Origin of the sequence: Caulobacter radicis, assembly GCF_003094615.1 — a bacterium.
In the GTDB taxonomy this organism is placed as follows: domain Bacteria; phylum Pseudomonadota; class Alphaproteobacteria; order Caulobacterales; family Caulobacteraceae; genus Caulobacter; species Caulobacter radicis.
On sequence record NZ_QDKO01000009.1, the window covers coordinates 670,112 to 766,103 of the forward strand.

Below are 95,992 nucleotides of genomic sequence, written 5' to 3' on the forward strand. Positions count from 1 at the left end.
GGGTGGCGCCGGTCTGCATCATGCGGACCTGCTGGCCGGCCTTCAGCGTGCCGTCGAAGATCCGCACCAGCACGACGACGCCGAGATAGGCGTCGTACCAGGCATCGACCAGCAGGGCCTTCAGCGGCGCGTTGACGTCGCCCTTGGGGGCGGGCAGGCGGGTGACGATGGCTTCCAGCACGTCGGGGATGCCGATGCCGGTCTTTGCCGAGCACTCGACGGCGTCGCTGGCGTCCAGGCCGATGACGTCCTCGATCTGGGCCTTGACCCGATCGACGTCGGCGGCCGGCAGGTCGACCTTGTTGAGGACCGGAACGATCTCGTGGTTGTTGTCGATCGCCTGGTAGACGTTGGCCAGGGTCTGGGCCTCCACGCCCTGCGAGGCGTCGACGACCAGGATCGAGCCTTCGCAGGCGGCCAGCGAGCGCGACACTTCGTAGGCGAAGTCGACGTGCCCGGGGGTGTCCATCAGGTTCAGGACATAGGTCTCGCCGTCGGCGGCCTTGTAGTTCAGGCGCACGGTCTGCGCCTTGATGGTGATGCCGCGCTCCTTCTCGATGTCCATGTTGTCGAGGACCTGGGCGCTCATCTCGCGCGCGGTCAGGCCGCCCGTGGTCTGGATCAGGCGGTCGGACAGGGTCGACTTGCCGTGGTCGATGTGGGCCACGATCGAGAAATTGCGGATTTTATCCAGGGGCGTAGAGCTCATGCGCGTGCGTCTATCACATTTGAACCGCTTCGCGAGGGGGCGTGACGGGTTTGCGTCATCGACCCCGTTCACGGCGGCCGTCAAATCGTCTAATCCGACCCGATGATCCAGCGTCGACGACCCGTCCCCTTCGAACTCGGCCCCGTGCACTTCATCGGCATCGGCGGCATCGGCATGTCCGGCATCGCCGAGATCATGATCCGCATCGGCTACACCGTGCAGGGCAGCGATGCGAAGGCCAGCGCCAATACCGAACGGCTCGAGAAGCTGGGCGCGCGCATCTTCGTGGGCCACGACGCGGCCAATGTCGAAGGCGCCTCGGCCATCGTCTACTCGACGGCGGTGAAGGCCGATAATCCCGAGATGGTCGCCGGCCGCGAAAAGCGCCTGCCGCTGGTTCGCCGCGCCGAGATGCTGGCCGAGCTGATGCGCCTTCAGTTCTCGGTGGCCGTGGGCGGCACGCACGGCAAGACGACGACGACCTCGATGGTCGCGGCCCTGCTCGACGCCGGGGGCCTCGACCCCACGGTCGTCAATGGCGGCATCATCAACGCCTACGGCACCAACGCCAAGGTCGGCGAGGGCGACTGGATCGTCGTCGAGGCCGACGAAAGCGACGGCTCGTTCCTGAAGCTGAAGTCGACGGTGGCCATCGTCACCAATATCGACGCCGAGCACCTGGACCACTGGGGCGACTTCGACGCGGTCAAGCGCGGCTTCCAGGACTTCATCGAGAACATCCCGTTCTACGGCTTCGCCGCCGTCTGCACCGACCATCCCGAAGTGCAGGCCCTGACCTCGCGCATCGAGAACCGCCGCCTGGTGACCTATGGCGCCAATCCGCAGGCCGAGGTCCGCGTCTCCAACATCGAGATGGGCCCGGAAGGCGCCAGCTTCGACATCGCCATCTCGCCGCTGGAAGGCGAGACGATCCGTTACGAAGGCCTGAAGATGCCGATGGCGGGGCACCACAACGTGCTCAACGCCACCGCCGCCGTGGCCGTGGCCCGCGAGCTGGGCGTTGACGCCGAGGCGATCCGCGCGGGCCTGGCGGCCTTCGGCGGGGTCAAGCGCCGGTTCACGACGACGGGCGTGGCCAATGGGATCCGCGTGGTCGACGACTACGGCCACCACCCGGTGGAGATCGCCGCCGTGCTCAAGGCCGCCCGCGCCGTCAGCCAGGGCAAGGTGATCGCCGTGGTCCAGCCGCACCGCTACACCCGCCTGCGCGACCTGATGACCGAGTTCTCCAGCTGCTTCAACGACGCCGACACGGTGGTCGTCGCCGACGTCTACACGGCTGGCGAGCAGCCGATCGAGGGCGTCGACCGCGACCACCTGGTCGAAGGCCTCAAGAAGTTCGGCCACCGCCGCGCCCTGCCGCTGGAAAGCCCGGCCGCCCTGCCGGCGCTGATCGCCGCCGAAGCTGTGAGCGGAGACCTGGTCGTGCTGCTGGGGGCCGGGGACATCACGTCCTGGGCCTATGCCCTGCCGGGTCAGCTGGAAGCGCTGGCGAAGTAGGCGTCCGATGACCTGGAAGACCAATCTCCCCGCCGTGCGCGGCAAGCTGCTGATCGACGAGGCCCTGGCCCCGTTCACCTGGTTCCGCGTCGGCGGGCCGGCCGACGTGGTGTTCCTGCCGGCCGACGAGCAGGACCTGGCTGATTTCCTTAAAAGCCTGGATCCGGCCGTGCCGGTGATGGCCATTGGCGTCGGCAGCAACCTGCTGGTCCGCGACGGCGGCGTCGAGGGCGTGATCATCCGCCTGGGCAAGGGCTTCAACACCGTCGAGGCCCTGGGCGACAACCGCATCAAGGCCGGCAGCGCCGTGCCCGACGCCATCCTGGCCCGCAAGGCGGCCGAGGCCGGCATCGCCGGGCTGGAGTTCTATGCCGGCATCCCCGGCACGATCGGCGGGGCGGTGATCATGAACGCCGGCTGCTACGGCTCCGAGACCGTCAATGTCGTGAAGTCCGTGCGGGTCATGGACCGTGCGGGCGTGGTGCGCGAGCTGTCGGTCGACGACCTGCACTACACCTATCGCCACAGCGCCCTGCAGGACGGCGACACGGCCATCGTGCTCGACGCGACCTATGAAGGGACCGCCGACGAGCCGGCCGCGATCAAGGCGCGCATGGCCGAAATCACCAGCCGTCGCGAGACCACCCAGCCGATCCGCGAAAAGACCGGCGGCTCGACCTTCAAGAACCCGCCGGGCCACTCGTCGTGGAAGCTGGTCGACGACGCCGGCTGGCGCGGCAGGCTGTTCTCCGTAAGTGGGAAGGAGGGGGGAGCGATGTTCAGCCCCCTGCACAGCAACTTCCTGATCAACACCGGCGAGGCCACCGCGGCCGATCTCGAAGGCCTGGGCGATACGGTCCGCGCGGACGTTCTGGCCAAGACCGGCGTCCAGCTGGACTGGGAAATCAAGCGGATCGGGCGCACGGCCTAAGATCCTCCCCCTCTGGGGGAGGTGGCCCGGAGGGCCGGAGGGGGGACGTTTTCAGCTTCCGCTGATGGCGGCCGATTTCGCAGCCGCTTCCCCCTCCGTCGGCTTCGCCGGCACCTCCCCCTTCAGGGGGAGGGTCCTTCTAGACGTCCTTCTTCGACAGATATTCCTCGACGTCGATCTCCTTCTCCCACCGTGCCACGGCCGTGGCGATCGACAGGTCGCACGTCACGTTCGGCACGGTGCGGATCATGTCGAGGATGCGGTCGAACGGCAGGATGAAGCCGACGATGATCGCCGTCTGGGTAGGGCCGACGCCGATGGTGGCCAGCACCGCGGCCAGCACGAACAGCGAGCCCGACGGCACCGGCGCCACGCCCATGGCCACGATGGTGGTGGTGATCGCCACCAGGGCGTAGTCGGCCAGGGTCAGCGGCACGCCGAAGGCCTGGGCGGCGAACATGGTCAGCATGGCCACGTACATCGCCGTGCCGTCCATGCCGATGGTGGCGCCCAGCGGCAGGACGGTCGACGAGATCGACGGCTTGATCCCCAGGTTCTCTTCGGCCACCCGGATCGCCACCGGCAGGGTCGCCGAGCTGGACGAGGTGGAGAAGCCGACCAGGATGGCGTCCATGCAACCGCGATAGAACGGCAAGAGCGGCAGCCAGGCGCCCAGCCGCACCACGGCGGCGTGGGTGACGAAGGTCTGGATCGCCGCGCCGATGATCACGCAGACCCCCAGCTTGGCGACATGCAGGAAGGTCTCGGGCCCGTTCGTGCCCGTGACCACGGCGATCAGGGCGAACACCCCGAACGGCGCGGCCTCCATCACGAAGCCGACGATGCGCAGCATCACCTCGCTGGCGCTGGCCAGAAGTTTGGCGACCGGCTCGCCGTCCCTGCCCGCGACGATCACCCCGGCCCCGACCAGCACGGCGAAGAAGATGATCGCCAGGGTCTCGCCCTCCGCCAGGGCCTTGATCGGGTTGAGCGGCACGATGCCGATGAAGAGCTCGGCCGGCGATTTGGGCGGGGCCACGGCCTGGGGAGCGGCGTTGTGCAGGTCGGCGCCGACGCCGGGGCCCAGCAGGGTGGCGATGGTCAGGCCGATGCTGACCGCGATCAGCGTGGTCAGCACGTACATGGCGATGGTCTTGACGCCGATGCCGCCCAGCCGCCGGGCGTCGCCCAACTGGGCCACGCCCGAGGCGATGATCACGAAGACCAGCGGGGCCACCATCATGCGGATCAGCCGCACGAAGATGTCGCCCATCCATTTGAGGCTGGTCGCGCCTTCGCCCCAGAAGTAGCCGACCACGGCGCCCAGAACGAGGGCGGCCAGGATCCGTTTCCACAGCGAGATCCCGAACCAGGCCTGCAGCGGGTTCCTGCGGCCAGGCGGCGAAGGCGGGGGCGGCGCGTCGGCGAGGGCGTCGGTCATGACGCCAGAGCACGGCGTTATGCGAGTTGGGTCAAGTCCCCGCGCTTGGTTCCGCCGACCGGTGCTTGGCGCCGCCGCTGATCGCAACCTCTCCCAGAGGGAGAGGGAGAGGGAGAGCTGCTCACAGCCACAGCCCCTCGGCGTCGACGCCGTCCCCCCAGAACCCCGCCGTCGGCGGGGTGATGCGGCCGTCCACGACCCGCAGACCGCCAGGATGATCCTCCTTCAGCCACCAGGGGCCGTCGAGGTCGGCGAAGGCGCATTCGGCCGCCAGGTGCAGGGCCGGGGCTATGGCCAGGGACGAGGCGACCATGCAGCCGGTCATCAGGGTGAAGCCCAGGCCCTTGGCCGCGCGCAGCATGGCCAGCGCCTCGGTCAGGCCGCCGGACTTGTCGAGCTTGAGGTTCACCGCCTGGTAGCGCGCGCGCAGGGCCGGCAGGTCGGCGGCGGTGTGCACCGACTCGTCGGCGCAGATCGGGAAGGGCGGGGCGTAGCCTTCGAGCGCGGCGTCGGCGCCGGCCGGCAGGGGCTGTTCGACCAGGGCGATGTTCAGGCGCGACAACTGGTCTTCAAGGCCGCGCAGGATGTCGAAGGTCCAGCCCTCGTTGGGGTCGACGATCAGCGCGGCGTCCGGCGCGGCCTGGGCGACCGCCGCCAGGCGGGCGGCGGGATCCTCGGCCGACAGCTTGACCTTGACCAGCGGCGCTTCGGCGACCTTGCGGGCGGCCTCCGCCATGGCCTGCGGCGTATCGAGGCTGATGGTGACGGCGGTGACCAGGGCGGGCGGGATGGCGAGGCCCGTGGCGGCGGCGACCGAGACGCCCGACGTCTTGGCCCGCAGGTCCCAGATCGCGCAGTCCAGCGCGTTGCGCGCCGCGCCGGCCGGTAGCAGGGCCAGGGCCTCGGACAGATCGCCGCCCATGGCGAGCAGGCGGGCGGCGGGGGCCAGTTGCGCCTCGACGCCCTGCACCGTCTCGCCGTAGCGGGCGTAGGGCACGCTCTCGCCGCGACCGACATGGCCGCCGTCGGCGATCTCGACCACCACCACGTCGGCGGCGGTCTTGACCCCGCGCGAGATGCGGAACGGGGCGGCGAGCGGATGGCTGACGGGGCGGACGGCGACGAGGCGGCTCATGCCCCTGGCTTGGCGCCGTTCGAAGCGTTTGGCGAGAGGATCACTGCCTGGAGAAGCGCGGGATCGGCGAGTCGGCGCGGCGCTCGGCCATAACCCGCAAGGCCAGGCGCGGACGGATGACGAAGAGGCCGGCCCAGACCAGCAGCACGCCGGCGTAGCTCACGGATCCCCAGAGCCCGGCGGGGCGGCCCGGACGGGTCCGGCGAACGGAGGCGCTGCGGACAGGAGCGTCGAAGAACTGGGTCATGGCGATGTCGGTCATGGCTTCCTCCGTGGACGCTTTCGACCCTGCGCCTTGGGTGCGTCAGAACTGGACGTATAGCCGAACGGCCCGTGCATCCTTATGTCATGGGCGCAACACGCCTTTGGAGTTCCAATGTCGAAGCCCGTCACCATCAACATCCCGCACGAACTCGGCGTGGCCGAGGCCAAGCGACGGATCGAGAACGGCTTCGAACAGCTGGGCGCGCAGATCCCCGGAGGCCTGGCCAACGTCACCAAGGCCTGGCGCGACGACGTGCTGGACTTCTCGGCCCTGGTCATGGGTCAGAACATCACCGGCAAGCTGAACGTCGCCGCCAACGTGGTGATCGTCGAGGTCGTGCTGCCGGGCCTGCTGGGCATGATCGCCGGCAAGATCACCGGCCAGGTCAAGAAGCAGGGCACGCTGCTGCTCGAGAAGAAGTAGTCGCCGACCTGCACCGAATATCCACGCCGCCTTCATCGGTCTTCGTGGCAGGGTGAGGCAAGGTTCCGGCCCTGGAGACCGGGAGCGCGGTGATGGACCTGCCTGTGAAGCCGAGAAACCTGAGAGCCGCCGGCTGGGGGCTTGCGGCGCTGCTGCTGGCCGCGCCCTGGCTGGCGATGCGGGTCACCGACGAGGTGGTCTGGAGCCCGTGGGACTTCGCCCTGTTCGCCGCCATGCTGGGCGGGGCGGGCCTGATGCTGGAACTGGCGGCGATGCGTACGCGCGATCTGGCCTATCGCGCCGGAGCGGTGCTGGCCGTCGGCGCCGCCTTCCTGATGATCTGGGCCAGCCTGGCGGTCGGCATCGTCGGAAACGAAGGCGATCCGATCAATCTGGCCTATCCCGGCGTCGTGGCGCTGGCCCTGGCGACGGCCGCCGCATGGCGGTTCAGGGCCGAGGGGCTCGCGAAAGCCATGCTGGTCGCGGCCGCGGCCCTTGCGGCCATCGCTGTCTTCGCCCTGTCGACGGGGCGCGGCGGATCGCCGGGCGCCCTGGTCGAGATCCTGGCCGCCAACGGCGTTTTCGCCGCATTGTTCGCGGCGGCTTTCCTGCTGTTCCGCCTGGCCGCACGGCGCGGCGGCTAGGCCATCCTGCTCACAGCCGTCGCGGATCGTGGTCGTGGCGGCCCAGGCTCTCGAACTTGCCTTCCTCGGCCTTGTTGACGAACTGCGAGGCCACCAGCCAGGCCTTCACCGGACGCAGGGTGGCCAGGCAGCCGAGGATCAGGGCCGGGAACACGGTCACGAAGTGCACCCAGATCGGCGGGCGATAGACCACCTCGACCCAGGCGAAGGCGAAGGTCACCAGTATGCCGACGCCGCTCATCACGAAGAAGGCCGGGCCGTCGGCCGGTTCGGCGAAGCCGTAGTCCAGGCCGCAGTGGTCGCAGGACGGAGCCAGCGCCAGGAAGCCCTTGAACAGCTTGCCCTCGCCGCAGCGCGGGCAGCGCTGGCGCAAGCCGCTGACGATGGGCGAGGGCGGATCGAAAAACTCGTGTCCGGGCGTCATGACCCCTACCTACAATCCGAAAATTGATCCATACATTGTGCATTAAATGTATGGATAAGTGATGGCCGACGCAAGAGACGCTGTTCTTCCGGCGGGCGCCGCATGGCTGCGGCGGGTCGCCGCGGGCGAGGGGCCGATCTATCGCCGGGTGTTCGAGGCCCTGCGCGCGGCGGTCGCGGACGGCGAACTGTCGGCCGGCGAACAGCTGCCGCCGCAGCGGACGGTGGCGGCCCTGCTGGGCGTCGACTTCACCACCGTCACCCGGGCCTACGCCCTGGCCCGCGAGCAGGGACTGGTCGAAGGCGCGGCCGGGCGTGGCACCTTCGTGCGTCGGCGGGCGGGCGAGGAGGAGGCGGGCCTGGTCGACCTGTCGATGAACCTGCCGCCGCCGCCGCAGGGGCTGTCGCTGGCGGCCCTGCTGCGCGAGACGACGGCGGGCGTGCTGGCCCGCACCGATCCGGCGACCCTGATGGCCTATCACGCCGGTCCGGGCTCTCTGGCCCAGCGGGCGGCCGGCGCGGCCTGGATGGCGCCGGGGCTGGGCGCGGTCGATCCCGAGCGGGTGGTCGTCTGCGCGGGCGCCCAGGCGGCCCTGTCGGCGATCCTGGCGGTCGAGACCGCGCCGGGCGACGCGGTGATCGTCGAGGCCCTGACCTATCCCGGCCTGCTTGCGGCCCTGGCCGCGCGCGGCGTCCGCGCCGTCGCCTGCCCGATGGACGGGGAGGGGATCGTTCCCGAGGCCCTGGCCGAGCTGCTGGCGGCCACCGGCGCGCGCCTCGTGGTCGTCACGCCCACCTGGCAGAACCCGACCACGGCGACCATGAGCGCGGGCCGGCGGGCGGCGGTGGTCGAGGCCTGCGCGCGGGCGGGCGCCCGCATCGTCGAGGACGACGCCTACGGCCGGCTGCCGGATCCGGCGCCGACCGCCCTGGCGGCGCTGGCGCCGGAACGGGTGTGGCATGTGGCCACCCTGGCCAAGGCCCTGACGCCGGGCCTGCGCATCGCCTATGTGGCTACGCCCGACGCGGCGGCGGCCGGGCGCCTGGCCGCCGCCGGCCACGCCCTGTGCCAGATGCCCGCGCCGCTGATGGCGGCCGTCGCCACGACATGGATCCGCGACGGCACGGCCGAGGCGATCCTGGCCGGCGTCCGCGCCGAGGCGGCCGCGCGCCGGATGCTGGCCGCCCAGATCCTGCCCGAGGCGACGGGGCCCGAGGGCTGCCTGCATGTCTGGCTGGATCGCGCGGCGAGAGGCTCGGCCGAGGGCCTGACGCTGGCGCCGGCCTCGCTGTTCGCCGCGCCCGGCGTCGCGGCTGAAGGCGCGCGGCTGTCGCTGGGCGCGCCGGGCAAGCAGGCGGTGCTGGCCTCGGCGCTGAGACGCCTGGCCGGCTCGCTGGCCTGACGCGCAAGAAAAAGGGCGGACCCGAAAGCCCGCCCCATGATCGTCAGTCCCGCGTGACCAGCACCGGCTCTTCCTGGTGCGTTCCGTGGCCCGGATGGTGGTGGGAGTGGCCGAAGACCTTTCCCAGCATCCTGGTCGACCAGTTCTTCAGCTGGTCCATGAACACGAACACCACCGGGATGTAGAGCAGCGACAGGAAGGTCGAGGTGATCAGGCCGCCGATGACGGTGATCGCCATCGGGGCCCGGAACTCGACGTCGGCGCCGAAGCCGACGGCCACCGGCACCATGCCCGCGCCCATGGCCACGGTGGTCATCAGGATCGGGCGGGCCCGCTTGTGGGCGGCGTCGATGAGGGCCTCGCGCCGGGTCATCTTGCCGTCCTTCATCGCCATGATCGCGTACTCGACCAGCAGGATCGAGTTCTTGGCGGCGATGCCCATCAGCATCAGGATGCCGATCAGGCTCGACATCGAGAAGCTGCTGTTGACCAGCTTCAGCAGGGCGAAGGCGCCGCCGATGGCCAGGGGCAGGGCGGCCATGATGGTCACCGGGTGGGCGAAGCTGCGGAACAGCAGCACCAGCACGACGTACATCAGCAGCAGGCCGGTGAAGAGCGCCATGGCGAAGCCGGTGGCCATCTCGGCCATGAACTCGGCGTCGCCGGCCGCCACCTCCTTGACGCCGGGGGGCAGCTTCTTGACCGAGTCCAGGGCGTGCACCAGCTTGCTGGCCTCGCCGACCACGATGCCGTCGAGCTCGGCGGTGATCTCGGCCACGCGCGAGCGGTCCTGGCGGCTGATCTGCGAGGGGCCGGCGCCGAAGCGGATGTCGGCCACCGCGTTCAGCGGCACAGAGGCGCCGGTGGACGACGGCACCTTCAGCGTCTCCAGCACCGACAGGTCCTCGAGGGCGTTCTGCGTCAGGCGCAGGCGGATCGGCACCTGGCGGTCGCCCAGGTTATACTTGGGCAGGGACTGGTCGATGTCGCCGATGGTCGCCACTCGCACGGCCTGCGAGATCGCGCCGGCCGAGACGCCCATGCGGGCGGCCTGGTCGGGACGCGGGGTGACGATGATTTCCGGACGGGCGATCGACGCGGTATTGACCACGTTGGCCAGGCCCGGGACCGTGCGCATCTCGGCCTCGACCTTGCGGGCGGCGGCTTCCAGTTCGGGACCGTCGTCCCCGACCAGCCGCAGGGTGTAGCTGCCGCCGTCGCCGGGACCGCCGCCGCTGTTGTTGCCCGCGCCGATGCGTGCGCCGGGGATGGCCTTGAACTGGTCGACCATCAGGCGGCTGAACTGCTGCTGGTTCATCCGCTCGCCCTTCGGCACGAGGTCGGCGGTGATCCGCGCCTTGTTGACCCCGTCGTTGCCGACCGAGGCGTAGACGCTCTTGACCTCAGGACGGGCCTTCAGTTCGCGGGTGACGCGCTCGGCGATGGCGTCGGTCTCGTCCAGCGTGGCGCCGGGCGGCAGCTCGATCGAGAACGGCGCGCGGCCGCGGTCGGCCGCCGGCTGGAACTCGAAGGGCAGGCTCTTGGCCAGCATCACCGAGCCGACCAGGATCGGGATCGCCATCAGGGCGACCTTCCACTTGTTGTTCAGCGCCCAGCCCAGGCTCTTGAGGTAGCCGTCCATCCAGAACGGATCGGTGTCGGGCTTGTGGTGGGGCTTGAGCATGTAGGCGCCCATCAGCGGCGTCAGCATGCGGGCGACCAGCAGCGAGAACAGCACCGAGACGCAGGCGGCCAGGGCGAAGGCCTTGAAGAACTGGCCGATGATCCCCGGCATGAAGCCGGTGGGCGCGAACACCGCCACGATGGTGAAGGTGGTGGCCACCACGGCCAGGCCGATCTCGTCGGCGGCTTCCATGGCCGCGTTGTAGGGCGACTTGCCGCCGCGCATGTGGCGGACGATGTTCTCGATCTCGACGATGGCGTCGTCGACCAGGATGCCCACGGTCAGCGACAGCGCCAGCAGGGTGACGCCGTTCAGCGACTGGCCCAGCGGCGCCATGATCGCGAATGTCGGCAGCAGCGACAGCGGGATGGCCACCGCCGCCAGGAAGGTGGCGCGCCAGTCGCGCAGGAACAGCAGCACCACCAGCACGGCCAGCACCGCGCCCAGGATCAGCGCTTCCATCGAGGCCCAGTAGCTTTCCTCGATGTATTTCACGTTCGAGGTGATCTCGGAGATCGTCAGCTCGGGATGTTCCTTGTCGAGCTTCTCGATCGCGTGGCGGACCTTCTCGGCGACCTTGACCTCGCTGGCGCCGCGCGAGCGGACCATGTTGAAGGTCACGACTTCCTGGTTGTCGAAGCGGGCGCGGTTGCGCGGCTCGGCCCAGCGGTCGGTGACCTCGCCCAGGTCGCCCAGGCGCACGGTGCCGCCGGAGGGCAGCGGGATGCGGGTCTCGCGCAACTGGTCCACCGAACCGGCCGCGCCCAGCGTGCGGATGGCGCGCTCGGAGCCCGAGACCGTCACCCGGCCGCCGGGCAGGTCGGCGTTGGTGCTGGCCAGGGCCTGGCTGACCGAGGCGGCGGTGACGCCGCGCGATGACAGGCGGTCGGGGTCCAGCGCCACCTGGATCTCGCGGCTGACGCCGCCCAGGCGGTTGACCTCGCCGATGCCGCGGATCGCCAGCAGGGTGCGGGCCACGTCGTTGTCGACGAACCAGCTGCGCTGCTCGGGCGTCAGGCCGGGAGCCTGGACCACGTAGGTGATCAGCGGGTCGCCAGAGATGTCGATGCGGGTGACGTTGGGGATCTGCATGTCCTGCGGCAGGGCGGACTGCAGGTTCGACATGGCGTTGCGCACGTCGTTGGTGACGCGCTCGTGGTCGACGCCCAGCTCGAACTCGATGAAGGTCGAGGAGAAACCGTCGCCGACCGTCGAGGTGATGTGGCGCACCTGGCCCAGGCCCGCGATCGAATCCTCGATCAGGCGGGTGACCTGGGTCTCGAGCTCGCTGGGCGCGGCGCCCGGACGCGAGGCCGACACCACCACCAGGGGCAGGTCGACGTCGGGGTTGTTGTTGATCCGCATGCTGTTGAAGCCGACGATGCCGGCCAGGGTCAGCATGACGAACAGCATGAGGACGGGGATCGGGTTCTTGATCGCCCAGCGCGAGATGTTGTTGGTGTCCATCGTCTGGCCCTAGCGCTTGACGGCGGACAGCGTCGGGGCGGGCTGGTGGACGGCCACCCGCACGGCGTCGCCGTCGCCCAGGAAGCCCGCGCCCTGCACGACCACTTCCTCGCCGGCCGAGACGCCGGTGACGGCGGTGACGTCGCCGGTGCGGGCGACGATGCCGATCTTGCGGAACTGGGCCTTCCTGTTGCGGTCGACCATGAACACGCCCGGCTGGTTCTGGCGGTAGAGGATCGAGGCGCTGGGCACCACGGGCGAGGCCTGGTCGCCGGCCTGGATCTGGGCGCGGGCGAACATCCCCGGGCGGAAGGCGCCCATCGCCGTCAGGGCGATGCGAGCCACGCCCAGGCGGGTCTGCGGGTCGACTTCCGAGGTGACGAGGCGCACCGCGCCGTTCGCCTGGCCGACCTGCTCGGAGGTGATGACGGCGGGCATGCCGGCCTTGACGACCCCGAGGTCGGTCTCGGGCAGTTCGGCGTCGAGCTCCATGCGGCCGTCGCGGACGATGCGGAACAGCTCGGCGCCGGCGTTGACGATCTGGCCCTTGGTGACGCTGCGGCGGACGATCAGGCCCGAGACGGGCGCGCGGATCGAGGCCTGGGCGACGCGGGCGGTGGTCTCGCCCCGGGCGGCCTCAGCGGCGGCCACCTGGGCGGCGGCGGTGGCCTGGCGGGCGGTGGCGGTGTCGAGCGAGGCCTGCGACAGGAAGCCCTTGGCCAGCAGCTCGCGCGAGCGCTTCAGCGAGGCCTCGGCCTCGGCGAGGGTGGCGCGGGCGCTGGCGACCGAGGCTTCCTGCTGGCGCAGCTGGGCGCGCAGGAGGGTGTCGTTGAGCGCGACTAGCACCTGGCCCTGGCGGACGAACTGGCCTTCCTCGGCATTGACGGCGGTGGCGGTCAGGCCGCCGGTCTCGGCGCCGACCGGCACCTCTTCCCAGGCCGAGATGGTGCCCGAGGCGTTGATCACGCGCGGCAGCGGCAGGACGGCGACCGGCGCGACGCTGACGGTCTGGGCGGCGACGGGCTTCTTGCCCTTGGCCTCGGCCTTCTTGTCCTTGCCGCAGGCGGAAAGGCCGGCGGCCGCGACCGTCAGAACCAGGGCCAGCGCTGTCGTGCGCCCGATCGACCCCTTGAACCCGTAACCCACGACATGCCCCTTTTTCGTCAGATTCCCAGCAGGGACTTCTAGACGAGAAACGAAGTTCGACGAGTTAAATCGGGGTAAGGCGCGGAAGCGGGGGTCAGGCTTCCTTGCGAGCCGCCTGCGCGTCGGTGGCCGAGGCCGCGCGGATCAGTTCCAGCACGTCGACGATGATCGCCTGCATGGCGGTCTGGGCGGCCACGGCGTCGCGGGCGATGATCGCTTTGGCCACGTCCTCGTGCGAGGGGATCGAGGCCGTGCGGCCCTTGATGCGGTTGGTGAAGCGGATCGAGATCCGCAGCGCCGTGTTCACCAGCTCGTGCAACTCGCTGTAGAACGGGTTCTTGGTCGCGCTGAGGATGGCGATATGGAAGGCGATGTCGGCGGCCAGCGGGTCGTCCTCGCCCTCGCCGGCGGCCTTCATCCGGGCCAGGCCCTTGCGGATCCCTTCCAGGCCCGCCTCGTCGGCGTTGCGCGCGGCGAGCGCGGCGGCCACCGGCTCGATGCCCAGCCGCATCTCGGTGAAGTCAGACAGCAGCTTCAGCGAGAACTTGCGTTCCAGCAGCCAGCGCAGCACGTCGGGATCGAGCAGGTTCCAGTTGGCTTCCGGCTCGACCACCGTGCCGTGGCGGGGGCGGGCGCTGAGCAGGCCCTTGGCGGTGAGCATCTTCACCGCCTCGCGCGTCACCGTGCGGCTGGCGCCGAACTTCTTGGACAGTTCGCCCTCGGTGGGAAAACCCACCTCGGCGTACTCGCCCGTGACGATGGCCTGACCAAGCGATTCCACGAGGCCGTAGGTGAGGCTCAGTCCAGGCTGGGTGCGCATCGCCAAAGTCTTCTTTTCTATACGTTGGACGCGAAACGAATCGCCCCTGTGTATCGTGGTTCGGGCAGGCCAGGAACGGTCACATCATACGCGAATACATCGCCAGCGTGTGGTTGTCTGACCAATTCGTCGTCCGAGAGCTCGTCACGGGCCGAAGTGACATACAGCGTGCGCAGGTCCTCGCCGCCGAACGCCACGCAGGTGGGCTGGCTGGCGGGCACGCGCAGGGTCTCCAGCACGCGACCGTCGGGCGCATGGCGCACAACGGTTCCGGCGGCCCAGCGGGCGCTCCACAGGCAGCCTTCGGCGTCGACCGTGGCCCCGTCGGGATAGCCTTCGGTCACTTCCGCGAAGACGCGGCGGTTGCTCAGCGCCCCGTCTTCGTCCTGGTCGAAGGCGAAGATGGTCTGCAGCGGGCTGTCGGAAAAATAGGCGGTCCTGCCGTCGGGGCTGAACGCCAGGCCGTTGGCGATCTGCACGCCGCCGAAGTGGGGCGTAAAGTCGCCGGCATGGTCCAGGCGCCAGACGCTGGCTTCCGCGCGATGGCGGATGGCCTCGTCCTCGACCATGGTCCCGGCCCAGAAGCGGCCCGAACGGTCGACGCGCCCGTCGTTGAAGCGACGGCCGTTGGCCTGCGCCTCGACGCGGTGCAGCCATTCGACCTGGCCCGAAGCCAGGTCGAACAGGCCAAGGCCGGTCTCGAAGGCGGCGATGACGCGGCCGGTCTCTTGGGGCAGCAGGGCGATCGAGCCGATGCGCTCGGGAGCGGCGAAGGTCTCGACCGCGCCGCTGGCGGGATCGAAGGCGCGCAGGCGGCGGCTCTGGATGTCGGTCCACAGCAGGCGGCCGGCGTGAGCGTCCCACACCGGCCCCTCGCCGAGCACGTCGCCGGCCGCGATGATCGCGGCCGGCTGCTGGCTGGAAATCACCACCACGTGGCGTACAGCGCGATCAGGATGATGATCACGCCCAGGCCGGCGATGTTGAAGCCGGTGGTGGTCTTGTAGGAGACGCCGTCGAGGCTGACGACGTTGACGTCCTTCTTCTGCGGGGCGACCAGCGAGACGACCACGGCCGCGGCCAGGGTCAGCAGGAACACCACGCCGACGCGGTTCATGAAGGGCATCGTGAAGATCGCCTGCTCCTGCAGCCACCAGAAGATGGCCGACAGCACGGCCGAGCCGATGGCGGCGGTCAGGGCGCCGGCGGTGGTGGCCCGCTTCCAGAACATGCCCAGGATGAAGATCACGACGATCCCCGGCGTGAAGAAGCCGGTGAACTCCTGGATGAACTGGAAGGCCTGCTCGGCGCCGCCCAGCAGCGGCTTGGCGGTCAGGATGCCGATGAGCACGGCGACCACGGCGGTGATGCGGCCGACCAGCACCAGGTGCTGTTCGCTCGAGCCCGGCTTGGTCTTGGCGTAGAGGTCGAGGGTGAAGATGGTGGCGATCGAGTTGATCTTGGCCGCCAGCGACGCGACGATCGCGGCCACCAGGGCGGCGAACACCAGGCCCAGCAGGCCGGGCGGCAGCAGCTTCATCATCTCCGGATAGGCCTGGTCGGGCTTGATGGTCCCGTCGACCAGCACCAGGGCGGCGATGCCCGGCAGCACCACGATGACCGGCATCAAGAGCTTGAGGTAGGCGGCCAGGGCGATGCCCTTCTGGGCTTCCGGCAGGTCCTTGGCGCCGAGGGCGCGCTGGATGATGTACTGGTTGAAGCCCCAGTAGCTGATGTTCATGATCCACAGGCCGCCGAACAGGACGCTGAGGCCCGGCAGGTCCTTGTAGTGCGGGCTGGCCCGGTCGAGGATCATGTCGAAGTGGTCGGGGAACTGGGTGGTCAGGTGGTGGAAGCCGGCCACCACGCCGCCGGCGCCGCCGATCTTGTCCAGCGACAGCCAGGCGATGATCAGGCCGCCGGCCACCAGCAGGGCCACCTGCACGATGTCGGTCAGGGCCACGGCCTTGAGGCCGCCCCACAGCTGGTAGGCCAGGGCGAAGACGCCGATGGCGACCAGGGCCCACATCTGGTCCATGCCGGTCACGGTGTGAACGGCGATGGAGCCCAGCCACAGGATCGAGGTCAGGTTCACGAACACGTACAGGCCCAGCCAGAACACGGCCATGATGGTCCGCACGCTGGGGCCGTACCGCTGCTCCAGGAACTGCGGCATCGTGACGATGCCGTTCTTGATGAAGATCGGCAGGAAGAACTTGCCGACGATCAGCAGGGTCAGGGCGGCCATCCACTCGTAGGAGGCGATGGCCAGGCCGATGGCGTAGCCCGAACCGCTCATGCCGATGATCTGCTCGGCCGAGATGTTGGCGGCGATCAGCGAGGCGCCGATCGCCCACCAGGGCAGGGCCTTCGACGCGAGGAAGTAGTCGGTCGAGTCCTTCTTGTGCCCACCCTTGTCGCGGGAAACCCACTGCGCCAGGGCGAAGATCGCCACGGCGTAAATCGCGAGGATCGCGAGATCGATGGTTGCTAGGTTCTTCACGTGGGCTTCCCCCCTTTAGGGCTGCTCTTCGTTATGATCGTAAGACGGCTCAGCCGGCGGTCTGCGCAGTCCAGGCCGCGACCAGGGCGCGGGCCCGCTCGCCGACTTCGGCGGCCGTGTAGCCGGGGCGGTAGAGCTCGCCGCCGACGCCGATGCCGGCCACGCCGATGTCGAGCCACGGCTTGAGGTTGGCCGCGCCGACGCCGCCGACGGCGTAGATCGCGATGTCCTTGGGCAGCACGTCGCGCACGGCCTTAAGGTGGCCGGGGCCGAACGAGCCGGCCGGATAGAGCTTCAGCGCCTTGGCGCCGGCCTTCACGGCGACGAACGCCTCGGTCGGGGTCGAGAAGCCGGGCATGACGGTCAGGCCCAGCTCGACGGCGCGGGCGATCACGTCCGCATCGATGTTCGGGGTGACGATCAGCTTGCCGCCGACCGCGGCGACGTCGTCGACCGCCTGCGGGGTCAGAACGGTGCCGGCGCCGCACAGGGCCTTGTCGCCGAAGGCTTCGCAGAGCTTGCCGATGCTGACCAGCGGCTCGGGCGAGTTCAGCGGGACCTCGATATAGCCGATGCCGGCGTCGACGAGGGCGCCGGCGATCTCGACGATCTCGTCGGGCTTAACGCCACGCAGGATGGCGACGATGGGCGGGGCGTCAGGCAAGGACATGGGCATCACGCGTGATTGAGGATGAAAGGGAAGACAGGCCGGCGAGCACGGCGGCGTCGCCGTCGATCTCGAAGCTGTCGCCGCCGGCGGCCTTGATGGCCTTGGCGTAGAGGGCGTTGAGGGCCGGGGCGCCGATCAGGGCGACCTTGCCCAGTTGGCCGAACCAGCCGGCCGCGCCGGCGGCGTCGGCGCCGATCAGCAGGCCCGACAGGAAGCCCATGGCGTCTGCCTTGGGCAGGCCGTCGATCAGCTGGCGGCTGCGGGTCTCGAACAGCAGGTGGGGCAGCAGGGCCGCGCCCTTGTCGGTGATGCGCGACAGGCCAAGATCGAAGCCTTCGGCCGTGGCCGGAGCGTCGCCGGCGGCGGCCTTGGCCAGGATCGAGTGCTCGCGCAGCACGGCGAAGGTTTCACCGACCGGGGCGGTCAGGAAGCTGGCGATCGCGCCGTCCTCGACCACGACCCACTTGGTGTGGGTGCCGGGCATGGCCAGCAGGTGGCGGCCGACCTTGAGTTCCGGGTTCAGCGCCAGGGCGCCGAGGATCTGGGTCTCCTCGCCGCGCATCACGTCGGGGCCGCCCAGCGGGTTGGTGCAGGACAGGCCCGGCACGATCGAAACGGTCAGGCCCTGGGCCTCGACCTTGACCAGCCGCTCGCTGATCGCCGCCGCGTCGGCGGGGCAGGGGGCGTAGGGGGCTTCGACCCAGCCGTTGCGCGACCCGACCATGCCGCACAGCAGGATCGTCTCGGGACCGGCCTCGCGCCAGTCGCCGACGAGGTCGAGGAAGGTCTGCTCGGGCGAGGCGGTCAGCGAGCCGATGCCGGGGCCGTCGCGACGGTCCAGCACGCTCTTGCCCTGGCGCAGGTAGAGGCGCAGGCGCGAGGTGCCCCAGTCGCCGAAAATGGTGATCGAGGGATCGGACGCGACCATCAGCAGGCTCCCCCGGCGCGAGCGCTGCCCGTGTGAAGCCGTGCGGAGTCTACAGCCTGCGTCATGTTCATCCCTAAACGCGCGCCCGACGAGAGGCTCCAGGCCGGGTCGCAAGGCATTTATAATATAATAATGACCGGTGCAAACGACAGGGTGGTCCAGCCTCCTGCAGATGTGGTCAGACCATTGTTTCGCCTAGGAGTTTAGGGATGGCAAGCCTGCGCCTGTGACCGAAAAGGCGCGGCCATTAGTGGAAATGATAGCGCTATCAATTTTGTCTTGATGACCACAATTATATGACTATAGCTACCAATCGGATTGTGTGGGGCCTTAGGTCCCGCACGTCACCGGCGCCGATGAGAACGCCGGGGCGGTTTTCACTCACGGGGGAAGGAAACAGGCATGCGACGCCTTCATAACTCACATCGTTTCATGTTCGGCGCTTCGGTCTTGGCGCTGTGCGCCGTGGCTCCGTTGACAGCGCTGGCGCAGACCGCGCCGACGGCCGAAGAGACCCAGGTCGAAGAGGTCGTGGTCACCGGCCAGCGAGCCCAGATCCAGTCCGCGCAGAAGATCAAGCAGAACGCCGAAGTGATCGTCGACTCGATTACCGCGGTCGACATCGGCGCCCTGCCGGACCGCTCGGTCTCCGAAGCCCTGCAGCGCATCTCGGGCATCACCCTGCAACGCACCAACGAAGCGCGCGACCCGGCCCGGATGGCCGCGGAAGGCGGCGGCGTGGCCATTCGCGGCCTGTCGTGGGTGCGTTCTGAAACCAACGGCCGTGACATCTTCTCGGCCAAGAACGGCCGCGGCCTGAGCTTCGAGGACGTGTCGGCCGACCTGCTGGCCGGCGTCGACGTCTACAAGAACCCGTCGTCGGACATGATCGAAGGCGGCATCGGCGGCACGGTCAACCTGCGCACCCGCCTGCCGTTCGACCAGAAGGGCCGCCTGCTGGCCTTCTCGGGCGACTACAACTACGGCGAGCTGCAAAAGAAGGGCTACTATTCGGGCAACGTGATCGCCAGCGACCGCTGGGACACCAAGCTCGGCGAGTTCGGCGCCCTGATCGCCTACAGCTACGGCAGCGTCGGCAACCGCACCAACAGCATCTCGGTCGACCGCTACGACCCGATGACCGTGAACGGCAAGACCGTCTATGTGCCCAAGGCCATGGGCTGGCGTTCGGTCGACTGGGAACAGAAGCGCCAGTCGCTGGCCTTCGCCGCCCAATGGCGCCCGAACGACAAGTTCGAGTTCTCGCTGCAGGCCATGGGCTCCAAGGCCGACCCGAAGGACATCGAGCGCGCGGTTCTCGTGGAAAACACGATGAACCAGACCAACGCCAACGGCTACACCTACAACTCGGCCGGCGTGTTCACCGGCGGCACCGTCTATGACGCCCAATACACCGCCGACACCCGCGCCGGCGAAGGCCACAAGAAGACGGGCGACATCGCCCTGAACGGCAAGTGGTTCGTCAACGACGCCTGGACGATCTCGGGCGACCTGCAATACGTGAAGTCGACCTCGAAGACCTCGAGCCTGACCGTCTTCACCCAGCTGCAGGACGTGGCCGGCGTCGACGGCGACCTGCCGGACGTCAACTGGAACCTGGGCACCAGCGTGCCGACGGTCACCACGCTCGGCGGCAACAACACCTACGTCAAGGACCAGTATTACTGGGGCGCGGCGATGGACCACATCGACGAGGGCGAGGCCTCCGAAAAGGCCGCCCGCCTCGACGTGACCTACGATTTCCCGGAAGACGGCTGGCTGAAGAGCTTCCGCTTCGGCGTCCGCGCCACCGACAAGGACTTCGAGACCCGCGAGTCCGGCTGGAACTGGAGCCTGCTGAGCGCCCAATACTGGGGCGGCGGCACGCCGGTCTACCTGAACGAAAGCAAGACGGCGAACCTGACCGAGCTCTACACCTTCAAGAACTTCTTCGGCGGCGACGTGCGCGTCCCCGGCGTGGCCTGGTTCCCGGTGGCCGGCGTCGTGACCAACGGTTCGCAGAACGCCTACGACCTGCTGAAGCACACCGAGACCGCCGGCTGGGGCTGGTCGCCCGTGACCTCGTTCCTGGACGCCAACGACAACACCCAGAACGAGAAGACCTACGCCGGCTACGGCCTGCTGCGCTTCGGTTCGGACAACCTGTTCGGCAACATGCCGCTGGACGGCAACATCGGCGTCCGCGTGGTCAAGACCGAGGCCTCGGCCGACGGCGGCAGCATCGTGCCCTCGTCGCCGACCTGCGATGAGCTCACCAACGCCACCTGCGCGGCCGCCAAGGCCTTCGCCGCCGGCGGCACGATCGTCACCGGCAGCACCAAGTCCGACTACACCGACGTCCTGCCGAGCCTGAACCTGCGCCTGCACGTCACGCCGCAGCTGCAGGTCCGCTTCGCCGCGTCGAAGGCCATCGTCCGTCCGACCCTGTCGCAGCTGCAGCCCTACACGGCGCTGGGCTTCGACTTCACCACCTCGGGCACGACCACGGTCTACAACGGCGCCACCGGCACCGGCGGCAACCCGAACCTGCGCCCGATCAAGTCGGACCAGTTCGACCTCAGCGCCGAATGGTACTTCGCCCCCACGGGCAGCCTGACGTTCGCGGTCTTCCGCAAGAACATCAAGGACTACATCTTCACCGATACGGGCACCGAGCGTTACACCTCGAACGGCCAGACCTTCGACTTCGAGGTCATGCGCTACTACAACGGTGACAAGGGCACGGTTCAGGGCTTCGAGATCGGCTACCAGCAGTTCTACGACTTCCTGCCGGGCGCGCTGTCGGGCCTGGGCGTGCAGGCCAACTACACGTTCATCGACAACGAGGGCGGCCGCAACACCGCCGCCGACGTCGACGACGGCAACCAGACGGGGGCCGCCAACAACGCCGCCCTGCCGCTCGAAGGCATGTCGTCGCGCAGCTACAACGTGGCTGTGATGTACGAGAAGTACGGCATCTCGGCCCGCCTGGCCTACAACTGGCGCCAGCGCTACCTGCTGACCAGCTCGGCGGCCAACGTCAACGCCCCGGTCTGGTCGCGTGACTACGGCCAGCTGGACGGCTCGATCTTCTACAGCATCAACAAGCAGTACAAGATCGGCGTGCAGGCGACCAACATCCTCAAGGAGCGCACCGTGCTCGAGGTCGGCAACCCCGACCGCGTCGCCCCCTACAACTGGGTGGAGACCGACCGTCGCGTCGCCGTGGCGTTGCGCGCCAGCTTCTAAGCTGATCTGACTTAGGAACGAGGGCCCTCCGACGATCCGGACCACATGCTGGTCGGGGCCGTCGGAGGGCTTTCGTGTTTTCGGGGCGGCCTTCGAACGGGCCCCAGGGGAGAGACGTGGTGGACCAGCGCATTCGCAAGGTCGTGGTCGTGGGCGGCGGCACCGCCGGCTGGATGGCGGCGGCGGCGTTCAGCCGGCTGCTGGTCGGCGACGCGGTGTCGGTCGAGGTCGTCGAGTCCGAGGCGATCGGCACGGTCGGCGTCGGCGAGGCCACCATCCCGACCATCCGCAACTTCAACCAGACACTGGGGCTGGACGAGGTCGAGTTCATCCGCGCCACCCAGGCCAGCTTCAAGCTGGGCATCGATTTTCGCGACTGGGGCCGCGTGGGCCATCGCTACTTCCACGGCTTCGGCGATTTCGGCGCCGACCACGAGGCCGTCCAGGCCCACCAGCTGTGGCGCCGGCTGAAGGCCCTGGGCGATCCCAGCGGCCTGGAGGACTGGTCGCTGCCGACGGCGGCGGCGGCGCTGAACCGCTTCATCCCGCCCAGCCCCGATCCGCGCTCGCCGCTGCACGATTACGCCTACGCCTACCATTTCGACGCCGGGCTCTACGCGGCCTTCCTGCGTCGTTTCGCCGAGGCGCGGGGCGTCACGCGCACCGAGGGCAGGATCGTCGACGTCGCCCTGCGCGGCGAGGACGGCTTTGTCGAGGCCGTGGTGCTGGAGGACGGCCGCCGCGTCGAGGGCGATCTCTTCGTCGACTGCTCGGGCTTCCGCGCCCTGCTGATCGAAGGCGCGCTGAAGGCCGGTTTCGAGGACTGGTCGCGCTGGCTGCCCTGCGACCGCGCGCTCGCCGTGCCCTGCAAGCTGGGCGGCGACGGCCTGACGCCCTACACCCGCTCGACCGCCCGCGAGGCCGGCTGGCAGTGGCGTATCCCGCTGCAGCACCGCATCGGCAACGGCTACGTCTATTCCAGCGCCTTCGTCGACGACGAGCGCGCGTCCCGCACCCTGATGGAGAACCTGGACGGCCAGGCGCTGGACGATCCTCGGCCCCTGCGCTTCCTGGCCGGTCGCCGCAGGAAGTTCTGGGACCGCAACGTCGTGGCCGTCGGCCTGTCGGGCGGCTTCCTGGAGCCGCTGGAGTCGACCTCGATCAGCCTGATCCAGAACGGCGTCGCGCGCCTGCTGGAGTTCTTCCCCGACCGCCGCTGCGACCCGCTGCTGGCCGACGAGTTCAACCGCGTCTCGGCCCAGGAGTACGAGCGCATCCGCGACTTCATCATCCTGCACTACTGCATCAACCAGCGCGACGAGCCGATGTGGCGGCAGGTGCGCGAGGTCGAGCTGCCCGACAGCCTGCAGGCCAAGATCGCGCTCTACAAGGCGCGCGGCCACGTGGCGATCCACGAGGGCGACGGCTTTGCCCGGCCCAGCTGGATCGCCATCTACAACGGCCTGGGCGTCGTGCCCGAGGCTTACGATCCGCTGGCCGACCGGATCCCCGAGGCGGAGCTGCGCAAGCTGATGGAGCATCGCCGGGCGCTGATCCGTCACACGGCCCAGTCGATGCCCACGCAGGACGCCTTCATCGCCCGCCACTGCGCGGCGCCGCCGTTGAGCTGAACCGGGAGGGGAGGGGGCGGTCGCCCGCCGACGCCATGCCCGCGCCGGCCGTCTTGGCGGTCGGCGTTACCCGCTCTGAACGATGGTCACGCAAAAAATGGGCTGACAACGCTATCAAATCCCTTGCGCATTCATTTGTATGATTATACATATCTGATCGTGGCGCCGGGGTCGCGAGAGCGACTGTCCGGCCGTGTGATCTTCTCGCGAAGTTCGCCAGCGCGCCGCGCGAACCACCTCCCCGGTCTCGCGCGAGTCTTTTCAACCGCGCATCGCCTCCTGCGGGCGATGCGCGGATTTTTTTGCCTTTTCCATAATTGTTACAAAGATTTGCCGGTCCCCGGCGGTCTAGGTCGCGCCGTGAAAACCGGTTGCAATCGCGGCCGCCTCGGCTAATTGTCCTATTTATAAGAATGGTAGCGGTAACGAGTTGGCGGGGCTGAAGTCTCTCGCGCGACCGCAGGATCGGGAGGAGGCGAGCGGCATGTCGATGCCATATGACAGCGCTTACTTTCCGCCGCGGGCGATCGATGCAGGCATAGGTTCCGACCGGTTCGCCAGCATGGAGGTTCTCGCGTGACGTCTCATTGGAAGCTTGGCCGGAAGCATGGCTTCGCGGCCCTGGGCGCGATCCTCAGCCTGGCCGTCGCCGCGCCGTCCTTCGCGCAAGGCCAGTTGCCCAAGCTGGTGACCAAGGACGGCAAGCACGCCCTGCTGGTCGACGGCAAGCCGTTCCTGATGCTGGGCGTCCAGGCCAACAACGCCGCCAACTATCCCTCGCAGATGCCCAAGGTGTGGCCGGCCGTGAAGGCCCTGCACGCCAACACCCTGGAGATCCCGATCGCCTGGGAGCAGATCGAGCCGGTCGAGGGCAAGTTCGACTTCTCCTATCTCGACCTGCTGCTCAAGCAGGCGCGCGAGAAAGACACCAAGCTGGTCATCCTGTGGTTCGCCACCTGGAAGAACAACGGCCCGCAATACGCTCCGGAATGGGTCAAGCTCGACAACAAGCGCTTCCCGCGCCTGATCAACGGCAAGGGCGAGGTCAAGAACTCGCTGTCGCCGCACTTCCGCGCGACGCTGGAGGCCGACAAGAAGGCCTTCGTCGAGCTGATGCGCTTCATCAAGGCCAACGATCCCGACCACACCGTGATCATGGTCCAGCCCGAGAACGAGGTCGGGGCCTACAGCGCCATCCGCGACTTCTCGCCGACCGCCCAGAAGATCTTCGACGGCCCGGTTCCCAAGGACCTGGTCAAGGCCCTGAACAAGAAGCCGGGGACCTGGAAAGAGGTGTTCGGCAAGGACGCCGACGAGTTCTTCTACGCCTGGTCGATCGGCCGCTACGTCGACGAGATCGCCGCCGCCGGCAAGCAGGTGCTGCCGCTGCCGATGTACGTCAACGCCGCCCTGCGCGACCCCTTCCACGACCAGGACCCGTTCACCTATTCGTCGGGCGGCCCGACCTGGAACGTGCTCGACGTCTGGAAGGCCGCCGCGCCGTCGATCGACGCCCTGGCCCCCGACATCTACATGCGCGAGAGCGAGAAGGTCCGTAAGACGCTGGAGCAGTACGGCCGGCCCGACAACGCCCTGTTCGTGCCCGAGATCGGCAGCGACAAGGCCTATGCCCGCTACATCTACGACGTGCTGGGTCACCAGGGCATCGGCTTCGCGCCGTTCGGCCTCGATTTCACCGGCTATTCCAACTACCCGCTGGGCGCCAAGACGGTCGACGCCAAGACGCTGGAGAACTTCGCCGTCCACTACCGCCTGCTGTCGCCGATGGCCCGCGAGTGGGCCCGCCTGTCCTACGAGGGCAAGGTCTGGGGCGTGGGCGAGCAGGAGGGCGGCAAGCCCGAGACCATCGACCTGGGTGGCCGCTGGAACGTGCGCGTCACCTACGGCGAATGGCAGTTCGGCTCGATCGAGGCCCCGTGGATGGCCAAGGCCGAGAAGCAGCCCGACCGCGAGATCCCCGACGCCGGCGCCCTGATCGCCCAGTTGTCGCCCAACGAGTTCCTGATCACCGGCTATCGCGCCCGGCTGACCTTCGGCTCGGCCAAGAACGAGCGGTTCATGGTCTCGCGGGTCGAGGAAGGCCACTTCGATGAGAAGGGCCAGTGGGTGTTCGACCGCGTGTGGAACGGCGACCAGGTCGACTACGGCCTGAACCTGACCACCTTGCCCCAGATCCTGAAGGTGAAGCTGGCGACCTACTAGGCCGGTGCGTGATCCTCGTTCTTCGACGAGCTCAGAATGAGGATCATTGCCGGCCCCGAGCCTACCCAAACCCTCATCCTGAGCTCGTCGAAGGACGAGGGTTTCGCCCCAACAAAAGAACGAGAACAGGGAAGAACGAAGACATGCGCAGCCTCTATGCGGGCCTGGCCCTCTCCCTGCTGGCCTCGACCAGCGCCTTCGCCCTCGACGGCGGCTTCGAGAAGACCGCCGACGGCGTGGTCGTGACCCCCGCCTCGGGTCCGGCCAAGAAGGTGCGGCTGCAGGTGATGGGCGAACGGATCATCCACGTCACCGCCTCGCCGACGCAGACCTTCGACAATCCGCCCAGCCTGATGGTCACGGCCAAGCCGGCGACCAGCGGCTTCACGGTCGACGAGAAGGGCGGGGTGCTGACGCTGAAGACCGCCAAGGCGGCCGCCCAGGTCTCGCTGAAGGACGGCACGGTCGACTTCCTCGACGCCAGGGGCGCCAAGGTGCTGGCCGAGCGCGATCGCGGCGCCTTCACGCCGGTGAAGGTCGAGGGACAGGACTTCTACAGCGTTCGCCAGCAGTTCAATCCGGGCACGGACGAGGCCTTCTACGGCCTTGGCCAGCACCAGAACGGCCAGATGAACTACAATGGCCGCGACGTGGAGCTGTTGCAGTACAACCGCGCCATCGCCGTGCCGATGCTGCTGTCGTCCAAGGGCTACGGCCTGCTGTGGGACAACAATTCGATCACCCGCTTCGGCAACCCGATCCCCTATGACGTCGCCTCGCGCGACCTGAAGATCTTCGACGCCGACGGCAAGGCCGGCGGTTTCACGGCAAAATACTACCAGAACGGCCAGCTGAAGGTGACGCGGGTCGAGAAGGACATCGACTACCGCTTCCTGAAGGACCTGCCCAACTGGCCGGCCGAACTCCAGGACGCCGCCAAGAAGAACCTGCCCGGCCAGACCGTGACCTGGGAAGGCTTCGTCCAGACCGACAAGGCCGGCGAGCACAATTTCAAGCTCTATTCCAGCGGCTACGCCAAGGTGTGGCTGGACGGACAGCTGGTCATCGACCGCTGGCGGCAGAACTGGAACCCCTGGTATCACAACTTCGACGCCAAGCTGACGCCGGGCAAGAAGCACAAGGTGCGCGTCGAGTGGACGCCCGACGACGGCTATATCGGCCTGCTGCACAACGACCCGATGCCGGCGCTCGATCGCCATTCGCTGCAACTGACCTCGGAAGTCGGCAAGGCCATCGATTACTACTACATCGGCGGCGACGACCTCGATCAGGTGGTCTCGGGCTATCGCGACCTGACCGGTTCGGCGGTGATGATGCCGCGCTGGGCCTATGGCTTCTGGCAGTCGCGCCAGCGCTACGAGACCCAGGACCAGATCGTCGGCGTGGTGAAGGAGTACCGCAAGCGCGGCCTGCCGCTCGACAACATCGTCATGGACTGGCGCTACTGGAAGGACCCCGAGTGGGGCACCCACAAGTTCGACGAAACGCGCTTCCCCAGCCCGCAGAAGATGGTCGACGACATCCACGGGATGAACGCCCACTTCATGATCTCGATCTGGCCGAAGTTCTATCCGACTACGGACAACTTCAAGGAGCTGGACGCCAAGGGCCACATGTACAAGCGCAACATCGAGCAGGGCGCGCTTGACTGGGTCGGCCCCGGCTACCTGAACTCGTTCTACGATCCCTATTCGCAGGAAGCCCGCGACATCTACTGGAAGCAGGTCAAGCGCGACCTGAAGGTCTATGGCGTCGACGCCTGGTGGATGGACGCCTCCGAGCCCGACCTGCACTCGAACGTCGACGTGCCCGAGCGCACCCTTCGCATGAGCCCGACGGCGCTCGGCCCGGGCGCGGAATACTTCAACAGCTACGCGCTGGAGCACACCCGCGGCGTCTACGAGGGCGAGATCAAGGACAATCCGGACGTCCGCCCGTTCATCCTGACCCGCTCGGGCTTCGGCGGCTTGCAGCGCAACGCCTCGGCGGTGTGGAGCGGCGACGTCGTGGCCCGCTGGGACGACTTCCGCGACCAGATCTCGGCCGGCGTGAACCTGTCGATGTCGGGCATTCCCAACTGGACCACCGACATCGGCGGCTTCTCGGTCGAGAAGCGCTACGAGACCAAGGACCCGGCGCATTGGGCCGAGTGGCAGGAGCTGAACCTGCGCTGGTTCCAGTTCGGCGCCTTCAGCCCGCTGTTCCGCAGCCACGGCGAGCTGCCGCTGCGCGAGATCTACGAACTCGCCGACGAAGGGACCGAGGTCTACAAGTCGCTGGCTTGGTACGACGAGCTTCGCTACCGGCTGATGCCCTACGTCTACACCCTGGCGGCCGACACCTACCACCGCGACGGCAGCATGATGCGCGGCCTGGTGATGGACTATCCGAACGACGCCAAGGCGCGGAACGTCGATGACCAGTACCTGTTCGGCCAGGACTTCCTGGTCGCGCCGGTCACCGCCTTCAAGGCCCGCTCGCGCGGCGTCTACCTGCCGGCGGGAACCTGGTACGACTTCGAGACCGGCAAGGCCTTCAAGGGCGGCCAGACGGTCAAGGCCGCCGCGCCGCTCTCGCGCATGCCGCTGTTCGTGAAGGCCGGCGCCATCGTGCCGACCACGGTCGTCCAGCAGTATGTCGGCGAAAAGCCCGACGCGCCGATCACCCTGCTGATCTTCACCGGCAAGGACGGCAAGTACGAGCTCTATGAAGACGACGGCCTGTCCAACGGCTACGCCCGCGGCGCCTGGGCGCGCACGCCGATCTCCTATGACGACGCGACCGGCCGCGTGACCATCGGCGCCCGCTCGGGCGGCTTCAAGGGCATGGTCGGCAAGCGCACCTTCCAGGTCCGCTTCATCGGCAAGGGCGCCAGGCCGACCGACTTCGACGCCGCGGCCGACCTGACTGTCGAGTACGACGGCCAACCGGTGGTGCTGACCCGGAAGTAGGGGGCGAAAGTTCCTCGCCCTTCGACAGGCTCAGGGTGAGGAACTTGAATGCACGACCCTTGCCTTGGTCCTCATCCTGAGCCTGTCGAAGGACGAGGACCACGCACAGTTGATGAGCCCCGGCGCCGCAAGCGCCGGGGCTTTGCTTTGCGGGCATGGGCGGTCCACCTTGGCGGCGACGAATCCGAAGAGGGCCGCTCCATGTCCAAGTTCATCGCCGCCGCCGCGCTCGCCGCGTCCCTGACCGCCGCCCCCGCCTTCGCCGGCGACTGGTCGCTGGCCATCCACGGCGGAGCGGGCGTGATCAACCGCGGCAGCCTGACGCCCGAGAAGGACGCGGCCTATCGCGCCGGCCTCGACGCGGCGCTCAAGGCCGGCTCGGCGGTGCTCGAGAAGGGCGGCTCCAGCCTCGACGCCGTCGAGGCGGCGGTGAAGGTGCTGGAGGACAATCCGCTGTTCAACGCCGGCCGCGGCGCGGTCTTCACCGCCGACGGCAAGAACGAGCTGGACGCCTCGATCATGGATGGCGCGACCCTGAAGGCCGGCGCGGTGGCGGGCGTGACCCGTACGAAGCACCCGATCAGCCTGGCGCGGACGGTGATGGAGAAGTCGCCCCACGTGATGTTGGCCCGCGAGGGCGCCGACAAGTTCTCGGTCGAGCAGGGGCTGGAGCAGGTCGATCCCAGCTACTTCCGCACCGAGGAGCGCTGGAAGCAGCTTGAGGCCTGGCGCGCCAAGCAGAAGGCGGCGCTGGATCCGACCCACCTCTACGGCACGGTCGGCGCCGTGGCCATCGACGCCAGCGGCCACCTGGCGGCCGCCACCTCGACCGGCGGCATGGTCGGCAAGAAGTGGGGCCGCATCGGCGACAGCCCGATCATCGGCGCCGGGACCTACGCCCAGGACGGCGTCTGCGCGGTCTCGGCGACCGGGTCTGGCGAATACTTCATCCGCACCAGCGCCGCCCACCAGGTCTGCGCCCGCATCGCCTGGAAGGGCGAGGACCTCAAGACCGCCGGCGACGCCACCATCAAGGCCATCGGCGACATCGGCGGCGACGGCGGCATGATCACCATGAACGCCAAGGGCGAGGTCGCCTTCCCGATGAACAGCTCGGGCATGTACCGCGGCTGGGCCAGCGCCAAGGGCCGCGGCACGGCGATCTACGCGGATGAGAAGTAGGGTGCGGATCAAAAGGAACCTCCCCCTGTGGGGGAGGTGATCGCGAAGCGATCGGTGGGGGGGGCGAGGGCCGGCCCCCGCCTTGAGAGCTGAGAACGCCCCCCCACCGGCCTTCGGCCGCTCCCCCAGAGGGGGAGGTTTGTTAAGCCGCCGCCACCAGCTTCGGCTGGATCAGCGCCGCGGCGTTGATCCGCCGGCCGCCGGGCTTGATGACCTCCAGGTGCACGTGGTCGGTGATGCCGGGATAGTGCTTCTGCAGGCTGGCCACCGTGCCGATCGCCTGGCCGAGGCGAATGGTCTGGCCGACCTCGACGTCGGGATCGACATAGAAGGCGCGGGCGACGTAGCCGAGGGCCGGGTTGGTGATCTCGACGAAGCGCAGGTCGGGCGCGTCGGCATAGGCGTAGCCGATCTTGGTCACGTAGCCCGACATCGGGGCCTTGGCGGCCTGGCCGGCGACGGCGACGTAGTCGACGCCTTCGTGCCTGCGCGAGCCGCCGTCGCGGCGGGCGCCGAAGGCCCCGTTGCCGAAGTCGTCATGCTCGCGAGGGGCCGCGCCCGTGGGGTTGGCGAAGTCGGGCGCGCCGTCGCCGTCGACGTCCGCGCCCTTCCAGACCGTCTCCATGCGGACGGGCTGGGGCGGCGCCTCGTCCAGCCTGTTCAGCAGCGTCTGCACCGCTGGCCGCGCCGACCGGTTCACATGCGGGTTTTCCATCGCCAGGCCCGCCATCGGCGCGAAGAGCACCGTCAGACCCAGGGCGATCCGCGCCTGGGGAGGAAGCTTCTTCAGCGCCGGAAAATGCATTTCGCCATCCTATGGATCGTTTCGCGTCGTGGGGCGTTGAGCGCGCCACGGGCGTCGTTAACCATTCAGATAAGGCGATGAAAAGGCAGGATTGCTGCGTCAGTACGACGCGCGTGTGCTTGACTGTGCTCAAGCTGGAAGCCTGAGGCTCAATCGAACATTGTTCGAATGCCGACTTACGCGCCGGCCAGGACTGATCGGATGCGGTCGGCCAATTCCCTGTTCTCGAAGGGCTTGCGCACCATCGACAGGTCCGTGCGGTCCGGCGTCACGTCGGCATGGCCGGTGACCAGGATGACCCGGATCCCCGGCGACAGGTCCTCGGCCGCGCGGGCCAGTTCAAGGCCCGTCATGCCGGGCATGGCGAAGTCGGCGATCATCAGGTCGGGACGAACCTCGCGCACCCGCCGCAGGGCCTGCTCGCCGTCCTCGGCCTCGATCACCCGGTGGCCAAGGTCGCGGACCATGGCCACGGTCACCGCCCGCACGGTCGGGTCGTCGTCGACCACCAGGACGGTGCGCGAGGGCTGCCTGTCCAGGGCGGCGTCGGCCGGCGCGCAGTCCTCGCCCGGAGCGCAGTCGCCCGAGCCGCGCGGCAGGTAGAGGTTCACCGCCGTGCCTTCGCCAGGCTGGCTCTCGATGTCGATCGCCCCGCCCGAGCGCTGGGCGAAACCGTAGACCATAGACAGGCCAAGGCCCGTGCCCTTGCCGACCGGCTTGGTGGTGAAGAACGGCTCGAAGATCCGGGCCATCAGTTCGGGGCTGATGCCCTCGCCGGTGTCGCGCACCGTGACCAGCACATAGTCGCCGTCTGGCAGGTCGTGGCGCGCGGTCGGTCCGGACATGGCGAAGTTGCGGGCGCTGATCGAGATCACCCCGCCGCCCGGCATGGCGTCGCGGGCGTTGACCGACAGGTTCAGCACCGCCAGTTCCAGCTGGTCGGGCTCGACATGCGCCGGCCACAGGTCGGTCGGCAGGTCCCAGGCGATGCGCACCGCGCCGCCCAGGGTGCGCACCAGGATGGCGTCCATGCCCATCAGGGTGTCGGCCACGTCGACGATCTTGGGCTGGCTCTCCTGCTGGCGGCTGAAGCCCAGCAGGCGATGCGTCAGGGCCGCGCCCTTGCGCGCCGCCAGGCTGGCGTTGTCGAGATAGCGACGCACCTTGTCGGCGTCGGGCAGGCGGCGGCCCGCCAGTTCCAGACTGCCCAGGATCGCGGTCAGCAGGTTGTTGAAGTCGTGCGCCACCCCGCCGGCCAGGGTGCCCAGGGCTTGCAGCTTGTCGGCCTGACGCAGGCGGATCTCGGCCATCTTCTGGTCGGTGACGTCGCGCTCGATGACCAGCAGGTGGCCGGCCTCGTCGCGCAGCGGCACGTACTGGCGCTCGGTCCAGACCGGCCCGGCCAGTGTGGCCTCTTCCTCGACCACCTGCACGGGCTGGCCCGCGGCCAGGGCCTCGGCCGCCTGCGGGGCGTCGGCGAAGGGATGCTCGCCGGAGGCGTTGGTGCGCACCACCCGGCCTTGCGCGTCCTTGAAGGCGATGACGGCCGGAATGCTGTCCATCAGCCCGCGCAGCAGGGCCTGCTCGGTGCGCAGGGCGCGGCGCAGGCGCGTGCGCTCGACCCCGGCCGCGACGGTCGCGCGCAGGGCCTCGGGCTCCCACGGCTTGGCGACATAGCCGCTGACGCCGCCCAGGTTCAGGGCCGAGACCACGGCCGACAGGTCAGCATAGCCGGTCAGCAGGATCGAGTCGGCGTCGCTGATCGAGCGGGCGGCGGCCAGGAACTGGTCGCCGGTCAGGCCCGGCATCCGCTGGTCCGACAGGATCAAGGACACCGACGGCTCCTGGGCCAGGATGTCCAGGGCCTTGCCCGGGGCGTTGCTGGTCAGGACGCGGTAGCGGTCCTCCAGCAGGTCCTCCAGGGCGACCAGGATGTCGGGCTCGTCGTCGACGACGAGGATCGTCGGGCGTTCGCTCCCGGAAGCGATCATCGGCCTTCTCCGTCGGTGACAGGTGGCGGGATGGTGATGGTGAAGCGCGCGCCGCCCAGGTGGCCCTGGTCGACGACGATCGCGCCGCCGTGGGCGCGCACCACGTTGTAGGCGATGGCCAAGCCGAGGCCGGTGCCGGCGCCGACCGGCTTGGTCGTGAAGAACGGCTCGAAGATGCGGTCGCGAAGCTCGGCCGGCACGCCGGGGCCGGAGTCCTCGATCACGATGACGAAGTCGCCGCCCTCGTCGCGTGTGGTGATGGCGATCACGCCCTGACCCCCGCCGGCGCCGCCCAGCGCGTCGGCGGCGTTGCCCACGATGTTCATCACCACCTGGTTCAGCAGGGCCGGCGAGCCCTCCAGGGTGTTGCGGGCGGCGTAGTCGCGGCGCACCGCGATGCCGTCGCCCAGCTTGTGGGTCAGCAGGGCGAGCACGGTCTCGATGGAGTCGGCGGCGTCCAGCACGTGGCGGTCGCCCTCGTCCAGGCGCGAGAACTTGCGCAGGTTCAGGACCAGGTCCTGGATCCGCTTCATGCCCACCCGCATCGAGGCCAGGCGGGCCCTGGCCTTGTCGAGACCGGGGGAGGGGCTTTCGTCGGCCGCCGTGGCGACCAGGCGCTCGACGGTGTCCTGGTGGCCCAGCAGGAAGGCCAGCGGGTTGTTGATCTCGTGGGCGATGCCGGCGACCAGTTCACCCAGCGAGGCCATCTTGGCGGCCTGGACCAGCTGGCCCTGCGCGTCCTTCAGCTGGCGGTTGGCGCTGGCCAGGTCGTCGGCGACGGCCGCGCGGGCCTCGGCCCGGGCGAGCGCCAGTTCCTGGGCGCGGGCCTCGCCGGCGCTGCGACGGGCCTCGTCGGCCATCAGCTTGCGGCGGAGCTGGGCCCTGACCCGGGCGCGGACCACCTCGTCATTGGCCGAGGCGGGCACCACGTCGTCGGCCCCGGCCTCCAGGGCGTCGGTCAGCAGGTCGCGGTCGGCCTCCTCGCCGCCGAAGGCCAGGAGCAGGAACGGCGCGGGCAGGCGCGCGCGGCGGGCGTCCAGCGCGGCCAGCAGGGCCAGGTCGTCGCGGTCGCCGCCGCGCACCCCCACCACCACCCCGTCGAGCTCGCCGTCGAGCAGGATCGCGTCGGGGTCGAGCCGCTCCAGCGTCGCCACCTCGTAGCCGTCCTGCTCAAGCAGGTGGCCAAGGCGCAGGCGCAGCGTGGCGCTGGGATGGGCGACCAGGACCCGGGCGCGACGGAAGGGTTCGGAGGCCTTGGGGGCGGCGGTCTCGGCGCGGGCCCGGCGCAGCAGCGCCTTCAGCCGCACGATCACCACCTTGGGGTCGGCCGACTTGGCGACATAGGCGTCGGCGCCGCTCTCCAGGCCCTGGCGCTCCAGATCGCTCTCGCGCGCGCCGGTCAGCATCAGCACCGGCAGGGCGCGCGTGCGGCCGTTGAGGCGGATCTGGCGCGACAGTTCCCGGCCGTCCATTCCGGGCAGGTGGAAGTCGGCGACGATCAGGTCGGGCAGGTGGGCGTTCAGCTGTTCCAGCGCCGCCTCGCCGCTGGTCGCGCACGAGACCGAAAAGCCTTCGGCCTCCAACAGGCCGCGCAGGCGCAGGGCCTGGGTTTCGGAATCCTCGACGACCAGGACCGAGGCGCTCATGCGTCCTCCCGGCGCTTGGCCAGCTGCGCGATGCGCGGACCGATCAGGTCGAGGCTCAGCACCGCGCGGGCCGCGCCCAGCTTCACGGCGGCGGCGGGCATGCCATAGACGACGGCGCTGCTCTCGTGCTCGGCGATGGTGAAGCCGCCGGCGGCGCGCAGCTCGGAAAGGCCCTTGGCGCCGTCCTCGCCCATGCCGGTCAGCAGAGCCGCCACCGTGCGCGAGCCCACCGACCGCGCCAGCGATTGAAACAGCACCGTCGCCGAAGGCCGTTGGCCGCTGACGGGCGCGGCGCCCGACAGGCGCAGCACGCCGCCAGGCGTCAGGGTCAGGTGGCGGTCGCCGGGGGCGACATAGGCGCGGCCGGGCAAGGCCAGCTCGCCGTCCCTGGCGACGGCGACGCGGATCGGCGACAGGCCGTCCAGCCAGCTGGCGAAACCCTCCATGAAGGCCGCGCCCATGTGCTGGACGATCAGGACCGGCGCGGGCAGGTCGGCGGGCAGGGCGTCGAGCACCCGGGCCAGGGCCGGCGGCCCGCCGGTCGAAGCGGCCAGGGCCAGATAGCCCAGGTCCTGGAAGTCGGCGGCGGTGGCGACGGGCGCGGCTTCGCGCGGGGCCCGGGCCCCGCCGCCGATGGCCCGCCGGCGGATCACCGGCACGCTGCTCATGATGAAGAGCTGGGTGCAGATGGTGTCGGCCAGCCGCTCGTAGCCGTCGGTGGCCAGGCCCACCGGCTTTTCCACCACCGTCAGGGCGCCGGCCCGCAGCGCGTTCATCGAGATCTTCAGCGAGGCGTCCTCGACCGCGTCGGCGATGACGACGATCGGGGTCGGATGGTCCGACATGATCCGCGCGGTGGCCTCCAGCCCGTCCATGCCGGGCAGGCGGATGTCCATCGAGATCACGTCGGGCCTGACGCTGGCGATGCAGGCGAGCGCCTCCTCGGCCGAGGCGACGGCGGCGGCCACGGTCAGGCGTGGGTCGCGCTCGACGATGTGGGTCAGAAGGACCCGCACGACCATGGAGTCCTCGACGATCATCACCCGAACGGGCTTGCCCGAGGCCTTCACAGCAGTTGCCCGATGGCGGCCAGCAGCTCGCGCTGGTCGAACTTCTGCTTGGTGATGTAGGCCTCGGCGCCCAGATCGAGGCCCCGGCGCACGTCGGCGGCGTCGGCGCGCGAGGTCATCAGGATCACCGGCGTGGCGGCCAGGGCCGCGTCGGCCTTCACCGCCTGCAGCAGCGAGAAGCCGTCCATGCGCGGCATCTCGATATCGGCCACGACCAGGTCGATCATCGCCTGGCCCGAGCGCAGCAGGTTCAGGGCGTCCAGGCCGTCGACCGCCAGCAGCACGCGATAGCCCTGGGCCTCCAGGATGCTCTTCTCCAGCGTCCGGGTGGTGATGGAGTCGTCGACCACCAGGATGGTGCGGGTCGTCTCGTCGGCGTCCTCGGCTTCCTCGGCGAAGCCTAGGCCGCCAGCGGCCAGCTGGCGCTGGTCGCGCAGCCAGCGGCGCACCAGGGCGTCGGGATCCAGGGCCAGGGCCGGCGCCTGGTCGTCCAACTGCACGGCGCCGGCGATCAGGTCGGAGTCGAGGTCGTCGGCGTCCAGGTCCTCGACCAGGGCCGAGCGCACGTCGCACAGGGCGTCTACGGCCAGGGCCACGTGGCGGCGGCCGTGGCTGAGCAGCACGGCGGACACGGCGCCGGCGTGCACGGGAACTTCGGCGGCGACGCCGGTCAGGAGAGCGGAAAGCGGAACCATTGGGACGATAACGTCGTCCCCGTCGATCGCGATCCGTGCCGCCGGGTGTCCTTCCACCGTTTCCAGCGCGGTGGCGTCCAGGCGCAACAGTCGGCGCACGCCCAGCGAGGGCAGGGCGGCCTGGCGGCCCTGGATGTCGACGAACAGCAGCGATTGCCGAGCGGCCGACAGCGGCGTCGACAGCGCCACCCGCGCGCCCCAGGGACGGCCGGCGGTCAGGCGCAGCTCGCCGCGCAGCTTGCGCACGGCTTCGGCGACGACGGACAGCCCCATGCCGCGTCCCGCCAGCTTGTCGACGCCCTGGGCCGTCGAGACCCCCGGCGCGAAGGCGTGGGCCAGAAGTTCCTCGGGTGTCGGGGCGGGCGCGCCTTCGGGGCGGGGCGGCATCAGGCCCTTGTCGACGGCGGCCGCTTCCAGCCGGGCGAGGTCGGGGCCGGGGCCGTCGTCGGCGATGTCGATGCGCAGCCGGCCCGAGGCGGCCGAAACAGCCATGACCACCGTCAGGCGCTCGGGCTTGCCGGCGGCGGCGCGGGCCTCCGGCGCCTCGCGGCCGTGGCTGACGGCGTTGCGCAGCAGGTGCATCACCGGGTCCTTCAGGGCCTGAAGCACCCGGCGATCGGCGCGGGCGTCCAGGCCGGTGACCCGCACGTCGACCGGCACGCCGGCCTCGCGGGCGATGTCGCGGACCATGGTGGCGAAGCCGCCGAACACGGTCTCGGCCGGAGCCTGGCTGATCTCCTCGACCCGGCCGCGCAGGTCGGACAGCCCCTGGTCCAGCGCCCAGCCGGCCCGCACCCGGCGCACCGACAGCTCGTTGAGGGCGCGCGACAGGTCCTTCAGGCCCTGTTCGACTTCGCGCGTGCGGGCGGCCGCGCCGCGCGCGTCGCGCCAGCGGCGCTCCAGCTTGCGGGCGTCGGCGGCCAGGCGGCGCAGATCCTCGTCGATGGCCCCGTGGTCGAGCACGTCGCCCGACAGGGTCTGCATGGCGCGCGACAGGCCGGAGACCGCCTCGACGTCGATGCGGACGTACTCCACCGCCTCGTCCGAAGCGGGAGCGGCGGTGGCAGCCGCCGCCGGCTTGGGCGCGGGCGGGGCGTAGGCGGCGCCGGCGGCGTCCTCCACCCCGTCGAGCAGGCCTTCGAGCGTCGTCACCGTGTCGGCGTCCAGCGTCCGCTGGCCGTCCATCAGTTCGGCGCACAGGCTTTCCAGCGCGTGGGCCTGTTCCTCGACGGCGGGCAGGTCCACGGCGCGGGCCGCGCCCTTCAGGCTGTGGGCGCGGCGGAAGATCTCGCGCGTGTCGGCCTCGCCGCCGGCCGCGATGGCCTGGCGGATCGCCTGGAGGTGCTCGCGGTGCTCGAGGTCGAACGCCGCCAGAAGCTGTCGCCGGATGTCGGGCACGTCGCGATCAGGTCCGGTAGCGCTCGGACAGGGCCAGAAGCTGGCGCGACAGGTCCGACAGGTTGGCGGCGGCCTCGTCCAGCTGGCGGGTGCCGGCGGCGGTCTGCTGGCTGGCCTGGCGGATGTTCTGCAGCGCGCCCATCACCTGCTCGATGCCCAGCTGCTGCTGGTTGGTCGAGGCGACGATCTGCTGGAAGGTCTGGACGCTCTCCTGCACCCGGCCGGTGATCTCGGTGATCGTGCGCTGGGTGGTGTCGGTGCGCTCCTTGCCGGCGGCCACGCGCTTGACGGCCTCCTCGGTCAGCATCACCGAGGCGTTGATGCCGCGCTGGATGTCGCCGAGGATCGAGCGCACCTGGGTGGTGGCTTCCTTGGCCTGGTCGGCCAGCATCTTCATCTCCGAGGCCACGACCGCGAAGCTGCGGCCGTTCTCGCCGGCCGAGGCGGCTTCGATGGCGGCGTTCAGGGCCAGAAGGTGCGAGCGCTCGGAGATGTCGTTGACGGTGGCGATGATGTCGCCGATCGCCTGGGTCTTCTCCGACAGGGCGACGATGTTCTCGGCGACGGCCTCGGCCTGCTCGCGGATGGCGTCCATGGCCTTGGCGGTCTCGTCGACGGCGCGCAGGCCCTCGTTGCTGGTGTGGGCGGTCGCTTGAGCCGAAGCGATCACCTCCTGGGCGCGCTTGCCGATCTGGGCGCCGGAGTGGGTGATCTCGTCGACGGTGGCGGCCGTTTCCTGCACGGCGGCCAGCTGTTCCTCGACGCTGGCGGCCTGCTCCTGGGTCGAGGCGCGGATCTCGGCGGTGGCGGCGTTGAGGTTCTCGGTGGCCTCGCGGCTCTGGCGGGCCAGCACGACCAGGCCGTCGACCATGGTGTTGAGCGTGCCGCCCAGCTTGCCGATCTCGTCGGTGCTGGTCGCGGCGGCGCGGCCGGTCAGGTCGCCTTCGCCGACCTTGCCGACGAAGCCCATGAAGGCGCCCAGCGGTCCGACGATCGAGCCGCGGATGGCCCAGGTGATCGCGCCGGCGATGATCGAGGCCACGATCAGGGCGACGATGATCGATACCTGGCTGACCTTGTAGACGTCGTTGATGCGGCGCTGGCCCGACAGGATGGCGTCGTCCAGCACGTCCTCGGCGCCCTGGATGCCGCGTCCGAATTCGCCGCGACGCTGGACGAGGGCGGTCTGCGCGGCGGCCACGCCGGCGCTGTCGTTGCGGCGGATGGCGCTGAACAGGTTCTCGGTGTCCGTCCGGCCCTGGCGCGAGGAGGCGGCGGTCTGGTTCAGGTAGTCCTCGATGCGGCGCCAGGCGTCGGCGCGCTCGGCCGACAGGGCGCTCTGGCGGTAGTCGCGGGCGGAGGAGGCGGCCTTTTCCAGGGCCGCGTCCATGTCGACGCCGCGCTGGCGCCAGCGGGTGACGGGATCTTCCTCGTTGCCGCCCGCGCCGCCGGCCGAGCGCGACAGATAGCTGGTGATCACCGCGTCGCTGGCCGCCCGCATCTCGTTGGCGGTGGTGCGGATCTGGGCGATCTGGCGGACCACCGCCATGTCGCGGGTGACGATGGTCTCGGTGGTGTCCTTGACCACGCCGATCTGGACGAGGCCGAACAGGCCCACGCCCAGCAGCAGGACGGTGACGGCCGCGAAGCCGAGGATGATGCGGTTGGCGATGGTCACTAGGCTCTTGCCCCCAAGGCGGCGGAAACGTGGTCGGCGACGAGGTCGTCGAGATGGAGAAGGGTGACGGTGCGGCCGGCCAGGTCGCCGGGACCTTCGGCCACGAGGCCGCGCGCGCCGCCCTCGAAGGCGTCGCCGCCGGGCGCCTCGCGGGCGGCCTTCGCAGCGCCGGGGGCTGCGTCCACGCGCAGGGCCAGGTTCCCGGCCCCGCGCAGGGCGACGATGAAGCCGGGGGCGTCGGGCGCGGCGGGTGCGCCGCCGGTCAGGCGGGAAAGGTCGAGCACGCGCCGCAGCCGGCCCTCGACGCTGGCCAGGCCCAGAAGGCCAGGACGCCCGCCGGCCGGCGTCAGGCGGCGCGGCTCGAACGGGGTGACGCGTTCGACGGCGGCCAGCGGCAGGGCGAAGAGGCCCGCGCCGGCCTGGCACAGCAGCACGTCTTCCAGCGGCGTTTCGGGTTGGGGCGCGCTCCGGCGCTGCGCCAGCCGACGGGTGCGCGCCGCCAGGATCGCCTGGGCGCGCGCATCGTCCAAAAGTCCCCCCAATCCGTCGCCGTAGTCGGCGTCGGCCCTAGTCATGTCGTTACTGAACCCCCACGAGCGACTGCAGCAGCAGACGGACGCTCTTGCGCAGCTGGCCGGCGTCCAGACCTGCGCCGTGGGGCAAACGCGTTTCCGGCGGAACGGTTCCGGCGATCTGGGCGGCGGTCTTCAGCGAACGGGCGGCGGCCTTGGTTCGTCCACGATCGAGCAGCAGCAGGCCCAGGTGATAGTGCGCCAGGGCGAAGCCGCGATCGAGATAGAGCGCCCGCTTGAAGGCGGCCTCGGCGGCGGCCGGGCGCCCCAGCGCCCGCAGCACCAGGCCGTCGTGCAGGTGCAGGGCTGGATCCTCGGGCGCGACCGCCAGGGCCTGCCGGCAGGCGGCTTCAGCGGCGGCGTAGTCGCCGGCGTCGGCAAGGCGTCGCACCGTCTCCACCAGGTCGGCGGCCGGCGGCGCGCCAAGGGGCGCGGATGTGGGAACCGGCGTCGGGATCGGCGCGGGCCGCCAGAGCGGCGAGGGCGCTTCGGCCAGATGCTGGGGTTCGGGCTCCGGCGCGGCGAAAGCCTCGAAGCTGGGGCCCGACTGGGCCGGCCGCTCGGGATCCGGCGGACGATAGGCGACGGTGCCCGGCAGCTGGGTGACGTCCAGCAACTTGCCGAAGGCGGGGTTCGGCTCGGCATGGCCCAGCAGCAGCCAGCCGTCGGGCGCCAGCCGGCCGCCCAGGGCGCCGACCAGTTGCTCGACCACCTCGTGGTGGAAGTAGATCAGCACGTTGCGGCACAGGATCAGGTCGAACTCGGTCAGCTCCAGCGGCGGGGCCGGGCCCAGAAGGTCGAGCAGGTTCTGGCGCTCGAACCGCACCAGGCCGCGATAGGCGCTCTTCAGCGTCCAGGTGTTGCGGGCGGTCTCGGTGAACCACTGGTCGCGGTCGGCGTCGCTGACCGCCCGCAGCGCCCAGCGGCCGAACTGGCCCTTGCGCGCGGTCTCCAGGAAGGCGGCGTTGATGTCGCCGCCCAGGATCGAGATCCGCCAGTCGGCAAGCGCCTCGCCCAGCATCTGCGACAGCAGTATGGCGATCGAATAGGGCTCGGCCCCGGTGGCGCAGCCGGCGCTCCAGATGCGGATCCGCTTGTCCTGGGCCCTGCGCTCGAGGATGTCGGGCAGGATCGTCGAGCGCAGGGCCGTGAACTGCTCGGCGTAGCGGAAGAAGAAGGTCTCGCCGATGGTGATCTCGGTCTCGAGCGCCGCCCATTCCTGTTCGCCGTCGTCGCCGGCCAGCCGCTTGAGATAGGCGCCGACGTCGCGGTCGCGAGTGGCCAGCAGGCGCCGCTGCACGCGATCCCACAGCACCTCGTCCTTGTCGGCGTAGTAGTGGTGGCCGGTGCGGGCGATCACCGCGCGCTTGAGGCGCTGGAACGGCTCGTCGGCGGCCAGGGCCAATGGGCGCGGGATCAGGGGCCGCAGGGCGGCCCGGAGGGGTTTCACGCCGGCTCGCTTTCCCAGGCGGCCAGGCGTTCCTGGGCCCGGCGGGCGAACTCGTCCAGCCGCGCCTTCTCCTCGGCCAGGAGCAGGTGCTCGGGCGAAAGCACGGGCGTCAGCCGACCGTCGATCAGGGCGGTTTCGGCGATGCAGCCGCCCAGGCTGTCGGCCTCCTCGACCGCTTGCGTGTCGGGCGCGTGCGCGGCGGCGTCGGTGACACGGTCGACCAGCAGCGTCACGGCGGGCGCGCCGGCCAGCGGGCGCAGTCGGATCAGGTGGCGATAGAGGGCGGGCGCAGGCTCGCCGCCCTCGGCGTCGAGCAGGCAGTCCAGCGCCAGGGCCGCAACGGCCTCGCCGCCCAGATTGACGAAGCCGGCCAGCACGCGCGGCGCGCCCGGCGCGGCCGCCAGTTCCGGCACGGGCAGGATCTCGGCGACCGCCGCCTGCGGCAGGGCCGCTTCCAGCGCGCCGGCGCGGAAGGTCACATAGAGGCTGCTGGTCATTCCGGGCTCCGCAACCGGATCGGGACGGCGACGCGAAGTCAGGCCGGATCGATGCCGATCAGCAGCAAACGCCCGTCTACGGTCAAGGTTGCATCGGGATCGAGGATTAGCGCGTCCTCGGCGGCCAGGACCTGATCGCCGGCCCTTGCGGGTGCGAGCGCCACCAGCACGCTGACCCGCGCTTCGGCGGTGATCGTCGCCGCGCCGTCGATGCGCCGAACCGAACCTCGCCAGGTGCCGCGCCGGACCATCAGGTTGAGGTCGCGGATCGGACCGCCGTCCAGCGTCGCGGAGGCTGGGGCGTCGCCAGGAAAGGGCAGGGGCGGCGAGGCCTCGTCGAGCACAACCTCGCCAAGCCCTTCGACCGTCAGCCGCAGGCCGGCGCCGGCGATCACCGTCAGCACCCGGTCGACGCCGGGAAAGACGGAGAACGGACCGGCCGTCGCCACCTGCGCGATGCTCAGCCGCCAGTCGAAGGCGGACAGGTCCGCGCCCGGCGGCTGGGCGGCGATCTCCCAGGTCGTCCCGCCGCCGTTCTTCCAGGGAGATGCGATGCGGCTGGCGGCGGGGAGGAGGCGCACTAGAGAATGCCTGGCAGGTCCAGCCCGTGCTCGCGCGCGCAGTCTCGCGCGATCTCGTAGCCCGCATCGGCGTGGCGCATGACGCCGGTGGCCGGGTCGTTCCACAGCACGCGCTCGATCCGCTTGGCGGCCGCGTCGGTGCCGTCGCAGACGATGACCATGCCCGAATGCTGCGAGAACCCCATGCCCACCCCGCCGCCGTGGTGCAGCGACACCCAGGTGGCGCCCGAGGCGGTGTTCAGCAGGGCGTTCAGCAGCGGCCAGTCCGACACCGCGTCCGAACCGTCCATCATCGCTTCGGTCTCGCGATTGGGCGAGGCGACCGAGCCTGAGTCCAGGTGATCGCGGCCGATGACGACGGGCGCTTTCAGCTCGCCCTTGGCGACCATCTCGTTGAAGGCCAGGCCCAGCCGATGGCGGTCGCCCAGGCCCACCCAGCAGATGCGGGCGGGCAGGCCCTGGAACTTGATCCGCGCCCCGGCCATGTCGAGCCAGTTGTGCAGGTGGGGATTGTCGGGGATCAGTTCCTTGACCTTGGCGTCGGTCCTGGCGATGTCCTCTGGATCACCCGATAGCGCGGCCCAGCGGAACGGCCCGATGCCCCGGCAAAACAGCGGGCGGATATAGGCCGGCACGAAGCCGGGGAAGTCGAAGGCGTTCTTCACGCCTTGCTCCAGCGCCATCTGGCGGATGTTGTTGCCGTAGTCGACGGTCGGCACGCCGGCGGCCTGGAAGTCGAGCATGGCCCGCACGTGCGCGGCCATCGAGGCGCGGGCGGCCTTGTTGACCGAGGTCGGGTCGCGTTCCTTTGCCTCCGCCCATTGGTCCAGGCTCCAGCCCGCCGGCAGGTAGCCGTTGATCGGGTCGTGGGCGCTGGTCTGGTCGGTCAGCAGGTCGGGGCGGATCCCGCGCTTGAACATCTCCGGCAGCAGCTCGGCGGCGTTGCCCAGCAGACCCACCGAGATCGGGGTCTTGGCCGCGCAGGACTCCTCGATCCAGGCCAGGGCCTCGTCGAGGCTGTCGGTCGACCTGTCGAGATAGCCAGTGCGCAGGCGCATCTCGATCCGCGAGGGCTGGCATTCGATGGCCAGGCACGAGGCCCCGGCGAACACCGAGGCCAGGGGCTGGGCGCCGCCCATGCCCCCCAGGCCCGCCGTCAGCAGCCACTTTCCGGAGAGATCGCCGGCATAGTGCTGGCGGCCCATCTCGACGAAGGTCTCGTAGGTGCCCTGCACGATGCCCTGGGCGCCGATATAGATCCACGAGCCGGCGGTCATCTGGCCGTACATGGCCAGGCCCTTCCTATCCAGCTCGTTGAAGTGCTCCCAGGTCGCCCAGCGCGGCACCAGGTTGGAGTTGGCGATCAGCACGCGGGGCGCGTCGGCGTGGGTGCGGAACACGCCGACCGGCTTGCCCGACTGCACCAGCAGGGTCTGGTCGTCCTCCAGCCGGCGCAGGGTCTCGACGATCTTGTCGTAGCTCTCCCAGTCGCGGGCGGCTCGGCCGATGCCGCCATAGACCACCAGTTCCTCGGGCCGCTCGGCGACGTCGGGATGCAGGTTGTTCATCAGCATCCTGAGCGGCGCTTCGGTCAGCCAGGACTTGGCGGTGAGCTCAGGTCCGGTGGCGGGGCGGATGACGCGGGTGTTGTCGAGGCGGGTCATGGATGACGGGTCTCTGGCGGGGAATGGGGAAGGAACTCCTCCCCCGCGACGCGGGGGAGGGGGGCCGCGAAGCGGTGGAGGGGGCGTGACTGGGCGCCGAGCTTGAACTCGCCCCCTCCGTCACGGCGCGTATTCGCGCCGCGCCACCTCCCCCGTTTCACGGGGGAGGAGCTGATGAAGCGAACTCGACGCAGGCCTTCAGCACGTCGCCCAGCACGCTGCGCATCGGGGCGGCCTTCTGCGGGCGGTAGGGCGAGGGCCAGGACTGCGGGGTGATGCGGGGCGAGGGATCGTCGATGTAGCCGCGGCAGGCCAGCTCCATCTGCACGGCGTGGATGCCGCGCTCGGGCTTGCCGTAGTGGCGCGTGATCCAGCCGCCCTTGAAGCGGCCGTTGGTCACCATCGGCAGGCCAGAGCTTTCGCAGGCGGCCTCGACGGCGGCGGCCAGGGCCTGGTCGCAGCTCTGGCCCGAGTTCGTGCCGATGTTGAACACCGGCAGTTCGCCCGGAAACAGCCGTGGGGCGCGGGAGCGGATCGAGTGGGCGTCGTACAGGACGACCTTGCCATGCAGCGCCAGCAGCCGGTCGATCTCGGCCCGGAGCGCCGCGTGATAGGGGATGAACCAGCGCTCGCGGCGGGCGGCGATCTCGGCCTCGTCCGGCTCGAAGCCCTCGGCGTAGAGCCGCTCGCCGTCGAAGGTGTCGGTGGGGCAGAGCGCGGTGGTCGCCATCCCCGGATAGAGCGAGGCGCCCGACGGGTCGCGATTGACGTCGATGACCGTGCGCGACACGGCCGTCCGCACCGTCGTCGCGCCCAGGTCGTCGGCGAAGTTGTAGAGCCGCTCGATCCACCAGTCGGCGTCCTTGCGGGCCAGCCAGGGCGAGGCGAGGCGCTTTTCGATGTCCTCGGGGATGAAGGATCCCGAGTGGGGGATGCTGACGATCAGGGGCGCGTCGCCCCGCCAGACTTCCAGCCAGTCGCTGCTCATGTGGTCGCTCCGGGCAAGGGAACGCCGGCCGCCGCGTCGATGATCGCGCCGGTCCGCACCAGGATGTTGGCCGCTTCCATGTCGGGATGGAAGTGACGGTCGTCGGACAGGTGCGGCACCTTGCTCCGCACCGTGCTCCGCACCGCCTCGAGAACGGCGCTGGAGGTGAGCGGCGCGTGGAAGTCGCAGCCCTGCGCGGCGGCCAGAAGTTCAATGCCGATCACCGCGGTTGCGTTCTCCACCATCGACAGCAGGCGCCGCGCCCCGTGGGCGGCCATCGACACGTGGTCTTCCTGGTTGGCCGAGGTGGGGATGGAGTCGACGCTGGCCGGATAGGCCTTCTGCTTGTTCTCCGAGACCAGGGCCGCGGCCGTGACCTGCGGGATCATGAAGCCTGAGTTGAGGCCGGGCTTGGGCGTCAGGAAGGCCGGCAGGCCCGACAGCGCCGGGTCGACCAGCATGGCGATGCGGCGCTCGGCGATCGAGCCGATCTCGCAGACGGCCAGGGCGATCATGTCGGCGGCGAAGGCCACGGGCTCGGCGTGGAAGTTGCCGCCCGACAGGGCCTCGTCGGCTTCCGGAAAGATCAGCGGGTTGTCCGACACGCCGTTGGCCTCGGTGGCCAAGGTCGTGGCGGCCTGGCGCAGCACGTCCAGGGCCGCGCCCATCACCTGCGGCTGGCAGCGCAGGCAGTAGGGGTCCTGCACCCGCTCGTCTTCCTTGAGGTGCGAGGCGCGGATGCCGGAGGCGGCCATGAGCGAGCGCAGGGCGGCGGCGGTCTCGATCTGGCCGGCGTGGCGACGCAGGACGTGGATGCGCGGGTCGAACGGCGTGTCCGAACCCTTGGCGGCCTCGGTCGATAGCGCTCCGGTGACCAGGGCCGACTGGAACAGCACCTCGGCCTCGAACAGCCCGGCCAGGGCGTTGGCGGTCGAGAACTGGGTGCCGTTCAGCAGGGCCAGGCCCTCCTTGGGGCCGAGCTCGACGGGGGCCAGGCCCGCGCGGGCCAGGGCTTCCAGAGCGGGCTTGCGCACGCCGCCGACGTCGATCTCGCCGACGCCGATCATGGTCGCGGCCATGTGCGACAGCGGCGCCAGGTCGCCCGAGGCCCCGACCGAGCCCTGGCTCGGCACCACCGGCGTCAGGCCCAGCTCCAGCATCGCCTCGAGAAGCTTCACGGTCTCGACCCGCACGCCCGAGGCGCCTTGCGCCAGGCTGGCCAGCTTCAGCGCCATCATCAGGCGGATCACCGGAACCGGCGACGGCTCGCCCGTGCCGGCGGCGTGGGACAGCACGATATTGCGTTGGAGCGTGGCCAGGTCCTCGTCGCCGATGCGAACGCTGGCCAGTTTTCCAAAGCCCGTATTGATGCCGTAGACCGGCTCGCCCTTGGCCAGGATGCGGGTCACCGCCGCCGCGCTGGCCTCGATCACCGGCCAGGCGCCGTCGGCCAGGCGCGCGGCCGCGCCGCGATAGACGGACTTCCACTGGGCGAGGCTGACCTCGCCGGGATGCAGGACTTCGGTGTTCACGAAACGGCGCTCCAGACGCGCGCATGGAGCGGGTTGAAGCCCATGCGGTAGACAAGTTCGGCGGGACGCTCGACGTCCCAGATGGCGAGGTCGCAGGCCTTGCCGGCCTCCAGCGTCCCGCGATCGGCCAGTACGCCCAGGGCCCGCGCGGCCTCGCGCGTGACGCCGGCCAGGCACTCGTCCACCGTCAGGCGGAAGAGGGTGGCGGCCATGTTCATGGTCAGCAGCAGGCTGGTCAGCGGCGAGGTGCCAGGGTTGCAGTCGGTCGCCAGGGCCAGCGGTACGCCGGCCGCGCGCAGGGCCTCGATCGGCGGCAGCCTGGTCTCGCGCACGAAGTAGTAGGCGCCGGGCAGCAGCACCGCCGTCGTGCCCGCCTTGGCCATGGCCGCGATCCCGGCCTCGTCGAGATGTTCGAGATGGTCGGCCGACAGCGCCCCGAACTCGGCGGCCAGCGCCGCGCCGTGCAGGTTCGACAACTGCTCGGCGTGCAGCTTCACCGGCAGGCCGTGGGCGCGGGCCGTCTCGAACACCCGGCGGATCTGGGCCGGCGAAAAGCCGATGCCCTCGCAGAAGCCGTCCACCGCGTCGGCCAGGCTTTCGACGACGACGGCGGGGATCATCTCGCGGCAGACGAGGTCGACATAGCCTTCGGCGTTCCCTTTGAACTCCGGCGGCAGGGCGTGGGCGCCGAGGAAGGTGGTCTTCACCGACACCGGCCGGGCCTTGGCCAGGGCGCGGGCGGCGCGCAGGCTCTTGAGTTCATGTTCGAGGGAGAGGCCATAGCCGGACTTGACCTCGATCGTCGTCAGGCCCTCGGCGATCAGGGCGTCCAGGCGGGGCAGGGCGGCGGCGACCAGCTGGTCTTCGGTCGCCTCGCGAGTGGCCTTCATGGTCGAGACGATGCCGCCGCCGGCCCGGGCGATCTCCTCGTAGCTGGCGCCGGCCAGCCGCAGCTCGAACTCGTGGGCGCGGTCGCCGCCGAAGATCAGGTGGGTGTGCGGGTCGATCAGGCCAGGCGTGATCCAGCGGCCGTCGCAGTCGACGACCTCGATGGCGTCGAAAACGGGGGCGTCGGACATGGGGCCGGCATGGACGATCCGGCCGTCCTTGGCGGCGATCACGCCGTCCTCGACGACGCCGAGGCCGGGCGCGCCTTCGGCGAGGGTCGCAAGCCGGGCCTTGATCCAAACCCGATCGCACCGCATCGCCAGCGCCTCCCGTGACGTCTTGAGTCGTGCTCCGCGACCCTTGCGGCGCGGTTCAATATGTATAGACATATTCGCGAGCGACGAGGATTGTCCAGTGAGCGACGCCGAGAATCTTGAAGGCCCGGAAGAGGCGTCCCCCGAGCTGGCCGAAGAGGCGGTCATCGAGACTTCGAGCGAACCCGCTCCGCAGGTCGCTCCCGATACCCACAGGGACGTCGTGGTCTGGTGCGAAAGCGCGCTGCTGGCCGACGGCTGGGCCAAGGGCGTGCGCCTGACCCTGTCCGAGGGCCGCATCGCCCGCATCGACACCGACGTCGTCGCCGGTAGCGAGCCCCGCCTGGGCGCGGCCCTGCCGGGCATGCCCAACCTGCACAGCCACGCCTTCCAGCGTGCCATGGCCGGCCTGACCGAAGCGCGCGGCGAGGGAAGCGACAGCTTCTGGACCTGGCGCGAGCTGATGTATCGCTTCGTCGAGCGCCTGGACCCCGACGCCCTGCAGGCCATCGCCGCCATGGGCCAGGTCGAGATGCTGGAAAGCGGCTTCACCCGCGTCGGCGAGTTCCACTACCTGCACCGCGACACCGACGGCGGCGCTTTCGACAACCCGGCCGAGATGGGCGCACGCATCGCCGCCGCCGCGCAGGAGACGGGCATCGGCCTGACCCTGCTGCCGGTGTTCTATGCCCACGCCGGCTTCGGCGGCGTCGCGCCGGGCGAAGGCCAGAAGCGCTTCGTCACCAACGTCGACGGCTATGCCCGCCTGCTGGAGGCCAGCCGCGCCGCCGTCGCCGACCTGCCCGACGCGGTGGTCGGCGTCGCGCCGCACAGCCTGCGCGCCGTCACCGCCGAAGAGCTCACCGCCATCACGCCCCTGGCGGCCGGCGGTCCCATTCACATCCACATCGCCGAGCAGACGAAAGAGGTCGACGACTGCCTGGCCGCCACGGGCCAGCGTCCGGTGCGCTGGCTGATGAACCACGCCGACGTCGGCAAGCAGTGGTGCCTGGTCCACGCCACCCACATGAACGCCATGGAGACCGAGCGCCTCGCCAAGAGCGGCGCGGTGGCGGGTCTCTGCCCCATCACCGAGGCCAATCTCGGCGACGGGGTCTTTCCGGCCCACGACTACCAGGCCGCCGGCGGCGCCTTCGGCATCGGCTCGGACAGCAACGTGCTGATCGACGCGGCCGAGGAGCTGCGGGTGCTGGAATATTCCCAGCGCCTGACGCGCCGGGCCCGCAACGTGCTGGCCGGCGGCCCCAGGCGCTCGACCGGCGGCGAGCTATGGCGCGCGGCCGTGGCCGGCGGCAGCCAGGCCCTGGGCGCCGGCCGTCCGGGCCTGCGCCGCGGCGCGCCGGCCGACTTCGTCACCCTGGATCGCGAGCATCCGGCCATCGTCGGGCGCGGCGGCGACGCCCTGGTCGACAGCCTCGTTTTCGCCGGCCGTCACGGGGCCATCGACAGCGTCTGGCGCGCGGGCCGGCCCGTCGTCTCCGGCGGTCGCCACCGGCATCGCGAGGCGATCGCCGAGCGCTATCGCCGGGTGCTCAAGAGCCTGCTGTCGTGACCGTCCCGCTGCACCAGCGCATCCGCGACGAGATCGAGGGGCTGATCCGTTCGGGGGCCTGGGCCCCGGGCCACCGTGCGCCCTCCGAGAGCGAGCTGATGGCCCAGTACGGCTGCTCGCGGATGACCGTGAACAAGGCGATGTCGGCCCTGGCCGAGGCCGGGCTGATCGTGCGCCGTCGTCGGGCGGGCTCGTTCGTGGCTCGGCCCAAGGTGCATTCCACAGTCCTCGACATACCCGACATCCAGGCCGAGATCACCGCGCGGGGCGAGACCTACGCCTTCCGGCTGCTGGCCGCCGAGCGCCGTCCCGCCGATCCCGACGACGGCGACGAGGTCGAGCTGGCCGGGGAGGGCGAGCTGATCGTGCTGCGCGGCCTGCACATCGCCGGCGGCCGGCCCTTCGCCCTGGAGGACCGGCTGATCAGCCTGGCCGCCGTGCCAGAGGCCGCTGGCGCCGATTTCGCCGCCGAGCCGCCCGGCGCCTGGCTCTTGCACCACGTGCCGTGGACGGAAGCGGAAAGCCGGATCAGCGCCGTGGGCGCGGAAGCCTCTGTCGCCGAGCTGCTGGCCTTGGATCCCGGCGCGGCCCTGCTGGCCGTCGAGCGCCGCACCTGGCGGGCCGGCGAGCCCGTCACCCGCGTGCGCCAGCTGTTCCCCGGCGAGGCCTACGACCTGGTGGCCCGCTTCGGCCCGGCGCGCTGACTCTGTCGCCTCGCTCCTGGCGTTAACGGTTGCCGCGCTACACCTTCGGGTGAGCCGCTGGGCAAGCGGCCGCTGAGGGGGACTATCACCGTGACCGATCCGACCCTGAAACTGCTGCTGGCCGCCGAGATGCGCCTGCCGGGCCTGGATCTTTGGGACGGCTCGCCGGACCCGCCGAAGTGCGAGGTGAGGCTACTCGACGTCATCCACCGCATGTTCGATTTCACGGTCGACAGGACCAACACCGTCGAACGAAGGGTGCTGCACCTGCGGGCCCTGCATCTGCTGGACGGCAAGCCGGTGCTGGTCGAGAAGCGCGTCATCCAGGACAGCCTGGTCTTCGCGGCGCTGGGGTCGTCCGAGCGGGCCTTCGCTGACCCGCTGCGCGCCTGGAACGCCATGCCAGGCATCGCCGCCGATCACGCCAAGCTGGCCTTTTCCGATACGCGGGCGCTGCCTTGCCAGGCCGAGGAGGCCGGGTTTCTGGAGGCCAGCGCCGGCGTTCCCGCGCTGGTCTACCGGCACGAGGCGGCCGACGACGAGCACCAGATCTTCTTCAACGTCGAGCAATGCGCCGTGGGCCTGAAACTGCGCACCCTGGAAGGCAAGGCCTACTGGGACTACCTCGACTGACGCCCGTTGGTAGGGCGACGGCGACCGGATCGCCGGTCGCGACCGTTCCCCTCGTGCATGCACGCCCAAGCTGTCGTACATCAGCACGCGAGCGCGGGCTGAATCGCGCTTGGGGCGTGCGTGGGGACGTGGCGTGAAGGAACTCGAGGCGATCAGCGGCGGCGCGCTGGGCGGATGGTTGGCGCGGTTCAAGTCGGATGGGCGCTCGAGCCATCCCGCGCCGCCGCCGGGGACCAAGTGCGACAACTGCGAGACCGAGCTGGTCGGGCACTTTTGCCACGCCTGCGGCCAGGAAGCCTCTGATCACCACAAGTCGATCCTGCACGTCACCTGGGAAGCCATCGAGGGAATGTTCCACTTCGACGGCCGGCTGTGGCGCACCCTGCCGTGGCTGTTCGCCCGCCCCGGCACGCTGAGCCGCGAGTATCTCGACGGCAAGCGCGCCCGGCACGTGCCGCCGTTCCGCCTGTTCCTGGTCTCGCTGCTGCTGTTCATCCTGTCGGCCGAGGTCGTGATCCACAAGGCCATGCACGACGCCCAGCATAAGGGCGACCACGCGGCGCAGGGGCAGCACGGCGACGCCAAGGCCGCCCCGCACGGTCCGGCCAAGACCGACGAGCACGGCAAACCCGTCCCACCCAGCATCAACGGCAGTGTCAGGGCCATCCCCGGTGAGGTGACCAACGACATCCAGCAGTCGATGAAGGAGGGCGGCCTGCTCTCCGACGGGGTCGACGCGAACGGCAAACGCACCTTCATCGACGTGGGCGAGGTCGAGCCGACCGAGCGGGCCAAGCTGGAGTGGTTCAACACCCAGCTCAACAAGGTCGTGGCCACGCCCGGCTATTTCGTCGCGGTGGTGTTCGGCTGGGGCCACCGGCTGGCGGTGTTCCTGCTGCCGATCCTCGCCCTCAGCCTGGGCGCCTGCTACTTCTATCGCCGCAAGTTCTACATGTACGACCACCTGATCGTGTCGATGAACTATCTGTCGTTCATCTTCCTGCTGTGGGCGGCGGTGATGATCCTGCCGGCCCCGGCGCGCGACATCGGCGTGGTCGTGGCGCTGCTGTGGGCGCCGGTGAACCTGTTCATGACGTTGCGCGGCGTCTACGGCTCCAACGTCTTCGGCGCCCTGCTCAAGACTACCATCGTCTGGTTCTCCGCCCAGCTGGCCTTCGTGTTCCTGCTGGCGGGCCTGCTGTGGCTGGGGCTGTCGCAGATCTGACGGCGGTCTGCCGATTTATTGTTCGCGGACGGACTTTATCCCCGGCCGTCCGCGAGGGGTGTCATGACAGCTTTGCAAGCTCCTGATATCCGAACGGCGTGTTGCGGAAATAATCAATAGCCGCAGCCGCTTATACGTAAAAAGGGGATTACTTCTTGTCCAAGACCACCTTCGGCCGGTCGGCGCTGATGCTGACCAGCGCGCTCGGCGCGCTCGCGTTCGGCGCCGCCGCCAACGCCCAGGAAGCCGCTGACTCCACCAGCCTCGAAGAGATCATCGTCACCGCCGAGCGCCGCTCGGTGAACCTGCAGGACACGCCGGTGTCGGTCGGCGTGGTCGCGGGCGACCAGCTGCGCGCCATCCAGGGCGGCGGCGACGACATCATCTCGCTGTCGGGCAAGGTGCCGAGCTTCTACGCCGAGACCACCACGGGCCGCATCTTCCCGCGCTTCTACATCCGGGGCCTGGGCAATATCGACTTCTACCTCGGCGCCTCTCAGCCGGTGTCGATCATCCAGGACGACGTCGTCCTCGAGCACGTGGTGCTGAAGTCGAACCCGGTGTTCGACGTCCAGCAGGTTGAAGTGCTGCGCGGCCCGCAGGGCTCGCTGTTCGGCCGCAACACCACCGCCGGCATCGTCAAGTTCGACACCATCCGCCCGTCGGAAACCTTCCAGGGCCGCGCCAGCGCCTCGTACGGCACCTACGGCACGACCACCTTCGACGGCGGCATCGGCGGCCCGATCGCCGGCGACAAGCTGATGTTCCGCGTCTCGGCCCTGTACCAGCATCGCGACGACTGGGTGGACAACACCTTCGCCGGTACGAGCCTCGACGGCACCGTCACTCCGCGCAAGAACGCCATGGGCGGCTTCGACGAGAAGGACGCGCGCCTGCAGATCCTGGCCAAGCCGACCGAGCAGCTGACGGTCCTGGCCTCGGCCCACGTGCGCAACTACGAGGGGACTTCGACCCTCTTCCTGCGCAACGCCATCAAGAAGGGCTCGAACGTCGCCACCGCCCCGCGCGACAGCGTCGCCTACGACGAGGCGCACGACAATCCGCAGGCCTATGACACCAAGGGCGCCTCGCTGAACGTCGCCTATGACTTCGGCGGCATGACCCTGACCTCGATCAGCGCCTACGAGACCACCAGCGGCTACAGCCGCGGCGACACCGACGGCGGCGCCGGCGCCAACTTCCCGGTCGGCGGCGTGGCCAACGGCTTTGGCCAGTCGATGGGCCAGATCCGCGATCTCGACCAGCTGACCCAGGAAATCCGCCTGGCCAGCAACGGCGAGGACCGCCTGAAGTGGCAGGTCGGCGCGCTGTATTTCGACTCGCGCGACACCACCGACTTCTACCAGCGCGGCTACTTCCTCAACACCGGCGTGGCCGCCCGCAACCCAAACAACTGGGTGCGCCTGAACAACCTCAACACCTCGTGGGCCCTGTTCGGCCAGGTCAGCTACAAGGTGACCGACGCCCTGACCATCACGGCCGGCGCGCGTGACACCTACGACGCCAAGAAGACCCGCCTGGCCAAGACCTCGCTGACCGCCGCCGGCGCCGACACCTATGCCGGCCGTCGCTTCGTGCGCCTGTCGGACGAGCAGCCCAGCTGGGACCTGAGCGCCCTCTACGAAGTGAACCCCGACCTCAGCGTCTATGCGCGCGTGGCCAAGGGCTTCCGCGCTCCGACCATCCAGGGCCGTTCGGCGGTGTTCAACTCCGACTTCACCACCGCCGACTCCGAGACGATCCTGTCGTGGGAAGCCGGCTTCAAGAGCGTGCTGCTCGACAACAGCCTGCGCCTGAACGCCTCGGCCTTCACCTACAAGGTCAGCGACATCCAGCTGAACGGCAACGACGCCAATGGCAACGGCGTGCTGTTCAATGCCGATGAAGCCAAGGCCTACGGCATGGAAGCCGACGCCGAGTGGCGCCCGATCGCCAACCTGACCCTGACGGCGGGCCTGAGCCTGCTGCACAGCGAGATCAACGACAAGCGGGTCTACGCCCAGGTCTGCGCGCTCAACAGCGTGGTGGTCTGCACGGTCAAGACGCCGACGATCGCGATCCCGGGGGCCTTCGGCACGAACTACTTCACCCAGATCGACGGCCAGCCGCTGCCCAACGCGCCCGAGTACAACCTCAGCTTCACGGCGCGCTACGAGCTGCCGGTGGGCGCCGACGGCAAGCTGTTCGCCGCCACCGACTGGAACAAGCAGGGCTATACGAACTTCGTGCTGTACGACACGGCCGAGTTCTACTCGAAGGGCAACTTCGAAGGCGGGCTCAAGCTCGGCTACGAAGGCGGAAACGGCGCCTACGAGGTCGCCCTGTTCGGCCGCAACATCACCAACGAGAAGAACCTCAAGGGCGTGATCGAGAACTACATGGCGGCCGTCTACAACGAGCCGCGCATCGTCGGGATCTCGCTCAGCGCCAAGCTGCGCTGATCCCGAGCTGATGGACTAGAAGAGCGCCCTCCGAGCTTCGGCTCGGGGGGCGTTTTTCGTTTCTGGGAGGGGAGTGTTCTCTTTCCCCGTAAAATCCCCGCGAAAGCGGGGACCCAGGCTTTTTCTGAAAAGCGTGGCGCTCGACGATAAAACACCTGGGTCCCCGCTTTCGCGGGGATTTTACGGATGGTTGGGGCGGCCCTACAGCGACTGCCCGTCATCCACCGTGAACACCGATCCCGTCACCGCCCGCGAGGCGTCCGAGGCCAGGTACAGCGCCGTGGCCTCCAGGTCGCTGGTGTCCATCAGCCGCTTTCTCGGGAAGCCGGCCACCAGCTTCTGCCCGCCCTCGCTGTCGAACCAGGCGTCGTTGAGTTCGGTGCGGATGTAGCCGGGGCAGAGAACATTGACGTTGATGCCCTTGCTGGCCCACTCGCGGGCCAGGCTCTTGCCCATGTGGGCCGTGGCGGCCTTGGACGCGCAGTAGGCGGTGATGCCCGGCAGCACCTTGTGGGCGCCGATCGAGGCCACCAGCACGACCCGGCCGCGCGCCTCGACCCCGGCCTTGATCATCCGCCGCGCCCCCTCGCGGGCGGTCAGGAACACGCCCCGGGTGTTGACCCCCAGGATCTTGTCGAAGTCCTCGATGGCGATATCCAGCGCCGAGGCGCGGACATTGATCCCGGCGTTGGCGATCACCGAGTTCGGCGCGCCCCAGGCGGCCTCCACCGCGTCATAGGCGGCGATCACCGAGGCCTCGTCCTCGACGTCCATCGACACCGCCAGGGCCGTTCCGCCGATCGCCTCGATCTCGCCGACCAGGGTCGCCAGCCGGTCGGCCCGCCGCGCCGCCACCGCCACCCGCGCGCCGGCCTTGGCGGCGGCCAGCGCCAGGTTCGCGCCGATGCCCGACGAGGCGCCGGTGATCAGGACGGTGCGGCCGGAAAGATCGGTCATGGCGTATGCTCCCTCGGTTTCGAAAGGGAGCATACGGGCGTTTGAAAGGCTTAGGCCAGCCCCGGACCTTCGATCTTCACCACCGGGGTAAAGGCCGGCCGCCGTTCGGGCAAGGTGATCTTCAAGCCCTTGTCGTCGCGGGTGAAGGGCAGGGGATCGCCGCCAAGCAAGCTGACGCGCCGCACCTCGCCGCTCGCATGCGGCGCGCCCAACGCCAGGCTCTCGATCACCATCTCGCGGCCCGGCTCGACCAGCGGCAGGGCATAGAGCGCGCCGGCCTTGGTGGTGAAGCGGATGTCGCGGGCCTCGAACGGCTTGGCGTCGCCCTCGTTCTGCATCCCCTCGACCAGGCGGGTGGGACCCTCGCCGTAGATCTTCCACGGACGGGTCGAATAGATCGCCTCGCCGTTGACGGCGATCCAGCCGGCCATGTCGGCCAGCACCCTGGCTTCCTTGTCGTCGATCGAGCCGTCGCCGCGCTGGGGGATCGACAGCATCAGCGTGCCGTTCTTGCTGACCATGTCGGTCAGGCGCTGGATCACGTCCCTGGCGGTCTTGTAGCCGTCGCGCTCATAGAGGCCGCGGTCGTAGTGCCAGTTGCCGATGCAGGTATCGGTCTGCCAGGGCTCGTCGCGCAGCCGGTCGGAGAAGCCGCGCTCGACGTCTTCCACGATCGCCTTGCGCTGGAAGGGCGTCAGCTTCTTGCCGGTCACCACAACGTCGGTCCTGCCGAACTGGCGCATGGCGTTGTTGTAGAAGTGCGCCGTCGCCTCCAGCCCCGCCTGGCCCAGCGGCAGGGCGTAGTTGTCGAAATAGACCATGTCGGGCTTGTAGCGGTCGACGAGGTCGTTCTGGCGCAACAGCCAGTTGCGCACGAAGGCGGGATTGTTCGGCGGCGGGGTCTCCAGCCACTCGCCGTCGTGCTTGTCGTGCCAGGCGTTGGCCTGCGCGATCGAATTGATCCCGTCGGGGATCACCATGTTGGGGCCGGTATAGAGGTCCTGCGGATCCAGGCCTTCCCACCACTTGCCCTTGCCGTCGGCCTTCCTCAGGCGGAAGGCGTCGTAGCGCTGGCCCTTCAGCGGGCCTTCGGCGTCGTAGCCGTAGGCGGTCTGCCACCAGTGCCAGGCGTGGGCGGCGTGGTTGGAGACGGCGAACTTCAGGCCGTGGCGGCGCGCGACCTTCTCCCACGTCCCGACGATGTCGCGCCTGGGCCCCACGCGCGTCGAGTTCCAGGCGTGATGGCGGCTGTCGAACAGGTCGAGATTGTCGTGGTGGTTGGCCATCGACATGAAGAACTTCGCCCCGGCGGCGACATAGGACTTCATCAGGCCTTCGGGATCCCAGGCGTCGGCCTTCCAGCGCGGGATGAACTCCATGAACCCGAACTGCGTCGGATGCCCGTAGGTTTTCACGTGGTGTTCGTAGAAGGGGTTGCCCTGCTGGTACATCTGCCGGCCGTACCAGTCGCCGTACTCGGGCACGCATTGCGGGCCCCAGTGCGACCAGATGCCGAGCTTGGCGTCCCGGAACCAGTCGGGCGTCCGGTAGCCGGCGGCCAGCGACTCCCAGGACGCCTTGAACGGTCCACGGGATCCCGCCAGAGCAGGCGAGGCGGCGAGGCCGGCGGTCGCGCCCAGAAGCGCGCGGCGGGTGAAGGGCATGGTCGGTCTCGTATCTCTCGGATCGGTCGGTGGTGTCGCCCTCGTCCTTCGACAAGCTCAGGATGAGGGCTATTGCAAAGGCGGGTCAGTAAGAAGACCTCACCCTGAGCTTGTCGAAGGGCGGGGTCTTCGGTCCAAGGGAAGCGCTAGCGGACCGGCGTCAGGCGCGCGGCCGCGCCGCCGCTGGCGGCGAGTTTCAGGGTCAGGGTCGAAGTGGCGGAAACGGAGGGATGCGAAACCTCGATACCGGTCGGGGTCGCGCCGTCCTGGCGAACGTCGGCCTTCCACGCGCCCTTGCCCAGGAAATCGAGCGGAACCTTCACCGTCCGGGCGGTCTCGTTGTTCAGCGCGCCAACCCACCATTCGGCGCCCTTGCGGCGGGCGATGACGATCGACTGGCCGATCTCGCCGGTCACGAAGCGCACCTCGTCCCAGGTGGTCGGCACGGCAGCGGCGAAGTCCAGGCCCTGCGGGCTTTCGGCATAGGTGTCGGGGCTGTCGGCGACGATGGCGAAGGGGCTGTCGTAGACGACGAACATCGCCAGCGCCTGGCCGCGCGTGGTCTGCACGAAGGGCAGCTTGTCGCGCGGCTCGAACTTGGCGGGCTCCACGTTGCGAAAGCCGCCGGGGGTGTAGTCCATCGGTCCCAGCAGCATGCGGGTATAGGCGAGGTTGACGTTGTGGGTCGCGGTGATCCGCGCGCTCCACTTGTTGTATTCCGCCCCCAGAACGCCTTCCTGCGTCAGGTAGTGCGGATAGGTCCGGATCAGGCCCGTCGGGTGATAGGCGCCGTGCAGGTCGACCATCAGGTGGTGCTGGGCGGCCTTCTTCAGCAGGCGGTGGTAGAAGTCGACCATCGCTTGATCGTCACGGTCCATGAAGTCGACCTTGATCCCCTTGATCCCCCACTGTTCGTAGAGGGGCAGGGCCTCGTCCATCTGGGCGTCCAGCGCCTTCCAGTTCAGCCACAGCCAGACGCCGACCTTCCTGTCGGCGCCGTAGGCGATCAGGCCGGGCAGGTCGAGTTCGGGCTTGGGACGGGTGACGTCGACGCCCGGCCGCACCACCGAGGCGCCGCCGGCCCCGACGTTCCAGCCCTCGTCGATCAGCATGTATTCCAGGCCGTTGGCGGCGGCGAAGTCGATATAGGCCTTGATCGTCTGCGGGTTCATGCCCGCGTCGGGCACGGCCTTCAGCGCCGGGCCGTTCCACCAGTCCCAGGCGGCCTTGCCCGGCTTGATCCAGCTGGCGTCGGCCACGATCGACGGCGCGCTCAGCGTGGTCAGCAGGGTGTTTTCAATCAGCTGGCCGGCCTCGGGCGAGATCATGATCACCCGCCACGGCGAGACCACGTCGGCGCCCAAGCGGGTCTTCACCGCAGTGCCCGAGCCGTCCAGACGCGGCGACAGCTTGACCGACAGGCCCAGGCGTCCGTCGCCCCGACCGGTCAGGTACATGCCGGCCCAGTCCTTCAGGTCGGCCTCGGCCAGCGCGAAGGCGGCGTTGTCGCCCTGGCAGACCAGCGGGGCGTCATAGAGGTTATGCTCGCGGAACTTCGAAGCCTGCACGGCGTCGAACTCGCCCTCGTGGCTGGTGCCGAACTTGCCGAGGTTCAGGCCCCAGCAGCCGTAGTCCCGGGGGAACGAGAACCCGGTCACCTCGTCATTGACGTTGGTGGCCGCCGTCGCCTCCTGCTGGGGCAGCACATAGCGGAAGGCCACGCCCTGATCGTAGGCGCGGAAGACTACCCGCAAGCGGCGGCCGCTCTCTTCCTGGAAGTCGACGGCCAGTTCGTTGCGCTTCTGAGAGACGTGGCTGACCTTGGCGGCCGGCAGGTCGTAGACGTCCTCGCCGCTGCTGGTCTGCGCGCCGACGATCTTCACGCCGTAGGAGAAGCGGCCGCCCTTGGAGAGCTCCAGCCCCAGGCCCGAGGGCGCGATCAGGGTCTTGCCCCGGTAGGCGACGGCGTAGCGCGCCTGTCCCGACTCGTCGGAGACTTGGATCGAGATCGCGCCGTCGGGAGAGGAGAGAGTGCGGGTTTCAGCGGAGGCTTCTGCGCCATACAGCGCTGTCAATGCGGCCCCAGCCAGCAAGGCGCTCCGAACGACCCCCATGCAACGTCTCCCTAAAATTCGTTGTCTCAGTGTTTGTCGTATTAATTAGACCGTGTATGCATCGGCGTCGAGCTTTCGATACCGGTAACATCCAGGCGGCTTCCAGACCGCCCAAAGCAAGGAAGAGCGGGGGAGCATGAACACCAGGACCCTGACCATCGCGCTGATGGCGACCACCCTTCTGTCGGCCCCGGCCTTCGCCGCCGACGGTCCCAAGAGCACCGCCCATCCGGCCCTGTGGCCCGCGGCCAAGAGCCAGGGACTGGTCGATCCGGCCACCGAAGCCTTCGTCGACGGCCTGCTGGCCAAGATGACGCTGGAAGAGAAGATCGGCCAGATGATCCAGGCCGACACCGCCTCGATCAAGGCCGAGGACCTCAAGACCTATCCGCTGGGCTCGATCCTGGCCGGCGGCAGCTCGCCGCCCCTGGGCGCGCCCGATCGCTCGCCGGTCGGCCCCTGGGTCGACACCGTCAAGGCGTTCCGCGACGCCGCCGCCCAGCGTGGCGGGACCAACATTCCGCTGATGTTCGGCATCGACGCCGTGCACGGCAACAACAACCTCGTCGGCGCCACGCTCTTCCCGCACAACATCGCCCTGGGCGCGGCCCGGGATCCTGAACTGATCCGCAAGATCGGCGCCGCCACGGGCCAGGAGACAGCGGTGTCAGGCTTCGACTGGGCCTTCGGTCCGACCCTGGCAGTGCCGCGCGACGACCGCTGGGGCCGCACCTACGAGGGCTATTCGGAGGATCCTGCGATCGTCCGCCAGTACGCCCGCGAGATGATCCTGGGCCTGCAGGGCGCCGTCAGCGAGGGCCAGGCCCTGCAGAAGGGCCACGTGGCGGCCAGCGCCAAGCACTTCCTGGGCGACGGCGGCACCACCAACGGCAAGGACCAGGGCGACACCCAGGTTTCGGAAGCCGAGCTGATCCGCCTGCACGCCCAGGGCTACGTCCCGGCCATCAACGCCGGGACCATGACCATCATGGCCTCGTTCAACAGCTGGAACGGCCAGAAGATGCACGGCAACAAGTCGCTGCTGACCGACGTGCTGAAGGGCCGCATGGGCTTTGACGGCTTCATCGTCGGCGACTGGAACGGCCACGGCCAGGTCGAGGGCTGCACGCCGACCAACTGCGCCCAGGCCGCCAATGCGGGCCTGGACATGTACATGGCCCCCGACAGCTGGAAGGGCCTCTATGACAACCTGCTGGCCCAGGCCAGGTCGGGCGAGGTGCCGATGGCGCGCATCGACGACGCCGTGCGCCGCATCCTGCGCGTGAAGGCCAAGCTGGGCCTCTTCCGCGCCGACCGGCCGTGGGAGGGCCGCGAAGGCGTGCTCGGCAATGCCGACCACCGCGTCATCGCCCGCGAGGCGGTGGCCAAGTCGCTGGTGCTCCTGAAGAACAACGGCGGCGTCCTGCCGATCAAGGCGTCGGCGAAGGTGCTGGTCGCCGGTTCCGGCGCCGACGACATCGGCCAGCAGTCGGGCGGCTGGACCCTGTCGTGGCAAGGGACCGACAACAAGAACAGCGACTTCCCCAACGCCCAGTCGATCTATTCTGGCTTCAAGGAAGCGGTCGAGGCCTCGGGCGGCAGCGCCACGCTCAGCGTCGACGGCAGCTTCTCCGACAAGCCTGACGTCGCCGTCGTGGTGTTCGGCGAGCAGCCCTACGCCGAGGGCGTGGGCGACCTGAAGTCGCTCGAGTACCAGCAGGGCGACAAGACCGACCTGGCCCTGCTCAAGAAGCTGAAGGCCGCCGGCGTGCCGGTGGTCGCCGTCTTCCTGTCGGGCCGCCCGCTGTGGGTGAACCCCGAGATCAACGCCTCGGACGCCTTCGTCGCCGCCTGGCTGCCGGGCTCGGAAGGCGGCGGGGTCGCCGACGTGCTGGTCGGCGACGCCGCCGGCAAGCCGCGCCGCGACTTTGGCGGCAAGCTGTCGTTCAGTTGGCCCAAGACCGCCGCGCAGTTCTCGCTGAACAAGGGCGACAAGGGCTATTCGCCCCTGTTCGCCTATGGCTACGGCCTGACCTACAAGGCCGGCCGGACCTTGCCCAAGCTGTCTGAAGTCTCGGGCGTCACCGCCATCGCGGCCAACGACAGCAACTACTTCGTCGGCGGCAAGACCCCCGCGCCGTTCGAGTTCCGCCTGCTGCCGACGACCTCGGTGCACATCAAGCCGGTCGACGCCGGCAATGTGCAGGAGGCCGGCCGCCAGCTGACCTTTGCCGGCGGCGTTCCCGCCGCCGCCGAGATCGCCGCCGACAAGGCCTTCGACCTGACCTTCCAGACCAATGCCGAGATCGCCCTGCAGGTGAACTGGCGCGTCGACGCCGCCCCGTCGGCCAAGACGACGCTTTCCATCGGCGCTGGCAAGCTCGACGTCACCCCGGTGCTGTCGGGCGCCAAGGTCGGCGAGTGGACCAGCCTGAAGGTGCCGCTGAAGTGCTTCCAGGCCGCCGGCACGGACGTCACCAAGGTCGAGGCGCCGTTCTCGCTGGCCACGGCCGGGACCCTGACGGTCTCGATCAGCGGCGTGAAGCTGACCACCGACCCGACCGGCACGACCTGCCCGGCCAAGGCGGACTGATCGACTTTGCGGAAATAGACGACGTCATCCCGGAAAGCCCGAAGGGCTTATCCGGGACCCAGGGGCCGGCGCACAGCGTCGGCAGCCGCCGGATGGCTTGTCCATCCGTCGAGCCCAGTCCCCTGGGTCCCGGGTCTACGGCGCTACGCGCCTTCGCCCGGGATGACGATTTTTGTGATCTAACCGGAGACCTAGCGTGCGCCTGACCCGTCACCTGCTCGCTGGGGCCGCCGCCCTGGTCTTCGTGTCGCCCGCCGCCGCAGCCCCGCTGCTGGCCTCGGTGTTCACCGATCACGCCGTGCTCCAGCGCGACCAGCCGATCCGGGTCTGGGGCGTGGCCGCGCCGGGCGCCGTCGTCGCCCTCGACCTGTCGGGCGAGCAGGGCCTGGCCACGGCCGACGCCAAGGGTCGCTGGGTCGCCCTGCTGAACGCCCGTCCGGCGACGGGCCAGCCCCTGACCCTGACCGTCAAGGCCGGCGAGGCGACCCAGACCGTCTCCGACCTCCTGATGGGCGACGTCTGGCTGTGCTCGGGCCAGTCGAACATGGAATATCCGCTGCGCCGCGCCCTCAACGGCGAGGCCGAGGCGGCCGGGGCGACCGACCCGCACGTGCGCCTACTGCAGACCGGCCGCACCAGCCTGCCCAACCCCACCGACACGCTGCCCGCCCAGGCCGCCTGGAAGGTCTCGGCCTACGACAGCGCCAACAACTTCTCGGCCGCCTGCTTCTTCATGGGCCGCGACATCCGCAAGAGCACGGGAGCGCCGGTCGGCTTGATCGACGCCACCTGGGGCGGGTCGATCATCCAGGACTGGATCAGCGGCCAGGGCCTGAAGGCGCTAGGCGGCTATGACGAGGGCCTGTCGGTGCTGGCCGACTACGCCAGGGATCCCGCCAAGGGCATGGCCCGCTGGGGGGCGATGCTCGACCGCTGGGCCGCCAGGGTCGAGCCCCATGCGGCGGGTTGGGCCAGGCCCGGCTTCGACGACCGCGCCTGGGCGACCATGCCGGCCGAGCAGTTCTGGGAGACCAATCCGGGCCTGGAAACCTTCGACGGCACGATCTGGCTACGCGCCGAGATCGTCCTGACCAAGGCCCAGGCCGCGCAGGGCGCGACCCTGGTCCTGGGGCCGGTCGACGACATCGACACCAGCTTCGTCAACGGCCGCCAGGTCGGTTCGCAGGAAGGCTGGGACTTCAAGCGCGCCTACGCCGTGCCGGCCGGAACCCTGAAGCCCGGCCGCAACGTGATCGCCGTGCGCGCCATCGACGTTGGCGGCGGCGGCGGCGCCTGGGGGCCCGCCAAGGACAAGGGCCTGAAGCTGGCCGACGGCGCGTTCGTGCCGCTGGGCGGAACCTGGCGCTACAAGGTCTCGACGAAGCTGGCCGACACCGGCCTGCCGCCGCACGCGCCGTGGCTGGGAACCTCGGGCCTGTCGACCCTGCACAACGGCATGATCGCCCCGCTGGCGCCCTACGCCGTCAAGGGCTTCGCCTGGTACCAGGGCGAGGCCAACGTCACCGAGGCCAAGGAATACGCCCGGCTGATGCCGGCCCTAATCGCCGACTGGCGCCGAGCCTTCGACGCCCCCGACGCGCCGTTCCTGATGGTGCAGCTGGCCGCCTTCGGCCCGCAGGTCGACAAGCCGGCCGTCTCGCGCTGGGCCGAATTGCGCGACGTCCAGCGCCGCACCGTCGCCGCCGATCCCAAGACGGGCCTGGCCTCGGCCGTCGACCTCGGTTCGCCCTACGACATCCACCCGGCCGACAAGCTTCAGGTCGGCCTGCGCCTTTCCGGCCTGGCCCGCAAGCTGGCCTATGGCGAGGTCCTGAACGCCTCCGGGCCCGCGCCGGTCTCCGCCGTGCGCGACGGCGCCGACATCGTAGTCGCCCTGGATCAGCCGGCGGTGGTGTACGGCTCGGGTCGGCCCGCCGGCTTCGAACTGTGCGACGCCGCCGAGTCGTGCCGCTTCGTCGATGCGTCTGTGGAGGGCAGCAAGGTCCGCCTGGCCGTCCCGGCCGGCTACGCCGCCGTGAAGGTCCGCTTCGCCTGGGCCGACAGCCCCGCGCTGAACCTGTTCGGCGCCAACCGCCTGCCCGCGACGCCGTTCGAACTCAAAATCCCTCTCTCTTAGAGAGAGGGAGGGGCCCGCCGCGAAGCGGTGGGAGGGTGAGAGGTTTCACCCTTGGCCGGCAATCCTGTGCGCCTGGCCACCATCGCCGACGACCGCGCCCCATCCTGAGAGATTATAACCTCTCACCCTCCCACGCCTTCGGCGTGGGCCCCTCCCTCTCTCGATGAGAGAGGGATTTTAGGCTCCAGCCCCGCTTATTAACCAGCAACCCCTTGCCGCATAATGCTTTCCCTCCTCGGAAACGAGGATTTCGCGTGACCGACCGCACCTGCGAAGAACTGGCCGAACTTTGGCGCACGGTGTTCGGCGAACCGCCGCCGATCACCACTGAGCCCGGCCTCGTCGCCGAGGTGCTCGTGCGCTGCCTGCCGCTCGCCGAACCCTATGCTCCGCAAGCCGTCCATATGGCTCAGCTTCCGCGAAAAGCGTCCTGAACGCCCCATAGGTCGGATCTATCTTCAGAACTAATTTTATCGATTGGACCTATTTTCTGCATCGCGATACCTACGACGCATCCTTTTCCAACGGAGCGTCCCATGTCGCTGATCAACACCACGATCAAATCCTTCACCGCCCAGTCGTACAAGGACGGCAAGTTCGTCACGGTCAGCGACGCCGACACCAAGGGCAAGTGGTCGGTCTTCTTCTTCTACCCGGCCGACTTCACCTTCGTGTGCCCGACCGAACTGGAAGACCTGGCCGACAACTACGACGTCTTCACCCGCCTGGGCGTCGAGATCTACGCCGTGTCGACCGACACGCACTTCTCGCACAAGGCCTGGCACGACAGCTCGCCGGCCATCGGCAAGATCAAGTACCACATGGTCGGCGACCCGTCGGGCGCGATCACCAACAACTTCGAGATCATGCGTCCGGGCGTCGGCCTGGCCGACCGCGGCACCTTCCTGGTCGACCCGGAAGGCGTGATCCAGTTCATGGAAGTCACCGCCGAAGGCATCGGCCGCAACGCCATCGAACTGCTGCGCAAGATCAAGGCCGCCCAGTACGTGGCTTCGCACCCGGGCGAAGTCTGCCCGGCCAAGTGGGAAGAGGGTGAAAAGACCCTGGCCCCCTCGCTCGACCTCGTCGGCAAGATCTAAGCGTACCTGGAACTACCCCGCGCCGCCGCTTCGCTCCTTCTGGAGCGGCGGCGCAACCCTCCGATCGTTCGCCGCGTTCGATCCTCCCCCGACATTCGAACGCACTTCCTCCTCCCCCTCGTTTTCTGGGAGCCCGTCATGCTGGACGCTGGTCTGAAGACCCAACTGAGCACCTACCTGCAGAACCTGCGCCAGCCGATCGAACTGGTCGCCTCGCTGGGTGAGGACAAGGGCTCCAAGGACATGCTGGCCCTGCTGGAAGACGTCGCCGCGACGTCCGACAAGGTCAGCCTAAATCTCTCGGGCGACGACGCCCGCAAGCCCTCGTTCGCCATCACCCGCGCGGCGGGCGACGCCGATGTGCGCTTCGCCGGCCTGCCGCTGGGCCACGAATTCACCTCGCTGGTGCTGGCCCTGCTGCACGTCGGCGGCCACCCGCCGCGCCTCGACGCCGAGGTGATCGAGCGCATCAAGGGCCTGGACGGCGACTACAGCTTCGAGACCTATTTCTCGCAGTCCTGCCAGAACTGCCCCGACGTGGTGCAGGCGCTCAACACCATGAGCGCGCTCAACCCGCGCATCCGCCACGTCGCCATCGACGGCGCGCTGTTCCAGGCGGAAGTCGAGCAGCGCCAGGTCATGGCCGTGCCGACCATCCTGCTCAATGGCCAGCCGTTCGGCCAGGGCCGCATGGACGTCGAGCAGATCCTGGCCAAGCTCGACACCGGCGCCGAAGCCCGCGCCGCCGAGAAGATCAAGGCCAAGGACGCCTTCGAGGTGCTGGTCATCGGCGGCGGTCCCGCCGGCGCGGCCGCGGCCGTCTACGCCGCCCGCAAGGGCATTCGTACCGGGGTCGCCGCCGAACGCTTCGGCGGCCAGGTGCTCGACACCATGGCCATCGAGAACTTCATCTCGGTGCAGCACACCGAGGGCCCGAAGCTGGCCACGGCGCTGGAGCAGCACGTCAAGCAGTACGACGTCGACGTGATGAACCTGCAGAAGGCCGTCGGCCTGGTGGCCCCCAAGGCCCCGGGCGGCCTGATCGAGGTCAAGCTCGAGAACGGCGCCAGCCTGAAGTCGCGCACCGTGATCCTGTCCACCGGCGCCCGCTGGCGGAACGTCAACGTGCCCGGCGAGGCCGAGTACAAGAACAAGGGCGTGGCCTACTGCCCGCACTGCGACGGCCCGCTGTTCAAGGGCAAGCGCGTGGCGGTGATCGGCGGCGGCAACAGCGGCGTCGAGGCGGCCATCGACCTGGCCGGCATCGTCGCCCACGTCACCCTGATCGAGTACGACAGCCAGCTGCGCGCCGACGCGGTGCTGCAACGCAAGCTCGCCAGCCTGCCGAACGTCACCATCGTCACCTCGGCCATGACCACCGAGATCCACGGCGACGGCGCCAAGGTCAGCGGCCTGTCCTACAAGGACCGCAACCACGACACGGCCCACCGCGTCGACCTGGAAGGCGTGTTCGTGCAGATCGGCCTGGTGCCCAACACCGAGTGGCTGAAGGACTCGAACGTCGCCCTCTCCAACCGCGGCGAGATCGAGGTCGACTACCGCGGCGAGACCTCGATGCCGGGCGTCTTCGCGGCCGGCGATGCGACCACCACGCCGTACAAGCAGATCATCATCGCCATGGGCGAGGGCGCCAAGGCCTCGCTGTCGGCCTTCGACTACCTGATCCGCCTGCCCGCGGAACAGGCCGAAGCGGCCTGATCGGCCTTACCCTTTCCCTCTCTCTTTGAGAGAGGGAGGGGCCCGCGCCGCAAGGCGTGGGAGGGTGAGAGGCAACAATCTCGCCGGATGGGGCGCTACCTCAAAACTCAAGCCACCGCCGCCTGGATCCCCGCCAGCAGGTTGGCCGCCGTGATTGGCTTGGCCACGTGCAGGTCGGCGCCGGCGGTCAGGGCCTCGTTGCGATGCTTCATCAGGGCGTTGGCGCTGAGCATGATGATCGGCGTGCGGTTCGCGCCGCGCTCGACCTCCAGCGCGCGGATGGCGCGCGTGGCGGTCAGGCCGTCCATGCGCGGCATCTGCATGTCCATCAGCACGATGTCGAAGCGGCCGCCTCCGAAGGCGGCGACCGCCTCGAAGCCGTCGCCGACCGTGACCACGTCGGCGCCCTGGGTCGCCAGGATCAGTTGGGCCACCCGCTGGTTGGTCGGATGGTCCTCGACCAGCAGCACGCGCAGCGGATGGTCGGGCAGGGCGATCGGCTCGGGCGGCGGGGGCTCGGCGCTGACCTCCACGGCCTCCTGCAGGCGCGGCAGGCTGAGCGAGAAGACAAAGCGGCTGCCGACCCCGGGCTCCGACGTCGCCGAGATTTCGCCGCCCATCATCTCGACCAGCGAACGGCAGATCGACAGCCCAAGGCCGGTGCCCCCGAACCGGCGGCTGATCGACTGGTCGGCCTGGCCGAAGCGGGTGAAGAGGTTGGCGGCCTGCTCGGCGTCGAAGCCGATGCCGGTGTCCTCGACCTCGAAGGTCAGCTGGGTCTCGCCGTTGGCCTCGCCGGCCGCGACGCGCAGGGTGACCCCGCCCGTCTCGGTGAACTTGATGGCGTTCGACAGCAGGTTGCCGATCACCTGGCTCAGGCGCGTGCCGTCGCCCAGGTGCCGGCCGCCGGTGATCGGCGGCCGCTCGATGGTGAACGAGAGGCCCTTCTCCTGGGCCCGGCGGCGCATCACCTCGACGCCGGGGCGCAGGGCCTGGTCGAGGTTGAACGAGCGCTTTTCCAGTTGAAGTTGGCCGGCCTCGATCTTGGAGACGTCCAGGAAGTCCGACACCAGCCGTTCCAGCGTCGCGCCCGAGTCGCGGACCAGGGCGACCATCTCGGCCTGTTCGGGGCTGAGCGCGGTGCGCGACAGGGCGTCGACGATGCCGATGACGCCGTTCAGCGGCGTGCGGATCTCGTGGCTGATATTGGCCAGGAAGTCAGACTTGGCGCGGTTGGCCGCCTCGGCCGCCGCCTTGGCCTCGAGCAGTTGCTGCTCGGCCGCCACCCGGTCGGTGACGTCGCGCGCCACGCCGTAGATCCGGTCGCCCGCTCGCTGGGCCCGCCATTCCAGCGTGCGATAGTGACCGTCGGCGTGGCGATAGCGGTTGATGAAGCCCCGGACCGGATCGCCGTCCTTGCGGTTCTCGACCTCGACGACGCTGTCGCGCGTGCCAGGCATGTCGTCGGGATGGACGAGGCGCAGCAGGGGCTGGCCCTCCATGTCCTCGGGGCGATGGCCCAGCTTGGTCTGCCACGACCGGCTGGCCTTCAGCACCGTCCCCTCCAGATCGCGGATGATCAGCAGGTCGAGCGAGACCTCGAAGAAGGTGCTGGCGTCCACCAGCAGAGCGTCGCGAGCCGATGCCTCAGCCATAGATCGAAGTCCCCGAAACGCCGACTAGATTTCAGCCTAGCGTATCAAGGTTAAATTCCAATATCCGCAATCCATTGCATTTGTGGTCGCGTAGATGGCGCTGGAATTTGAAATGCTATTTTGGCGATAGCTCAATTGAGTTTCGGTATTAGGAAGTATCGGGAAGGGGCGGGCTCTAGACCGCCTCCGCCCAGCCCTTGGCCACATAGGCCGCGGCCACGGCCTCGGCGATCTTGATGCCGTCCACGCCCGCCGACAGGATGCCGCCGGCATAGCCCGCGCCCTCGCCGGCCGGGAACAGGCCGGCGGTGTTGAGGCTTTGGCCGTCCTTGCCGCGGGTGATGCGGATCGGCGAGGAGGTGCGGGTCTCGACGCCGGTCATCAGCACGTCCGGATGGTCGTAGCCGGCGATCTGGCGGCCAAACACCGGCAGGGCCTCGCGCATGGCCTCCAGCACGAACGGCGGAAGGCATTCGGCCAGATCCGTCATCCTGATGCCCGGCTTGTACGAGGGCGCGACCTCGCCCAGCGCCTCGGACGGGCGGCCCGCCAGGAAGTCGCCGACCTTCTGGGCCGGGGCCTTGTAGTCGCCGCCGCCGGCGGTGAAGGCCAGGCTCTCCCACTTGCGCTGGAACTCGATGCCGGCCAGCGGGTGGCCCGGATAGTCGCGCTCGGGGTCGATGGCCACGACGAAGCCGGAGTTGGCGTTGCGCTCGTTGCGCGAATACTGGCTCATGCCGTTGGTCACCACGCGGTTCGGCTCCGAGGTCGCCGCCACCACCGTGCCGCCCGGGCACATGCAGAAGCTGTAGACCGTTCGGCCGTTGGCGCAGTGGTGCGACAGGCTGTAGTCGGCCGCGCCCAGGTCCGGGTGGCCGGCGCAGGCGCCGAAGCGGGCCTTGTCCATCCACGACTGCGGATGCTCGATGCGCACGCCGATCGAGAACGGCTTGGCCTCGATGTGGACGCCGCGGTCATGCAGGGTCTGGAAGGTGTCGCGCGAGGAGTGGCCCACGGCCAGCACCACGTGCTCGGTCTCCAGATATTCGCCGGTCGACAGGTGCAGGCCCTTGAGCTTGCGCTGGCCGTCCTCGCCCGCCTCGATCTCGAAGTCGGTCACCCGGTGCTGCCAGCGATACTCGCCGCCCAGGCCCTCGATCAGGGCGCGGATGTTCTCGACCATGTGCACCAGGCGGAAGGTGCCGATGTGCGGATGCCCCTCGGTGAGGATTTCTTCGGGCGCGCCGGCGGCGACGAACTCCTCCAGCACCTTGCGGCCCAGGAAGCGCGGATCCTTGATCTGGCTGTAGAGCTTGCCGTCCGAGAAGGTGCCGGCGCCGCCTTCGCCGAACTGGACGTTGGACTCCGGGTTCAGCTCGCTCTTGCGCCACAGGGCCCAGGTGTCCTTGGTGCGCTCGCGCACCACCTTGCCGCGGTCGAGAATGATCGGCTTGAAGCCCATCTGGGCCAGCACGAGGCCGGCGAACAGGCCGCAGGGGCCGGCGCCGATGACCACCGGGCGAGGGCCGTCGAAGCCTTCGGGCGCGCGGGCCGTGAAGCGGTAGTCGGTGTCGGGCGTCGGGCGCACCTGGCTGTCGCCCTTGAAGCGCTCCAGAACGGCGGCCTCGTCGCGCAGGGCGATGTCGACCGTATAGACCATCAGGATCGCGCTCTTCCTGCGGGCGTCGTGGGCCCGCCGCCAGAGCTTGACCTCCAGCAGGTCGGCCGGGTCGACGCCCAGGCGCGCGCAAATGGCCGGAGCCATGGCCTCCGGCGGATGGTCCAGGGGCAGCTTCAGTTCGGAAAGACGCAGCATGGCGCGGGTTTAGCGGGTCGCGGCCCTTATTTCCATCGTTCCCTCCCCCTTGATGGGGGAGGGGCAGGGGTGGGGGTGGCTACGGTGGTGGACGCCGCGCACGGCCGCCAACTCGGCAGATCACCCCCATCCCCGACCCTTCCCCCATCAAGGGGGAAGGGGGAGATAGGTTAAACCGCCAGCCGCTTCAGCCGCTCGCGCAGGTCCACCAGCTCGGGAAGCGGCGTGTCCAGCTTGCAGAAGAACTGCTCGGCCACGTCCAGGGCCTGGTCGCGCATGGCGTCGCCGGCGTCGGTCAGCGAGATGATGACCCGCCGTTCGTCGTCGGGGTCACGGCTGCGCGCGATCAGGCCCGCGCCCTCCAGCCGCTTCAGCAGGGGGGTCAGGGTGCTGGACTCCAGGTCCAGCGCCTGGCCCATCTCGCCGACGGTGCGCGGGCTGTGCTCCCACAGCACCAGCATGGCCAGGTACTGCGGATAGGTCAGGCCCAAGGCGTCCAGCAGCGGCCGGTACAGGCGCGTGACCCGGTTAGCCGCGCTGTAGAGGGCGAAGCAGAGCTGGCGGTCGAGGCGCAAGACCTCGACCGCTTTGTCCAGGGCTTTGTCGGCGTCCGAGGTCATGCAGCCTTTACGTTGAGGGCGACATCGATGTTGCCGCGGGTGGCGTTGGAATAGGGGCAGACCTGGTGCGCCGTGGCAACCAGGGCTTCGGCTTCCTCCTGCGAAAGGCCCTGGGTTTCGACGTCCAACGCCACCTCCAGCTTGAAGCCGACTTCCTGGGCGGCCAGGCCGACGACGCCGGTGACGGTCGAGCTGGTCAGCGGGATCTTCTTCTGGCGGGCCACGAAGGCCATGGCGCTCTGGAAGCAGGCGGCGTAGCCGGCCGCGAACAGCTGCTCGGGATTGGTGCCGTCTTCCTTGCCGCCCAGGGCCTTGGGCATGGCCAGACGCACGTCCAGCAGGCCGTCGTCGCTGCGGACGCCGCCTTCGCGGCCGCCGGTGGCCGTGGCGCGGGTTTGGTAGAGAGTGCTCATCGGTTCGCTCCTGCGATTGAATTGGTGAGAACGATTTAATCGCGCACGATATAACTTCAAGGGCATCGTGCGCGATTTTTTCTCCATGCCCGAAAGGCTGCTGACGCGTCCTGGTCGGTTTCGCCGCGGAGCGCTTGATCTTGGGGCCTCCGACGAGCCAGTTTCGCCGCCCGGAAAAGAACCAAGGGGAGGGGCGCGTGCGATCCTGGATGATGACGGCCGGCCTCTCGGCTGCGATGGCGCTGGCCAGCCCGGCCTGGACGAAGGGCGCGGGCGCGAGCCTCGACACCGCCGACGTCGATCTCTTCTACCGCCTCTACGACGCCACCGGCGGCCGCCCCGGCGCCGAGCAGTTGCAGGCCGGCTATATCGACGCTGGTTCGCCGGGCCTGCGCACCTTCTTCGCCGCCCGCCGCACCACCGCGACCCGGCTGGCCGAGGCCATCGCCGCCCGGCCGGAGCTCTACCAGAAGGCCCGCGCCTGCGCCGATGTCCTGCCCAAGGTGAAGGGGCGGGTGGACGCGGCCCTGGAGAAGTTCACGGCGCTCTATCCGCAGGCCCGCGCGCCCTCGGTGACCGTGGCGGTCGGCCGCGGCAAGCCGGTGGCGATCGGCAGCCCGGTCACCGGTGTCCAGGTCGGGCTGGAGGCCCTGTGCGCCACCGAGTTCATGAACCCCGACACCGAGGGCCGCTTCGTCGGCGTGCTGGTCCACGAATACGCCCACGCCCAGCAGAACCCGCTGCTGACCGAGAAGGAAAAGCCCACCGTGCTGGAGACGGCCCTGCTCGAGGGCGGGGCCGAGTTCGTCACCGAACTGCTGGTCGGCCGGCCCGCCTATGTCTATTTCGAGCCCCTGACCAAGGGCCGCGAGCGCGAGATCGAGACCGCCTTCGCCGCCGACCTCGACAAGACCGACCTGTCGGCCTGGTTCTACAACTCCACGCCCGAGAAGCCCGCCGATCTCGGCTACTGGACCGGCTATCGCGTCGCCAAGGCCTATTACGCCAACGCCAAGGACAAGCGGGCCGCCCTGCGCGAGATTCTCACCGTCTCGGACGCCCGCGCCTTCCTCGCCGCCAGCGGCTGGACGCCGGGGATGACGCTGGAGTGACCGCGGGGCGCTTGCCCCCGTCGCCGCTTCGTGTCCCACTTCGCTGGTCGGGACCTTGAAGAGGTGAGACCATGTTCAGGCTCATGCCGCTCTCGGCGGCCGCCGTCGTGCTCGTCGTTCCCGCCGCCGCCCTGGCCCATCACGGCTGGAGCGCCTACGACGCCGAGCAGGTGATCAAGATCACCGCGCCCGTCACCGACGTCACCTGGGGCAATCCCCACGGCGCGGCCAAGGTGCGCCACGCCGGCAAGGTCTGGGACGTGGTCCTGGCCCCGGTCGCCCGCATGGAGGCGCGCGGCCTCGCGCGCGAGATGCTGACCTCGGGCAAGCCGGTCACGCTGGAGGGCTATCCACGCAAGGACGGCGTGGCCGAGATGCGCATCGAGCGCGTCACCGCCGACGGCAAGACGGTCGAGCTGCGCTAGGTGGAGCTGGTCGCGGCGCTGCAGGACTCCGGCTTCGGGGCCTGGGCGCGAGGCTCGGCCTACGCCTATCCGCTGGCCAACCTGCTGCATCTGGCCGGCCTTGTGCTGCTGGTCGGCGCCATAGGCCTGCTCGACCTGAGGCTGGCCGGCGCCTTTCGGGCGCTGCCCGTGGTCGCCCTGTCGCGCGTCCTGACGCCGCTGGCGGTTGTCGGCCTCGTGCTGATGGCGCCGAGCGGCCTTACCCTGTTCGCCGCCGACGCCGAAGCCCTGGCGCGCTCGACGGTGTTTCGCTGGAAGCTGGCGCTGATCGCCGCGGCCCTGGTCAACGCCGTCGCCTTTCGCCTGCTCTGGGGGCGGCGGCTCTCGTCATGGGACGGCGCCGCGCCGCCGGTCGCGCGGATCATGGCCCTGGCCTCGCTCCTGTCCTGGATCGCCGTCGGCGCCCTGGGCCGCCTGATCGCCTACGCCTGACCGTCGAGGTCCGGCGGAACCGCGCTTCAAGCCTGGCCGTTGGATGGGCGATCACGGGAGGAGCCGCCTTGGACGCCAACGCCGCCTATGGTCGCGCCCTGGCCCGCGCGTTCGGCGGGGCCCTGCTGTTCTCGTTCCCGCTGCTGATGACCATGGAGATGTGGTCCTTGGGCATGGCGGTCGAGCGCGTGCGGCTGCTGGCCTTCCTGCTGCTGTCGCTGCCGATGCTGCTGGGCCTGTCGTACTACGCCGGCTTCGAGCCGACCTTCCGCTTGAAGGACGAGGTGCTGGACGCCCTGGCCGCCTTCGGCGTCGGCTTCCTGCTGGCGGCGGTGCTGCTGGGAGTGTTCGGCGTCCTGGGGCAGAGCGGGCTGTCCTTCCGGGCCGACCTCGGCAAGGTCGCGCTCTGCGCCGTGCCCGGCGCCATCGGCGCCCTGGTCGCCGGCAAGCAGTTGGGCGAAGGCGCCCCCAGCGCGCACCAGAAGGAACGGGCCGGAACCCCGGGCGAGATCTTCCTGATGGCCGTGGGCGCGCTGTTCCTGGCCTTCACCGTCGCCCCGACCGAGGAGATGATCCTGATCGCCTACCAGATGGGCCCGCTGCAGGCCCTGCTGCTGATGGCGCTGTCGGTGCTGCTGCTGCACGTCTTCGTCTACCGCCTGGGCTTTCCGGGCGAGAGCCGCCGGCGCGAGGCGGGCGGACCGTTGCGCACCTTCGTCGGCTTCACCGCGCCCGGCTACGGCGTGGCGCTCATCGTCAGTCTCTACCTGCTGTGGACTTTCGGGCGCACGGACGGCGTCGCCCCGCACGAGATCGCCACCATGACCATCGTCCTGGCCTTTCCGGCCGCTCTGGGCGCGGCCACCGCGCGGCTGGTGGTCTGATGGCCACCGCGAGCAAGTCCCGCCGGGCCGCCAAGCCGTCGCCGCGCAGCGAGCCGCCGCTGCTGGAGTGGATCTCGGCCGCGATCGGCCTCGCCTGCGCCCTTGTCGCCATCGGCTTCGTCGGCTGGGACGCGCTGACGGGCGAGCGCTCGCCGCCGGAGATCGAAGTGCGGCTCGTCGCCGTCACGCCCACGCCGCACGGCTTCGTCACGCAGGTCGAGGCGATCAATCACGGCGGATCCTCCGCCGCCCAGGTGACGGTCGAGGGCGTGCTGAGCGGGCGGGGCGAGCCGGAAACCGCGCAGGCGACGCTGGACTACATCCCCGAACAGTCACGGGTCAGCGGCGGGCTGGTGTTCGAGCACGACCCGCGCGCGGGCCGCCTCGTGCTGCGGGCCAAGGGCTTCGCCGACGCCTCGTGAGGGATCAGGCCGCCCAGGCGGCCGCGAAGCGCTTCAGCTGCGAGCGGGCGGCGCTCTCGTGCACGGCCCCGGTGCGCTCCAGGCGCAGGAAGAGGTCGCCGGCCGAATGGGCGGCGCGGGCCGGCAGGCCCTGGCCGTTCAGCCGCACCAGGCCCCGTTCGGCGGCCTTGGTCGAGATCCACACGGTGCGAGGGCCGATGACGGTGTCCAGCTCCACGCGCCCGCCCTCGGCCAGCACCCTGGCGTCCAGGCGCACGGTCAGCCACAGGTCGTGGCCGCGCACCATCGCGGCCGGATCTGCCTTGACGCGGACGATCAGCAGGGTCTCGCCGACGCGCACGGTGTCGCCGTGGCGCAGGCCCGCCGGCAGGGTCAGGCGCAGGCGTCGGCCGCCGACCTCGGTTTCGAGAGCCCCGCCGGAGAAGGCGAAGGCCGGCTCGATCTCCAGCACCGCCTGGCTCGGCATGGCCGGGGTCTGGACGGTGGCGGGCGGAAAGCCCAGGCCCGCCGGGGGCTCGACGCCTTGCAGCATGCGATAGGCGGTCAGCACGTCGCGGAACAGGGCCGCGTCGCCGCCGGGGCGATCGGGATGGGCGCGCTTGGCGGCTTCGCGATAGGCCGCGCGCAGTTCGCGCTCGTCGGCGCCGGGCGCGACGCCCAGGATCGCGCGGGCGGCGGAAAGGGACAGGGAAGGGGCCGAGGCGGCGGTCATGCCGCGACCCTGCGCCGACTTGGTCAACGGGGCGTTAAGTTAAGACTTTAGGTATTGGACCACCATGATCGAAACGCTGGTCGCCAGGATCATGGCCGCGCCCAGGCCGCAGGCGATGTTCCAGGCGGTCCAGTCCAGGGGATAGCTGGCCTCGCCGCCTTCGATCCGCGCCCTGGCCCGCAGCGTGCGCAGGCGGTGATACGACCACGCCGGAAAGGCGATGCAGACGCCCAGGCGCACGACCAGCGACAACAGGTCCCAGGGCTTCCACAGCGACGGCTGGGCGTGCAGCGATATCCACGAGCCGAGATGCGCCGCGGCGACGGTGACGGCCGCCAGGACTTCCAGGCGCGACAGCACGAGATGGGTTCTGATCTTCACGGGAGATTCTCTTGGCTTGCGCGCCTGGATTGCAGGGTGCGTACGTAGCGGTCAAGCATGGCCCCCGGCCGCGCGCGGGCCTATATCCAGCCCATGACCGACGCCCCGCTGATCCCCGCCTCGCCCAGCGAAGACGACTACGTCGCCCAGGTGGCTTCGGCCACCCCGCCGGCGCTGCTGCCCGAAGGCGATCCGATCCACCTGTTCGGCGAGTGGCTGGCCGAGGCCGGCAAGTCCGAGCCCAACGACCCCAACGCCATGACCGTCTCGACGGTCGACGAGGGCGGCATGCCCGACTCGCGCATGGTGCTGCTCAAGGACGTCGATAGCCGCGGCTTCGTCTTCTACACCAACCTGGAAAGCGCCAAGGGCCGGGAGCTGGCCGCCAATCCCAAGGCGGCCTTGCTGTTCCACTGGAAGTCGCTGCGCCGGCAGGTGCGGGTGCGCGGAATCGTCGAGCCGGTCAGCGAGGCCGAGGCCGACGCCTATTTCGCCAGCCGCGCTCGCCACAGCCAGCTGGGCGCCTGGGCCAGCGACCAGTCGCGGCCGCTGCCCGACCGCCTGGCGCTCGAGCGCCGCGTGGCCGAGATGGGCCTGAAGTACGGCCTCGTGGGCAAGGTGCCGCGCCCGCCGCACTGGTCGGGCTTCCGCATCGTGCCGCAGGTCATCGAGTTCTGGCGCGACCGTCCGTTCCGCCTGCACGAACGCCTGGTCTACGAACGCGTCGACGGCGCCTGGACCACCCAGCGGCTGTTCCCTTAAGGGTCAGCCCGTTCCGTAGCGCGCCAGGAAGGTTTCCACCGCGTCCTCGGCGATCTGGTTCACCGGCCGGTCGGGCTGCACCTCGTCGCCGGCCGACAGGCCCAGCACCAGGGTGGCGTGGTCGAGCATGCCCATCAGCTGGCCGGCGGCCCACGACGGCTTGTCGACCTTCAGCTCGCCCGAGGCGTTCAGCTCCTTGACCACCTGGATCGCCGCCCCGCCCAGGGACTCGCGCGCCGCGCCCAGGAAGTGATCGGCCACCCCCTCGAAACGCCGCCGCTCGGCCGTGACCATCCTGAACATGGCGCGGGTGGCCGGCGTGGCGAAGAATTCGGCATAGGCCCGGGAGAGGGCGGTCAGCCGGGCGCGGGCGTCGCCGACGGTCCTGGCGCTTTCGCGCACCGGCTCGGCCATGGTCCTTACGCTGTCGACGACCACGGTCCGGAACAGTTCGGCCTTGCTTGGGAAGTAGGCATACAGGGTGGCGGTCGACACCCCCGCCGCGCGAGCCACCGCCTCCATGCCGGCGTCCGCGTAGCCTTCCTTCAGGAAGATGTCGCGAGCCGCGGCCAGGATCTCCGCCTTCTTGTGCTCGGACCGCTTCAGTCCGGCGCCGATGAGCATGGGATTCCTCAACATCAGACTGTGATAGTTAAACGCTACTATCGCGTAAGTAGATCGCGCAAGCGTCCGCGAGGACTTGCACCGAACTTTGCGCTATGGGACGCCCCGGGCGCCGCCGATCGGGCGGGCGAAGACGAAGGTTGGACGGCGTGATCAAGGACGCGGAAGCGGCGCGCGAACAGGAAGTGGCGGCTTGGCTGGGGGGCAAGGCCGACCAGACGATCGAGACCTCGTGCGCGCGGGTGTTCCTGGTGGGCGAGTCCGCCTTCAAGGTGAAGCGCCCGGTCGACTTCGGCTTCCTGGATTATTCGACGCTGGAGCTGCGCCGCTGGTCGCTGCAGCGCGAGCTTTCCTTCAACCGCGCCGCCGCGCCCGACATCTATCGCGCCGTGCGCCAGCTGACCCGGACCGACGACGGCGGGATCGAGATCGACGGGGCTGGCGAGGTGGTCGAGTACCTGCTCGAGATGCGCCGGTTCGACGGCGAAGCCGTGCTGGCCTCTCAGCCCTGGGCCATCGACGACGCGCTGGAGGAATCTCTTGGCCGCACGATCGCCCAGTTCCACGCCGGCGCCGCGCTGCGTCCGCAGGGCGGCGGCGTCTCGGCGCTGGGCTACACCATCGCCTCCAACGCCAACCTGCTGCGGGGCCTGGCCCCGCGCCTGGGCGCCCAGGCTGTCGAGCGGCTGGTCGAGGAGACGGATCTCGCCCTCAAGCGCCTGGGCCCGCAGCTCGACGCCCGCGCCGGCGAGGGCTTCGCCCGCCACTGCCACGGCGACCTGCACCTGGGGAACATCCTGATCGAGGAGGGCAAGCCGATCCTCTTCGACTGCATCGAGTTCAACGACGCCCTGTCGGACATCGACGTGCAGTACGACCTGGCCTTCCTGCTGATGGACCTGGATTTCCGCCGTCGCCGCGACGCCGCCGGCCGGGTGCTGAACGCCTATCTCGACGAGGCCGCCCGGACGTTCGGCGAGGGCCTGTGGACGGGCCTGGCCGCCCTGCCGCTGATGCTCAGCGTCCGCGCCGCCGTGCGCACCCACGTCTGGGCCTATACGGGCGACGACGAGGCCGCCCGCGCCTATCTGGCCACCGCCATCGAGCACCTGGCGCCCAAGCCGGTCAGCCTGGTGGCCACCGGCGGCCTGTCGGGCTCGGGCAAGTCGACCTTCGCCCGCGTCTGCGCGCCGGGCCTGGGCGCGGCCCCCGGGGCGGTGGTGCTGCGCACCGACGAGATCCGCAAGCGCCTGTGGAACGTGCCCTCGCTGGAGCGCCTGCCCAAGGAGGCCTATACCTCCGAGGTCAGCGACAAGGTCTATGACGAGCTGTTCCGCGACGCCGAGCTGGTGCTGAAAGCCGGCCGCTCGGTCGTGGTCGACGCCGTCTTCATCAAGCCCGAGCAGCGCGCCCGCGCCGAGGCCCTGGCCACGAAGCTCGACGTCGCCTTCCAGGGCGTCTGGCTGGAAGCCCCCGCCGACGTCCTGCGCGCCCGCGTCGCCGCCCGCGTCAACGACGCCTCCGACGCCGACGTCGCCGTGCTGGAAAGCCAGCTTACCCGCGACACCGGCGACATCGACTGGCGCCGGGTGGATACGGTCAGCGCCTTCGAGGACGAGGCGAGGGCCCTGGCCGAGCAGATGGGGTGACGTTCTGAGAACCTCCCCCTGTGGGGGAGGCGGCCGAAGGCCGGCGGGGGGGACGTTTTCAGCGTCCGCGACGCTGGCTGGTTTCGAAATCACTCCCCCCACCGATCGCTTCGCGATCACCTCCCCCACAGGGGGAGGTTCCTTTAGGGCTCCTGCTACCCCACCGCCGCCCTCGGCGGGGGCGTCCGGTCCACCGCCATGGCGATGGCCGAGATCAGGTCCAGCGGCTTGACCGGCTTGCCCAGGTGCTCGTCGAAGCCCAGCTTGAGGAAGCGTTCGCGGTCGCCGGCCATGGCCGAGGCGGTCAGGGCGATCACCGGGGTGTTGGCCGCCCCGGCCGCGCCCGAGCGGATTTCCGACAGGGCCGTCACCCCGTCCATCACCGGCATGTTGATGTCCATCAGCACGCAGTCGAAGTGCGAGGCCTTCAGCGCGTCCAGCGCCTGGCGGCCGTCCTCGACCACCGTCAGGTCGACGCCGGCGGCTTCCAGCATCAGCCGCACGACCATCTGGTTCATCGGATTGTCCTCGGCCATCAGCACGCGCGGGACCGCGCCGTCGTCCGAAGCGTTCTCCGGCTCGGGGGCGGCCTGGGGCGGGGCTTGTGGGCGGGGCGCGCGGATCAGGAACAGGAACCGCGCGCCGCGCTCGGCCGGTTCCAGGCTGAGGTCGCCGCCCATCCGGCGGGCCAGGGCGCGGGCGATGGTCAGGCCCAGGCCCATGCCGCCATAGGCGCGCGACACGGTCTCGTCGGCCTGGGTGAAGCTCTCGAAGATCCGCTCGGCGAAGGCCGGGTCGACGCCGGGTCCGGTGTCGGTGATGCGGATCGCCACCGTCTCCAGGCCGTCGGGCGCGGCGCCCTGGCCAGAGACCTCGATGGTCACCCCGCCCACGCGGGTGAACTTCAGGGCGTTCGACAGCAGGCCGCCCAGCACCTGGCGGATCCGGGCCGGATCGGCGTGCAGGCGCTCGGGCGCGGTGGCGTCGATGCGCACGTCCACCGCCAGGCCGCGGACCATGGCCATGTCGCGCCAGGTGTCGGCCACCGCGTGGACCAGGTCGTGCAGGTCGAAGTCGCAGGGCGTCAGCTCGGCGTCGCCGGCGTCCAGGCGGGCGATGTCGAGCACGTCGTTCAGCAGCTGCATCAGGCTGTCGCCTGAATGGATCATCAGCTCCACATAGTCGCGCTGGCGCTCGTCCAGGTCGGTGGCCTTCAGCGCGTGGGCCAGGCCCAGCAGGCCGTTCATCGGCGTGCGCATCTCGTGGCTCATGGTCGCCACGAACACCGACTTCACGCGCGAGGCGGCCAGGGCGCGCTCCTTTTCCTGCCGCAGGCCGCGGGTCAGCTCGTCCATCTTGCGGGCGGCGGCGCGGTTCAGCAGCATGGCGTTGATGGTGGTCGCCACCAGCATCAGCATGGCCCAGCGGTTGGTCAGGGACCCCATGCCGTGCGGGGCGTTGGCCAGGAACGGGAAGGCCGCCAGGCACAGCAGCGGCGGGGCGGTGGTGATCGCCAGCAGGCTGATCGGCTGATGGCGAAAGTTCTGGGTGAAGATGATCTGGCCCGCGCACACCCCCAGGGCCGCCAGCCGCAGGTCCTGGTGGGGGAACATCCACAGCGCTACGGCCAGCCACGACCAGACGACGTTGATCGGGATCGAGGCCAGCACGAACAGCGCCCGCAGGCGGTCGGTCGTGGGGCCGGTGAACCGGCGGATGACCAGCGAGGCCAGGGCCTCGCCGGCCGCCAGCGCCGCGAACCAGCCGGCGGCCATGGCTGGACCCAGAGCGATCCCGACGACCATGGCCACCAGGGCGGCGGAGACCAGACGCGACACCGTCAGGCGGCGCGTGTCGTTCGCCACCTCGTCGAGCCGTTCGTCGGCGCCTAGAGCATCGAGCCATTGCATGGCCGTGCACCCCGTCCCGCACCTGGAGCGAACCAGGCAGCGCTGAAGCTAACCGCAAAACGGCGTTCTGGGAGTGAACGGGCCATGCGGCCGATCAGCGCGGCCGTGTGTAGATGTGCACACTCTACGCCTCCGTGCAGACGCGCGCAAAGTCGGGCCGCGCCTTTGCTCGCCTGGGGCGAGCCATGCGTTGCGCCGCCGCGCGCGCGCCGCTAGCCTCTCCTGAACAACGATAAGCAGGACGCGGGAGAGCGGTTTCGATGCAAGGTTTGATGCAGCATGGCGCTCTGACGCTCGACAAGATCATCGATCACGCCGCCCAGTGGCACGGCGGCCGCGAGGTGGTCACCCGGTCGGTCGAGGGCCCCATCGTCCGCACGACCTACGCGCAGATCCACGGCCGCGCCAAGCGCGTGTCCAACCTCCTGCTGGCGCTGGGGATCAAGCCGGGCGACCGGGTGGGCACCCTGGCCTGGAACACCGCCCGCCATATCGAGACCTGGTACGGGATCATGGGCATCGGGGCGGTGTGCCACACCCTGAACCCGCGCCTGTTCCCCGAGCAGATCGCCTGGATCGCCGACCACGGCGGCGACCGCGTGATCTTCACCGACCTGACCTTCCTGCCGATCATCGCGGGGATCGTTCCTCGCCTGCCCAATGTCGAGCACGTGGTGGTGTTCACCGACCGCGACCACATGCCCAAGGACTTCCACCTCGCCGGCGAGGCCCCGCACTTCAAGGGCCTGCTCTGCTACGAGGACGTGGTCGCCGAGCACTCGGCCGACTGCGTCTGGGGCGGATTCGACGAGGGCACGGCCGCGGGCCTCTGCTACACCTCGGGCACGACGGGCGACCCCAAGGGGGTGATGTATTCGCACCGCTCCAACTTCCTGCACACCTTCATCACCATGCAGCCCGACGTGATGGGCCTGTCGCAGCGCGACGTGATCCTGCCGGTGGTGCCGATGTTCCACGCCAATGCGTGGGGGGTGGCGTTCTCGGCCCCGGCCACCGGCGCCAAGATCGTCATGCCGGGCGCCAGGATGGACGGCGCGGCGATCCACGAACTGCTCGAGACCGAGGGCGTCACCTTCTCGGCCGCCGTGCCCACCGTCTGGCAGATGCTGCTTCAGCACCTGGAGAGCACGGGCTCGAAGATCACCACGCTGAAGAAGGTGGTGATCGGCGGTGCGGCCTGCCCGGAAAGCATCATCCGCGCCTTCCACGAGAAGTACGGCGTCGAGGTGGTCCACGCCTGGGGCATGACCGAGACCTCGCCGGTCGGCACGCTGTCGACCATGACCGACCAGCTGGAGAAGCTGTCCTATGACGAGCAGATCCCCTACCGCCTCAAGCAGGGCCGCCCGCCCATGGGCGTCGAGCTGAAGCTGACCGACGACGACGGCAAGGCTCTGCCCCACGACGGCAAGGCCTTCGGCCACCTGAAGATCCGCGGGCCGATCATCGCCGCCGAGTATTTCAGGGGCGCCGGCGGCAGGATCCTCGACGAGGAGGGCTTCTTCGACACCGGCGACGTGGCGACCATCGACGAGATGGGCTTCATGCAGATCACCGACCGCGCCAAGGACGTCGTGAAGTCCGGCGGCGAGTGGATCAGCACGATCGAGATCGAGAACATCGCCGTCGGCCACCCCAAGGCCGCCCTGGCCGCCGTCATCGGCGTGCCGCACCCCAAGTGGGACGAGCGGCCGATCCTGCTGGTCAAGCTGAAGGAGGGCGAGACCGCGACAAAGGAAGAGTTCCTCGACTTCCTGCAGGGCAAGATCGCCAAGTGGTGGATGCCCGACGACGTGGTCTTCGTCGACGAGATCCCGCTGGGCGCCACCGGCAAGATCGACAAGAAGCTGATCCGCCAGCGCATGAAGGACTATGTGTTGCCGACCATCGGCTCGGCCGCGACGGGGTCGGCGACCCTGGCCGCCGCCGACGGCGCCCAGGCCGAGGTGCTCTATGCGCCCGAGCCGGTCGAGGCGCCGGAGGACGTGATCGCGGAGGAGGCCCCGCAGGCCGAAGCCCCCGTCGAGCCGGTCCATGAGCCGGAGGTGGTGGCCGCCCAAGCCGTCACCGAGGCCGCCCCCGAGCCTGTCAGCGTCGAGGCCCTGGCCGCGGCTCTGCCCGATCCCGAGCCGGCCCCGGTCGCTCATCTCGAAGCGGCCGAGCCGGTCTCGCCCGAAGACGTCTTCCCGCACGAGCCCCTGATCGAGCCGCAGGCCAGGCCCCTGTCCGCGACGCCGGAAGAGGCCTTCGACGCCCCGCCGGTGTTCGTCGCCGAGGAGGCGCCGCTGGCCATGCCGCTGAGCGCCCCCAGGGCCCGCAAGGCCAAGCCCCCGTCGGCAGACAAGGGAGGCTGGGCCGCGCCGATCCTGACCGGCGCGGTGGCCATCGCCCTGGCTCCGGTCGTCCTGGTCGTGGTCGGCGCCCTGGGCGCCAAGACCGGCCTGCTCGACAAGGCCCTGGCCTATGACTTCCTGACCCGCGACCTGGCGCCGATGATCGCGTGGCTCAGCCTGCTGACCGGCCTGCTGGGCGTGGTCGTGGCCATGATCGGCGGCATCCAGCGCCACTGGCGCCGCGCCCTGCTGGCCCTGGCGATCACGGTGGCCACCCTGGGCGTCTTCTTCCTGGCCACCGGCACGCCCGCCCGCGCCGCCCCGGTCGGCGATGTCGCCACCGACTGGAAGGCGCCGCTCGGCTTCTCCGACAACGTCCTGGCCCGGCGCGGCGAGGCCGCCGCCCCGGTGCTCGACGAGCCCAGCCTGCCAGTCGGTTCGGAGCTGTTCGCCGGCCGCCGCGTGGCCGAGGTCAACGCCGAGACCTGTCCCGCCGCCCGCACCCTGGTGCTGACCCGTTCGCCCGCCGACGCCTACGAGGCGGCCAAGGCCGCCCTCCAGGCCAAGGGCCTGACGCTGGTCACCGACGACCCGGGCGAGGGCCGACTGGAAGCCGCCGGCGCCAGCTTCTGGTACGGCCTGAAGGACGATGTCGTCGTCCGTGTCCGTCCCGACGCCGGCGGCGCCCGCGTCGACGTCCGCTCGGTCGCCCGCGACGAGGGCGGCGACCTGGGCCGCAACTGCGGCCGCGTCACTGGCCTGCTCAAGGCGATCGAGGGCTAGAATTTCATTCCACCCATCCGGGTGTGTGATTTGATACAACCTTCGGGCGTCTGGCGCCGCAAGTTGCATGAGAGCGAACGGGGGAGGCTCTCATGCTCCGCAATGGCAAGGACATCGCCGACGGCGCGGTGATTGAGACTCAGGTCTGCATCGTCGGGTCCGGCCCGGCCGGGATCACCGCCGCCTGGGAGCTGCAGAAGGCCGGCGTGAAGGTCACGCTGATCGAGGGCGGCCCCGACAGTCCCAAGGGCGCGCTCGACCCCACCTGGCCCGACAAGAGCGTGCTCTACGCCGGCAAGGCCGACGGCCAGTTCGCCGAAAGTGAGCCCGACTTCCTGATCCGACCCTACAACCGCGCCGGCGGCCCCTGGGAGCGCGAGCGGATGTTCGGCGGGACCTCGGCCCACTGGGGCGGGCAGTCGCGGCCGCTCGACCCGATCGACTTCGAGGCCCGCCCGGGCTTTCCCGGCTGGCCGATCGACCGCGCCGAGCTTGATCCCTACTACGCCAAGGCCGCTCAGCTGTGCCTGCTGCACGGCGACGACTTCAGCCCCCAGGCCTGGGCCGAGATCCTCGGCGCCGAGGTGCCCGAGCTGACCGGCTTCGACACCACGATCTACCAGTACCTGGGCAAGAACTACCTGAACTTCGCCCTGCGCACCTTCGACGGCGTCACGATCGCCGACACCGACGTCGACGTGATCGTCAACGCCACCCTGCTGGAGATCGAGCAGCATCAGGGCCGGGTGTGCGGCCTGCGGGTCGCCAGCATGGACGGCGCCGCCGGCGCGCCGAAGAAGGCGACCGAGTTCACCATCAAGGCCGACATGGTGGTGCTGGCCTGCGGCGCGGTCGAGAACGCCCGCCAGCTGCTGCTGTCGGATGTCGGCAACGACCACGACCAGGTCGGCCGCTACTTCATGTGCCATCCGCTGTCGAACGGGCCGGTGCTCAGCGCCAGCGGGGCCTATCTGACCGACGCCCAGACCCGGTTGATGGCCGGCCAGACCCTCAGCGGCAACCGCGCCGTGCCCTGGCAGGATGCGAACGGCGTTCGCGTCTCGGGCCGGTTCTCGCCCACGGCCGACGAGCAGAAGCGCCTGGGCATCGGCAGCTGCTGGTTCTGGGCCAATTACGGCCAGTACTATTTCGAGATGGCGCCGAACCCCGACAGCCGGGTCACCCTGGCCGACACGGTCGACCCCGTCTTCGGCCAGCGCCAGACCCACATCACCTGGCTGCTCAGCGACCGCGACGAGGCGACCTACACCCAGACGACGGCGCTGTTCAAAGCCGCGGTCGAGGAGCTGGGCGGCGACGTCTATTACCAGCCCTGGCCCGCCGTGAAGGAGGGCCTCACCGTCAACGGCCACCACATCGGCACCACCCGCATGTCGGCCGATCCGGCGCAGGGCGTGGTCGACGCCGACCTCAAGGTGCACGGCCTCGACAACCTCTATGTCGCCGGCTCGTCGGTGTTTCCCTCCACCGGCATCTCCAACCCGACCTTCACGATCATCACCCTGTCGATCCGCCTGGCCGAACACCTGCGGGGCAGGGTGGGGGCGCCCTGACCTGGCGGCGCGATTTCAGCGCGGAGTCAGGTCCATGGCGACGATGGACCAGAAGTATGCCGCGTCGTCGTCGCCCTCGGCTCGGGCCGTCTCTGAAAGGCGCTCGGCGCGACGATAGGCGTTGAAGCCGTAGGTCTGTTCCAGTTCGTAGGACTTGCGGCTCACCTCGATCCGGAAGTCAGGGTCGTTCATCAGGTCGTGCGTCATGGCGCGGCCTGATCGCTTCCCGGCAGGGTCACCGTGAACACCGAGCCCTCGCCGACCCGGCTCCTCACGGTGATATCGCCGCCCATCTGCCGCGCCAGCCGGCGTGAGATCGCCAGGCCAAGGCCCGTGCCGCCGAAGCGGCTGGCCGCGCCCGGCGCCTGCTCGAAGCGTTCGAAGATCCGCTCCAGCTGGTCGGCGGGAACGCCCACGCCGGTGTCGGTGACGGTCATCACCAGGTCGCCGTCGCGCGCAGCGATGACCAGGCTGACCTGGCCCAGTTCGGTGAACTTCAGGGCGTTGCCCAGCAGGTTGACCAGGATCTGGCGCAGGCGCGAGGCGTCGCCGCGCACCGTCGGCAGGGCGCCGGCGATCTCGGCGGTCAGGGCGATCTCCTTGGCCAGGGCCCGCTCGGCGAACAGTTCGACGGCCGAGCGCGCTGCCTCGGCCACGTCGATCGGCTCGGCGGCCAGGTCGGCGACGCCGGCTTCCAGCCGCGCCAGGTCGAGCACGTCGTTGACGATGGTCAGCAGCTTCTCGCCGGCCGACTTGGCCTTGGTGGCCAGCATGCGCTCGCGCTCGGGCAGGTTGGGCGAGGCGGCCAGCAGGCCGTTGAAGCCGATCACGCTGGTCAGCGGCGTGCGCAACTCGTGGGTCATGTTGGCCAGGAACTCGCTCTTGGCCTCGGTGGCGGCCTGGGCCCGGCGGGTCAGCAGTTCGTTGCGGGCGTTGAGCAGCCTCAGGTCCATCTCGGTGACGACGATCTGGGCCAGGGCCTTCAGGCGCCGCTTCTCCTCGGCGGTCAGCGGCGGGCGAGGCCGTTGGTCGATGACGCACAGCGCCCCCAGCCGATGGCCGCTGTGCAGCCGCAGCGGCGCGCCGGCGTAGAAGCGGATGTTGGGATCGTCGGTGACGAAGGGGTTGTCGCGAAAGCGGTCGTCGCCCTCCGGATCCAGCACCTCCATCACCTCGTCGGATTCGATGGTGTAGTGGCAGAAGGCGTCCTCGCGCGGCGTGCCGCCCGGCTCCAGCCCGACGATCGACTTGATCCATTGCCGATCGGCGTCGATCAGGGTGACGGCGGCGATCGGCGTGTCGAACAGCTCGGCCGCCAGGGCCGTGATCCGGTCGAACGCCGCCTCGGGCGGGGTGTCCACGAGGCCGTACTCGTGCAGGGCCGCCAGGCGCGCGGTCTCGTCGCTGGTGAACATCGGGTCCTGTAACGCTGCCGGCGCGGGGGGAGACGCCGAACCGCCATTTCACCCGGAGCGGGGGCGTGTGTCGAGTATCGGACAAACCCTTCAATCCTTCCCCCCTTGATGGGGGAGGGGCAGGGGTGGGGGTGGCTGGGCGTCAAAGGCCGCGCACGGTCGCCAACTCAGCTGATCACCCCCATCCCCGACCCTTCCCCCATCAAGGGGGAAGGGAGCGGTCAGAGATACTTCATCCACGGCTGCCGGCTGGCCCGCTTGACGGGGCCGAACCATCGGCAGGCGTACCAGCAGGGAACCGCCACCAGCGCCGCCAGCAGCCAGATCGAGGCCACGCCCGGCAGGCTCCAGACCTCGCCCTGGTTCGGGCCCAGCACCGTCACCGCCAGCAGTTGCAGGAGGTGCAGGGCGTAGAGATGGACCAGGTAGAAGAACAGCGGCGCGCCGCCCAGCACCGCCAGCCATGAAACCAGCCGCGCCGGCGCCTTTTCCAGTCCCGCCAGCAAGAGCGCGCCGAGGCCCAGGGTCAGCAGCAGGAAGTCGGCCGAGGGCGGATACTTGGTGACGTTCAGCCAGCTCATCACCGTGCGGATCGGGCTGGAACCGACGACCCACGGCGTCTCGCCATAACCGTTCAGGCTGCGCAGGATCACCAGCAGCGCCAGGGCGCAGAGGCCCGTCGCCAGCAGGCGATTGCGCCGGTCGCGCCAGGCGCCGACGAACCACGGACCAATGCCGAAGCCCAGGGCCGCGACCCCGATCCACGGCAGCAGCGGGTAGGAGGTCCGCGCCCGCGCCCCCCAGGGCAGGTCGATGAAGCCCCGGTCGTGCAGGATCGCCCAGAGCGCATGGCCAGGCTGGCCCTGCGCGATGCTGATCGGGTCCAGCAGGTTGTGGCCCAGCACGATCACCAGGCCGACGGCGACCAGCGCCGCGCGCGGCAGGTGGACGAGGGCCGAAAGCGCGATCATCGACAGGCCGATCGCCCAGATCACCTGCAGGTAATAGGTCCTGGGCGTCAGGTCGAAGCTCCAGGCGAAGCTGACGAAGGTCAGCTCCAGGAACACCAGGAACAGACCCCGCTTGAACAGGAAGCCCGAGGCGGCGCGGGCGATGGCGGCGGGATCGTTCCCGCCGGCCTTGCGGCCGTACAGCCAGGCCGCCAGGCCCGTCAGCGCCACGAACACCGGCGCGCACAGGTGCGCCGCCAGGCGCGTGAAGAACAGGGCAGGGGCTGTCGCCTCCACGTCCATCGGGTCGGAGACCTGGGCGTGGATGAAGAAGAATTCCCGCACGTGGTCGACCATCATCAGCAGCATCACCAGGCCCCGCAGGGCGTCGATGGCGGCGATCCGGCCGGCTGAAGGCGCGGGGAGGGCGGTGGAGACGGGATTGGTTGACAGCATCACCTGGGCGGCATAGCTGATATGAAATAACATTACAAACGGAGTTGTCCTCTTGCCCCTGTCGTGGAGCTGCGTCAGCGCATGCCTGCTGGCCCTGTCCGCCGCCGAGCCGCCGGAAACCGTCCCGGCCGCCGAGACGGAGCCCCACGCCGTGGGCGAGATCGTCATCCTGGGCCGGCGGGGCGCGGCCCGCGACGTCACCCTGGGCGCGGGCGAGATCACCCAGGCCACCTCGCCGTCCAGCCGCTCGGTCGAGCGTGACCTGCTCGACGCCGTCGGGGCCGGACGTCTGGCCGACGCGCTGGAGCTGACCAGCGGCGTCTCGCAGCAGAACAACCGCGGCGGCTTCCTCGACAACTTCGCCATCCGGGGCTTTCTGGGCACGCCCGACGGCGGGGCGGAATATTATGTCGACGGCTTCCTGGCCAACCGGGGCCTCGCCCCGCCGCGCGACCCGGCCACGGCCGAGCGTGTCGAGATTCTGAAAGGCCCGGCCGGCGCCCTGTTCGGCGACATCGACCCGGCCGGCCGCGTCAACATCGTCTCCAAGACCCCGCAATTCGTTCGCGGGGGCCACGTGGCGGCGACGGTCGGCTCCTATGGCCTGCGCCGGGGCGAGATCGATTTCACCGGTCCGCTGTCCGACACCCTGGCCGCCCGCCTGGTGGTCGCCGACGAGCGCAGCGACGGCTGGCGCGACCATGTCGAACTGCACCGCCGCGCCATCGCCCCGTCGCTGACCTGGCGGCCGAGCGACGCCCTGCGCCTGACCTATGTGGGCGAGTTCACCGTCTTCGACGCGCCCTTCGACCGCGGCGTGCCGGCGGTGAACGGCGACGCCCTGGCCATCCCGCGCTCGCGGTTCTTCGGCGAGCCGGGCGACGGCACGACCCGCTTCCGCAACGAGCGCCACCAGCTGACCGGCGAGTACGAGCTTTCGCCCGACTGGCGGCTGACGGCCGGGTTCGCCTACCGCACGGGCGACATGCACGGCTTCTCCAGCGACCAGTCGCGCCTGGTCGGCCGCCAGCTGTGGCGCCAGCGGCGCGAGCGCGACTACTCGGTGGAGGACGTCTCGGGCCGCATCGAGCTCGACGGCCGCCTGGGCGCCCACCACCTCAATGTCGGCGTGAAGGGCTACACCCTCGACTACAGCGAGTTCCTGCTGCGCCGGAATCCCACCGCCGCCGCGCCGCACGCGATCTCGATCGACGATCCGGTCTATGGCGGCCAGGCCCTGCCGCTCCTGCCCTTCACCGACAACCGCGAGACCCGGCGCGTCACCACCCTCTACGCCCAGGACCTGTGGCAGGCCACGCAGCGCCTCAGCCTGCTGGCCGGGGTGCGGGTCGACGACTACCGCCAGACCGTGCGTAACAACCGCACCGGCGCGGTGGGGCGCGGCGAGGGCTCGCCCGTCGACTACCGCCTGGGCGCCCGCTACCAGCTCACCGACGCCGTGGTCGCCCACGCCAGCTGGGGCCGCTCGTTCCTGCTCAACTCCGGCACGGGCCGCACCGGCGAGGGTTTCGCGCCCGAGAAGGGCAAGGGCTGGGAACTGGGGCTCTCGGGACGCTGGCCGGGCGTCGACCTGGCGGTGGCGCTGTTCGACATCGAAAAGCAGAACATCCTGGCCAACGATCCCGTCGACGCCAGCTTCCTCGCCCCCGTCGGCCAGCTGACCAGCCGGGGCGTCGAGCTCGACGGCTCGTTCGAGGTCAGCGCCGCCTGGCGCGTGGTGGTCAACTATGCCTGGACCGACGCCAAGGCCGACGACACCGCCTTCGCCAGCGACGCGGTGCTGAACGTGCCCGAGCATTCGGGCGGCGCCTTCGCCGTGGGGACCTTCGACAGGTGGTCGCTGACGGTGGGCGCCAGCTACATGGGCGACCGGGCGGGGGCGCTGGACGGCTCGGGCCTGATCCTGCCGTCCTACTGGAAGGCCAAGGCGGCGGTGGAATACGCCGTGACGCCGAAGATCGATGTCCGTCTCGAGGTCGACAACCTCTTCGACGAGCACTACGCCCAGAGCTCCTACAGCCCCGTCTGGATCTTCCCCGGCGCGCCCCGCACGCTGCGGGCCAGCGTCAAGGCGCGGCTGTAGCGTTCAAACCCCCAAAGCTCGTCATCCCGGCCGTAGCGTAGCGAAGAGCCGGGACCCAGGAGCCGCCGCACTGCGTTGGCTGCCGATTTGGCGGCGAAACTTGGCGTAGCGCCCCGTCCCCTGGGTCCCGGATAAGCGCTGCGCGCTTTCCGGGATGACGACGATTGGAGGCTGGGCGCTACCCCGCCAGCCGGTACTCGCTGTTCAGCCCCGGCGCCCCGTCACAGATCACCCGGCCTTCCCGCACCAGCAGCACCAGGTGCGCCAGCATCGACAGCGCCGCCGCCGGGTGCAGGCGCGGGTCCACCGCCGCGTAGAGCACCGGCACGATGGCCTTGATCCGCGCCGGACCCTGGGCCAGCGCCGCCAGAACCTGCGCCTCCCGCGCCCGGCGGTGGTCGACATAGGCCGCGAGGAACGGCGCGACCTCGCGCACCGGCGAGCCGTGGGTCGGCCACAGGGTCTGGAAGTTCCGCGCCTGGATCTTGGCCAGGCTTTCGAAATAGTCGCCCATGTCGCCGTCGGGCGGGGTGATCACCGTCGTCGACCAGCCCATGACGTGGTCGCCGCTGAAGAGGGCGTTCTCTTCCTTCAGGCCGAAACAGACGTGGTTTGAGGTGTGCCCCGGCGTGGTGATCGCCTCCAGCGTCCAGCCGGGGCCCTCGAAGACGTCGCCGTCGGTGATCTCGATGTCGGGCCGGAAATGGCCGTCGTCCTCGGCGTCCAGCTGCACGCCGGTCTCTTCCGAGACCTCCAGCGCCGGCGCCGCCCGTCCCCAGATCCGCGCGCCCGTGCGCTGCGCCAGCGGGCCGGCGAGGGGAGAGTGGTCGGCGTGGTGGTGAGTCACCAGAATGTGGCTGACGGTCTCGCCCTCGATCGCCGCCAGCAGGGCGTCCAGGTGGGCGGGGATGTCGGGGCCGGGATCGATCACCGCCACGGTCCCGCGGCCGACGATGTAGGTCCCCGTGCCGGTGTAGGTGAACGGCCCGGGATTGTCGGCGATCACCCGCCGGATCAGCGGCGAGACCTGGTCGCAGCGGCCGTACTCGAACTCGATCTCGCGGACGAAGGGGATCATCGCGACCCATCCTGAGCGGCGCCGGTCTTGCGCTTAACGAACCGTAAACCCTGCGGAGTACGGATCATGGCGGCCGACACGGCGATTTTTGTCTCAAAACGGCTCCAGCGCGCGGCCTTCGCCGTCCTGTGTCTCATTGCGGCGCAGTTCGTGCTGGCGTCCTGCGAACCCGAGCCCAGCCCGATGGCCGCCCGCGTCGGTACGCTGGGCGGCTACTAGGGCCAACCTAGTGCGGCAGGACGCCCGAGAGGTCGTAGCCGGCCTCGTAGCCCTGCTTCACCAGCGTCTCGCGATCGGACGCGCCCGACAGGGCCTGGCCGATCGACCAGGTGACGATCGAGCGCGTGCCCGAGCGGCAGAAGGCCAGGACCGGGCCGTCGGCGGCCTCGACGGCCTCGCGCACCGCGTCCACCTGATCCTGGGTCGGGCCGCCGCGCACCGGCACGTGCAGGTAGGAAAGGCCCTCGGCCTTGGCCGCCGCCTCGATCTCGGCGCTGGTCGGCTGGCTGGGGTCCTCGCCGTCGGGACGGTTGTTGACGATCAGCGAAAAGCCCTCGGCCTTGGCCCGGGCCACGTCCTCGGCGGTGATCTGGGGGCTGACCGACAGGCTGTCGGTCACGCGGCGGAAATCGGTCATGGGCGTCGGGCCTCGAAGAACCTCTATAATAAGGTCCTTCAGATGCGCGGCGCGGGCGGCCAGGGCAAGCCCTACTAGTCGACGCGGCGCGCCCGGATCGCGGTCTGGCCGTCGATATTGAGGAAGAAGCTCCCCATCGACGCCTTGCGGATGGCGATCTTCGAGCCCGGCTTGGGCGCGCGGCGCACCGGGTCGCGGCCGACCTGGTCCCACTTGGCGCCGTCTTCCAGCACGATGGTCCAGCCGCCGGTTCCGTTCTGCCAGGCCTGCTTGGCCACGCCCTCGACGCGGTCCAGCGCCTCGGCCTTCTCGCCCTTGCCGCCGAACAGGTCGAGCTTGGGCAGGTTGAAGCCGAAGGCCTCGCGCTTGGCGCTCTCCACCTTCTGGCGGTCCAGCACCACGATGTCGCCGGCCGCGTCCGCCGCCACCAGCGCGCTGGCGGCCTTGTCGTAGCAGGCCAGGCGCGCCTCGGCCTCGGGGATGGCGCGGCAGGCGGTCACCGCGTCCAGCGCGGTCGGCCCGGCGGGAGCGGCCAAGGCCGTGGCGGGGAGGGCGGCGAGAACGAGCAGGGCGAGCGGAAGCTGAATCGAGCGCATGAACGGATCCGACTGGCGAGTAAGTGGTCCCGGGCGGGGACCGATATGTGTCGTGGATGACACGCGGTCAGATTGTGGCGCCACTATGGCCGCCCACGAGGTCCTGAAGGGGAGCGTCGTGCGGGAATCGCGTTTCAGGAAGTGAACATATTCCGATAGTCGCGTTATTTCAAAGTGGAGAAAATTGCCACTAAGCCGCCTTATTTGAACAATCATGCGCTAGCTTGGCCGTATAACGCGGTTCTGGCGGCTGTAATCTGCCGCATAGGCGACAGCAGTGTGTTCAATTTGCGACAGGCACGATGCTTCACGTTACATAACCGTAATCGGAAATTGACCGCCGAGAGCGGGCGCTCCTAACGTCCCCGCCAACCGGGCTGTGAGCAGCCTGGGATTGCAAGACGTGGGCATACGGCGGGCGACTTCTGTCCCTGCCGGTCCATTCTCGGAGGGATTCCATTGAAGATTCAGATGACGCGTAAGCGCCTGCTGACGACGACCATCATCAGCGGCCTCGCGATCGCCGCGGCCAGCGCCGGTGTGGCGTCGGCCCAGACGGCTCCCGAAGGCGAGTCGACGGAAATCGAAGCCGTCGTGGTCACCGGCTCGCGTATCGCGCGCCAGGACTACGTCGCCAACAGCCCGATCTCGACGGTGACGTCGGAGGCCATCCAGGCCGCCGGTTCGACCACCACCGAAGACGTGCTGAACCGCCTGCCGCAGGTGATGCCCGGCCTGACCGCCGCTTCGAACAACCCGTCGGACGGCACGGCCACCGTCGACCTGCGTGGCGTGGGGGCGTCGCGTACCCTGGTGCTGGTCAACGGTCACCGCATGAACCCGTCGACGCGCGCTAACACCGTCGACCTGAACAACATCCCGACCGCCCTGATCGACAAGGTCGAGATCGTCACCGGCGGCGCCTCGGCCGTGTACGGTTCGGACGCCCTGTCGGGCGTGGTGAACTTCCAGCTGAAGAAGAACTTCGAAGGCGTCGAAGTCGGCTCCCAGTGGACCGGCACCGAAATCGGCGACGGCAAGACCACCAACACCTACGTGCTGATCGGCGCCAACTCGCCGGACGGCAAGGGCAACGTCACCGCCTACGCCAACTACTACAGCCGCGACAAGATCCTGCCGAACGCCGACCGTCCGTGGTCGCTGGTCTCCAACGCCGGCGGTTCGGGCACGGGCGTGACCGGCGCGGCCAGCGCCATCGGCACCAACCCCTTCGGCGGTTCGACCTCGAGCCCGCTGAACGTCCGTTACGGCTTCAACACCAACGGCACCCCGCGTCCGTTCGTCAACACCCTGGCTGGCGACCGCTACAACTTCTCGCCGGTCAACAACCTGCTGTCGCCGGGCGAGCGCTTCAACATCACCGCTCTGGGCAACTACGAGATCACCGACCGCCTGACCGCGACGGCTGAACTGTTCTATTCGGACAGCCGCAACTCGGCTCAGCTGGCCCCGACCCCGGCCACCGCGATCCAGATCCCGTACAACAACGCCTTCGTCTCGCCGGCCCTGGCCGCCCTGCTGGCCACCCGTCCGAACCCGACGGCCCCGATCTTCTTCGATCGCCGCATGGAAGAAGTCGGCCCGCGCGTCGAGACCCGCGACTCCGACCTGTACCAGATCAACCTCGGCTTGAAGGCCGATCTGGGCCACGGCTGGACCGGTGAAGCCTTCTACAGCTTCGGCCGCACCGAGTTCCGCGTCGGCGTGCAGAACGACGTCTCGCGTTCGAAGGTCGCCGCGGCGATCGCTTCGGGCGCCGGCGCCAGCACCACCAGCTGCTCGACCGCCTCGCTGGCCCTGTTCCCGACCTGCGCCCCGCTGAACATGTTCGGCGCCGGCACGATCTCGCCCGCCGCGGCCAACTTCATCCGCCTGAACTTCTCGGACCTGACCGTGTTCGAGCGTAACGTCGGTTCGGTGTACGCCACCGGTCCGCTGTTCAAGCTGCCGGCCGGCGACCTGTCGGTGGCCGTCGGCGCCGAATGGCGTGAAGACAGCCTGGCCTTCACCCCCGACGCGGCCAAGAACGCCGGCGACATCTTCGGCTTCAACGCCGAACGCGCCGTCGGCGGCGCCTCGAGCGTCGGCGAACTCTACGCCGAAGCCGTGGTTCCGCTGGTCGCCGACGTGACCGGCGTGCAGTACCTGGGCCTGGAACTGGGCGGCCGCTACTCCGACTACTCGTCGGTCGGCAGCGTCTACAGCTACAAGGTCGGCCTGGAATACAAGCCGATCTCGGACATCAAGCTGCGCGCCATGTTCCAGAAGGCCAGCCGCGCTCCGTCGGTGTTCGAACTGTACCAGTCGGGCGACCAGGGCTTCCCGGCCGTGCTCGACCCCTGCACCACCGTCAACCCGGGCACGGGCGCTGCCCGCACCCTGTCGGCCTCGGTTCGCACCTTCTGTACCGCTCAGCTGGGCTATGATCCGGTCGCCGGCAACTTCGTCGCCCAGAACACCCAGACGGAGTCGTTCTTCTACGGCAACCCGAGCCTGAACGAAGAGAAGTCGGAAACGATCACCTTCGGCGTCGTCTGGCAGCCGAGCTTCATCTCGGGCCTGAGCGCCACGGTCGACTACTACGACATCAAGATCGACGACTACATCGGCACGATCAAGGGCGGCGTCTCGGGCATCGTCAACGACTGCTTCGCCTCGGGCAACCTGACCTCGGCCGCCTGCTTCGACTCGGGCATCAACCTGCCGCTGATCTACCGCGACGCGGCCGGCAACCTGAAGGCCCGCGCGCCGCTCGGCAACGTGTCGGCTCTGCAGACCAAGGGCATCGACGTGGCCGTCTCGTACGGCTGGAACGTGCCGTGGGCCGGCGGCGTCTGGGGCGACAAGCTGCAGTTCGACCTGTCGACCACCTACCTCGACAGCTATGAGCTGGACGGCATCGAGTACAAGGGCACCATCGGCGCCTACAACATCTCGGCCTCGCTGCCGGAATGGAAGGCCAGCCTGCGCGTTGGTTACGACGTCGGTCCGGTCCGTCTGGCCTACACCGGCACCTACGTCGGCAAGATGGACAACCAGGGCAACATCCCCGACTTCGAGGATGGCGGCTACAACACCGTCAAGGCCTTCATGTACCACGACGTCAGCGCCCGCTGGGCCGTCAACGACAACGTCGAAGTCTTCGGCGGCGTCCGCAACCTCGGCGACAAGAAGCCGCCGGTGTTCGACAACTCGCCGGACGGCAACACCGACCCGAACACCTACGACATCCTGGGTCGTTCGTACTTCCTCGGCGCCAAGCTGCGCTTCTAAGCAGCCTGGCGTTCGTCCCGGCGGTCCTCGGATCGCCGGGCTCGACGGCATCAACGGCGGGTCCGCAAGGACCCGCCGTTTTTGTTTGATCCTCCCCCTCTGGGGGAGGTGGCCCGGAGGGCCGGAGGGGGGGGCGTTTTCAGCTTCCAAGACGCCGGCCGGTCATCCCCCACCGATACATCCGCCTCCCTCGCCCTCGTGGCGAGACGCTCAAGAGGAACCTCCCCCCGTGGGGGAGGCGGCCGAAGGCCGGTGGGGGGAAGTTTTCAGCTTCCGGTGCGCCGGCCGGTTCCCACCAACACCCCCACCGATCGCTGCGCGATCGCCTCCCCCTCTGGGGGAGGGTCCCTCGCGCACAGTCCATCCCCGCGAAATCCAAAGCAAACCCACACGAAATCAACAGTCTGCACAAAAATAGGCGTTGTTGATCCGACGGGACTCAGGTCGCTCGCATAATCAAACCCGTCCCCGCCATGGGGAGGGCTCTTGGTACCGGCCCAAGCGTGGCGAGGACCGCATCGAGCGGGGCCGCTCGGAGCGTCGTGGAAAAGGCGGGTTTGCAGGAGCGCTCACGAGGCGTGATTGGGCCGCCAAGCCGTTCCAGGACGCGACGAGCGGGTCGACAGGGCCGGGATCGTTCAAACCGGCCTAACAGGATCAGCCGAGGCCGCCGCCGGATTACCGCGGGGCTATTGGTCCTGCCCGTCCGTGGGACAGCCGGGTCCAGGGTTGAAACAGCACCCGCGCCTCCGGCCCTTCGGAATAACGACGCGGCGGAGCGGTCGACGAAGCCGAAACGCTAAACAAACCCACGGTCCCCGGGCTCCGCCCGGCCGCTCCGCGCCTCCCCGACCTAACGCGTGCAAACGCGGGAG

The 95,992-nt window shown here is 69.5% G+C and carries 75 protein-coding genes (1 of these 75 only partly in view); 32 read left to right on the forward strand and 43 right to left on the reverse strand.

All coding sequences use genetic code 11. The features are described 5' to 3' along the window. Nucleotides 1-709, reverse strand: partial view of a translation elongation factor 4 gene (lepA, locus tag DDF62_RS05370; protein ID WP_101718043.1) — the 5' portion only. Its footprint begins 1,100 nt before the window's first position; 709 of the gene's 1,809 nt are visible here — the first part of the coding sequence; it begins with the start codon at nucleotides 707-709; the stop codon falls past the left edge of the window. A 102-nt stretch (nucleotides 710-811) separates the two neighbouring features. Between lepA and murC the strand changes: the two genes are divergently transcribed. Together murC and murB are read left to right on the forward strand one after the other, a co-directional pair. Further along, nucleotides 812-2,230 (forward strand): UDP-N-acetylmuramate--L-alanine ligase, encoded by a 1,419-nt coding sequence (gene murC / locus DDF62_RS05375; RefSeq protein WP_116488127.1) that lies wholly within the window; start codon nucleotides 812-814, stop codon nucleotides 2,228-2,230. 7 nt (nucleotides 2,231-2,237) lie between these two features. Further along, nucleotides 2,238-3,161 carry a UDP-N-acetylmuramate dehydrogenase gene (gene murB / locus DDF62_RS05380; RefSeq protein WP_116488128.1) on the forward strand — a complete coding sequence of 308 codons (924 nt, stop codon included), beginning with the start codon at nucleotides 2,238-2,240 and terminating at the stop codon, nucleotides 3,159-3,161. Between the two features lie 139 nt (nucleotides 3,162-3,300). On the opposite strand, the gene DDF62_RS05385 is transcribed toward murB, so the two are convergent. From DDF62_RS05385 to didA, 3 genes are all read right to left on the reverse strand, one after another. Next, nucleotides 3,301-4,602: a dicarboxylate/amino acid:cation symporter gene (locus DDF62_RS05385; protein ID WP_116488129.1), complete on the reverse strand. Its 1,302-nt coding sequence runs from the start codon at nucleotides 4,600-4,602 to the stop codon at nucleotides 3,301-3,303. 121 nt (nucleotides 4,603-4,723) lie between these two features. Next, nucleotides 4,724-5,737 carry an N-acetyl-D-Glu racemase DgcA gene (gene dgcA, locus DDF62_RS05390; protein ID WP_116488130.1) on the reverse strand — a complete coding sequence of 338 codons (1,014 nt, stop codon included), beginning with the start codon at nucleotides 5,735-5,737 and terminating at the stop codon, nucleotides 4,724-4,726. Between the two features lie 40 nt (nucleotides 5,738-5,777). After that, nucleotides 5,778-5,999, reverse strand: a complete 222-nt coding sequence (gene didA, locus DDF62_RS05395) for a DNA damage-induced SOS-independent cell division inhibitor A (protein ID WP_116488131.1) — start codon at nucleotides 5,997-5,999, stop codon at nucleotides 5,778-5,780. 114 nt (nucleotides 6,000-6,113) lie between these two features. Here didA and DDF62_RS05400 point away from each other — a divergent pair, with 114 nt between their 5' ends. Together DDF62_RS05400 and DDF62_RS05405 are read left to right on the forward strand one after the other, a co-directional pair. Continuing rightward, nucleotides 6,114-6,425: a polyhydroxyalkanoic acid system family protein gene (locus DDF62_RS05400; protein ID WP_058346591.1), complete on the forward strand. Its 312-nt coding sequence runs from the start codon at nucleotides 6,114-6,116 to the stop codon at nucleotides 6,423-6,425. A 92-nt stretch (nucleotides 6,426-6,517) separates the two neighbouring features. Continuing rightward, nucleotides 6,518-7,069 carry a hypothetical protein gene (locus DDF62_RS05405; protein ID WP_116488132.1) on the forward strand — a complete coding sequence of 184 codons (552 nt, stop codon included), beginning with the start codon at nucleotides 6,518-6,520 and terminating at the stop codon, nucleotides 7,067-7,069. A 10-nt stretch (nucleotides 7,070-7,079) separates the two neighbouring features. Here DDF62_RS05405 and DDF62_RS05410 read toward each other — a convergent pair whose 3' ends face one another. Further along, the gene (locus tag DDF62_RS05410; protein ID WP_116488133.1) at nucleotides 7,080-7,493 is read right to left on the reverse strand and encodes a DUF983 domain-containing protein; all 414 of its coding nucleotides are present in this window, start codon (nucleotides 7,491-7,493) and stop codon (nucleotides 7,080-7,082) included. A 61-nt stretch (nucleotides 7,494-7,554) separates the two neighbouring features. Between DDF62_RS05410 and DDF62_RS05415 the strand changes: the two genes are divergently transcribed. After that, complete coding sequence (locus DDF62_RS05415) at nucleotides 7,555-8,895, forward strand: aminotransferase-like domain-containing protein (RefSeq protein WP_116488234.1); 1,341 nt, start codon at nucleotides 7,555-7,557, stop codon at nucleotides 8,893-8,895. A gap of 43 nt (nucleotides 8,896-8,938) precedes the next feature. On the opposite strand, the gene DDF62_RS05420 is transcribed toward DDF62_RS05415, so the two are convergent. The 7 genes from DDF62_RS05420 to DDF62_RS05450 form a co-directional block, all read right to left on the reverse strand. Next, nucleotides 8,939-12,046, reverse strand: coding sequence for an efflux RND transporter permease subunit (locus tag DDF62_RS05420; RefSeq protein ID WP_116488134.1), 3,108 nt, complete (start codon nucleotides 12,044-12,046; stop codon nucleotides 8,939-8,941). A gap of 9 nt (nucleotides 12,047-12,055) precedes the next feature. Next, nucleotides 12,056-13,192, reverse strand: a complete 1,137-nt coding sequence (locus tag DDF62_RS05425; RefSeq protein WP_116488135.1) for an efflux RND transporter periplasmic adaptor subunit — start codon at nucleotides 13,190-13,192, stop codon at nucleotides 12,056-12,058. A gap of 94 nt (nucleotides 13,193-13,286) precedes the next feature. Next, nucleotides 13,287-14,012 carry a FadR/GntR family transcriptional regulator gene (locus DDF62_RS05430; RefSeq protein ID WP_116488136.1) on the reverse strand — a complete coding sequence of 242 codons (726 nt, stop codon included), beginning with the start codon at nucleotides 14,010-14,012 and terminating at the stop codon, nucleotides 13,287-13,289. A gap of 17 nt (nucleotides 14,013-14,029) precedes the next feature. Next, on the reverse strand, nucleotides 14,030-14,947 hold the full coding sequence (locus DDF62_RS05435) for an SMP-30/gluconolactonase/LRE family protein (protein ID WP_116488137.1): 918 nt from the start codon (nucleotides 14,945-14,947) through the stop codon (nucleotides 14,030-14,032). Then, nucleotides 14,938-16,515 (reverse strand): sodium/sugar symporter, encoded by a 1,578-nt coding sequence (locus DDF62_RS05440; RefSeq protein ID WP_116488138.1) that lies wholly within the window; start codon nucleotides 16,513-16,515, stop codon nucleotides 14,938-14,940. The genes DDF62_RS05435 and DDF62_RS05440 overlap by 10 nt, the downstream gene beginning before the upstream one ends. A 49-nt stretch (nucleotides 16,516-16,564) precedes the next feature. After that, nucleotides 16,565-17,185: a 2-dehydro-3-deoxy-6-phosphogalactonate aldolase gene (locus DDF62_RS05445; RefSeq protein WP_116488139.1), complete on the reverse strand. Its 621-nt coding sequence runs from the start codon at nucleotides 17,183-17,185 to the stop codon at nucleotides 16,565-16,567. Next, on the reverse strand, nucleotides 17,172-18,113 hold the full coding sequence (locus DDF62_RS05450; RefSeq protein ID WP_116488140.1) for a 2-dehydro-3-deoxygalactonokinase: 942 nt from the start codon (nucleotides 18,111-18,113) through the stop codon (nucleotides 17,172-17,174). Before DDF62_RS05450 ends, DDF62_RS05445 begins: the two co-directional genes overlap by 14 nt. Before the next feature lie 465 nt (nucleotides 18,114-18,578). Here DDF62_RS05450 and DDF62_RS05455 point away from each other — a divergent pair, with 465 nt between their 5' ends. The 5 genes from DDF62_RS05455 (at nucleotide 18,579) to DDF62_RS05475 (ending at nucleotide 29,370) form a co-directional block, all read left to right on the forward strand. Then, a complete protein-coding gene (locus tag DDF62_RS05455) occupies nucleotides 18,579-21,362 on the forward strand; it encodes a TonB-dependent receptor (protein WP_244286709.1) in 2,784 nt (927 codons plus the stop codon). 116 nt (nucleotides 21,363-21,478) lie between these two features. Then, the gene (locus tag DDF62_RS05460; RefSeq protein ID WP_116488142.1) at nucleotides 21,479-22,993 is read left to right on the forward strand and encodes a tryptophan halogenase family protein; all 1,515 of its coding nucleotides are present in this window, start codon (nucleotides 21,479-21,481) and stop codon (nucleotides 22,991-22,993) included. Nucleotides 22,994-23,569: 576 nt separating this feature from the next. After that, nucleotides 23,570-25,216 carry a DUF5597 domain-containing protein gene (locus DDF62_RS05465; RefSeq protein ID WP_116488143.1) on the forward strand — a complete coding sequence of 549 codons (1,647 nt, stop codon included), beginning with the start codon at nucleotides 23,570-23,572 and terminating at the stop codon, nucleotides 25,214-25,216. Between the two features lie 143 nt (nucleotides 25,217-25,359). Continuing rightward, entirely contained in the window at nucleotides 25,360-28,188 is a 2,829-nt protein-coding gene (locus tag DDF62_RS05470) for a glycoside hydrolase family 31 protein (RefSeq protein ID WP_116488144.1), read from the forward strand. A gap of 201 nt (nucleotides 28,189-28,389) precedes the next feature. After that, nucleotides 28,390-29,370 (forward strand): isoaspartyl peptidase/L-asparaginase family protein, encoded by a 981-nt coding sequence (locus tag DDF62_RS05475; protein WP_116488145.1) that lies wholly within the window; start codon nucleotides 28,390-28,392, stop codon nucleotides 29,368-29,370. A 142-nt stretch (nucleotides 29,371-29,512) separates the two neighbouring features. Here the strand turns inward: DDF62_RS05475 and DDF62_RS05480 are convergent, their stop codons facing one another. From DDF62_RS05480 to hutI, 14 genes are all read right to left on the reverse strand, one after another. Further along, entirely contained in the window at nucleotides 29,513-30,175 is a 663-nt protein-coding gene (locus tag DDF62_RS05480) for a M23 family metallopeptidase (protein WP_116488146.1), read from the reverse strand. A gap of 176 nt (nucleotides 30,176-30,351) precedes the next feature. Next, a complete protein-coding gene (locus DDF62_RS05485; protein WP_116488147.1) occupies nucleotides 30,352-32,166 on the reverse strand; it encodes a response regulator in 1,815 nt (604 codons plus the stop codon). Continuing rightward, on the reverse strand, nucleotides 32,163-33,812 hold the full coding sequence (locus DDF62_RS05490; protein ID WP_116488148.1) for a response regulator: 1,650 nt from the start codon (nucleotides 33,810-33,812) through the stop codon (nucleotides 32,163-32,165). Before DDF62_RS05490 ends, DDF62_RS05485 begins: the two co-directional genes overlap by 4 nt. Then, on the reverse strand, nucleotides 33,809-34,882 hold the full coding sequence (gene cheB / locus DDF62_RS05495; protein WP_208866828.1) for a chemotaxis-specific protein-glutamate methyltransferase CheB: 1,074 nt from the start codon (nucleotides 34,880-34,882) through the stop codon (nucleotides 33,809-33,811). The genes DDF62_RS05490 and cheB overlap by 4 nt, the downstream gene beginning before the upstream one ends. Then, entirely contained in the window at nucleotides 34,879-36,975 is a 2,097-nt protein-coding gene (locus DDF62_RS05500; RefSeq protein WP_116488149.1) for a hybrid sensor histidine kinase/response regulator, read from the reverse strand. Before DDF62_RS05500 ends, cheB begins: the two co-directional genes overlap by 4 nt. A gap of 7 nt (nucleotides 36,976-36,982) precedes the next feature. Beyond that, nucleotides 36,983-38,653 (reverse strand): methyl-accepting chemotaxis protein, encoded by a 1,671-nt coding sequence (locus DDF62_RS05505; protein WP_116488150.1) that lies wholly within the window; start codon nucleotides 38,651-38,653, stop codon nucleotides 36,983-36,985. After that, nucleotides 38,653-39,228, reverse strand: coding sequence for a chemotaxis protein CheW (locus DDF62_RS05510; protein WP_116488151.1), 576 nt, complete (start codon nucleotides 39,226-39,228; stop codon nucleotides 38,653-38,655). Before DDF62_RS05510 ends, DDF62_RS05505 begins: the two co-directional genes overlap by 1 nt. A 4-nt stretch (nucleotides 39,229-39,232) precedes the next feature. Further along, the gene (locus DDF62_RS05515; protein ID WP_244286710.1) at nucleotides 39,233-40,675 is read right to left on the reverse strand and encodes a CheR family methyltransferase; all 1,443 of its coding nucleotides are present in this window, start codon (nucleotides 40,673-40,675) and stop codon (nucleotides 39,233-39,235) included. After that, complete coding sequence (locus DDF62_RS05520; RefSeq protein ID WP_116488152.1) at nucleotides 40,672-41,172, reverse strand: chemotaxis protein CheW; 501 nt, start codon at nucleotides 41,170-41,172, stop codon at nucleotides 40,672-40,674. Before DDF62_RS05520 ends, DDF62_RS05515 begins: the two co-directional genes overlap by 4 nt. Nucleotides 41,173-41,210: 38 nt before the next feature. Further along, complete coding sequence (locus DDF62_RS05525; RefSeq protein ID WP_116488153.1) at nucleotides 41,211-41,753, reverse strand: HutD/Ves family protein; 543 nt, start codon at nucleotides 41,751-41,753, stop codon at nucleotides 41,211-41,213. Then, complete coding sequence (gene hutU / locus DDF62_RS05530; RefSeq protein WP_116488154.1) at nucleotides 41,753-43,417, reverse strand: urocanate hydratase; 1,665 nt, start codon at nucleotides 43,415-43,417, stop codon at nucleotides 41,753-41,755. Before hutU ends, DDF62_RS05525 begins: the two co-directional genes overlap by 1 nt. Nucleotides 43,418-43,574: 157 nt before the next feature. Continuing rightward, nucleotides 43,575-44,405, reverse strand: coding sequence for an N-formylglutamate deformylase (gene hutG / locus DDF62_RS05535; RefSeq protein ID WP_116488155.1), 831 nt, complete (start codon nucleotides 44,403-44,405; stop codon nucleotides 43,575-43,577). Continuing rightward, nucleotides 44,402-45,952: a histidine ammonia-lyase gene (gene hutH / locus DDF62_RS05540; RefSeq protein WP_425267019.1), complete on the reverse strand. Its 1,551-nt coding sequence runs from the start codon at nucleotides 45,950-45,952 to the stop codon at nucleotides 44,402-44,404. Before hutH ends, hutG begins: the two co-directional genes overlap by 4 nt. Further along, nucleotides 45,934-47,142, reverse strand: a complete 1,209-nt coding sequence (gene hutI / locus DDF62_RS05545; RefSeq protein ID WP_116488157.1) for an imidazolonepropionase — start codon at nucleotides 47,140-47,142, stop codon at nucleotides 45,934-45,936. The genes hutH and hutI overlap by 19 nt, the downstream gene beginning before the upstream one ends. 220 nt (nucleotides 47,143-47,362) lie before the next feature. On the opposite strand from hutI, the gene DDF62_RS05550 reads away from it, so the two are divergent. The 5 genes from DDF62_RS05550 to DDF62_RS05570 all read left to right on the forward strand — a co-directional run bounded on the left by DDF62_RS05550 (nucleotide 47,363) and on the right by DDF62_RS05570 (nucleotide 53,736). Beyond that, the gene (locus DDF62_RS05550; RefSeq protein ID WP_244286724.1) at nucleotides 47,363-48,712 is read left to right on the forward strand and encodes a formimidoylglutamate deiminase; all 1,350 of its coding nucleotides are present in this window, start codon (nucleotides 47,363-47,365) and stop codon (nucleotides 48,710-48,712) included. Next, the gene (hutC, locus tag DDF62_RS05555; protein ID WP_116488159.1) at nucleotides 48,709-49,416 is read left to right on the forward strand and encodes a histidine utilization repressor; all 708 of its coding nucleotides are present in this window, start codon (nucleotides 48,709-48,711) and stop codon (nucleotides 49,414-49,416) included. The genes DDF62_RS05550 and hutC overlap by 4 nt, the downstream gene beginning before the upstream one ends. A gap of 90 nt (nucleotides 49,417-49,506) precedes the next feature. Further along, nucleotides 49,507-50,049 (forward strand): UTRA domain-containing protein, encoded by a 543-nt coding sequence (locus DDF62_RS05560; RefSeq protein ID WP_116488160.1) that lies wholly within the window; start codon nucleotides 49,507-49,509, stop codon nucleotides 50,047-50,049. Between the two features lie 133 nt (nucleotides 50,050-50,182). Continuing rightward, a complete protein-coding gene (locus DDF62_RS05565; protein ID WP_244286711.1) occupies nucleotides 50,183-51,274 on the forward strand; it encodes a DUF3667 domain-containing protein in 1,092 nt (363 codons plus the stop codon). Nucleotides 51,275-51,462: 188 nt separating this feature from the next. Then, on the forward strand, nucleotides 51,463-53,736 hold the full coding sequence (locus tag DDF62_RS05570; RefSeq protein ID WP_116488238.1) for a TonB-dependent receptor: 2,274 nt from the start codon (nucleotides 51,463-51,465) through the stop codon (nucleotides 53,734-53,736). Between the two features lie 201 nt (nucleotides 53,737-53,937). Here DDF62_RS05570 and DDF62_RS05575 read toward each other — a convergent pair whose 3' ends face one another. The 3 genes from DDF62_RS05575 to DDF62_RS05585 form a co-directional block, all read right to left on the reverse strand. Beyond that, on the reverse strand, nucleotides 53,938-54,693 hold the full coding sequence (locus DDF62_RS05575; protein WP_116488161.1) for an SDR family NAD(P)-dependent oxidoreductase: 756 nt from the start codon (nucleotides 54,691-54,693) through the stop codon (nucleotides 53,938-53,940). Nucleotides 54,694-54,743: 50 nt separating this feature from the next. Then, nucleotides 54,744-56,357: an alpha-L-fucosidase gene (locus DDF62_RS05580; protein WP_116488162.1), complete on the reverse strand. Its 1,614-nt coding sequence runs from the start codon at nucleotides 56,355-56,357 to the stop codon at nucleotides 54,744-54,746. Nucleotides 56,358-56,503: 146 nt separating this feature from the next. After that, entirely contained in the window at nucleotides 56,504-58,471 is a 1,968-nt protein-coding gene (locus DDF62_RS05585) for a glycoside hydrolase family 97 protein (protein WP_116488163.1), read from the reverse strand. 136 nt (nucleotides 58,472-58,607) lie between these two features. Between DDF62_RS05585 and DDF62_RS05590 the strand changes: the two genes are divergently transcribed. The 5 genes from DDF62_RS05590 (at nucleotide 58,608) to ahpF (ending at nucleotide 66,020) form a co-directional block, all read left to right on the forward strand. Then, the gene (locus DDF62_RS05590; protein WP_116488164.1) at nucleotides 58,608-61,064 is read left to right on the forward strand and encodes a glycoside hydrolase family 3 protein; all 2,457 of its coding nucleotides are present in this window, start codon (nucleotides 58,608-58,610) and stop codon (nucleotides 61,062-61,064) included. A gap of 196 nt (nucleotides 61,065-61,260) precedes the next feature. Beyond that, nucleotides 61,261-63,201: a sialate O-acetylesterase gene (locus DDF62_RS05595; protein ID WP_244286712.1), complete on the forward strand. Its 1,941-nt coding sequence runs from the start codon at nucleotides 61,261-61,263 to the stop codon at nucleotides 63,199-63,201. A 254-nt stretch (nucleotides 63,202-63,455) separates the two neighbouring features. Further along, entirely contained in the window at nucleotides 63,456-63,635 is a 180-nt protein-coding gene (locus tag DDF62_RS05600; protein ID WP_116488165.1) for a hypothetical protein, read from the forward strand. 102 nt (nucleotides 63,636-63,737) lie between these two features. Next, nucleotides 63,738-64,301 carry an alkyl hydroperoxide reductase subunit C gene (gene ahpC / locus DDF62_RS05605; protein WP_101718084.1) on the forward strand — a complete coding sequence of 188 codons (564 nt, stop codon included), beginning with the start codon at nucleotides 63,738-63,740 and terminating at the stop codon, nucleotides 64,299-64,301. A gap of 138 nt (nucleotides 64,302-64,439) precedes the next feature. After that, the gene (ahpF, locus tag DDF62_RS05610; RefSeq protein WP_116488166.1) at nucleotides 64,440-66,020 is read left to right on the forward strand and encodes an alkyl hydroperoxide reductase subunit F; all 1,581 of its coding nucleotides are present in this window, start codon (nucleotides 64,440-64,442) and stop codon (nucleotides 66,018-66,020) included. Between the two features lie 107 nt (nucleotides 66,021-66,127). Here the strand turns inward: ahpF and DDF62_RS05615 are convergent, their stop codons facing one another. The 4 genes from DDF62_RS05615 to DDF62_RS05630 all read right to left on the reverse strand — a co-directional run bounded on the left by DDF62_RS05615 (nucleotide 66,128) and on the right by DDF62_RS05630 (nucleotide 70,524). After that, nucleotides 66,128-67,675, reverse strand: coding sequence for an ATP-binding protein (locus DDF62_RS05615; protein WP_116488167.1), 1,548 nt, complete (start codon nucleotides 67,673-67,675; stop codon nucleotides 66,128-66,130). 175 nt (nucleotides 67,676-67,850) lie between these two features. Then, nucleotides 67,851-69,491, reverse strand: coding sequence for an NAD(P)/FAD-dependent oxidoreductase (locus DDF62_RS05620; RefSeq protein WP_116488168.1), 1,641 nt, complete (start codon nucleotides 69,489-69,491; stop codon nucleotides 67,851-67,853). Nucleotides 69,492-69,661: 170 nt separating this feature from the next. After that, entirely contained in the window at nucleotides 69,662-70,111 is a 450-nt protein-coding gene (locus DDF62_RS05625) for a MarR family winged helix-turn-helix transcriptional regulator (RefSeq protein ID WP_116488169.1), read from the reverse strand. Further along, nucleotides 70,108-70,524: an organic hydroperoxide resistance protein gene (locus DDF62_RS05630; RefSeq protein ID WP_101718089.1), complete on the reverse strand. Its 417-nt coding sequence runs from the start codon at nucleotides 70,522-70,524 to the stop codon at nucleotides 70,108-70,110. The genes DDF62_RS05625 and DDF62_RS05630 overlap by 4 nt, the downstream gene beginning before the upstream one ends. 197 nt (nucleotides 70,525-70,721) lie before the next feature. On the opposite strand from DDF62_RS05630, the gene DDF62_RS05635 reads away from it, so the two are divergent. From DDF62_RS05635 to DDF62_RS05655, 5 genes are all read left to right on the forward strand, one after another. Then, nucleotides 70,722-71,636 carry a DUF2268 domain-containing putative Zn-dependent protease gene (locus tag DDF62_RS05635; protein ID WP_208866829.1) on the forward strand — a complete coding sequence of 305 codons (915 nt, stop codon included), beginning with the start codon at nucleotides 70,722-70,724 and terminating at the stop codon, nucleotides 71,634-71,636. 71 nt (nucleotides 71,637-71,707) lie between these two features. Then, entirely contained in the window at nucleotides 71,708-72,061 is a 354-nt protein-coding gene (locus DDF62_RS05640) for a DUF6152 family protein (protein WP_116488170.1), read from the forward strand. Further along, nucleotides 72,062-72,532, forward strand: a complete 471-nt coding sequence (locus DDF62_RS05645) for a hypothetical protein (protein ID WP_116488171.1) — start codon at nucleotides 72,062-72,064, stop codon at nucleotides 72,530-72,532. It begins immediately after the preceding gene. Between the two features lie 68 nt (nucleotides 72,533-72,600). After that, on the forward strand, nucleotides 72,601-73,416 hold the full coding sequence (locus tag DDF62_RS05650) for a TIGR02587 family membrane protein (protein ID WP_244286713.1): 816 nt from the start codon (nucleotides 72,601-72,603) through the stop codon (nucleotides 73,414-73,416). After that, nucleotides 73,416-73,838 (forward strand): hypothetical protein, encoded by a 423-nt coding sequence (locus DDF62_RS05655; RefSeq protein ID WP_116488173.1) that lies wholly within the window; start codon nucleotides 73,416-73,418, stop codon nucleotides 73,836-73,838. The genes DDF62_RS05650 and DDF62_RS05655 overlap by 1 nt, the downstream gene beginning before the upstream one ends. Nucleotides 73,839-73,842: 4 nt before the next feature. Here the strand turns inward: DDF62_RS05655 and DDF62_RS05660 are convergent, their stop codons facing one another. Continuing rightward, complete coding sequence (locus DDF62_RS05660) at nucleotides 73,843-74,550, reverse strand: DnaJ C-terminal domain-containing protein (protein WP_116488241.1); 708 nt, start codon at nucleotides 74,548-74,550, stop codon at nucleotides 73,843-73,845. Between the two features lie 39 nt (nucleotides 74,551-74,589). Next, complete coding sequence (locus DDF62_RS05665; protein ID WP_116488174.1) at nucleotides 74,590-74,931, reverse strand: hypothetical protein; 342 nt, start codon at nucleotides 74,929-74,931, stop codon at nucleotides 74,590-74,592. Nucleotides 74,932-75,024: 93 nt separating this feature from the next. Between DDF62_RS05665 and pdxH the strand changes: the two genes are divergently transcribed. Continuing rightward, the gene (gene pdxH, locus DDF62_RS05670; protein WP_116488242.1) at nucleotides 75,025-75,693 is read left to right on the forward strand and encodes a pyridoxamine 5'-phosphate oxidase; all 669 of its coding nucleotides are present in this window, start codon (nucleotides 75,025-75,027) and stop codon (nucleotides 75,691-75,693) included. 3 nt (nucleotides 75,694-75,696) lie between these two features. Here the strand turns inward: pdxH and DDF62_RS05675 are convergent, their stop codons facing one another. Then, a complete protein-coding gene (locus DDF62_RS05675) occupies nucleotides 75,697-76,317 on the reverse strand; it encodes a TetR/AcrR family transcriptional regulator (RefSeq protein WP_116488175.1) in 621 nt (206 codons plus the stop codon). A gap of 149 nt (nucleotides 76,318-76,466) precedes the next feature. Here DDF62_RS05675 and DDF62_RS05680 point away from each other — a divergent pair, with 149 nt between their 5' ends. After that, complete coding sequence (locus DDF62_RS05680) at nucleotides 76,467-77,966, forward strand: bifunctional aminoglycoside phosphotransferase/ATP-binding protein (protein ID WP_116488243.1); 1,500 nt, start codon at nucleotides 76,467-76,469, stop codon at nucleotides 77,964-77,966. A 155-nt stretch (nucleotides 77,967-78,121) separates the two neighbouring features. On the opposite strand, the gene DDF62_RS05685 is transcribed toward DDF62_RS05680, so the two are convergent. Continuing rightward, entirely contained in the window at nucleotides 78,122-79,876 is a 1,755-nt protein-coding gene (locus DDF62_RS05685) for a response regulator (RefSeq protein WP_116488176.1), read from the reverse strand. 260 nt (nucleotides 79,877-80,136) lie between these two features. Here DDF62_RS05685 and DDF62_RS05690 point away from each other — a divergent pair, with 260 nt between their 5' ends. After that, entirely contained in the window at nucleotides 80,137-83,013 is a 2,877-nt protein-coding gene (locus tag DDF62_RS05690; protein ID WP_116488177.1) for a long-chain-fatty-acid--CoA ligase, read from the forward strand. 92 nt (nucleotides 83,014-83,105) lie between these two features. Then, nucleotides 83,106-84,587 carry an FAD-dependent oxidoreductase gene (locus tag DDF62_RS05695; protein WP_116488178.1) on the forward strand — a complete coding sequence of 494 codons (1,482 nt, stop codon included), beginning with the start codon at nucleotides 83,106-83,108 and terminating at the stop codon, nucleotides 84,585-84,587. Between the two features lie 15 nt (nucleotides 84,588-84,602). On the opposite strand, the gene DDF62_RS05700 is transcribed toward DDF62_RS05695, so the two are convergent. The 3 genes from DDF62_RS05700 to DDF62_RS05710 form a co-directional block, all read right to left on the reverse strand. Further along, the gene (locus DDF62_RS05700; protein WP_116488179.1) at nucleotides 84,603-84,794 is read right to left on the reverse strand and encodes a hypothetical protein; all 192 of its coding nucleotides are present in this window, start codon (nucleotides 84,792-84,794) and stop codon (nucleotides 84,603-84,605) included. After that, nucleotides 84,791-86,002 carry a GAF domain-containing sensor histidine kinase gene (locus DDF62_RS05705; protein WP_116488180.1) on the reverse strand — a complete coding sequence of 404 codons (1,212 nt, stop codon included), beginning with the start codon at nucleotides 86,000-86,002 and terminating at the stop codon, nucleotides 84,791-84,793. The genes DDF62_RS05700 and DDF62_RS05705 overlap by 4 nt, the downstream gene beginning before the upstream one ends. 221 nt (nucleotides 86,003-86,223) lie before the next feature. Next, a complete protein-coding gene (locus DDF62_RS05710) occupies nucleotides 86,224-87,441 on the reverse strand; it encodes an acetyltransferase domain-containing protein (RefSeq protein ID WP_165832180.1) in 1,218 nt (405 codons plus the stop codon). 19 nt (nucleotides 87,442-87,460) lie between these two features. On the opposite strand from DDF62_RS05710, the gene DDF62_RS05715 reads away from it, so the two are divergent. Further along, nucleotides 87,461-89,512: a TonB-dependent siderophore receptor gene (locus DDF62_RS05715; protein ID WP_208866830.1), complete on the forward strand. Its 2,052-nt coding sequence runs from the start codon at nucleotides 87,461-87,463 to the stop codon at nucleotides 89,510-89,512. Nucleotides 89,513-89,690: 178 nt separating this feature from the next. Here DDF62_RS05715 and DDF62_RS05720 read toward each other — a convergent pair whose 3' ends face one another. Then, nucleotides 89,691-90,590 carry an MBL fold metallo-hydrolase gene (locus DDF62_RS05720; RefSeq protein ID WP_116488181.1) on the reverse strand — a complete coding sequence of 300 codons (900 nt, stop codon included), beginning with the start codon at nucleotides 90,588-90,590 and terminating at the stop codon, nucleotides 89,691-89,693. 66 nt (nucleotides 90,591-90,656) lie between these two features. Between DDF62_RS05720 and DDF62_RS05725 the strand changes: the two genes are divergently transcribed. Beyond that, nucleotides 90,657-90,809: a hypothetical protein gene (locus DDF62_RS05725; RefSeq protein ID WP_116488182.1), complete on the forward strand. Its 153-nt coding sequence runs from the start codon at nucleotides 90,657-90,659 to the stop codon at nucleotides 90,807-90,809. 7 nt (nucleotides 90,810-90,816) lie between these two features. On the opposite strand, the gene DDF62_RS05730 is transcribed toward DDF62_RS05725, so the two are convergent. Both DDF62_RS05730 and DDF62_RS05735 read right to left on the reverse strand, forming a co-directional pair. After that, entirely contained in the window at nucleotides 90,817-91,227 is a 411-nt protein-coding gene (locus tag DDF62_RS05730) for a TIGR01244 family sulfur transferase (RefSeq protein ID WP_116488183.1), read from the reverse strand. Between the two features lie 74 nt (nucleotides 91,228-91,301). Beyond that, nucleotides 91,302-91,823, reverse strand: coding sequence for a hypothetical protein (locus DDF62_RS05735; protein ID WP_116488184.1), 522 nt, complete (start codon nucleotides 91,821-91,823; stop codon nucleotides 91,302-91,304). A gap of 471 nt (nucleotides 91,824-92,294) precedes the next feature. On the opposite strand from DDF62_RS05735, the gene DDF62_RS05740 reads away from it, so the two are divergent. Then, nucleotides 92,295-95,117: a TonB-dependent receptor plug domain-containing protein gene (locus tag DDF62_RS05740; protein WP_116488185.1), complete on the forward strand. Its 2,823-nt coding sequence runs from the start codon at nucleotides 92,295-92,297 to the stop codon at nucleotides 95,115-95,117. Nucleotides 95,118-95,992 lie beyond the last annotated feature (875 nt).

Excerpts from the sequence above, each read along its gene's own strand:
- dgcA (WP_116488130.1), bottom strand. The coding sequence starts at position 5,737 with ATGAGCCGCCTCGTCGCCGTCCGCCCCGTCAGCCATCCGCTCGCCGCC.
- DDF62_RS05735 (WP_116488184.1), bottom strand. The coding sequence starts at position 91,823 with ATGCGCTCGATTCAGCTTCCGCTCGCCCTGCTCGTTCTCGCCGCCCTC.
- DDF62_RS05415 (WP_116488234.1), top strand. The coding sequence starts at position 7,555 with ATGGCCGACGCAAGAGACGCTGTTCTTCCGGCGGGCGCCGCATGGCTG.
- DDF62_RS05660 (WP_116488241.1), bottom strand. The coding sequence starts at position 74,550 with ATGACCGCCGCCTCGGCCCCTTCCCTGTCCCTTTCCGCCGCCCGCGCG.
- DDF62_RS05640 (WP_116488170.1), top strand. The coding sequence starts at position 71,708 with ATGTTCAGGCTCATGCCGCTCTCGGCGGCCGCCGTCGTGCTCGTCGTT.
- hutU (WP_116488154.1), bottom strand. The coding sequence starts at position 43,417 with ATGACCCGCCTCGACAACACCCGCGTCATCCGCCCCGCCACCGGACCT.
- DDF62_RS05710 (WP_165832180.1), bottom strand. The coding sequence starts at position 87,441 with ATGTTATTTCATATCAGCTATGCCGCCCAGGTGATGCTGTCAACCAAT.
- DDF62_RS05485 (WP_116488147.1), bottom strand. The coding sequence starts at position 32,166 with ATGATCGCTTCCGGGAGCGAACGCCCGACGATCCTCGTCGTCGACGAC.
- DDF62_RS05585 (WP_116488163.1), bottom strand. The coding sequence starts at position 58,471 with ATGGGGGTCGTTCGGAGCGCCTTGCTGGCTGGGGCCGCATTGACAGCG.
- DDF62_RS05730 (WP_116488183.1), bottom strand. The coding sequence starts at position 91,227 with ATGACCGATTTCCGCCGCGTGACCGACAGCCTGTCGGTCAGCCCCCAG.
- DDF62_RS05630 (WP_101718089.1), bottom strand. The coding sequence starts at position 70,524 with ATGAGCACTCTCTACCAAACCCGCGCCACGGCCACCGGCGGCCGCGAA.
- pdxH (WP_116488242.1), top strand. The coding sequence starts at position 75,025 with ATGACCGACGCCCCGCTGATCCCCGCCTCGCCCAGCGAAGACGACTAC.
- DDF62_RS05445 (WP_116488139.1), bottom strand. The coding sequence starts at position 17,185 with ATGTCCTTGCCTGACGCCCCGCCCATCGTCGCCATCCTGCGTGGCGTT.
- DDF62_RS05690 (WP_116488177.1), top strand. The coding sequence starts at position 80,137 with ATGCAAGGTTTGATGCAGCATGGCGCTCTGACGCTCGACAAGATCATC.
- DDF62_RS05480 (WP_116488146.1), bottom strand. The coding sequence starts at position 30,175 with ATGCATTTTCCGGCGCTGAAGAAGCTTCCTCCCCAGGCGCGGATCGCC.
- DDF62_RS05620 (WP_116488168.1), bottom strand. The coding sequence starts at position 69,491 with ATGCTGCGTCTTTCCGAACTGAAGCTGCCCCTGGACCATCCGCCGGAG.
- ahpC (WP_101718084.1), top strand. The coding sequence starts at position 63,738 with ATGTCGCTGATCAACACCACGATCAAATCCTTCACCGCCCAGTCGTAC.
- DDF62_RS05405 (WP_116488132.1), top strand. The coding sequence starts at position 6,518 with ATGGACCTGCCTGTGAAGCCGAGAAACCTGAGAGCCGCCGGCTGGGGG.
- DDF62_RS05420 (WP_116488134.1), bottom strand. The coding sequence starts at position 12,046 with ATGGACACCAACAACATCTCGCGCTGGGCGATCAAGAACCCGATCCCC.
- hutI (WP_116488157.1), bottom strand. The coding sequence starts at position 47,142 with ATGCGGTGCGATCGGGTTTGGATCAAGGCCCGGCTTGCGACCCTCGCC.
- DDF62_RS05400 (WP_058346591.1), top strand. The coding sequence starts at position 6,114 with ATGTCGAAGCCCGTCACCATCAACATCCCGCACGAACTCGGCGTGGCC.
- DDF62_RS05575 (WP_116488161.1), bottom strand. The coding sequence starts at position 54,693 with ATGACCGATCTTTCCGGCCGCACCGTCCTGATCACCGGCGCCTCGTCG.
- DDF62_RS05675 (WP_116488175.1), bottom strand. The coding sequence starts at position 76,317 with ATGCTCATCGGCGCCGGACTGAAGCGGTCCGAGCACAAGAAGGCGGAG.
- DDF62_RS05700 (WP_116488179.1), bottom strand. The coding sequence starts at position 84,794 with ATGACGCACGACCTGATGAACGACCCTGACTTCCGGATCGAGGTGAGC.
- DDF62_RS05740 (WP_116488185.1), top strand. The coding sequence starts at position 92,295 with ATGACGCGTAAGCGCCTGCTGACGACGACCATCATCAGCGGCCTCGCG.
- DDF62_RS05720 (WP_116488181.1), bottom strand. The coding sequence starts at position 90,590 with ATGATCCCCTTCGTCCGCGAGATCGAGTTCGAGTACGGCCGCTGCGAC.
- DDF62_RS05685 (WP_116488176.1), bottom strand. The coding sequence starts at position 79,876 with ATGCAATGGCTCGATGCTCTAGGCGCCGACGAACGGCTCGACGAGGTG.
- DDF62_RS05725 (WP_116488182.1), top strand. The coding sequence starts at position 90,657 with ATGGCGGCCGACACGGCGATTTTTGTCTCAAAACGGCTCCAGCGCGCG.
- DDF62_RS05450 (WP_116488140.1), bottom strand. The coding sequence starts at position 18,113 with ATGGTCGCGTCCGATCCCTCGATCACCATTTTCGGCGACTGGGGCACC.
- DDF62_RS05490 (WP_116488148.1), bottom strand. The coding sequence starts at position 33,812 with ATGAGCGCCTCGGTCCTGGTCGTCGAGGATTCCGAAACCCAGGCCCTG.
- DDF62_RS05590 (WP_116488164.1), top strand. The coding sequence starts at position 58,608 with ATGAACACCAGGACCCTGACCATCGCGCTGATGGCGACCACCCTTCTG.
- hutG (WP_116488155.1), bottom strand. The coding sequence starts at position 44,405 with ATGAGCAGCGACTGGCTGGAAGTCTGGCGGGGCGACGCGCCCCTGATC.
- DDF62_RS05580 (WP_116488162.1), bottom strand. The coding sequence starts at position 56,357 with ATGCCCTTCACCCGCCGCGCGCTTCTGGGCGCGACCGCCGGCCTCGCC.
- didA (WP_116488131.1), bottom strand. The coding sequence starts at position 5,999 with ATGACCGACATCGCCATGACCCAGTTCTTCGACGCTCCTGTCCGCAGC.
- DDF62_RS05470 (WP_116488144.1), top strand. The coding sequence starts at position 25,360 with ATGCGCAGCCTCTATGCGGGCCTGGCCCTCTCCCTGCTGGCCTCGACC.
- DDF62_RS05385 (WP_116488129.1), bottom strand. The coding sequence starts at position 4,602 with ATGACCGACGCCCTCGCCGACGCGCCGCCCCCGCCTTCGCCGCCTGGC.
- DDF62_RS05625 (WP_116488169.1), bottom strand. The coding sequence starts at position 70,111 with ATGACCTCGGACGCCGACAAAGCCCTGGACAAAGCGGTCGAGGTCTTG.
- DDF62_RS05695 (WP_116488178.1), top strand. The coding sequence starts at position 83,106 with ATGCTCCGCAATGGCAAGGACATCGCCGACGGCGCGGTGATTGAGACT.
- DDF62_RS05615 (WP_116488167.1), bottom strand. The coding sequence starts at position 67,675 with ATGGCTGAGGCATCGGCTCGCGACGCTCTGCTGGTGGACGCCAGCACC.
- ahpF (WP_116488166.1), top strand. The coding sequence starts at position 64,440 with ATGCTGGACGCTGGTCTGAAGACCCAACTGAGCACCTACCTGCAGAAC.
- DDF62_RS05570 (WP_116488238.1), top strand. The coding sequence starts at position 51,463 with ATGCTGACCAGCGCGCTCGGCGCGCTCGCGTTCGGCGCCGCCGCCAAC.
- DDF62_RS05510 (WP_116488151.1), bottom strand. The coding sequence starts at position 39,228 with ATGACTAGGGCCGACGCCGACTACGGCGACGGATTGGGGGGACTTTTG.
- DDF62_RS05520 (WP_116488152.1), bottom strand. The coding sequence starts at position 41,172 with ATGACCAGCAGCCTCTATGTGACCTTCCGCGCCGGCGCGCTGGAAGCG.
- DDF62_RS05430 (WP_116488136.1), bottom strand. The coding sequence starts at position 14,012 with ATGCGCACCCAGCCTGGACTGAGCCTCACCTACGGCCTCGTGGAATCG.
- DDF62_RS05410 (WP_116488133.1), bottom strand. The coding sequence starts at position 7,493 with ATGACGCCCGGACACGAGTTTTTCGATCCGCCCTCGCCCATCGTCAGC.
- DDF62_RS05475 (WP_116488145.1), top strand. The coding sequence starts at position 28,390 with ATGTCCAAGTTCATCGCCGCCGCCGCGCTCGCCGCGTCCCTGACCGCC.
- murC (WP_116488127.1), top strand. The coding sequence starts at position 812 with ATGATCCAGCGTCGACGACCCGTCCCCTTCGAACTCGGCCCCGTGCAC.
- murB (WP_116488128.1), top strand. The coding sequence starts at position 2,238 with ATGACCTGGAAGACCAATCTCCCCGCCGTGCGCGGCAAGCTGCTGATC.
- DDF62_RS05655 (WP_116488173.1), top strand. The coding sequence starts at position 73,416 with ATGGCCACCGCGAGCAAGTCCCGCCGGGCCGCCAAGCCGTCGCCGCGC.
- DDF62_RS05705 (WP_116488180.1), bottom strand. The coding sequence starts at position 86,002 with ATGTTCACCAGCGACGAGACCGCGCGCCTGGCGGCCCTGCACGAGTAC.